This window comes from Amnibacterium endophyticum, from assembly GCF_042680685.1.
GTDB classification, from domain to species: domain Bacteria; phylum Actinomycetota; class Actinomycetes; order Actinomycetales; family Microbacteriaceae; genus Amnibacterium; species Amnibacterium endophyticum.
The window spans coordinates 1-109989 of sequence record NZ_JBHUEA010000009.1; the positions used below are offsets into that span (position 1 = coordinate 1).

At 74.1% G+C, this 109989-nt stretch carries 113 protein-coding genes, 4 tRNA genes and 1 riboswitch (1 of these 118 only partly in view); of the genes, 69 read left to right on the plus strand and 48 right to left on the minus strand.

Translation table 11 applies throughout. The features are described from left to right. Positions 1–278 precede the first annotated feature (278 nt). Positions 279–359: riboswitch (ZMP/ZTP riboswitch) on the plus strand. Between the two features lie 33 nt (positions 360–392). Continuing rightward, positions 393–1676 carry a serine hydroxymethyltransferase gene (gene glyA / locus ACFSBI_RS07250; RefSeq protein WP_377933496.1) on the plus strand — a complete coding sequence of 428 codons (1284 nt, stop codon included), beginning with the start codon at positions 393–395 and terminating at the stop codon, positions 1674–1676. 26 nt (positions 1677–1702) lie between these two features. Then, complete coding sequence (locus ACFSBI_RS07255; protein WP_377933498.1) at positions 1703–2344, plus strand: MOSC domain-containing protein; 642 nt, start codon at positions 1703–1705, stop codon at positions 2342–2344. 43 nt (positions 2345–2387) lie between these two features. Here the strand turns inward: ACFSBI_RS07255 and ACFSBI_RS07260 are convergent, their stop codons facing one another. After that, positions 2388–3236 carry a bifunctional 5,10-methylenetetrahydrofolate dehydrogenase/5,10-methenyltetrahydrofolate cyclohydrolase gene (locus ACFSBI_RS07260; protein WP_377933500.1) on the minus strand — a complete coding sequence of 283 codons (849 nt, stop codon included), beginning with the start codon at positions 3234–3236 and terminating at the stop codon, positions 2388–2390. Between the two features lie 188 nt (positions 3237–3424). Here ACFSBI_RS07260 and ACFSBI_RS07265 point away from each other — a divergent pair, with 188 nt between their 5' ends. Beyond that, entirely contained in the window at positions 3425–4339 is a 915-nt protein-coding gene (locus ACFSBI_RS07265; RefSeq protein WP_377933502.1) for an aldose 1-epimerase family protein, read from the plus strand. 13 nt (positions 4340–4352) lie between these two features. Here ACFSBI_RS07265 and ACFSBI_RS07270 read toward each other — a convergent pair whose 3' ends face one another. Continuing rightward, positions 4353–4760: a DUF3054 domain-containing protein gene (locus ACFSBI_RS07270; RefSeq protein WP_377933504.1), complete on the minus strand. Its 408-nt coding sequence runs from the start codon at positions 4758–4760 to the stop codon at positions 4353–4355. A 121-nt stretch (positions 4761–4881) separates the two neighbouring features. Here ACFSBI_RS07270 and ACFSBI_RS07275 point away from each other — a divergent pair, with 121 nt between their 5' ends. Further along, on the plus strand, positions 4882–5136 hold the full coding sequence (locus tag ACFSBI_RS07275) for a hypothetical protein (RefSeq protein WP_377933506.1): 255 nt from the start codon (positions 4882–4884) through the stop codon (positions 5134–5136). Then, complete coding sequence (locus tag ACFSBI_RS07280) at positions 5136–5963, plus strand: SDR family NAD(P)-dependent oxidoreductase (RefSeq protein WP_377933508.1); 828 nt, start codon at positions 5136–5138, stop codon at positions 5961–5963. The genes ACFSBI_RS07275 and ACFSBI_RS07280 overlap by 1 nt, the downstream gene beginning before the upstream one ends. Before the next feature lie 106 nt (positions 5964–6069). Here the strand turns inward: ACFSBI_RS07280 and ACFSBI_RS07285 are convergent, their stop codons facing one another. The 3 genes from ACFSBI_RS07285 to ACFSBI_RS07295 form a co-directional block, all read right to left on the minus strand. Beyond that, on the minus strand, positions 6070–6321 hold the full coding sequence (locus tag ACFSBI_RS07285) for a hypothetical protein (protein ID WP_377933510.1): 252 nt from the start codon (positions 6319–6321) through the stop codon (positions 6070–6072). A 105-nt stretch (positions 6322–6426) separates the two neighbouring features. After that, a complete protein-coding gene (locus tag ACFSBI_RS07290; protein ID WP_377933512.1) occupies positions 6427–7212 on the minus strand; it encodes an SDR family NAD(P)-dependent oxidoreductase in 786 nt (261 codons plus the stop codon). 17 nt (positions 7213–7229) lie between these two features. After that, positions 7230–7769, minus strand: coding sequence for a bifunctional nuclease family protein (locus ACFSBI_RS07295; protein WP_377933514.1), 540 nt, complete (start codon positions 7767–7769; stop codon positions 7230–7232). 113 nt (positions 7770–7882) lie between these two features. On the opposite strand from ACFSBI_RS07295, the gene ACFSBI_RS07300 reads away from it, so the two are divergent. Next, positions 7883–8839, plus strand: coding sequence for a glycosyltransferase family 2 protein (locus ACFSBI_RS07300; RefSeq protein ID WP_377933516.1), 957 nt, complete (start codon positions 7883–7885; stop codon positions 8837–8839). After that, positions 8839–10161 carry a polysialyltransferase family glycosyltransferase gene (locus tag ACFSBI_RS07305; RefSeq protein ID WP_377933518.1) on the plus strand — a complete coding sequence of 441 codons (1323 nt, stop codon included), beginning with the start codon at positions 8839–8841 and terminating at the stop codon, positions 10159–10161. The genes ACFSBI_RS07300 and ACFSBI_RS07305 overlap by 1 nt, the downstream gene beginning before the upstream one ends. 154 nt (positions 10162–10315) lie before the next feature. Here ACFSBI_RS07305 and ACFSBI_RS07310 read toward each other — a convergent pair whose 3' ends face one another. The 4 genes from ACFSBI_RS07310 to ACFSBI_RS07325 are packed head-to-tail and all read right to left on the minus strand — an operon-like array spanning position 10316 to position 13399. Continuing rightward, positions 10316–11191 (minus strand): N-acetylneuraminate synthase family protein, encoded by an 876-nt coding sequence (locus ACFSBI_RS07310; RefSeq protein ID WP_377933519.1) that lies wholly within the window; start codon positions 11189–11191, stop codon positions 10316–10318. Continuing rightward, a complete protein-coding gene (locus ACFSBI_RS07315; RefSeq protein WP_377933521.1) occupies positions 11188–12351 on the minus strand; it encodes a cytidylyltransferase domain-containing protein in 1164 nt (387 codons plus the stop codon). Before ACFSBI_RS07315 ends, ACFSBI_RS07310 begins: the two co-directional genes overlap by 4 nt. Continuing rightward, a complete protein-coding gene (locus ACFSBI_RS07320; protein ID WP_377933523.1) occupies positions 12348–12746 on the minus strand; it encodes a hypothetical protein in 399 nt (132 codons plus the stop codon). The genes ACFSBI_RS07315 and ACFSBI_RS07320 overlap by 4 nt, the downstream gene beginning before the upstream one ends. Then, positions 12743–13399, minus strand: coding sequence for a hypothetical protein (locus ACFSBI_RS07325; protein ID WP_377933525.1), 657 nt, complete (start codon positions 13397–13399; stop codon positions 12743–12745). The genes ACFSBI_RS07320 and ACFSBI_RS07325 overlap by 4 nt, the downstream gene beginning before the upstream one ends. Before the next feature lie 73 nt (positions 13400–13472). Here ACFSBI_RS07325 and ACFSBI_RS07330 point away from each other — a divergent pair, with 73 nt between their 5' ends. After that, positions 13473–14660, plus strand: coding sequence for a DUF6716 putative glycosyltransferase (locus ACFSBI_RS07330; RefSeq protein WP_377933527.1), 1188 nt, complete (start codon positions 13473–13475; stop codon positions 14658–14660). Positions 14661–14729: 69 nt separating this feature from the next. Beyond that, positions 14730–16607 (plus strand): glycosyltransferase, encoded by a 1878-nt coding sequence (locus ACFSBI_RS07335; protein ID WP_377933529.1) that lies wholly within the window; start codon positions 14730–14732, stop codon positions 16605–16607. A 190-nt stretch (positions 16608–16797) separates the two neighbouring features. On the opposite strand, the gene phoA is transcribed toward ACFSBI_RS07335, so the two are convergent. Together phoA and ACFSBI_RS07345 are read right to left on the minus strand one after the other, a co-directional pair. Next, the gene (phoA, locus tag ACFSBI_RS07340) at positions 16798–18174 is read right to left on the minus strand and encodes an alkaline phosphatase (RefSeq protein ID WP_377933531.1); all 1377 of its coding nucleotides are present in this window, start codon (positions 18172–18174) and stop codon (positions 16798–16800) included. A 104-nt stretch (positions 18175–18278) separates the two neighbouring features. After that, positions 18279–18989, minus strand: a complete 711-nt coding sequence (locus ACFSBI_RS07345) for a phosphonatase-like hydrolase (RefSeq protein ID WP_377933532.1) — start codon at positions 18987–18989, stop codon at positions 18279–18281. A 163-nt stretch (positions 18990–19152) separates the two neighbouring features. On the opposite strand from ACFSBI_RS07345, the gene ACFSBI_RS07350 reads away from it, so the two are divergent. From ACFSBI_RS07350 to ACFSBI_RS07380, 7 genes are all read left to right on the plus strand, one after another. After that, the gene (locus ACFSBI_RS07350; protein WP_377933534.1) at positions 19153–20274 is read left to right on the plus strand and encodes a TIGR03364 family FAD-dependent oxidoreductase; all 1122 of its coding nucleotides are present in this window, start codon (positions 19153–19155) and stop codon (positions 20272–20274) included. A 62-nt stretch (positions 20275–20336) separates the two neighbouring features. Continuing rightward, the gene (locus ACFSBI_RS07355; protein ID WP_377933536.1) at positions 20337–21506 is read left to right on the plus strand and encodes an extracellular solute-binding protein; all 1170 of its coding nucleotides are present in this window, start codon (positions 20337–20339) and stop codon (positions 21504–21506) included. A gap of 4 nt (positions 21507–21510) precedes the next feature. Further along, complete coding sequence (locus tag ACFSBI_RS07360; RefSeq protein ID WP_377933538.1) at positions 21511–22443, plus strand: ABC transporter permease; 933 nt, start codon at positions 21511–21513, stop codon at positions 22441–22443. Continuing rightward, positions 22440–23321, plus strand: coding sequence for an ABC transporter permease (locus ACFSBI_RS07365; RefSeq protein ID WP_377933704.1), 882 nt, complete (start codon positions 22440–22442; stop codon positions 23319–23321). Before ACFSBI_RS07360 ends, ACFSBI_RS07365 begins: the two co-directional genes overlap by 4 nt. Next, complete coding sequence (locus ACFSBI_RS07370) at positions 23318–24391, plus strand: ABC transporter ATP-binding protein (protein ID WP_377933540.1); 1074 nt, start codon at positions 23318–23320, stop codon at positions 24389–24391. Before ACFSBI_RS07365 ends, ACFSBI_RS07370 begins: the two co-directional genes overlap by 4 nt. Beyond that, a complete protein-coding gene (locus tag ACFSBI_RS07375) occupies positions 24388–25323 on the plus strand; it encodes a glycerophosphodiester phosphodiesterase family protein (protein ID WP_377933542.1) in 936 nt (311 codons plus the stop codon). The genes ACFSBI_RS07370 and ACFSBI_RS07375 overlap by 4 nt, the downstream gene beginning before the upstream one ends. An 84-nt stretch (positions 25324–25407) precedes the next feature. Continuing rightward, a complete protein-coding gene (locus ACFSBI_RS07380) occupies positions 25408–25989 on the plus strand; it encodes an HD domain-containing protein (protein WP_377933544.1) in 582 nt (193 codons plus the stop codon). Positions 25990–25995: 6 nt separating this feature from the next. Here ACFSBI_RS07380 and ACFSBI_RS07385 read toward each other — a convergent pair whose 3' ends face one another. From ACFSBI_RS07385 to ACFSBI_RS07395, 3 genes are all read right to left on the minus strand, one after another. Then, on the minus strand, positions 25996–26622 hold the full coding sequence (locus ACFSBI_RS07385) for a class I SAM-dependent methyltransferase (RefSeq protein ID WP_377933546.1): 627 nt from the start codon (positions 26620–26622) through the stop codon (positions 25996–25998). 38 nt (positions 26623–26660) lie between these two features. Beyond that, entirely contained in the window at positions 26661–26879 is a 219-nt protein-coding gene (locus ACFSBI_RS07390; protein ID WP_377933548.1) for a hypothetical protein, read from the minus strand. A gap of 258 nt (positions 26880–27137) precedes the next feature. After that, positions 27138–27213: transfer RNA gene (locus ACFSBI_RS07395), tRNA-Lys, on the minus strand. 206 nt (positions 27214–27419) lie between these two features. Here ACFSBI_RS07395 and ACFSBI_RS07400 point away from each other — a divergent pair. The 3 genes from ACFSBI_RS07400 to ACFSBI_RS07410 all read left to right on the plus strand — a co-directional run bounded on the left by ACFSBI_RS07400 (position 27420) and on the right by ACFSBI_RS07410 (position 29617). Continuing rightward, the gene (locus ACFSBI_RS07400; RefSeq protein WP_377933550.1) at positions 27420–28049 is read left to right on the plus strand and encodes a DNA-directed RNA polymerase subunit beta; all 630 of its coding nucleotides are present in this window, start codon (positions 27420–27422) and stop codon (positions 28047–28049) included. 243 nt (positions 28050–28292) lie between these two features. Then, on the plus strand, positions 28293–28883 hold the full coding sequence (gene sigK / locus ACFSBI_RS07405) for an ECF RNA polymerase sigma factor SigK (RefSeq protein WP_377933552.1): 591 nt from the start codon (positions 28293–28295) through the stop codon (positions 28881–28883). After that, a complete protein-coding gene (locus tag ACFSBI_RS07410) occupies positions 28880–29617 on the plus strand; it encodes an anti-sigma factor (protein WP_377933554.1) in 738 nt (245 codons plus the stop codon). The genes sigK and ACFSBI_RS07410 overlap by 4 nt, the downstream gene beginning before the upstream one ends. A 236-nt stretch (positions 29618–29853) precedes the next feature. On the opposite strand, the gene pstB is transcribed toward ACFSBI_RS07410, so the two are convergent. The 8 genes from pstB to ACFSBI_RS07450 all read right to left on the minus strand — a co-directional run bounded on the left by pstB (position 29854) and on the right by ACFSBI_RS07450 (position 38522). Then, on the minus strand, positions 29854–30633 hold the full coding sequence (gene pstB / locus ACFSBI_RS07415; protein ID WP_377933556.1) for a phosphate ABC transporter ATP-binding protein PstB: 780 nt from the start codon (positions 30631–30633) through the stop codon (positions 29854–29856). A 25-nt stretch (positions 30634–30658) separates the two neighbouring features. Next, a complete protein-coding gene (gene pstA, locus ACFSBI_RS07420) occupies positions 30659–31735 on the minus strand; it encodes a phosphate ABC transporter permease PstA (protein ID WP_377933558.1) in 1077 nt (358 codons plus the stop codon). Further along, positions 31735–32670 (minus strand): phosphate ABC transporter permease subunit PstC, encoded by a 936-nt coding sequence (gene pstC / locus ACFSBI_RS07425; protein WP_377933560.1) that lies wholly within the window; start codon positions 32668–32670, stop codon positions 31735–31737. The genes pstA and pstC overlap by 1 nt, the downstream gene beginning before the upstream one ends. A 105-nt stretch (positions 32671–32775) precedes the next feature. Beyond that, on the minus strand, positions 32776–33876 hold the full coding sequence (pstS, locus tag ACFSBI_RS07430; protein ID WP_377933562.1) for a phosphate ABC transporter substrate-binding protein PstS: 1101 nt from the start codon (positions 33874–33876) through the stop codon (positions 32776–32778). A 216-nt stretch (positions 33877–34092) separates the two neighbouring features. Next, positions 34093–35037 carry an NUDIX hydrolase gene (locus tag ACFSBI_RS07435; protein ID WP_377933564.1) on the minus strand — a complete coding sequence of 315 codons (945 nt, stop codon included), beginning with the start codon at positions 35035–35037 and terminating at the stop codon, positions 34093–34095. Next, positions 35034–37202 (minus strand): RNA degradosome polyphosphate kinase, encoded by a 2169-nt coding sequence (locus tag ACFSBI_RS07440; RefSeq protein WP_377933566.1) that lies wholly within the window; start codon positions 37200–37202, stop codon positions 35034–35036. The genes ACFSBI_RS07435 and ACFSBI_RS07440 overlap by 4 nt, the downstream gene beginning before the upstream one ends. 52 nt (positions 37203–37254) lie before the next feature. Continuing rightward, positions 37255–37758 (minus strand): hypothetical protein, encoded by a 504-nt coding sequence (locus tag ACFSBI_RS07445; protein WP_377933568.1) that lies wholly within the window; start codon positions 37756–37758, stop codon positions 37255–37257. A gap of 77 nt (positions 37759–37835) precedes the next feature. Beyond that, a complete protein-coding gene (locus tag ACFSBI_RS07450; RefSeq protein ID WP_377933569.1) occupies positions 37836–38522 on the minus strand; it encodes a response regulator transcription factor in 687 nt (228 codons plus the stop codon). Positions 38523–38643: 121 nt separating this feature from the next. Here ACFSBI_RS07450 and ACFSBI_RS07455 point away from each other — a divergent pair, with 121 nt between their 5' ends. The 4 genes from ACFSBI_RS07455 to ACFSBI_RS07470 all read left to right on the plus strand — a co-directional run bounded on the left by ACFSBI_RS07455 (position 38644) and on the right by ACFSBI_RS07470 (position 41949). Further along, positions 38644–38901, plus strand: a complete 258-nt coding sequence (locus tag ACFSBI_RS07455) for a hypothetical protein (protein ID WP_377933571.1) — start codon at positions 38644–38646, stop codon at positions 38899–38901. A 154-nt stretch (positions 38902–39055) separates the two neighbouring features. Next, positions 39056–39718, plus strand: coding sequence for a heme-binding beta-barrel domain-containing protein (locus ACFSBI_RS07460; RefSeq protein ID WP_377933573.1), 663 nt, complete (start codon positions 39056–39058; stop codon positions 39716–39718). Positions 39719–39767: 49 nt separating this feature from the next. Then, positions 39768–40853 (plus strand): CAF17-like 4Fe-4S cluster assembly/insertion protein YgfZ, encoded by a 1086-nt coding sequence (gene ygfZ, locus ACFSBI_RS07465; protein ID WP_377933574.1) that lies wholly within the window; start codon positions 39768–39770, stop codon positions 40851–40853. A 1-nt stretch (position 40854) separates the two neighbouring features. Next, positions 40855–41949, plus strand: a complete 1095-nt coding sequence (locus ACFSBI_RS07470; protein WP_377933576.1) for an FUSC family protein — start codon at positions 40855–40857, stop codon at positions 41947–41949. 3 nt (positions 41950–41952) lie between these two features. Here the strand turns inward: ACFSBI_RS07470 and ACFSBI_RS07475 are convergent, their stop codons facing one another. Next, on the minus strand, positions 41953–42717 hold the full coding sequence (locus ACFSBI_RS07475) for a methyltransferase domain-containing protein (protein ID WP_377933578.1): 765 nt from the start codon (positions 42715–42717) through the stop codon (positions 41953–41955). A gap of 58 nt (positions 42718–42775) precedes the next feature. Here ACFSBI_RS07475 and ACFSBI_RS07480 point away from each other — a divergent pair, with 58 nt between their 5' ends. After that, positions 42776–43525: a phosphoglyceromutase gene (locus ACFSBI_RS07480; RefSeq protein WP_377933580.1), complete on the plus strand. Its 750-nt coding sequence runs from the start codon at positions 42776–42778 to the stop codon at positions 43523–43525. Between the two features lie 165 nt (positions 43526–43690). Here ACFSBI_RS07480 and phoU read toward each other — a convergent pair whose 3' ends face one another. Continuing rightward, on the minus strand, positions 43691–44347 hold the full coding sequence (phoU, locus tag ACFSBI_RS07485) for a phosphate signaling complex protein PhoU (protein WP_377933582.1): 657 nt from the start codon (positions 44345–44347) through the stop codon (positions 43691–43693). A gap of 154 nt (positions 44348–44501) precedes the next feature. On the opposite strand from phoU, the gene ACFSBI_RS07490 reads away from it, so the two are divergent. Beyond that, entirely contained in the window at positions 44502–45668 is a 1167-nt protein-coding gene (locus ACFSBI_RS07490; protein ID WP_377933584.1) for a sensor histidine kinase, read from the plus strand. Next, entirely contained in the window at positions 45665–46363 is a 699-nt protein-coding gene (locus ACFSBI_RS07495) for a response regulator (RefSeq protein WP_377933585.1), read from the plus strand. The genes ACFSBI_RS07490 and ACFSBI_RS07495 overlap by 4 nt, the downstream gene beginning before the upstream one ends. Positions 46364–46388: 25 nt before the next feature. On the opposite strand, the gene ACFSBI_RS07500 is transcribed toward ACFSBI_RS07495, so the two are convergent. Continuing rightward, on the minus strand, positions 46389–46991 hold the full coding sequence (locus tag ACFSBI_RS07500; protein ID WP_377933587.1) for a hypothetical protein: 603 nt from the start codon (positions 46989–46991) through the stop codon (positions 46389–46391). 168 nt (positions 46992–47159) lie between these two features. Here ACFSBI_RS07500 and ACFSBI_RS07505 point away from each other — a divergent pair, with 168 nt between their 5' ends. From ACFSBI_RS07505 to ACFSBI_RS07525, 5 genes are all read left to right on the plus strand, one after another. Continuing rightward, a complete protein-coding gene (locus ACFSBI_RS07505) occupies positions 47160–47642 on the plus strand; it encodes a CarD family transcriptional regulator (RefSeq protein ID WP_377933588.1) in 483 nt (160 codons plus the stop codon). Beyond that, the gene (gene ispD / locus ACFSBI_RS07510) at positions 47639–48775 is read left to right on the plus strand and encodes a 2-C-methyl-D-erythritol 4-phosphate cytidylyltransferase (RefSeq protein WP_377933706.1); all 1137 of its coding nucleotides are present in this window, start codon (positions 47639–47641) and stop codon (positions 48773–48775) included. The genes ACFSBI_RS07505 and ispD overlap by 4 nt, the downstream gene beginning before the upstream one ends. Then, positions 48772–50166 (plus strand): cysteine--tRNA ligase, encoded by a 1395-nt coding sequence (gene cysS, locus ACFSBI_RS07515; protein WP_377933590.1) that lies wholly within the window; start codon positions 48772–48774, stop codon positions 50164–50166. The genes ispD and cysS overlap by 4 nt, the downstream gene beginning before the upstream one ends. Further along, a complete protein-coding gene (gene rlmB / locus ACFSBI_RS07520; RefSeq protein WP_377933591.1) occupies positions 50156–51112 on the plus strand; it encodes a 23S rRNA (guanosine(2251)-2'-O)-methyltransferase RlmB in 957 nt (318 codons plus the stop codon). The genes cysS and rlmB overlap by 11 nt, the downstream gene beginning before the upstream one ends. A gap of 224 nt (positions 51113–51336) precedes the next feature. After that, complete coding sequence (locus ACFSBI_RS07525; RefSeq protein WP_377933593.1) at positions 51337–52173, plus strand: hypothetical protein; 837 nt, start codon at positions 51337–51339, stop codon at positions 52171–52173. A 96-nt stretch (positions 52174–52269) separates the two neighbouring features. Here the strand turns inward: ACFSBI_RS07525 and ACFSBI_RS07530 are convergent, their stop codons facing one another. Next, complete coding sequence (locus ACFSBI_RS07530; RefSeq protein WP_377933595.1) at positions 52270–53565, minus strand: DUF4032 domain-containing protein; 1296 nt, start codon at positions 53563–53565, stop codon at positions 52270–52272. Further along, the gene (locus ACFSBI_RS07535; RefSeq protein WP_377933597.1) at positions 53562–54659 is read right to left on the minus strand and encodes an ABC transporter ATP-binding protein; all 1098 of its coding nucleotides are present in this window, start codon (positions 54657–54659) and stop codon (positions 53562–53564) included. The genes ACFSBI_RS07530 and ACFSBI_RS07535 overlap by 4 nt, the downstream gene beginning before the upstream one ends. A gap of 224 nt (positions 54660–54883) precedes the next feature. Here ACFSBI_RS07535 and ACFSBI_RS07540 point away from each other — a divergent pair, with 224 nt between their 5' ends. Beyond that, positions 54884–55798, plus strand: a complete 915-nt coding sequence (locus tag ACFSBI_RS07540; protein ID WP_377933599.1) for a DsbA family protein — start codon at positions 54884–54886, stop codon at positions 55796–55798. 52 nt (positions 55799–55850) lie between these two features. After that, a tRNA-Thr gene (locus ACFSBI_RS07545) sits at positions 55851–55926 on the plus strand. 214 nt (positions 55927–56140) lie between these two features. Here the strand turns inward: ACFSBI_RS07545 and msrB are convergent. Beyond that, a complete protein-coding gene (msrB, locus tag ACFSBI_RS07550; RefSeq protein WP_377933600.1) occupies positions 56141–56551 on the minus strand; it encodes a peptide-methionine (R)-S-oxide reductase MsrB in 411 nt (136 codons plus the stop codon). 146 nt (positions 56552–56697) lie between these two features. Between msrB and ACFSBI_RS07555 the strand changes: the two genes are divergently transcribed. From ACFSBI_RS07555 to groL, 4 genes are all read left to right on the plus strand, one after another. Further along, positions 56698–56994: a DUF3263 domain-containing protein gene (locus ACFSBI_RS07555; protein ID WP_377933602.1), complete on the plus strand. Its 297-nt coding sequence runs from the start codon at positions 56698–56700 to the stop codon at positions 56992–56994. A 14-nt stretch (positions 56995–57008) separates the two neighbouring features. Then, complete coding sequence (locus ACFSBI_RS07560) at positions 57009–57596, plus strand: LytR C-terminal domain-containing protein (protein ID WP_377933604.1); 588 nt, start codon at positions 57009–57011, stop codon at positions 57594–57596. 147 nt (positions 57597–57743) lie between these two features. Further along, positions 57744–57947, plus strand: a complete 204-nt coding sequence (locus ACFSBI_RS07565) for a cold-shock protein (RefSeq protein WP_377933606.1) — start codon at positions 57744–57746, stop codon at positions 57945–57947. Between the two features lie 230 nt (positions 57948–58177). Next, on the plus strand, positions 58178–59800 hold the full coding sequence (groL, locus tag ACFSBI_RS07570; RefSeq protein WP_377933608.1) for a chaperonin GroEL: 1623 nt from the start codon (positions 58178–58180) through the stop codon (positions 59798–59800). A gap of 378 nt (positions 59801–60178) precedes the next feature. Here groL and ACFSBI_RS07575 read toward each other — a convergent pair whose 3' ends face one another. The 4 genes from ACFSBI_RS07575 to ACFSBI_RS07590 form a co-directional block, all read right to left on the minus strand. Continuing rightward, on the minus strand, positions 60179–60466 hold the full coding sequence (locus ACFSBI_RS07575; RefSeq protein ID WP_377933609.1) for a WXG100 family type VII secretion target: 288 nt from the start codon (positions 60464–60466) through the stop codon (positions 60179–60181). Positions 60467–60514: 48 nt separating this feature from the next. After that, positions 60515–62215 (minus strand): sensor histidine kinase, encoded by a 1701-nt coding sequence (locus ACFSBI_RS07580; protein ID WP_377933611.1) that lies wholly within the window; start codon positions 62213–62215, stop codon positions 60515–60517. 67 nt (positions 62216–62282) lie between these two features. Next, positions 62283–62978, minus strand: coding sequence for a response regulator transcription factor (locus ACFSBI_RS07585; protein WP_377933613.1), 696 nt, complete (start codon positions 62976–62978; stop codon positions 62283–62285). A gap of 103 nt (positions 62979–63081) precedes the next feature. Then, a complete protein-coding gene (locus ACFSBI_RS07590) occupies positions 63082–63339 on the minus strand; it encodes a hypothetical protein (protein ID WP_377933615.1) in 258 nt (85 codons plus the stop codon). A 103-nt stretch (positions 63340–63442) separates the two neighbouring features. Here ACFSBI_RS07590 and ACFSBI_RS07595 point away from each other — a divergent pair, with 103 nt between their 5' ends. Next, the gene (locus tag ACFSBI_RS07595; RefSeq protein WP_377933617.1) at positions 63443–63823 is read left to right on the plus strand and encodes a cold-shock protein; all 381 of its coding nucleotides are present in this window, start codon (positions 63443–63445) and stop codon (positions 63821–63823) included. Continuing rightward, the gene (locus ACFSBI_RS07600; protein WP_377933619.1) at positions 63820–64257 is read left to right on the plus strand and encodes a DUF3027 domain-containing protein; all 438 of its coding nucleotides are present in this window, start codon (positions 63820–63822) and stop codon (positions 64255–64257) included. Before ACFSBI_RS07595 ends, ACFSBI_RS07600 begins: the two co-directional genes overlap by 4 nt. Positions 64258–64269: 12 nt before the next feature. Here the strand turns inward: ACFSBI_RS07600 and serC are convergent, their stop codons facing one another. After that, positions 64270–65379, minus strand: coding sequence for a phosphoserine transaminase (gene serC / locus ACFSBI_RS07605; RefSeq protein ID WP_377933708.1), 1110 nt, complete (start codon positions 65377–65379; stop codon positions 64270–64272). A 77-nt stretch (positions 65380–65456) separates the two neighbouring features. Between serC and ACFSBI_RS07610 the strand changes: the two genes are divergently transcribed. From ACFSBI_RS07610 to ACFSBI_RS07625, 4 genes are all read left to right on the plus strand, one after another. Continuing rightward, positions 65457–66149: a metal-dependent transcriptional regulator gene (locus ACFSBI_RS07610; RefSeq protein ID WP_377933621.1), complete on the plus strand. Its 693-nt coding sequence runs from the start codon at positions 65457–65459 to the stop codon at positions 66147–66149. Positions 66150–66281: 132 nt separating this feature from the next. Continuing rightward, positions 66282–66998, plus strand: a complete 717-nt coding sequence (locus ACFSBI_RS07615) for a C40 family peptidase (protein ID WP_377933623.1) — start codon at positions 66282–66284, stop codon at positions 66996–66998. 382 nt (positions 66999–67380) lie between these two features. Further along, positions 67381–67878: an HNH endonuclease gene (locus ACFSBI_RS07620; protein WP_377933625.1), complete on the plus strand. Its 498-nt coding sequence runs from the start codon at positions 67381–67383 to the stop codon at positions 67876–67878. Further along, complete coding sequence (locus ACFSBI_RS07625; RefSeq protein WP_377933626.1) at positions 67875–68825, plus strand: nucleoside hydrolase; 951 nt, start codon at positions 67875–67877, stop codon at positions 68823–68825. Before ACFSBI_RS07620 ends, ACFSBI_RS07625 begins: the two co-directional genes overlap by 4 nt. A gap of 48 nt (positions 68826–68873) precedes the next feature. Here ACFSBI_RS07625 and ACFSBI_RS07630 read toward each other — a convergent pair. Both ACFSBI_RS07630 and ACFSBI_RS07635 read right to left on the minus strand, forming a co-directional pair. After that, a tRNA-Arg gene (locus ACFSBI_RS07630) sits at positions 68874–68948 on the minus strand. 39 nt (positions 68949–68987) lie between these two features. Continuing rightward, a complete protein-coding gene (locus ACFSBI_RS07635) occupies positions 68988–69551 on the minus strand; it encodes a helix-turn-helix transcriptional regulator (protein ID WP_377933628.1) in 564 nt (187 codons plus the stop codon). A gap of 155 nt (positions 69552–69706) precedes the next feature. Here ACFSBI_RS07635 and ACFSBI_RS07640 point away from each other — a divergent pair, with 155 nt between their 5' ends. The 3 genes from ACFSBI_RS07640 to ACFSBI_RS07650 all read left to right on the plus strand — a co-directional run bounded on the left by ACFSBI_RS07640 (position 69707) and on the right by ACFSBI_RS07650 (position 74849). Beyond that, positions 69707–70777 carry a ScyD/ScyE family protein gene (locus ACFSBI_RS07640; RefSeq protein WP_377933630.1) on the plus strand — a complete coding sequence of 357 codons (1071 nt, stop codon included), beginning with the start codon at positions 69707–69709 and terminating at the stop codon, positions 70775–70777. Positions 70778–70926: 149 nt separating this feature from the next. Then, positions 70927–74667, plus strand: coding sequence for an AAA family ATPase (locus tag ACFSBI_RS07645; protein ID WP_377933632.1), 3741 nt, complete (start codon positions 70927–70929; stop codon positions 74665–74667). A gap of 29 nt (positions 74668–74696) precedes the next feature. After that, entirely contained in the window at positions 74697–74849 is a 153-nt protein-coding gene (locus ACFSBI_RS07650) for a hypothetical protein (RefSeq protein WP_377933634.1), read from the plus strand. Positions 74850–74915: 66 nt separating this feature from the next. On the opposite strand, the gene ACFSBI_RS07655 is transcribed toward ACFSBI_RS07650, so the two are convergent. The 4 genes from ACFSBI_RS07655 to ACFSBI_RS07670 form a co-directional block, all read right to left on the minus strand. After that, positions 74916–75080: a hypothetical protein gene (locus ACFSBI_RS07655; protein ID WP_377933636.1), complete on the minus strand. Its 165-nt coding sequence runs from the start codon at positions 75078–75080 to the stop codon at positions 74916–74918. A 105-nt stretch (positions 75081–75185) separates the two neighbouring features. Then, a complete protein-coding gene (mscL, locus tag ACFSBI_RS07660) occupies positions 75186–75626 on the minus strand; it encodes a large conductance mechanosensitive channel protein MscL (RefSeq protein ID WP_377933637.1) in 441 nt (146 codons plus the stop codon). 45 nt (positions 75627–75671) lie between these two features. Beyond that, entirely contained in the window at positions 75672–75980 is a 309-nt protein-coding gene (locus ACFSBI_RS07665) for an FmdB family zinc ribbon protein (protein WP_377933639.1), read from the minus strand. Positions 75981–75987: 7 nt separating this feature from the next. Next, the gene (locus ACFSBI_RS07670; protein WP_377933641.1) at positions 75988–76599 is read right to left on the minus strand and encodes a 5-formyltetrahydrofolate cyclo-ligase; all 612 of its coding nucleotides are present in this window, start codon (positions 76597–76599) and stop codon (positions 75988–75990) included. A gap of 41 nt (positions 76600–76640) precedes the next feature. Here ACFSBI_RS07670 and galU point away from each other — a divergent pair, with 41 nt between their 5' ends. From galU to ACFSBI_RS07705, 7 genes are all read left to right on the plus strand, one after another. Beyond that, positions 76641–77531, plus strand: a complete 891-nt coding sequence (galU, locus tag ACFSBI_RS07675; RefSeq protein ID WP_377933643.1) for a UTP--glucose-1-phosphate uridylyltransferase GalU — start codon at positions 76641–76643, stop codon at positions 77529–77531. Positions 77532–77537: 6 nt separating this feature from the next. Next, on the plus strand, positions 77538–78185 hold the full coding sequence (locus ACFSBI_RS07680; protein WP_377933644.1) for a GNAT family N-acetyltransferase: 648 nt from the start codon (positions 77538–77540) through the stop codon (positions 78183–78185). Positions 78186–78425: 240 nt separating this feature from the next. After that, complete coding sequence (locus tag ACFSBI_RS07685; RefSeq protein WP_377933646.1) at positions 78426–79151, plus strand: hypothetical protein; 726 nt, start codon at positions 78426–78428, stop codon at positions 79149–79151. A gap of 108 nt (positions 79152–79259) precedes the next feature. Further along, positions 79260–79332: transfer RNA gene (locus ACFSBI_RS07690), tRNA-Ala, on the plus strand. Positions 79333–79433: 101 nt separating this feature from the next. Continuing rightward, complete coding sequence (locus ACFSBI_RS07695) at positions 79434–80447, plus strand: NAD-dependent epimerase/dehydratase family protein (RefSeq protein ID WP_377933648.1); 1014 nt, start codon at positions 79434–79436, stop codon at positions 80445–80447. A gap of 185 nt (positions 80448–80632) precedes the next feature. Continuing rightward, positions 80633–80977: a histone-like nucleoid-structuring protein Lsr2 gene (locus ACFSBI_RS07700; protein WP_377933650.1), complete on the plus strand. Its 345-nt coding sequence runs from the start codon at positions 80633–80635 to the stop codon at positions 80975–80977. A 64-nt stretch (positions 80978–81041) separates the two neighbouring features. Continuing rightward, positions 81042–81464, plus strand: a complete 423-nt coding sequence (locus tag ACFSBI_RS07705; RefSeq protein WP_377933652.1) for a pilus assembly protein CpaE — start codon at positions 81042–81044, stop codon at positions 81462–81464. A 345-nt stretch (positions 81465–81809) separates the two neighbouring features. On the opposite strand, the gene ACFSBI_RS07710 is transcribed toward ACFSBI_RS07705, so the two are convergent. Beyond that, positions 81810–83024 (minus strand): MFS transporter, encoded by a 1215-nt coding sequence (locus ACFSBI_RS07710; protein ID WP_377933654.1) that lies wholly within the window; start codon positions 83022–83024, stop codon positions 81810–81812. 231 nt (positions 83025–83255) lie between these two features. Here ACFSBI_RS07710 and ACFSBI_RS07715 point away from each other — a divergent pair, with 231 nt between their 5' ends. The 4 genes from ACFSBI_RS07715 to ACFSBI_RS07730 all read left to right on the plus strand — a co-directional run bounded on the left by ACFSBI_RS07715 (position 83256) and on the right by ACFSBI_RS07730 (position 87542). Further along, a complete protein-coding gene (locus tag ACFSBI_RS07715; protein ID WP_377933655.1) occupies positions 83256–85763 on the plus strand; it encodes a ribonucleoside-diphosphate reductase subunit alpha in 2508 nt (835 codons plus the stop codon). Between the two features lie 2 nt (positions 85764–85765). After that, complete coding sequence (locus ACFSBI_RS07720; protein ID WP_377933657.1) at positions 85766–85855, plus strand: ribonucleotide-diphosphate reductase subunit beta; 90 nt, start codon at positions 85766–85768, stop codon at positions 85853–85855. 54 nt (positions 85856–85909) lie between these two features. Further along, on the plus strand, positions 85910–86902 hold the full coding sequence (locus ACFSBI_RS07725) for a ribonucleotide-diphosphate reductase subunit beta (protein WP_377933659.1): 993 nt from the start codon (positions 85910–85912) through the stop codon (positions 86900–86902). 157 nt (positions 86903–87059) lie between these two features. After that, the gene (locus ACFSBI_RS07730) at positions 87060–87542 is read left to right on the plus strand and encodes a GNAT family N-acetyltransferase (protein ID WP_377933661.1); all 483 of its coding nucleotides are present in this window, start codon (positions 87060–87062) and stop codon (positions 87540–87542) included. Between the two features lie 78 nt (positions 87543–87620). Here the strand turns inward: ACFSBI_RS07730 and ACFSBI_RS07735 are convergent, their stop codons facing one another. Beyond that, positions 87621–88955: an MFS transporter gene (locus ACFSBI_RS07735; protein WP_377933663.1), complete on the minus strand. Its 1335-nt coding sequence runs from the start codon at positions 88953–88955 to the stop codon at positions 87621–87623. 308 nt (positions 88956–89263) lie between these two features. Between ACFSBI_RS07735 and ACFSBI_RS07740 the strand changes: the two genes are divergently transcribed. After that, positions 89264–89776 carry a DUF1697 domain-containing protein gene (locus tag ACFSBI_RS07740; protein ID WP_377933664.1) on the plus strand — a complete coding sequence of 171 codons (513 nt, stop codon included), beginning with the start codon at positions 89264–89266 and terminating at the stop codon, positions 89774–89776. A 41-nt stretch (positions 89777–89817) separates the two neighbouring features. On the opposite strand, the gene ACFSBI_RS07745 is transcribed toward ACFSBI_RS07740, so the two are convergent. Next, positions 89818–91068, minus strand: a complete 1251-nt coding sequence (locus ACFSBI_RS07745; RefSeq protein WP_377933666.1) for an Nramp family divalent metal transporter — start codon at positions 91066–91068, stop codon at positions 89818–89820. Positions 91069–91338: 270 nt separating this feature from the next. On the opposite strand from ACFSBI_RS07745, the gene ACFSBI_RS07750 reads away from it, so the two are divergent. The 4 genes from ACFSBI_RS07750 (at position 91339) to ACFSBI_RS07765 (ending at position 95398) form a co-directional block, all read left to right on the plus strand. Continuing rightward, positions 91339–92817 (plus strand): DHA2 family efflux MFS transporter permease subunit, encoded by a 1479-nt coding sequence (locus tag ACFSBI_RS07750; RefSeq protein ID WP_377933668.1) that lies wholly within the window; start codon positions 91339–91341, stop codon positions 92815–92817. A gap of 90 nt (positions 92818–92907) precedes the next feature. Then, a complete protein-coding gene (locus ACFSBI_RS07755; protein ID WP_377933670.1) occupies positions 92908–93966 on the plus strand; it encodes a GAF domain-containing protein in 1059 nt (352 codons plus the stop codon). Next, positions 93963–94790, plus strand: coding sequence for a sulfurtransferase (locus tag ACFSBI_RS07760; RefSeq protein ID WP_377933672.1), 828 nt, complete (start codon positions 93963–93965; stop codon positions 94788–94790). The genes ACFSBI_RS07755 and ACFSBI_RS07760 overlap by 4 nt, the downstream gene beginning before the upstream one ends. Before the next feature lie 59 nt (positions 94791–94849). Then, a complete protein-coding gene (locus ACFSBI_RS07765) occupies positions 94850–95398 on the plus strand; it encodes a GNAT family N-acetyltransferase (RefSeq protein ID WP_377933673.1) in 549 nt (182 codons plus the stop codon). A 139-nt stretch (positions 95399–95537) separates the two neighbouring features. Here the strand turns inward: ACFSBI_RS07765 and hrpA are convergent, their stop codons facing one another. Beyond that, positions 95538–99470, minus strand: a complete 3933-nt coding sequence (gene hrpA, locus ACFSBI_RS07770) for an ATP-dependent RNA helicase HrpA (protein ID WP_377933675.1) — start codon at positions 99468–99470, stop codon at positions 95538–95540. A gap of 130 nt (positions 99471–99600) precedes the next feature. On the opposite strand from hrpA, the gene ACFSBI_RS07775 reads away from it, so the two are divergent. From ACFSBI_RS07775 to ACFSBI_RS07795, 5 genes are all read left to right on the plus strand, one after another. Continuing rightward, on the plus strand, positions 99601–99870 hold the full coding sequence (locus ACFSBI_RS07775; RefSeq protein WP_377933677.1) for a GlsB/YeaQ/YmgE family stress response membrane protein: 270 nt from the start codon (positions 99601–99603) through the stop codon (positions 99868–99870). A 107-nt stretch (positions 99871–99977) separates the two neighbouring features. Continuing rightward, positions 99978–100190 (plus strand): hypothetical protein, encoded by a 213-nt coding sequence (locus tag ACFSBI_RS07780; RefSeq protein WP_377933679.1) that lies wholly within the window; start codon positions 99978–99980, stop codon positions 100188–100190. Between the two features lie 37 nt (positions 100191–100227). Then, the gene (locus ACFSBI_RS07785; RefSeq protein WP_377933681.1) at positions 100228–102036 is read left to right on the plus strand and encodes a thioredoxin domain-containing protein; all 1809 of its coding nucleotides are present in this window, start codon (positions 100228–100230) and stop codon (positions 102034–102036) included. Positions 102037–102111: 75 nt separating this feature from the next. Continuing rightward, entirely contained in the window at positions 102112–102939 is an 828-nt protein-coding gene (locus ACFSBI_RS07790) for an aldo/keto reductase (protein ID WP_377933683.1), read from the plus strand. A 56-nt stretch (positions 102940–102995) separates the two neighbouring features. Beyond that, entirely contained in the window at positions 102996–103340 is a 345-nt protein-coding gene (locus ACFSBI_RS07795) for a DUF3140 domain-containing protein (protein WP_377933685.1), read from the plus strand. A 173-nt stretch (positions 103341–103513) separates the two neighbouring features. On the opposite strand, the gene ACFSBI_RS07800 is transcribed toward ACFSBI_RS07795, so the two are convergent. After that, the gene (locus ACFSBI_RS07800) at positions 103514–104257 is read right to left on the minus strand and encodes a PspA/IM30 family protein (RefSeq protein ID WP_377933686.1); all 744 of its coding nucleotides are present in this window, start codon (positions 104255–104257) and stop codon (positions 103514–103516) included. A 54-nt stretch (positions 104258–104311) separates the two neighbouring features. Then, positions 104312–106423 carry a TPM domain-containing protein gene (locus tag ACFSBI_RS07805; protein WP_377933688.1) on the minus strand — a complete coding sequence of 704 codons (2112 nt, stop codon included), beginning with the start codon at positions 106421–106423 and terminating at the stop codon, positions 104312–104314. A 35-nt stretch (positions 106424–106458) separates the two neighbouring features. Here ACFSBI_RS07805 and ACFSBI_RS07810 point away from each other — a divergent pair, with 35 nt between their 5' ends. Next, positions 106459–107838, plus strand: coding sequence for a GH1 family beta-glucosidase (locus ACFSBI_RS07810; RefSeq protein ID WP_377933690.1), 1380 nt, complete (start codon positions 106459–106461; stop codon positions 107836–107838). 27 nt (positions 107839–107865) lie between these two features. Here the strand turns inward: ACFSBI_RS07810 and ACFSBI_RS07815 are convergent, their stop codons facing one another. The 3 genes from ACFSBI_RS07815 to ACFSBI_RS07825 all read right to left on the minus strand — a co-directional run bounded on the left by ACFSBI_RS07815 (position 107866) and on the right by ACFSBI_RS07825 (position 109140). Next, positions 107866–108063: a hypothetical protein gene (locus tag ACFSBI_RS07815; RefSeq protein ID WP_377933692.1), complete on the minus strand. Its 198-nt coding sequence runs from the start codon at positions 108061–108063 to the stop codon at positions 107866–107868. After that, positions 108060–108488, minus strand: coding sequence for an NUDIX hydrolase (locus ACFSBI_RS07820; protein WP_377933693.1), 429 nt, complete (start codon positions 108486–108488; stop codon positions 108060–108062). Before ACFSBI_RS07820 ends, ACFSBI_RS07815 begins: the two co-directional genes overlap by 4 nt. Before the next feature lie 100 nt (positions 108489–108588). Further along, positions 108589–109140, minus strand: coding sequence for an LOG family protein (locus ACFSBI_RS07825; RefSeq protein WP_377933695.1), 552 nt, complete (start codon positions 109138–109140; stop codon positions 108589–108591). Positions 109141–109324: 184 nt separating this feature from the next. Here ACFSBI_RS07825 and ACFSBI_RS07830 point away from each other — a divergent pair, with 184 nt between their 5' ends. Beyond that, positions 109325–109989: the 5' portion of an MFS transporter gene (locus tag ACFSBI_RS07830; protein ID WP_377933696.1), read on the plus strand. The gene runs 529 nt beyond the window's last position; 665 of the gene's 1194 nt are visible here — the first part of the coding sequence; it begins with the start codon at positions 109325–109327; its stop codon lies off the right edge, out of view.

Sequence of the window (109989 nt, forward strand, 5' to 3'; positions counted from 1 at the left end):
GCTGATCGACAGCCTCGCCGACCTCGGGCTCGACACCGGCCGCGGGCGCAGCCCGCGCGGGGTGCAGGAGGTCGTCGCACGGCACCTCGGGGGAGCGGGCGAGCCGCTCGCGGCCCTCGACCGCGTGCGCGCCGCCTCGGAGCGGCAGGCGTACAGCCCCGATCCGGTGCCGATCCGGGCCGACGACGTGCGCCTCGTGGTGGACACCGCGGCCGAGCGGGTCGGCCGCTGGCGCCGCATCGTCGCGACGGTGGCCCCGCGCTCCCTCCTCGGTACACTCGAGCCGTCGCGACTGGCGTTCGGATGGTCACCATCGGGGAGCGACTGACGGGTCCGCACCGTTCGCCTGGGTGCGCGCCTCCAGTCCCGACCACGCCTCCTGGAGCGAACACATGACCGACACCGCCACCCGCCCCTCCGTCGTCGACGCGCCGATCGAGAAGGTGGACCCGGAGATCGCCGCCGTGCTGCACGACGAGCTGGAGCGGCAGCGCCACACGCTCGAGATGATCGCGAGCGAGAACTTCGTGCCGCGCTCCGTGCTCACCGCGGCCGGCAGCGTGCTGACCAACAAGTACGCGGAGGGCTACCCGGGCCGCCGCTACTACGGCGGCTGCGAGGTCGTCGACGTCGCCGAGAACCTCGCGATCGAGCGGGCGAAGTCGCTCTTCGGCGCCGGCTACGCGAACGTGCAGCCGCACTCCGGCGCGACGGCGAACGCGGCCGTGCTCGCCGCGCTGGCGCAGCCGGGCGACCGGATCCTCGGCCTCGAGCTCGCGCACGGCGGCCACCTGACGCACGGCATGAAGCTGAACTTCTCGGGCAAGCTCTACGGCGCGTACGCGTACGGCGTCGACCCCGAGACGTTCCTCATCGACATGGACCGGGTCCGCGACGCGGCCCGTGAGCACCGCCCGGCGGTCATCATCGCCGGCTGGTCCGCGTACCCGCGGCAGCTCGACTTCGCCGCCTTCCGCGAGATCGCCGACGAGGTCGGCGCGAAGCTGTGGGTGGACATGGCGCACTTCGCCGGGCTCGTCGCCGCGGGCCTGCACCCCTCGCCGATCCCGCACGCCGACGTCGTCTCCACCACCGTGCACAAGACGCTCGGCGGGCCCCGGTCCGGGCTGATCCTCGCCCGCGACGACGAGTACGCGAAGAAGCTGAACTCGGCGGTGTTCCCCGGACAGCAGGGCGGGCCGCTCATGCACGTCATCGCCGCCAAGGCGACCGCGTTCAAGATCGCGGCGACCGAGGGCTTCAAGGAGCGCCAGGCGCGCACCATCGAGGGCGCCCGCATCCTCGCCGAGCGGCTCACCACGGCGGACGCGCGCGAGGCCGGCGTCGACGTGCTCACCGGCGGCACCGACGTGCACCTGGTGCTCGCGGACCTGCGCGACTCGCCGATCGACGGCCGCGAGGCGGAGGACCTGCTGCACGAGGCGGGCATCACCGTGAACCGCAACGCGGTGCCGTTCGACCCGCGCCCGCCGATGCGCACCTCCGGCATCCGGATCGGCACGCCCGCACTCGCGACCCGCGGTTTCGGGGCGGCGGAGTTCCGCGAGGTGGCGGACATCCTCGCCGCCGCGCTGAAGCCCGGCGCCGACACCGCGGCGCTCCGCGGGCAGGTGCACGCGCTGGCCGACCGCTTCCCGCTCTACCCGGGCCTGTGACGACGCCCCCGGCCCGCGTCCGATCCGTGAACGTCGGAGCCGCGGAGCCGAGCACGGCGAAGCGGGTCGGGGTCACCGGGTTCCACAAGCGGGCCGTCGACGCCGCGGAGCTGCGGGCGCCCGGCCCGAAGGACGGCGGGCTCGGCAGCGGGCTCGTCGGCGACTTCGTGGGCGACGTGGAGAACCACGGGGGCGACCGCCAGGCGGTCTACGCGGTGGCCCGCGAGGAGCTGGACGGCTGGGAGCGGCGCCTCGGGCGCGCGGTGCCGGACGGCGGGTTCGGCGAGAACCTGACGACGGTCGGGATCGACGTCGACGCGGCGCGCGTCGGCGACCGCTGGCGCGTCGGCGACGAGGTGGTGCTCGAGGTGACCGGCCCTCGGCTGCCCTGCGCGACCTTCGCGGCGCGGATGGGGGAGCGCGGCTGGCTCCGCACCTTCACCGAGGTCGGCCGCACCGGCGCCTACCTGTCGATCGTGACGCCGGGGACGGTGCGGCCGGGCGACGCGATCGAGGTCGAGTCCCGGGCCGGCCACGACGTCGACCTGCCCGAGACCTTCCGGGCCTTCATGGGCGACGCCAGGGCGGCCGCGGTCGTGCTCGACGCCGGCTTCCTGCCCGAGGACGAGGCGGACTGGCTGCGGGAGCGCGTCCGCGCCCGCTCGTGATCTTCATCTTGTAGGCAGATCTCGGCGGGACGCCGAGATCCGCCTACGAGATGGAAGTGCTCGCGCGCCAGGCCGCGACGGTCTGGTCGAGCAGCGTCGCGATCGTCATCGGTCCGACCCCGCCGGGCACGGGCGTGATCAGCCGGGCCCGCTCGCTCGCGCCCTCGAAGTCGACGTCGCCCTTCCCGCCGTCGCTGTAGCCGGCGTCGATCACGACCGCGCCGGGCCGCACCCACTCGCCGGGGATCAGGCCCGCACGACCGGCTGCCGCGACGAGCAGCTCCGCGCGCTCCACGTGGCTGCGCAGGTCCCGGGTGAGCAGGTGGCAGGAGGTGACGGTCGCGCCCCGGGCGAGCAGCAGCGCCGAGAGCGGGCGGCCGAGGATCGGGCCCTGGCCGACGACCACCGCCTCCATGCCGCGCACGTCGACGTCGTAGCGGTCGAGCAGGCGGAGGATCCCGCCGGGCGTCGCGGACGAGAAGCCCGCCGCGCCCTCCGCCATCCGGGCGTACGAGCTGAGCGTCACGCCGTCGACGTCCTTGTCGACCGCGATCGCCTCGAACGCGGCCCGCTCGTCGACCTGCGCGGGCACCGGGTGCTGCAGCAGGATGCCGTCGACCTCCGGGTCGGCGGAGAGGCTGCGGATGACGGTGACGAGCCGCTCGGTGGTGGTGGAGGCGGGCAGGTCGATCCGCCGCGTCGCGAGCCCCGCGCGCTCCGCCCGCCGCACCTTCATCCGCACGTAGGTGTGCGACGCCGGGTCGCCGCCGACCAGCACCGTCGCGATGCACGGCGGCCGGGCGCCGGCCTCGACCGCGGCGTGCACCGTCGCGGCGATCCGCTCCAGCGTCTCCGCCGCGAGCGCGGCCCCGTCGATCAGTCCTGCGGCCACGAGCCCTCCACACGTCGTCGAGAGGCGCCGACGCGCAGGCGGTCCACGTCGGCGCCGGGAGCTCCCCGGTGGTGACCCACCCGCGCCGGTCGCGGGCCCACGGTACCGCGCCCGATCGCCGGGCGCCGCGGCGGCGGCGATCGGCGGACCGCCGCCCGGGGCTCAGGTGCGGCTCCTAGGGTCGCGGCATGGGTGTCCCCGCGACCGGTGAGCAGCACGTCCTGACCCTCGGCGGCGTCTCGGCGACCGTCACCGAGCTCGGCGCGAGCCTGCGCCGGCTCCGAGTCGGCGACCTGGAGCTGATCCAGCAGTACCCGCCGGACGCGCTGCCGTCGGGCGGGTCCGGGCTCGTGCTCGTGCCGTGGCCGAACCGCGTCCGGGACGGCCGGTGGACGCTGGACGGGAGGACGCAGCAGCTCGATCTCACCGACCCGTCGAAGGGCAACGCGATCCACGGCCTGCTCCGCAACACCGGGTACCGGGTGACGGACCGCTCGGACTCCGCGATCACGCTGTCGGCGCGGGTGTTCCCGCAGCACGGCTGGCCGTTCCACCTCGAGACCTCCGTGCGCTACGAGCTGACCGCGGACGGGATCGCGGTGACGCACGGCGTCCGCAACGACGGCGACGGCGTCGCGCCGGTCGGCGTCGGCTGCCACCCGTACCTCTGCCTCGGCGACGTCCCCATGCGCGACCTCGTCGTCACCGTCTCCGGTGACCGGATGCTCGAGACCGACGACCGCAGCCTGCCGGTGCGGGAGGTCGCCGTCGAGGGACGGCCGCAGGACCTGCGCGGCGGCGCCTCCCTCGCGGACCTGCGGCTCGACACCGCCTACACGGGGCTGACGATCGAGGACGGCCGGGTGCGGCACCGGTTGAGCGACCCGGCGGGGCGGACCGTCGAGCTGCACGCCGACCCGGCGTTCGCGTGGGCCCAGGTGTTCACGAACGACGTCTACGCGACCGAGGACGGCGTGATCGACGCGGTCGCGATCGAGCCGATGACCTGCCCGCCGGACGCGCTGAACTCGGGCGAGGGCCTGGTGCACCTGCAGCAGGACGAGCAGTGGGTCGTGGACTGGGGGATCCGCCTGCTCGCGTGAGCGCGGGGCGCGCTCAGCGGCCGCGCCGCCCGGCGGCCGCGCCGGTGCGGTCCCGCTCGCGCCGCGAGGCGCGGGTCACGGCCACGAGCACGGCGCGCCAGCCGAGCAGGAACGCGGCGAGCACGATCGCCGCCACGACCACGAACGAGACCTGCACGCCCTGGTCGCTCGCCACCCGCAGCACCATGCCGACGGCGACCGTCGCGGCCCAGACGGGCAGTCCCGTCCGCACGACGGCGAACGGGGCGCGCCACGCCCTGGCGGCGAGCCAGCCGACGGCGAGACCCGCGAGGAACGGCCAGTACGTGACGAGGAAGGCGCTCTGGTCCTCCCGGTGGCTCGCGCGCCCGATCAGCACGAACAGCGCGACCAGCAGGGCGTCCACCACGGCGGCCGTCACGGTGCGCACGCGGTCGTCCACCCGCCGATCCTCGCACCATCCCCGGTCCGCGCGGACCGGGTCGTGCGCGGCTCGCCGGGCGCGACACGGCGCGTGAACGGGACGTGTCCGCCCGATGACCGCGACGCATACACTCCGATCCGTGGCACCGATCGAGCAGCTGGACGAGGAGCGGTCGCGGATCCACGCGATCGACGCGCACCTGACGGCGACGACCGGCGCGGTGGTCGACGACGTGGTGCTGCGCGCGTGGGGCAACGAGCAGGTCGAGCTGACCTATCTGCTGCTGAGCGCCGCCATCACCGCCTCCGGCGGCGTCGTCGACGAGGCGGACCTGTGGCTCGTCTCGCGGTCGATCGCGTTCCCGCAGGCCGAGTCCCGCCCGCTCGCCGGCTGATGGGCCGCTTCGCGACCAGCGGCCCGCACGGCGCGCTGCCCGTCCGGCTCGCCGACCAGGGGGCGCTGCTGCGCGGCCGGCGCGTCCTCGTCACGGGGGCTGCGCGCGGCCTCGGCCGCGCCGTGGCGGAGGCCGTCGTCGCCGCCGGCGGCACCGTCTGGCTGGCGGACCGGCTGGAGGACGAGCCGCTCGCCGGGGTCGCCGCGCTCGGCGCGGCGGGCTGGACGGCGGCGGACCTGTCGGACGCGGACGCGGCCGAGGCGGTCGTCGCGGCTGCGGACGAGGGGCTCGAGGGCGTCGACGGCGTCGCGAACATCGCCGGCATCGTGCTCCACCACGACCCGCTCGCGATCCCGGCGGCGGACTGGGCCCGGCTCATGACGGTGAACGTCACCGCCTCCTACCTGGTCGCCGCCTCCGCGGCGCGGCGGATGCGGGCCGCGGGGCGCCCCGGCTCGATCGTGAACACGGCGTCCGAGGCGGGCAAGGTCGGCCACGTCGACTCGCTCGCCTACTCCGCGTCGAAGGCCGCGGTGATCTCGATGACCCGCATGCTGTCGCAGGCGCTCGCGGCGGACGACGTGAACGTGAACTGCGTGTGCCCCGGCGGGCTCGACACGGCGATGCTGCGCGAGGTCGCGGAGGTGTACGCGGCCCGGGTCGGCGGGCGTGCCGACGAGGTCCTGGACGAGCTCGTCGCGGGCCAGCTCGGCCGCAGGGCTGCCGTCGCCGAGGTCGCGCAGGTCTTCGTCTTCCTGCTCTCGGACGCGGCGCGCACGGTCCGCGGCCAGGCCGTGAACGCCGACGGGGGCGACACCCCCTACTGAGCACCAGGGACGACTTCCGAACGACGGAGTTCCGCCCGAACGGTGCGGTCAGGTCGGCGTGTCGTTCCGTCGAGCGGGCGGGCGTCCGTCGTTCGGCGGCCGCGGGTCAGGGGCGGCGGCGCCGGCGCAGCGGCGGCTGGGGCTCCGGCTCGACGCTGTAGTAGTCGTAGCGGACGGGGTCGCCCTCGTGCCCCTCGGTCAGCGCGTACTCGACGCCGTCGCGCTGCAGCCGGAGCGGCAGGCCCGCGGCGGGGATCACCATCATCTCCCGGGTGTCCGGCACGGGCGCGTCGACGAACTCCACGACGACCTCGTCGCCCGGTTCCGGCGCTTCCCGCTTGACGTGCCGTCCTGCCACGCAGGTGAGCGTAACCGGCGGCGGCGCGACTCGCCCGCCCCCGTTCCCGTCCTCATACCGACGTCGCAGGGACGGCGCGACGGCCGCCGATGTCGGGGTGGGTCGTCAGAAGAGCAGGCGCATCCCGGCGTCGAACAGGCCGGGCGGCACGACGCGGCGGAGGGTCACCAGCGCGCTCGCGTGCAGGCCGACCCGGCGCCGCACGGGCGGGTGCGCGTCCTCGAGCAGGTCGGCGACGACTCGGGCGACCCGCTCCGGCCGCATGCCGAAGCGCACGCCGAGGTCCCAGACCCGCGCGGTGCGGCGCCGCGCCCGCGCGTACTCCGGCAGCCGGAGCCGCGCCTCGGTCCTCGCCGCCCTGAGGTCGGTGCGCACGAAGCCGGGCTCGACGACGGACGCGGTCACGCCGTGGGGCCGGACCTCGAACCGCAGGGTCTCCGTGTACGCCTCGACCGCGTGCTTCGTCGCGGCGTAGAACCCCTCGTACGGCGCCGGCACGAGGCCGCCCATCGATCCGACGACCACGATCCGGCCGCCGCCGGCGCGCAGGTGCGGCAGCGCCTCGCGCACGACCCGGTGCATGCCGAACACGTTCGTCGCGAAGAGCGCCTCGGCCTCCGCGGTGCTCGTCTCCTCGATCGCGCCGGTCAGGTCGACCCCGGCGTTGCTCACGAGCGCGTCGAGCCGTCCCGTCCGCGCGATCAGCCCGGCGACCGCCTCCCGCACGCTCGCCTCGTCGGTGACGTCGAGCCGCAGCACGTCCGGGTCGGACCCGTCGGCGTGCCGGGAGCTGCCGAAGGCGCGCCAGCCGCGGGCGGCCAGCTCGGCGCGGGTCGCGGCGCCGATCCCGCTCGACGTGCCGGTGACGAGGACGACCCGCTGCGCTGCCATCCCGCGATGGTGACCGGTCAGCCCTGGAAGTCCTCGGGGTCGACGTCGTCGAGGAACCGGCGGAACTCCGCCACCTTCTCCTCCGCGGTCGCCGGGTCCGGCTCGTCGTCCGCCTCGTCCTCGTCGACCTCCTCCAGCACCCCGGCGTCGCTCAGGACCGACTCCGCGACGAACAGGGGCGCGCCGATGCGGGAGACGAGCGCGATCGCGTCCGAGGGCCGGCAGTCGAGGGTGACGGGGCCGTCGCGGGTCGTCAGCCGCAGCTCGGCGTAGAAGGTCCCGTCCTCGATGCGGGTGACGTCCGCGCGGTCGACGGAGGCGCCGACGGACTCGAGCAGCGTCCGCATCAGGTCGTGCGACAGCGGCCGGGGCGTGTCCTCCCCGTTGACGGCCACCGAGATGGACGCGGCCTCCTGCGTCCCGACCCAGATGGGCACCATCACGCGAGGGCCGTCGCCCACGTCGAGCGGGGTGAGCAGCACCACGGGCTGCATGCGGCTGTCGACGGCGAGGCCGATGACGCGGACGGGGACCACGGGCACCTCCAGCAGAGTCACGTCGGTCCGCCCCAGGCTAGGCAGGCCGCCCGTGCGGACGCCCGGCGAAGAGCGGGTGAACAGCCGATGGAGGCGCCGGGACGGCGGCGCCGCCGTCGATACCGTGCGGCGGGATGCCTGCGACGACCCTCTCCGTGATCGTGCCCTGCCGCGACGCGGCGCGGCACCTGCCCGTCGCGCTCGCCGCAGCGCAGCGCAACGACGACGAGGGCACCGAGTGGCTGCTCGTCGACGACGGCTCGACCGACGCGACGCCGCGGCTGCTCGCGGCCTTCCGTCCGATGCGGGGGCGCGTGCGGGTGCTGACGATGCCGGAGCCCTCGGGCGTGGTCGCGGCGCGCGCCGCCGCGCTGCGCGAGGCGGCGGGACGGTACGTGACGTTCGTGGACGCCGACGACTGGCTGGCGCCGGGGCACCTGCCGGCGATGGTCGCGGCGATCCGCCGCCTCGACGTCGACTTCGTGCGGTGCGACCACCTGCAGGTGACCGGGACGCGCCGGTCGCTGCGCCGGGTGCCCGAGGGGCGGCGCGACCGCCCCCTGCCGGCGCACGAGGGGATCGGGACGCGGCCCGGCACGCTCTCGGCGGTCGACGCGCCGAACCTCTGGGCCGGGGTCTACGACCGCCGCCTCGCGGACCGCGGGCTGCTCGACGTCGACCCCGCCATCCGCACCGCCGAGGACCGCATGACGATCTGGCGACTGCACCTGCACGCCGACCGCTTCGCCGTGGTCGACGCCCCCGGCTACCGCTACCGCCGCGAGGTCGCCGGGTCCCTCACCGCCATCGGGGACGAGCGCCAGCTGCACTTCTTCGACGCCTACGAGGCCGTCGGACGCGACCTCGACGCCGACCCCGCGCTCGAGCGGTTCCGGCCGAAGCTCGTGCGGTGCGTGGTCGACCTGGTCGCGCACCACGAGGTCAGCCGCGCCCGCCTGCACCCGCTCGTGCACCGCCGCTTCCGGGCGCGGGCGCGGGCCACGCTGCGCGGCCTGCCCGCACCGCTGGTGCGGCAGGCGGTGGCGACGCTCGTGCCGGAGCGGGTCGCGGCCTTGAGGGGGCTCGCCTGATGCGCGTGCAGCTGTTCGAGGCGTCGACCTCGTACCAGCTGATGGTGCTCGCGGCCGCGATCGACGCCGGCTGCTTCGAGCCCGTCGACGAGCGGCTGCTGCTCGTCAGCGTCAACACCCCCGTGCCGGAGGTCGCGAGCCGGCCCGACGAGGCGCCCGGGATCGACTCCCTGCTGGGCCGGTTCGACCGGGTGCTCTCGCTGAACGACCTGCTCGCCCCCGTGCACCCGGCCGCGTTCCGCCCGCGGCAGGGCGAGCAGCCGCTGTTCGAGCGACTGCTCCGCGCGGCGATGGGCCTTCCGGTCGACGCCGCGGTCGAGCTGGTCGTCGAGTCGGTGCAGGCACCGCCCTCCCGCAGCCTGCTGAACGTCTTCGGCGGGTCGGCGGCGACCGTCTACGCCGAGGGGCTGATGAGCTACGGCCCGACCCGCGACCCGCTGCCGCCCCAGGCGGGTTCCCGCGTGCGGCGGGTGCTGCACCTCGACCTCGTGCCCGGGCTCGAGCCGCTGCTGCTGACGGAGTACGGGGTGCCCGCCGAGGCGGTGCCCGCGGACGCGTTCCGCGCGGTGGTCGCCGAGGTCGCGGCCGCGGCGCGCCCGACGGTGCCCGACGAGCCGTACGCGCTCGTGCTCGGGCAGTACCTCGCCCAGCTGGGCCTGCTGAGCGACCGGGCGGAGGCGGCGCTCATGGCGGACCTCGTGCGCGCCGCCGCTGCCGCCGGGCACCGCCTCATCGCGGTGAAGCCGCATCCGAGCGCGCCGCCGGACGCCCTCGACGCGGCGCTGGAGGCGGCACCCGGCGCCCGGGTGGTGCTGCTGACCGACCCGGTGCCGGCGGAGGCGCTCTGCGCGGTGCGGCCGCCCGAGCTCGTGCTCGGCTGCTTCTCCACCGGGCTCGTCACGGCCGCCCGCTACTGGAGCGTGCCCGCGGCGTCCCTCGGTGCGGAGCGGGTGCTGGCCGCCCTGCCGCGCTTCGAGGACAGCAACCGCGTGCCGCTCGCGATCGTCGAGCGCTGGCTGCCCGGCGCGGACGGCCGGCCCGCGCACCTCACCGACCACGCGGCCCTGCAGCGCTTCGTTCGGACGGTCGGCTACGCGATGCAGTGGCGCGCGCACCCGGAGTGGCGCGAGGACGCGGCCGCGGCGCTCGCGGAGGACCCGGCGGCCTACGCGGCGGCGGTGCCGCGGGAGCGGCTGCGGCGCCTCGCCCTCCCGGGCGGCTGGCCCGTCGCGCTCTCCGGGCCCGCCTTCGCGCGGACCTCCCCGATGGCCGAGCGGGCGCTGGGCGCCGGAACGGCGCTCCGCCGCCGCCTCACCCGCTGACCGCGGGCCGCGGCGGTCCCTTCGAGAGCCTCAGGACGTCGCTCGAGGCCCGCGCCGCCCGCGTCCCGCACCGTCGGTCGAGGTGCGACGAAGGAGCCTCGAGACCACCCCCGCCCGTGGACGACGGCGGTCTCGAGGCGCCGGTCGGGTCGCCTCAGGCGCCGACGCGGCGGAGCTTCGACAGCGGGGCGAGCTCGCCGGGGAAGATCCGCTTCACGCCGTCGCCGCGGGCCTCGCCGACGATGCGGATGTCGCGCACCAGCGTCATCAGGCCGTGCGGCTCGAGCGACGCCGCGTGGTCGCTGCCCCACATGGCGCGGTCGAGCGTGATGTGCCGCTCCACCGCGACCGCGCCCATCGCCACGGCCGCGACCGAGATCTGCAGGCCGGGCTCGTGGCCCGAGTAGCCGACGGGGACGCCGTAGCGCTGCTTCAGCGTCTCGATCATCAGCAGGTTCGCCTCCTCCGCCGGCAGCGGGTAGGTGCTGGTGGCGTGCAGCATGAGCAGCCCGTCGGTGCCGAGGATCTCCACCGCCCGGTCGATCTGCTCGATCGTCGACATCCCGGTGGACAGGATGACCGGCTTGCCGGTCTCCGCGAGGCGCTGCAGCAGCTCCTCGTCGGTCACCGACGCCGACGCGACCTTGTGCGCGACGACGTCGAGGTCCTCGAGGAAGTCGACCGACGGCACGTCCCAGGGGGAGGCGTACCAGTCGAGGCCGCGGCTGTCGGCGTAGGCGCCGATCTCCGCGTACTGCTCCCGGTCGAACTCGACGCGGTAGCGGTACTCGAGGTAGGTCATCGTGCCCCACGGCGTCTCCCGCGGCACGTCCCGCATGTGCTGCGGGGTCGAGATCTCGGGCGTGCGCTTCTGGAACTTCACCGCCTGCACGCCGGCGACCGCGGCGACGTCGATCAGCCTCTTGGCGATCTCGACGTCGCCGTTGTGGTTCAGGCCGATCTCGCCGATCACGTAGACCGGGCTCCCCTCGCCGACCGTCCAGCGGCCGATCTGCAGCGAGTCGCTCATCTCTCCTCCTCCTGCGCGGCGAGCACCAGCTCCGCCGCCTCGCGGACGGCGCCGTGGCCGCCCCGTCTGGTGAGGACGACCCGTGCCGCCCCCAGGACGTCCGGGTGCGCGTCGGCGACCGCGACCGGCCAGCCGACGAGCGCCATGGCCGTCAGGTCGTTCACGTCGTTGCCGACGTACGCGCACTCCGCGGGGTCGACGCCCCGCTCCGCCAGCCACGCGCCGAGCGCGGCGGCCTTGTCCTCGACGCCCTGCAGCACCGGCACCTGCAGCTTCGCGCCCCGGGCCGCGACGACCGCGTTGCGCTCCTTGCTGAGGATCAGGACCGGCACGCCGGCGCGCCGCAGGCGCTCGACGCCCATCCCGTCGGAGCGGCTCACGCGCACCGACTCGCGCCCGTCGTCGCCGACGACGGCGGCGTCGTCCGTGTGCACCCCGTCGAAGTCGGTCACGAGCGCACCGGCGGGGATCGCCGCCGGCCGCGCGTCGAGCGCGGGGGCCAGCAGGCGGGCCAGCCGCAGCTCGTCGGGGGAGTCGATCTCGAGCGCGCGGTCCGCGTCGACCTCCTCGATCCCGACGCGGCCGAAGAACCGGAAGCCCGCCCGGCGGAACCCGGCGACGTCCATCACGTAGAAGGCGCCGGTCTCCTGGAAGTGGGGCTCGCGGTCCTGCCGACGGGGGCGGAAGGAGGCGTCGTGGTTGACGCCGGTGGCCCCGTCCCTGCCGCGACGCCAGAGGAAGGCGTAGGTCTCGAACGCCGAGAAGACGCTGTCGGCCTCGCCGGCGGCGACCCGTGCGACGGCCCGGCGCAGCGGCTCGGGCTCGATGAAGGGCGAGGTCGCCTGCAGGAAGACGAGCACGTCGGGGCGCACGCCCTCCGCCTCGATCGCGTCGAGCGCGTGGAGGAGGGCGGACTCGCTGCTGGCGGTGTCGCCCGCGAGGTCCTCCGGCCGCTGCACGACGCGGGCGCCGGCGGCGACGGCGGCCGCGGCGATCGCGTCGTCGTCCGTCGAGACCCGCACGTCCGCGACGCCGGCCGCGAGCGCCGGCTCGATCTCGCGGGCGACCAGCGGCACCCCGCCGACTCGGGCGACGTTCTTGCCGGGCACGCCCTTCGAGCCGCCGCGGGCGGGGATGACGGCGACGACGGAGGCGGTCACGAGGCCCGGCTCCCTCGTTCATCCGATGTTCCCGCGATGGACACCCGCGATCGGGGCCGCAGGGCGCGTCGCGGCCCGGAGAGCCGCCGTTCGAGGTCGCCGATGCGCTGCTCGTAGCCCGCGATCGCGGCGAGCCGGGCCCGCTCGCGGGCTCCCCGGTCGTCCTCGCGGGCGCCCGCCGCGGCCCGCTGCTCGCTCAGCGCCGCGACGTGCGCGGCGAGCAGCCGGTGGTCGCGCTCCAGCTCGGCGACGCGCGTCCGCAGCGCGCGCACCTCCGACACCAGCGCCTCCGGGCCGCGGGCGGCGAGCGTCGCATCCTCGAGCCGCACCGCCGCGCGGGGGCGGCGGGCGCGCAGCAGCTGCCAGTACGGGCCGATCAGCCGGCGGGCGCTCATGCCAGCGGCTCCAGCCAGCCGGCACGCCGCCACCGGTGCAGCAGCCGGCGCTCGCGGTGCAGCCGGTGCTCCGGGGTCAGGCGCACCGCGGGCCCCCAGTGGTGATCGAGGTGCGCGGAGCGCGACGGGCGGCCGACGAGGCTCGAGCCGGCGAGCAGGATCCGTGCATGCGGGAACAGTCGGTGCACCAGGTGAACGGCGAGTGTCCCGGTGGTGGGCCAGGCGATGTCCGCGGGGCCCATCCGCAGCGCGGCGCGTGTCCGGGAGGTGAACGCCCGGTTCGAGACCGGCACCAGCTCGAGGTCCGTCGGCCACCACGGCGGGAGGGCCTCCGGCTCGAAGAAGTCCCGCCCCGGCTCCGCGAGCAGGTAGAGGCGCCGGCCGTGGTCGGCGAAGGTGTCCGGGCCGGGCACGACGGCCCGGTGCAGCACGACGGCGTCGGTGCGGCGGCCGACCGCCGCCTCCGCGCGGTCGAGCGCGAAGGTCGTCATCCGCACCACCAGGCCCGCAGCGTCGATCCGCCGCGCCCGCAGGGCCGACGGCGGCAGCGGAGCGTTGCCCACGACGGCGATCTCGCGCGGGGCGCGGTCGCCGCAGCGGGCGGCGAGCAGGGCGCGCAGGATCGCGGCCTGGTCGGGGACGGCGGCGGGCACGGCGCGGATGGTAGCCACGGCGCGTGACCCGCCCGGGCTATCGTGCGCGTCGCCCGACCGCCTGGAGGACGCCGTGCACGCCGTGCTGATCACCGGATTCGACTCGAGCCTGAAGTGGGCCTCGCGGCTGGCGGAGGCGCTCGCCGCCCGCGGGATCGAGCCACGGCTCGTGGCCCCGACCTCGGTCGCGGCGCACCGCCTCGGCGACGCGCAGATCCGCGCGGTCACCGAGCGGCCGGTCCGCACCGCGGCCTGGCCGCAGCTCGTCGCGGAGGCCGCCGCGGCGGACGTCGCCGTCCCGGTGCTCGACGGCCCGAACGTGGAGCGGTTCTTCCGCGACGTGCACGCCACCGGCGGACGGCCGGTCCTCGGCGCCGGGTACGTCGGCATGGTGCTCTACGACACGGTGAGCGGCTACCTCGGCCGGTCGCTCGCGGACGTGCTCGCCGTGAACTCCCGCACCGACCACGCCGCCTTCCGGCTGGCCGCGACCGAGCTGGGCCTGCCCGACGGCAACCTGCTGCTGACCGGGCTGGCGCTCCTGCCCGCGGCCCCCGCCGCGCCGCGCCGCGGGCCGATCCGCACCGTGCTGCTCGCCGACCAGCCGACCGTGCCGCGGCAGGAGGCGGACCGGGTGCTGCTGTGGGACCGCCTGCTGCGGTACGCCGAGCGCCATCCGGACCGGCAGGTGCTGCTGAAGCCGCGGCACCGGCCCGGGGAGGACACCTTCCACCGGATGCGCGTCGCGCCCGAGACCTGGGCCGCGTCCCGCGACCTGCCGCCGAACCTCCGCATCGACCACACCCCGATCGACCGGCAGGCGGGCGCGGTCGACCTGCTGCTCACCGTCTCGTCCACCGCGGCGCTCGAAGCCGTCGCCGCGGGCACCCGGGTCGCCTTCGTCGCCGACCGCGTGGACGACGGCTCGCTGAACCCGCCGCTGCTGCCGTCGGGCCTGCTGCGCCGCTTCGAGCAGATCGAGCGCGACGAGCTGGGGGAGCCGCACCCCGAGTGGCTGGCCGACGTCTTCCCGGCCGCGGACGGGCTCGCGCCGGCGGAGCGGTTCGCCGAGCGCCTCGCCGCGGTGGCGGCCGGCGACGCGCCGCGGCTGCACGACGCGCTGTGGGACTCCGGCGTGCACCGCGCCCGGCGGGAGACCGAGGCTGCCCGGGCGTCGTTCGGCTCCGCGCGGCGCCGCCTCACGCCCCGGCGGATCGCCGCGGGCGGCCTGCGGCGCGCGCTCGCCGTGCTGGTGCGCTGACGGCGTTCACCTCCCGGTCACCTCTCGACCCCCGGCCGGACGCCTGCGGCGCCTACCGTCGGCGGACCCATGGAGCCCCTCCCCGTCCAGGACCCCGCCGCGCTGCGCGCCGGGTGGTCCCGCGTGCACGACGTCGTCGGCCCGCCCGCGGCCACCGCCGCGCCGCTCGGGCTCTACGCCCACGGCGCGCTGCGCGGGCCGCAGGTCGACACCCGCGTCGGGCCCCGGGACGCGCTCGTCGTCCCCGCCGGCGCGCTCGCCGATCTCGGGGCGTACGCGAACGCGTTCCCCGCGCACCTGTGGCGGACGCGCACCGGCGCCACGGCCGTCCGCCTGCGCGTCGTGGTCGACGCGCCCGCGCTGCTCGCCGTCCACCGGTCCGACCGGGCCGGCGCGGGCGAGGTCGCCCACCAGCGCCTGCTCGAACCCGGGATCGAGGAGCGCCTGACCGTGGCGCTGCCGCCCGGGACGGGCCTCGTCTGGTTCACGCTGCAGGCGGGGGCGGACGACGTGCGCCTCCTCGACGCCGGGTGGGACGTCGACGTCGCCGCGCGTCCCGGCTCCGTCGTGCTCGGCTCGCCGACCGTCCGCCGCACGACGGACGTGGCGCGCAACCTGCTGCGCGTCGCCGCCGCCCCGGCGCTCGCCGAGCAGGTCGCCCGCTACGTCGTCGTCGACCACGCCCCGGAGCCCGTCGGGGCGACCCTCCGCGCCGAGGTCGGTGCAGCCGCGACGGCGCTGCTCGACGTCGTCCGGCTGCCGAACCTCGGCGGCGCCGGCGGCTACTCCCGCGTCATGCACGAGGCGCTCGGCGAGCCCGACGCGGCCTTCGTGCTGCTGCTCGACGACGACGTGCTGGTCGAGCCCGCGGCCCTGCTCCGGGCGATCGAGTTCGGGCGCCGCGCGGTGGGCCGCGAGATCGTCGGGCTGCAGATGCTCGACGCCGGCCGCCCCGGCGTGCTCGACGCGGCGGCGGAGCGCATCGTGCCGCGCACCTTCTGGTGGGGGCCGGCCGACGGCGCTCCCGCCGGTGTGGACGTCGCCGCGCACCCGGTCGCCGAGCAGCCCCGGCTGCACCGCCAGCCCGAGGCGGACTTCGCCGGCTGGTGGGGTGCGCTGCTGCCGCTCGAGGCGGTGCGGACGGTCGGCTACGCGCTGCCGCTGTTCCTGAAGTGGGACGACGCGGAGTACGCGCTGCGCGCCCGCCGCGCCGGGTTCGAGACCGTCAGCCTGCAGGGCGCGGCCGTCTGGCACGAGTCGTGGCGCATCAAGGACGACGCCCGCGGCTGGCCCGCGTTCTTCCACGCCCGCAACCGGCTCGTCGCGGCGCTGCTGCACGGCGGCCCGCGGCTGCGCACCGGCGTGCTGCTGTCGGGCTTCGCGATCGAGGTGAAGCAGCTGCTCGCGCTGCAGGCGTTCGCGGTCGAGCGGCGGCAGGAGGGGCTCGCGGCGGTGCTGGCGGGCCCGGGACGCCTCGGACGGGAGCCCGCCAGCGAGGTCCACCGGCTGCTCACCCTGTCGGCGACGGCGGCCGACCAGCAGCGGGTGCCGGTCGACGAGGTCGACCCGGCGGTGTCGCCGGCCGCCGACCGGCCGCTCGCCCCGGTCGAAGCCCCGCGCGGCAGCCGCCTGATCGCCTGGACGCTGCTGCACCTCGTGCGCCACCTCGTCGCCCCGGTCCGCGGGGACGCGGCGGAGCGCCTGCCGGTCGGCCGAGGCACCTGGTGGGTGCTGCCGTCGTTCGACGACGTCTTCGCCCCGACGGCCGACGGCGCCGCCTACTTCCGGCTCCGCCGCGACCGCCGCCGCTTCCGGCGCCTGCTGCTCGCGAGCGTGCGGCTGCACTGGCGCCTCTGGTGGCGCTGGCCGGCGCTGGCGCGCGCCTACCGCGCGGAGGCGGCGGCGCTCGCGTCCCCGGAGGCGTGGGTGCGCCACTTCGCGTCCTGACGCCCGGCTCGCGTCGCCCTGCAGCCGAAAGCGCCGCCCTCCATCAGGAGGCCCGTCGATCGCGTCTCCTGCTGCGAGGCGGCAGTCCTGACCTGCCGGCGGGCGATCGCGGGGGCGCCGGACGCGAGGCCCCGGGACGCGAGAACGGGGGCGGTGCCTCGGCACCGCCCCCGTCCTCTCCGTCAGCGGGTCAGCGACCCGACGGCAGTCCCAGCGCCCGCCGGAAGGTGGTGTTCAGGTCGGTCTGGTTCGTGATGCCGAGCACGTTCGCCGCCTGCGGCCCCTTGGCCGCGATGCGGACCTCGGTGCCGGTGTGCTGCTGCGAGCCGGCGATGTCCGCCGTCGCGTAGCTGATCGTCATCGGCGCACCGTCGTGCGTGGTGAGCGTCGCCGTGTAGCCGAGGGTCGGCCCCTCGACGATCTGGCTCGTGTGCCCGTGGTCGGCCGTGACGACGACCAGGGTGTCCTTGTGCCGCTTCTGGTAGTCGAGCGCCAGCTTCACGGCGCGGTCGAACTCGACGGTCTCGCCGATCTGGCCGCAGGGGTTCGCGGCGTGGTCCTGCTTGTCGATGGACGCGCCCTCGATCTGCAGGAAGAAGCCCTTCTTCGAGTGCTTCGACCGCGCGTCGAGGATCTGCAGCGCCTTGGCCGACATGTCGGAGAGGTGCGGCTGCGTGGCCGGTCGGGCCGTGTTGACGGAGCAGGTGCTCGCCGGGGTACCGGTCCGCGTCGGCTTCGGGCCGACCCACTCGAGGTCCATGTTGCCCGAGGCGAAGGTGCCGAGCACCGGGTCCTTCGACTTCGCGCTGACGGCCTGCAGGTCGGCCGCCGTGCTGAGCAGCTGGTAGCCGGACCGCTTCGCGGACTCGCGGACCGTGCTGCCGGCGAACCTGCCCGCCGTGATCTTCTCGTCGAAGTACTTGGCGCCGCCGCCCAGCAGCACGTCCGCCCGGGTCGCCACCTCCTGCTCGGAGATGGAGCCGGCGCCGCCGTTCTCCTTCGCGTTCACCGCGCACGACGCGGTGGTGGCGACGGGGCCCTTGCAGTCCCGGCTGACGACGTGCGACTCGAGCACCGCCGGCGTCGCGTCCTGCACCTCGGCGGTCGTCACGTTGCCCGTGCGGTAGCCGGCCTTCTTCGCCTGCTCGAGGATCGTGCGCAGCGGCTTGCCCTGCAGGTCGACGGAGATCGCGCCGTTGTAGGTCTTGGTGCCGGTCGCCCAGCCGGTGCCGGACGCGGCCGAGTCGGTGACGTAGTCGGGCTTGCCGGTGTCCTTGTCCAGCGCGTACGTCGTGTACTCGCCGGTCAGGGGCAGCGTGTCCATCGCCAGCCGGCCGTCCGCGCCGACCTGGTAGTTGCGGGCGATGGTGATCTCGCTGTCGCCCATGCCGTCGCCGAGCAGCAGGATCACGTTGCGGGCCTTGCCGCCCACGATCTCGTGCCGCGCGGCGGCGGTGCCGTCTATGTGCCGGCTCGAGGCGATGGCGGGAGCGCCGGCCAGCAGCACGGCTGCGGTGCCGGCGGCCGCGACGGCGACGATGCGGCGGCGGGTTCGGGGGGATCTCATGGCGTCTCCTGATCGTGTTCAGGGCTGCGCGTCAGCGAGCCATGGCAACCGTCACTGCTGGATCGAACGACTCGCCGGACCGCAGGTGTCCTGCGGGTGAACCATCACTCGAGACCCGAGAGGTCCGGCCCAAGGGCGGCGGGCAGGTCGGCGACACCGTCGAGCAGGTGCGTGTGGCGGACGGCGCCCAGCTCCGCCGCGGTGTGCGCGCCGGTGAGCACGCCGACCACCCGGCCGGCGCCCGCCCTCGTCCCGGCGAGCAGGTCGTTCGCGGTGTCGCCCGCGACGAGCACCTCGCGCACGTCCTGCACGTCGGCCAGCTCCATGGCGCGGAAGACGAGGTAGGGGGAGGGGCGTGAGCGACGCACGTCGTCGACGGTGACGAGGCCGTCGAGGTCCTCGCCGAGGCGCCAGCCGACGACCTCGAGCAGGTCCTGCGCCACCTCCCGCGTGTAGCCGGTCTGCAGCACCACCGCGGCACCCGCGGAGCGCATCGCGTCGACGGCCTCGCGGACCCCCGGCAGCAGGGACGGCGGGTCGGCGGCGTAGGCGGCGTCGAGATCGGCCGAGAACGCGTCGAAGATCCGGTCCGTCCGGCCGGTGTCCTCGCCGAGCGCCGTCAGGATCCCCTCGATGCCCTCGCGCTTGCCCGTCCCGCTCCAGCGCGACAGCACGGCGTCGGGCACGGAGCGCCCGGTGTCCCGCTCCACGGCGTCGCGCATCACCGCGTAGACCACCCCGCCCTCGTCGACGGTCGTGCCGGCGATGTCCAGCGCGGCGAGACGGACGGGGGGCAGGGCGGCGGGGCGCGGCACGGCTCCGCAGTCTGACGCCGGAGGCCCCCGTCCGCGGATGCCGTCATCGGCTGTTCACGCGCAGTTCCTCCGGGGCCGCCCAGGTGACGCGGAGGAGAACAGTGGCGGAGCACTCGCCGACACCCCCGTCCCAGGGGGTCCCGGCCCTGCAGGATCCCGATCCGTGACCGAGAAGGACCTGGGCGCCGACCTCGTCGTGGTCGGTGCGGGGATCGTGGGGCTGGCGCACGCCTGGCACGCGGTCCGCGCCGGGATGACGGTGGTCGTCGTGGAGCGCGACGGCTACGCCGTCGGCGCGAGCGTCCGCAACTTCGGGCACGTGTGCACCACCGCGCAGGGCGGCGACGTGCTCCCGATCGCGCTCGCGGCGCGTGAGCACTGGCTGCACCTCGGGCGCGACGCCGGGCTGGAGGTGCGCCGGGCGGGCACGGTGCTCGTCGCACGGTCCGCCGCCGAGCAGGCGGTGCTGAACGAGTTCGCCGAGGAGCGCGGCGACGCGGTCCGCTCGCTGACGCCGGGCGAGGCCGCCCGGCTGCTCGGCCTCGCGCCGTCCGGGGTCGTCGGCGCCCTGCACCTGGTGCAGGACCTGCGGGTGGACGCGCCGACCGCGCTGCCGGCGATCGCCGCCCACCTGGAGCGGCTCGGCGTCCGGTTCCGCTGGCGCACCGCGGTGCGGGACGCCGGCGACGGCGTCGTGACGACGACCCGCGGCCGCATCCGCGCGGGCCGGACCGTGCTCGCGGTCGGGCACGACGTCGACCGGTTCTTCCCCGACACCGCGGACGAGCACGGCCTGACGCGGTGCCGGCTGCGGATGCTCGAGGTCGACGCGCCCGGCGGCGCCGCCGTCGGCCCCGCCCTGCTGACGGGCACCTCGATGCTGCGGTACGACGGCCTGACCTCTCAGCCGTCCGCGCGGCGGGTGCGCGAGGAGGTGCTCGAGCAGCACCCCGCGCTGCTCGAGCACGTCGTGAACCTGATGCTGACGCAGCGCCCCGACGGACGCCTCGTCATCGGCGACACCCACCACTACGGGGTCACCGAGGACCCGTTCGAGGACGAGCGATCGGACGAGCTGGTGCTCGCCGAGGCCGCCCGGCTCCTCGGCGCCGACCTCGTCGTCCGCCGCCGCTGGCGCGGCGTCTACGCCTCCGCGCCGACCCCCTTCCTCGTCGCGCAGCCGCGCGACGGGGTGCAGGTCGTCTCCGTCACGAGCGGGATCGGGATGACGACCGCCCTGGGACTCGCCGAGCGGGTCCTCACCTCGACCCTCGTCGCGGCATGACTTGCCGCACGAGCACCCGCGGGGTCGGCGACCGCCGAGTCCGTCCCCCCACCGGAGGAACCATGCACCGCACCCTGTCCACCCGTCGCGTCACGAGGGCCGCGGCGGCCGCCGTGCTCGTGACGCTCGCCGCCGCCGGGCTGTCCGGCTGCTCCGGCGCCGCCGGCGCGACGACCGCGTCGAGCGGCGTCTCGAAGGCGGACGCCGCGAAGGCCACCAGCGCCGCCGACTTCGGCGGCATGGACGGCCTCGTGAAGGCCGCCGAGGCCGAGGGCAAGCTGAACGTGATCACCCTGCCGCCCAGCTGGGCGAACTACGGGAAGATCATCGCGGGCTTCGAGAAGAAGTACCCGGGGATCACGATCACCTCGCAGAACCCGAACGGGTCCTCCGCCGACGAGGTCGCGGCGATCAAGTCGCAGGGCACCGGCTCGAACGCGCCCGACGTCGTCGACATCGGCACCGCGGTCCTCGACGAGAACAAGGCGCTCTTCACGCCCTACAAGGTCGCCGGCTGGGACAGGATCCCGACCGACTACAAGGACGCCGACGGCCTCTGGTACTACGACTACACGGGCCTCATGTCGATCGGCTACGACTCGTCGAAGGTGAAGGCGCCCACCTCGCTGGACGACCTGCTCGGCAGCGAGTACAAGGGCAAGGTCGCCATCAAGGGCGACCCGACGCAGGCCAACGAGGCCGCGAGCGCGGTCTACCTCGCGGCGGCGCAGTCGGGCGGCTCCGCGGACGACGTGCAGCCGGGCATCGACTTCTTCGGGAAGCTGAAGAAGGCCCGCAACATGATCTCCGTCCTGCCGACGCAGGCGACGGTCAACTCCGGCCAGACGCCCGTCGTCATCCAGTGGTCGTTCAACAACGTCGCCTGGGGGGCCGCCGGCGGCTCCGCGGGCAACCCGAGCTGGAAGACCGTGATCCTGCCGGGCACCGCGATCGGCAGCTACTACAACCAGTCGATCAACAAGAACGCCCCGCACCCGGCCGCCGCGCGGCTGTGGCAGGAGTGGATCTACTCGCCCGAGGTGCAGAACCTGTACCTGGCGGCGGGCGCCTACCCGGCGACCCTCGCGGCGATGCAGAAGGACGGCAGCGTCGACGAGTCGGTGCTGAAGTCGGTCGGCGAGCCGCCGTCGACGCTCGTGCAGCTGACGGCGGACCAGGCGACGAAGGCCGCCGGCGTGCTGAAGTCCGGCTGGTCGAAGGCCGTCAACTGAGGCCATGACCACCTCGACCGCTGCCATCACCCCGGTGGGCGCTGCCGCGCCCGCAGGGACGGAGCAGGTCGGCACCCGCGGCGCCGGAGGGCGATCCCTCCGGCGCCGCGGCGTCGGCTGGCTCGGCTTCGCGCCCTTCGGCGTCTACGTGCTGCTCTTCCTCGCCGTCCCCGGGGTCGTCGCGGTCGCGAGCGGCTTCTTCGACGCGGACGGGCGGCTCACCCTCGCGAACTTCGCCGCGTTCGCCGATCCGGTGATCCGCTCCAACTTCGTGAGCTCGATCTGGCTGTCGGCGCTGTCCGCGGTCATCAGCGCGATCGTCGGCGCGCTGGTCTGCTGGGCGCTCGGCTCGGTGCGCCCGGACGGCCTCGTCCGCGCGGTGGTCGACTCCGCCAGCAGCGTCTTCGCGCAGTTCGGCGGGGTCATGCTGGCGTTCGCGTTCATCGCGACCTTCGGCGCGCAGACCCTCGTCCAGCAGGTCGTGCTCGGCGCGACCTCGTTCGACACGAGCACGTTCCTCTACTCGGTCGCCGGCCTCGTGCTGCCGTACACCTACTTCGGCGTGCCCCTGATGGTGCTCGCCTTCATGCCGGCGTTCGAGGGCCTGAAGCCGCAGTGGGGCGAGGCGGTCGCCACGCTCGGCGGGACCCGCCTCGACTTCTGGCGCCGGATCGGGCTGCCGGTGCTCGCGCCGGCCTTCTTCGGCGCGCTGATCCTGCTGTTCGCGAACGCGTTCTCGTCCTACGCGACGGCCGCCGCGCTGATCTCGCAGGGCGGCATCATCACGCTGGCGATCCGCCAGCAGCTCACCAGCGAGACCATCGTCGGGGTCGCGAACACCGCCGGCGTCCTCGCCGCCGGGATGGTCGTGATCATGGCGGTGCTGATGTCGCTGTACGCCCTGCTGGAGCGGCGGACCCGGCGGTGGCAGCGATGACCGCCGGGGCGGCCGAGGTCGTCGGTCTCGAGCCGACGGGCGTCCCGACGGCCCGTCGCCCGCCACGAGGACGGTACGGCGCCGGGCCGTCGAAGGCCACCGGCGCGGTCGTCCTCGCGGTCGTCGCGGTGCTCTTCGCGATCCCGCTGCTGTCGATGGCGTGGTTCACGCTGCGGCCGATCTCCGGCTCGGGCATCACGTTCGTGCACTGGGCGGCGCTGTTCGATCCGGCGCAGGCCTCGAACTACAGCGACCTCTTCGCGGGCGTCCAGAACTCGCTCGTGCTCGCGGTGATCGTCGTGGCGATCGTGCTGCTCCTGCTGCTGCCGGCGATGCTGCTCGCCGAGCTGCGGTACCCGAGGGTGCACCGCGCGCTCGAGTTCGTCTGCCTGCTGCCGATCACGGTGCCGACCATCGTCCTGGTCGTCGGCTTCGTCCCCGTCTACCAGGTGCTGCAGGGCGTGGTCGGCAGCGACCCGTGGACCCTGTCCTTCGCGATCGGCGTCATCGTGCTGCCGTACGCCTACCGCCCGATCCAGGCGAGCATCGGCGCGCTGAACCTCGCCACCTTGACGGAGGCGGCCCGCTCGCTCGGCGCTTCCTGGCCGGTGGCGGTGACGCGGGTCGTGCTGCCGAACCTGCGGCGCGGCCTGATCTCCTCCTGCCTGCTGACGGTGTCCGTCGTCCTCGGCGAGTTCACCATCGCGAACGTGCTCTCGCAGAACACGTTCCAGACCGCGCTGCTGCTCCTGCAGCAGACGGACCCCTACGTCGGCGCGCTGCTCGCGCTCGCCGCGCTCCTGTTCGTCTTCGTGCTGCTCGTGGTCGTGTCGACCGCGGGCTCGATCGGGCGGCGACCCCGCCGGAGGAGATCATGACCACCACCGTCCCGCAGCCCGCCGAGTCGCTCGTCGTCCGCGGCACCCCCGTGCAGCTCGTCGACGTGGTGAAGGACTACGGCACCGGCAGCCGCGCCCTCGACGCCATCAGCCTGGACGTCCGGCCGGGCGAGTTCGTCGCCCTGCTCGGACCGTCCGGCTGCGGCAAGACGACGGCGCTGCGCGCGATCAGCGGGCTCGAGACGATCGACGCCGGCCACGTGCGCATCGGCGGCGCCGACATCGAGTCGGTGCCGGTGCACCGGCGGGACATCGGCATGGTCTTCCAGTCCTACTCGCTCTTCCCGCACATGACGGTCGCGCAGAACACGGCGTTCGGGCTGCAGATGCGCAAGGTCGGTCGGGCGGAGCGCGACCGCCGGGTGCGGGAGGCGCTGGAGCTGGTCGGGCTCGGGCACCTGGGGGAGCGCTTCGCCCACCAGCTCTCCGGCGGTCAGCAGCAGCGCGTCGCCCTCGCCCGCGCGCTCGTCACGCGGCCGCGCGTCCTGCTGCTCGACGAGCCGCTCTCGGCCCTCGACGCGAAGGTGCGGGTGCAGCTGCGGGACGAGATCCGCAGGATCCAGCAGGAGACCGGCATCACCGCCGTGTTCGTCACGCACGACCAGGAGGAGGCGCTCGCCGTCGCCGACCGGGTCGCGGTGATGCACGCGGGCCGGATCGAGCAGATCGGGACGCCGGAGGACCTCTACCTGCGGCCGGCGACCGAGTTCGTGGCGGGTTTCGTGGGGCAGAGCAACCGGGTCGAGGGCGTGCTCGCGGACGGCCGCGTCCGGGTCGCCGGGCAGGACGTCCCGGCGCTGCCGAGCGCGGTCCCGGACGGCCCCGTGCTCGCGTTCGTGCGTCCGGAGGACGTGCGGCTCGTCGCGGACGGGCTGCCCGCGATCGTCGTCTCGACGAGCTTCCTCGGCGCCCAGCGCCGCACGGTCGTCCGACTCGAGTCGGGCTCGGCCCTGACCGTGCAGCATGCGGCGAGCGAGCGCCCCGACCCGGGCGACCTCGTGCACGTCGCCCTCTCCGGGCAGCCCGTCGCGGTCGCCCCACGGCCGTGAGGCCGCCGCTCGTCATCGGCCACCGCGGGGCGCCCGGCTACCGGCCGGAGCACACGCGCTCCTCCTTCCTGCTCGCGATCGAGCAGGGGGCGCAGGCGATCGAGGTGGACGTGGTGCCCGCGGGCGACGGCGCGCTCGCCGTGCGCCACGAGCACGCGCTGCGGGCGACGACCGACGTCGCCGACCGGCCGGAGTTCGCGGGCCGGGCGCACCGGGCGGCCGGCGGCAGGCGCGAGTGGTTCGCGGAGGACTTCACCGGGCAGGAGCTGACGACGCTGCACGCCCGCGAGCGGCTGCCCGGCGTGCGGCCGCAGAGCGCCCTCCACGACGACCGCGAGCCGGTGCTGCTGCTCGCCGACGTCCTCGCGCTCGCCGCGGAGGCGGACGTGCTGCTCGTCGTCGAGGTGAAGGACGCGACGCGCTCCGCGGACCTCGGCCTCGACGTGCCGCAGCTGCTCGCGACGACGCTCGCGGCGCAGCCCCGCCTGCCCCGTCTCACCGTCGAGAGCTTCGAGAAGGCGCCGCTTCGCGCACTCGCGCCGCTCGGCCTGCCGCTCGTCTACCTGGTCGATGCCGTGGGGACGGCCGAGGACGAGCGCCGTCGCATCCCCCGGGGTCCGACGTTCCGGCAGGAGCTGGCGGCGGCCCGGTTCGAGGGTCTCGCGGGCGTCAGCCTGCCGACCTCCCTCGTCACCTCGTCGCGGGTGGCGGCCCTGCACGCCGCCGGGCTGCAGGTGTGGACCTGGACGCTGCGCCCCGAGAACCCCTTCCTCCCGCCCGCGTACCGCCGCACGGGCGGCGGATCGGGGGACTGGCGCGCCTACTGGAACGCTCTCCTCGACACCGGCGTCGACGGCGTCTTCACGGACCATCCCGACCTCACGACGGGCCTGGTCGCCGCCCGTGCGGCCACGACGGCGCTGCAGCTCTGACGCCCTCGCCGCGCCGGCGCCGCCGATCACCACCCGGCGTCCGCTCGTCGGCGGCCGCTGATGGGCGCTCGATATCGTGCGGGGGTGGGGGACGGGATGGTCGGGCGGGCGCGGCTGCTGAGCCGGGAGCTGCTGCGCGAGGACCCGCAGCGGATGGCCCACTCGGCAGGGGTAGCCCACGTCGTCGGTCGCACGGCGACGGCCCTCGCGCTGCCGGAGCGTGACCTGCTGGTCGCGGCGGCCTGGCTGCACGACGTCGGCTACGCCAGCCCCGCCGTTCGACGCCGGGTGCACGGGGTCGACGACGCGGTCCGCGCGGAGGCCGCCGGGATGCCGCCGCTCGTCGTCGAGCTGGTCGCGCACCACTCCTGCGCGGTGCTCGAGGCGCGGCGGGCCGGGGTGCACGACGTGCTCCGGCGGTTCGCGCCGCCGCCTGCACCGCTGATGGACGTGCTGGACCACGCCGACGCGGTCGTGTCCAAGCAGGGGCTGCCCCGCACGTCGACGATCCGGCTCTGGGAGGCCGTGCACCGGCACCAGGACGACCGGATCCGCTACGAGGCGCTGCTCGTGGCGCTGCCGGCGCGCGAGCGGGCGGTGCGGCGGGTGGAGGCACGACTGGCGGAGTCGCGCCGCACGGATCCGCCGACGCCGTCTCGGCGCTGAGGTCGATCATCCGGTCCGCCGGGCCGTCAGCTCGGCGACCACGCGCCCGTTCGGCTGCGTGCGCGACGCGGTGCGCAGGGCGTCGAAGCCCGCGGCGCGGACCGCGTCCGCGAGCTGCTCCGGCGGCCACGCCCAGGCGGTGACGACGCGGTGGTCGAAGGTCCGCAGCGACGGGCCGGCGAAGAAGCCGATCAGCAGCGCGCCGCCGGGGACGAGCGCGTCGGCGAAGCGCGAGAGCACGGCGGGGACCTCGGCGGGGTCGAGGTGGATCAGCGAGAACCAGGCGAGCACGCCGCCGAGAGACGCGGGCGGCAGCTCGAGCATCCGCAGGTCGCCCTGCCGGAACGGGACGCCGGGGTGCGCGCGGGCGGCGTGCGCGACGAACGCCTCGGTCGCGTCGACGCCCTCGACCTGCACGCCGCGGTCGCGGAGGAACGCGGACCAGTGCCCGGGGCCGCAGCCGGCGTCGAGCACCCTGCCGCGGACCCCGGCCGCCCAGCCGGCGATGACGGCGCGGTCCTCCGCCGACGCCTTCTCCGCCCCGTCGAACAGATCGACGTAGGCGGCGGTCCAGCGGCCGTACGCACGCTGCACCTCAGCGAGGTCGGGTGCTGCTGGCTCCTGGTCGGTCATCGGCGAGGAGTCGACCACCGGGGTCGGACGGCGGCCGCTCAGCGCCCGTCCGCCTCCGCCTGCTCCGCGCGGTCCGCGAGGTCGTCGCACTGCTCCGCCCTGCGGCGGTGGCCGGCCGCGAGGGCGGCGCGACCGGACCGCTCGTGCACCGCTGCCGCCTCGAGCAGCATCGCGGCGATCTCGCGCGCGGCGCCGGCGGCTCCTCGGGCGGCGACTCCCGCGTTGCAGGAGGACACCAGCGTCACGCGGTCGGGCATGGCCGGACGCGGCAGTGCACGAGGCCGTGGCCCCGGTCGGTGATGGCTGGCATGGCGCCCCCGCTCGCTGGACAATCGATGGGACCACATGAATCGCGCGGTGGGAAGGGGCTTGCGGCAGGAGTGCACGCCATGCCGCGGCCCGCCGATGCGCTCGACCTGCCGGGATGTCGGCTGCTCCATCCGGATCGCTCCGCTGCTTTGGACGCATCCGACCGTGCCGAGGCCTTCGGGGGAGGACCGTGCGGCGCCTGGGCCTGGTGGGCCCCGTGGGGCTCGAACCCACGACCCGCGGATTAAAAGTCCGATGCTCTACCGACTGAGCTAGAGGCCCCTGGCTCCGAGCGTAGCCGTGGCACGCGTCGCGCGGCGGGCCGTCGCGCGGTCGTTCGGGCGTCGCGCGGTGGGCGGGCCTGTCGCGCGACGCGACAGGGACCGCGCGAGGCGGCGGCAGGACCGCGCCGGGTGGCGAGGCGCGCTCCGGTGCGCTGCCCGCGAACCGGGGAGCGCGCAGGGGAAGCCGCTCCTACGCTGCCTGCCGTGCCGTCCGAGTTCCACCGCCCCGTCCGCGTGCCGTCCGCCCACTTCGAGTTCGTGCAGGGCGGCGAGGACCCGGCCCTGCTGGTGCGCACCGCGCACGAGACCGCGCAGGCGCTCGTCAGCCGGGTGCGGGCCGACCCGGACCCGGAGGTCGTCGAGCGGCTCGTCGCCTTCGCGGAGCGCGAGGGCATCGACGCGGTCGCGGAGCTGTGGTCGCGGGCCTCCGCCCTCAGCCTGCCCGGCGCCCTCTGGCGGCTCTACCTGCTGCGGGAGATGATCCGCCGCGATCCGCAGCTGACCGCGCTCGCCTTCGACCGGGGCGTCCAGCGGCTGCGGTCCATCGACCCCGTCGTCGCCGGCGCGCCCACGCCGGCCGGGCCCGAGGAGCTGCTCGCGGTCGCCGACGAGATCCTGCGCGGCGTCTTCGAGGGCGATCTGACCGTCGCGCTCGACCGGGCCGCCGCGTTCTGCCGGGTGACCGCCGCCGGCTGCACGGACCTCGCCGACGATGCGGACGCCGCCTCGCCCGACCGCGCCGCGACCCTCACGCGGCGGGCCGCGCGACTCGCCCGGCTCGCCGACGAGCTGTCCTCCTGCGCCCGGCTGCACAGCGACGGCGCTTTAGACTGATCGAGGCCTTCGGGCCCCGCCGGGCCGCAGTAACCCCGGGCTCCACATATAGCCGCTTCGAGCGGCCTCGCGCCGAGAGGCGTTTCTGCGGTCCGGCACTCTCCTCCGTCTCGGGACGGTCGATGCCACATCCTGCGCATCCGGGCCCTGTGCGCGACCCCTCCCAATCCGGTTCCCGCCGTGCATCGAACCCCTGCCACGGTTGGTCGGACGCGTCTGCGTGGACGCGGAGGGAGGTGCGGGATGCTGGTCGTCATGGACCCCGACGTCGGCGACGCCCTCAACGGCGCCGAGACGCCGGAGCACCGCCTCACCCGAGTGGGCGAGGGCGACCGCAAGGCGTTCGCCGACCTCTACGACGCGACCGCGTCCCGCGTCTTCGGGCTCGTGCGGCGGCTGCTGGTGGACCCCGCGCAGGCGGAGGAGGTCACCCAGGAGGTGTACCTCGAGATCTGGCAGACCGCGTCGCGCTACAAGCCGGAGCGGGGCAGCGCGATCTCGTGGATGCTCACCATGGCGCATCGCCGCGCCGTCGACCGCGTCCGGGCCTCGCAGGCGAGCCGGGACCGCGACGTGCGCGTCGGCATCCGCGACTACGACCGCGAGTTCGACCACGTCGCCGAGCACGTCGAGGTGCAGCTCGAGAGCGAGCGGGTGAAGCGGGCCCTCGCCGGGCTCACCGAGCTGCAGCGGCAGGCGGTCGAGCTCGCCTACTTCGGCGGGCTCAGCCACACCGAGATCTCGTCGCGGCTGCACGTGCCCGTCGGCACGATCAAGACGAGGATCCGCGACGGCATGATCCGCCTGCGGGACGCGCTGGGGGTGACCTCGTGAACGAGCGCCAGGAGATCCATCTGCTGAGCGGGGCCTACGCCCTGGACGCGGTGACGGACGAGGAGCGCGCCGCGCTGCTCGACGCCATGCGCGAGTCGGAGGAGCTGCGCGGCGAGGTCGTCGGCCTCACGGACACCGCCGTCGCCCTCGGGCTCTCGGTCGCGCCCGTCGCCCCGCGGCCGGCGCTGCGCGCCGCGCTGCTCGAGGCGATCGAGCACACGCCGCAGGACGCGCCGGTGCAGGAGCCCGAGCCTCGGCTCGCGGCCGCGCCGCACGTCGCGCCGCGGCGGCGACGACGGCTGCTCCGCCGTCCGTCCGTGCTGCTGGCCGCGGCAGCGGTCGCCGTCCTGCTCTTCGGAGGCGGGGTGATCGTGCAGCGGGCGCTGGTCCAGCCCGATCTGCAGTACTCCGCGATCGTGGCGGGGGCCGACGGGCCGCCCGTCGTCCGCGAGGTCCGCGGCGGCGGTGAGGCGACGCTCTACTCCTCCCGCGACGAGGGCGGCAGCGCCATCGTCGTCAAGGGCGTCGACGTCCCCGAGGGGCGCGTGCTGCAGGTGTGGAGCGTGCAGGGCGACCGCGTGGTGAGCGCCGGGCTGTACGAGACCGGGGACCACTACCGCGTCATCGAGCACGTCCCGGTGCCGGGGGAGCGGATCGCGGTCTCGGTCGAGCCCGCGGGCGGCTCGGAGCAGCCGACGACGCGCCCGATCGTCGCGCTCCCCGTCACGGCCTGACTCCGAGCGCACGCTTGCCCCGAATTGCGCTCGTGTGCGGCGCGTCCGAGCAACGTGAGGCAAGTCCGCGCTGAGGAAGCGCACGCTTGCCCCGAATCGCGCTCGTGTGCGGCGTGTCCGAGCAACGTGAGGCAAGTCCGCGATCCTCGCGGAGGGCGCCCGCGCTGACGAGCGCGGGCCGCCTCACGGACGAGCGCGTCGGTCCGTATGGGTGCGGCTGCGTTCCCGGTGCGGGATCAGCCGAAGCGGCCGCTCACGTAGTCCTCGGTCGCCTTGACCGACGGCTTCGAGAACATCGTCGACGTCACGTCGTACTCGATCAGCTTGCCGGGCTTGCCGGTGCCCGCGATGTTGAAGAACGCGGTCTTGTCGCTGACCCGCGACGCCTGCTGCATGTTGTGGGTCACGATCACGATCGTGTACTGCTGCTTCAGCTCCTCGATCAGGTCCTCGATCGCGAGGGTCGAGATCGGGTCGAGCGCGGAGCACGGCTCGTCCATCAGCAGCACGTCGGGCGACACGGCGATGGCGCGGGCGATGCAGAGCCGCTGCTGCTGACCGCCGGAGAGCCCGTTGCCCGGCAGGTTCAGCCGGTCCTTGACCTCGTTCCACAGGTTCGCGCCCTGCAGCGACTTCTCGACGAGCGCGTCGGCGTCGCCCTTCGAGATCTTCTTGTTGTTCAGCTTCACGCCGGCGAGCACGTTGTCGCGGATCGACATCGTCGGGAAGGGGTTCGGCCGCTGGAACACCATGCCGACCTGGCGCCGCACCACGACCGGGTCGACGCCGGTGCCGTAGAGGTTGCTCCCGTCCACGAGCACCTCGCCCTCGACGCGGGCGCCGGGGATCACCTCGTGCATGCGGTTGAGGGTGCGGAGGAAGGTGGACTTGCCGCAGCCGGAGGGGCCGATGAACGCGGTCACGGTGCGGGGCTCGATGGTCATCGAGACGCCCTCGACGGCCAGGAACGAGCCGTAGTAGACGTTCAGGTCCTTGACGGCGATGCGCTTCGACATGGGTGGTGCCTTTCGGGGGAGCCGCTCAGCGGGAGGCGAGCTTGGGCGCGAACAGCCGGGAGACCAGCCGCGCGATCACGTTCAGCAGGACGACGATGAGGATCAGCGTGAGGGCCGCGGTCCAGGCCCGGTCGTAGTAGGGGTCTGCCGGCACACCGGGGTTCGCGAACTGGGTGTACGCGTACACGGGCAGCGCGATCATCTGGTTCGCGAAGAGGTTGTAGTTCATCGAGTCGGTGAAGCCGGCGATGAGCAGCAGCGGCGCCGTCTCGCCGATGACGCGGGCGATCGAGAGCATGACGCCGGTGACGATGCCGGCCAGCGCCGTCGGCAGGACGACCTTGACGATGGTCAGCCACTTCGGCACGCCGAGGGCGTACGACGCCTCGCGCAGCTCGGCCGGCACGAGCTTCAGCATCTCCTCGCTGGAGCGCACGACGATCGGGATCATCAGCACCGACAGCGCGACCGAGCCGCCGAAGCCGGAGCGGAAGCCGGGGTTGCCGGTCAGGAGCGTGAAGAGCGCGACCGCGAACAGGCCCGCCACGATCGACGGGATGCCCGTCATGACGTCGACGAGGAAGGTGATCAGCCGCGAGATCGGGCCGCGCCCGTACTCCACGAGGTAGATCGCGGTGAGCACACCGATGGGCACGCTCATCACCGCGGCGGCCAGCGTGATCTCGAGCGTGCCGACGACGGCGTGGATCGCGCCGCCGCCCGCGCCGACGACGTTGCGCATCGACTCCGAGAAGAACTGCGGGTCGAAGCGCGCGGCGCCGCGGGCGATGACCGTCTGCAGCAGCGAGACGAGCGGCAGCAGCGCGATGACGAAGGCCGTCGTGACCACCGAGGTGACCAGCCGGTCCTTCGCCTTCCGGGAGCCCTCCACGATGAAGGAGGTCGTCCAGACCGCGACGCCCCAGAGCACCGTCCCGAAGAAGAGGACGCCGACGAGGCTGTACGCCTGCGTCATGCCGGCGAGGAGGAAGAGCAGGAACAGCAGGGCCATCACGACCCAGCTGCCCGCGAGCAGGCCGAGCGAGGACCAGCGGGGCAGGGTGCCCCGGCTGGTGCCGGAGCCGAGCGCGATCGTCGCCATCAGGCGGCCTTCCCGACGGTCGTGCGCGCCACGATGAGGCGTGCGAGGGCGTTGACGGCGAACGTGATCACGAACAGCACGAGGCCGGTCGCGATCAGCACGTTCAGGGTGCTGCCGAACGCCTCGTTGAACCGCAGCGCGATGTTCGCGGCGATCGTCGTCGGGTTCTGCGCGGTCAGCAGGCGGAAGTTGATGGTGACGGCGGGGGAGAGGACCATCGCCACGGCGAAGGTCTCGCCGAGCGCCCGACCGAGGCCGAGCATCGAGGCGGACACGATGCCGCCGCGGCCGAACGGCAGCACGGCCATCCGGATCATCTCCCAGCGCGTCGCGCCGAGGGCGAGCGCGGCCTCCTCGTTGAGGCGCGGCGTCTGCAGGAAGACCTCGCGGGACAGCGCGGTGATGATCGGGATGATCATCACCGCGAGCACGATCGCGACGGTGAGGATCGTCCGCCCGGTGCCGGAGATGTTGCCGGCGAACAGCGGGATCCAGCCGAAGTACTCGCCGAGGAAGTCGTAGAAGGGGCGCACGAACGGCGCGAGCACGAAGATGCCCCAGAGGCCGAAGACGACCGACGGCACCGCGGCCAGCAGGTCGATGACCGCGCCGAGGCCGCGCGCGATCCGCCGCGGGGCGTAGTGCGAGATGAACAGCGCGATCGCGATGGAGAACGGCACCGCGAGCACCAGCGCGAGCACCGCGGCCCAGATCGTGCCGAACACGAGCGGGACGACGTAGGAGAGGAAGGTGGGGAAGCCCGCGCCCAGCTCCAGGTCCTGCGCGAAGAAGGCGGGGAGGCTGCGGACGACCAGGAAGATCGCGACCGCGGCCAGCACGACGAGGATCAGCAGCCCCGCGGCGAGGGTCGTGCCGGAGAAGACGCGATCGCCCGCGCGCTTGGCGGCGGGGATGCGGGGGGAGGCAGCGGTCATGGTGCCGGGTGCAGCCTTTCGCTCGCTGAACAGGAGATCCGGGTCGGCGCGATGCTAACGGGCCCGGAAGGAGGACGACTCCGTCCGGGCCCGTCGGCGCGTGCACTACTTGATGGAGGCCACCGCGGTGTCGACCTTGCTCTTCAGGTTGCCCGACAGCGGCGCGGAGCCGGCGGCCTTCTCGGCGGCCTGCTGGGCCTCGTCGCTCGTCACGTACTGCATGTACGCCTTGACCAGGGAGCCGACGGACGAGTCCTTGTAGGTCTGGCAGACGATCGCGTTCGAGATCAGCGTCAGCGGGTACTCGTCCGAGTTCGTCGTCGTGCGGTTCACGTTGATCGCGAGGTCGTTCGTCTCGCGGCCGGACTGCTGCTCGCTGTCCGCGGCGACGGCGGACGCGCCGGCCGTGCTCGGCGCGACGTACTTGTCGCCGACCTTGATCTTCGCGACGTCGAGGTCGCCGGCCTTCGACAGGTCCGCGTAGCCGATGGCGTTCGAGCCGCCCTGGACCGCCTGGATCACGCCGGAGGTGCCGTTCGCGCCGTCACCGGTCTTGTACGGGAAGGTGTCCGACGCCTCCTGCGTCCAGACGCTCGGCGCGACCGCGTGCAGGTAGTTCGTGAAGTTGTTCGTCGTGCCCGAGTCGTCGGAGCGGTGCACCGGGTCGATCGTGGCGTTCGGCAGCTTCTCGCCGGAGTTCTGCTTCGCGATCTCCGGGTCGTTCCACTTCGTGATGTCGCCCTTGAAGATCTTCGCCACCGTCGCCGGGTCGAGCTGCAGCGACTTGACGCCCTCGACGTTGTAGACGAGCGCGATCGGGGAGATGTAGACGGGGATGTCGATCGCCTTGCCGTCGCACAGGGCGAAGGTGCCGGAGAGCTCGGAGTCCTTCAGGTACGAGTCGCTGCCCGCGAACTGCGCGCCGCCCGCGATGAACGCGGTGCGGCCGGCGCCGGAGCCGGACGGGTTGTAGTTGACGGTGACGCCGGAGTTCGCCTGCTGGAAGGCGGCGCGCCAGGTGTCCTGCGCGGTGCCCTGGGCGGAGGAGCCGACGCCGTTCAGCGTGCCGGAGACCGAGGTGCTGGCGGACGAGCCGCCGGAGGCGGCGCCCGCAGGCGTGCCGCCCTCATTGGAGGCGCAGGACGAGAGCGCGATCATGGCGGTGACGGCCGTGCCGATGGCGAGGCCTGCGCGCAGGTTCTTCACTGGGGAGATCCCTTCGGGGGTCGGTGTGTGCAGTGGCGCCAGCGGGCTCGTCGGATTCGACGTTCCTCTTCCGCGGCGACGCCTGCACGGTAGGCAGCCCCGGTAGCGCGGAGGCCGCCCGAAGGTGAACGGGAGGTGAACGACCCCCGCCGACGGGGGACCCCGGAGCTGCTGGTCGAGCCCGTCGAGAACACCCCGGTGACGGAGCCGAGCCGGCTACTCCGGAGCGGCGTGGGTCTCGATCGCGAGGATGCGGTGCGGCGACTGCCGGGCGACGTGCACGACGGCGAACTCCGCGGTCGCGAGGATGCCGGCGCGGGTCATCCGGCCGCCGTTCGGGCTGCCGGTCGCCTCCGCGATCTGCTCCAGGACCTCCGGCAGCACGGGCGCGTGGCTGCAGAGCACGGTCGTGCGGCCCTTCGACAGCCGCCGGTCGACCACCGCGCGGATGCCGCGGGGGTCGTGGCCGCTCATCTCCCAGCCGTCCTGGCTCAGCGCCGGCGCGGTCTTCACCTCGACGCCGCTCGCCTTCGCGATCGGCGCGACGGTGCTCTGGCACCGCTTCGCCGTGCTGCTCACGATGCGGGTCGGACCCCACGCGGCCAGCGACGGCACCACCGCACGCGCCTGCACGTGGCCGCGCGGGGTCAGGCGCCGGTCGGCATCGGCGCCCGAGGGGGAGTCGAACTCCGCCCGCGCGTGCCGCAGGGCGATGAGCGCGAACGACTCGATGTCGCCCGTCACCGCCAGCTCGGCGAACCGCTGCAGCACGTCGCCGTCCCGCTCGTAGGTGAGCTTCTTCCGGGCCTTCGACAGCGGCACCCACTCGATCGACGAGACCTCGTCGTTCGGCGTGAAGACGCCGCGCCGCAGCTCGTCCTTCGACACCTCGGCGGCCCAGTAGACGACGGTCTTGTCACGGCCGTTCGGCAGCACGTACTGCACGGATCCGAGGGGCACGCCGAGGTGGACGCGGTACCCGGTCTCCTCCTCCACCTCGCGCACGGCGGCCTGGGGCACGGACTCGCCGGGGTCGACCTTCCCCTTCGGCAGGCTGACGTCGCCGCGCGGACGGCTGATCAGGAGCACCTCGACGCTCTTCGCGCGCCGGCGCCAGCAGACCGCGCCGGCGGCGAGGACCGGGCCGTCGACGTCGGTCACCGCGTCGGCCGACGTCGCGACGACAGCGCCTGCTGCACCGAGGCCTGCAGGTCCGTGAGCGGCTCCCCGTCCGGGCCCTTCGCGTGCCGGGTCCAGATGCCGACCTCGTCGAGGTGCCATGACGCCGTCGCGTCGCTCATCGCGGCGTCGAAGAGGGCGTCCAGCTCGGCGAGGTGCTCCGGCCGCTTCAGCCGCACCAGCGCCTCGACCCGCCGGTCGAGGTTGCGGTGCATCATGTCGGCGCTGCCGATGTAGGTGACCGGGTCGCCGTCGTTCAGGAACGAGAAGATCCGCGAGTGCTCGAGGTAGCGGCCGAGGATGGAGCGCACCACGATGTTGTCGCTGAGCCCCGGCTCGCCGGGCTTCAGGCTGCAGATGCCGCGGACCCAGACCTGCACCTCGACGCCGGCCTGGCTCGCGCGGTACAGCGCGTCGATGATCGACTCGTCGACCATCGAGTTCACCTTGATGCGGATCCGTGCCGGCCGCCCCGCCTCGGCGTGCATCCGCTCCGCGTTGATCCGCTTCAGCAGGCCGCGGCGCAGGTGCAGCGGCGCGACGAGCAGCCGGCGGAACTTCTTCTCGATCGCGTAGCCGGACAGCTGGTTGAACAGGCGCACGAGGTCGCGGGCGACGTGGTCGTCGCTGGTGAAGAGGCCGAGGTCCTCGTAGATGCGGCTCGTCTTCGGGTTGTAGTTGCCCGTGCCGACGTGGCAGTAGTTCTTCAGCCGGCCGTCCGCCTCGCGGCGCACGACGAGCGCCAGCTTGCAGTGCGTCTTCAGCCCGACCAGGCCGTACACGACGTGCACGCCCGCCCGCTCGAGCTTGCGGGCCCAGTCGATGTTGTTCTGCTCGTCGAACCGGGCCTTGATCTCGACCAGCGCGAGCACCTGCTTGCCGGCCTCGGCGGCGTCGATCAGCGCCTCGACGATCGGGCTGTCGCCGCTCGTGCGGTACAGCGTCTGCTTGATGGCGAGCACGTCGGGATCGGCCGCCGCCTGCTCGAGGAACGCCTGCACGCTGGTCGCGAACGACTCGTAGGGGTGGTGCACCAGCACGTCGCCCTCGCGGATCGCGGCGAGCAGGTCGGGCTTCTCGTTCGGCTCCCCGGGCGTGAACGCGGGCGCGGTCGCCGGCACCGCCGTCGGGTAGTGGAGCGCCGGCCGGTCCAGCTTGTTCAGCTCGAACAGGCCGCCGAGGTCGAGCGGCCCGGGCAGCCGGTAGACCTCGTCCTCCCCGATGCCGAGCTCCGTCGTCAGCAGGTCGAGGGTGCGGGCGTCCATGTCCTCGGTGATCTCGAGGCGGATCGGCGGCCCGAACCGGCGGCGCAGCAGCTCCTTCTCGAGGGCCTGCAGCAGGTTCTCGGTCTCGTCCTCCTCGACCTCCACGTCCTCGTTTCGGGTCAGGCGGAAGACGTGGTGCTCGAGCACCTCCATGCCGGGGAAGAGCTCGCTCAAGTGGTGCGCGATCAGGTCCTCGAGCAGCACGAAGGTCGCCGTCGGACCGTTCTGCGGACCCGTCTGCACGAAGCGCGGCAGCAGGCCCGCCGGGATCTTCAGGCGGGCGAAGTCGATGTGCCCCGACTTCGGGTGGCGCACCCGCACCGCGAGGTTCAGCGACAGCCCGCTGATGTACGGGAACGGGTGGGCCGGGTCGACCGCGAGCGGCATCAGCACCGGGAAGATCTGGGTGGAGAAGACCTCCGCGAGCCGGCCCCGCTCGTCCTCGGCGAGGTCGTCCACGTCGACGATGCGGATGCCCTGCTCCTCGAGCAGCGGCCGCAGGTGGCGCTGGAAGGTCTCCGCGTGCTGGATCTGCATCACGTGCGCGGCCGCGTTGATGTCGGCGAGCACCGCCTTCGGCGGCGTGCCGACGTTCGTGGGGACGGCGAGGCCGGTGAGGATGCGGCGCTTCAGCCCGGCGACGCGCACCATGAAGAACTCGTCGAGGTTGCTCGCGAAGATCGCGAGGAAGTTGGTCCGCTCGAGGAGCGGCAGGCTGTCGTCCTGCGCCAGGTCGAGGACGCGGCCGTTGAAGGCCAGCCACGACAGCTCCCGGTCGATGTACCGGTTCCCCGGCAGCTCGGCAGGCGCCTCCGCGGCGGGCTCGGCGGGCGCCGCCCGGTCCTCAGGGGCGTCTGCGACCGCCACGGCCTCGTCGTCCATGGGAAGGATCCTGCCACCGGCCAGGTGACGCGCAGGTGAACGAGGAGCGCGCTCAGGCCTCCGGTCGCGGCGCGGTGCTCCGCCGGAACCAGGGGTTCGACGAGGGCAGGAAGCTGAGGACGGCGCCCGCGACCGCCGCCAGCGAGCTCACCGCGGACAGCAGCCCGACCCCGATGCCGCCGACGCCGCCGAGGGCGAGGAGCCCGGGCAGCGCCAGCACCGCGAAGACGAGCAGCGTGATGCGCGCCCAGTTCCGCCCGACCAGCAGCTTCCGCGCGAACACGATCGTGAGCACCCCGATGACGACCCCGGCGAGGACGGCGAAGGCGGTCGCGACGACGGCGGAACCGGTCGCGACGGCGTCCAGGTCGACGCCGCTCGTGTCCTGCCCCTGCAGCTGCCGCGAGGCCGTCCGCCGTGCGAGGTCGATCGTCTGCGGCAGCAGGATCAGCGACAGCAGCGCGCTGATCAGGCGCAGCACCCCGTGCGCGAGGTAGAGCAGCGAGGCGGTGCGGACGGTCGACGGCACCGCGGACTGGTCCGGGTTCGTGGTCATGGCGGGCTGGTCCCCTCGTTCACCTCGGGCTTCGGGCGCCCGACGGTAGCGGCGTCGCCCGTCCTGCGGCTGGGCGGCTACCGGCGAGCGGCTGCGAGCCGGTCCTCGTCCTCGACCACGTTGAAGCGGTAGCCGACGTTCCGCACGGTGCCGATGAGGCTCTCGAGGTCGCCGAGCTTCGCGCGCAGGCGCCGCACGTGCACGTCGACGGTGCGCGTGCCGCCGAAGTAGTCGTAGCCCCACACCTCGCTCAGCAGCTGCTCGCGCGTGAAGACGCGGGAGGGGTGGGTCGCGAAGAACCGCAGCAGCTCGAACTCCTTGAACGTGAGGTCGAGCGGCCGGCCGTGCACCCGCGCGGAGTAGCTGGCCTCGTCGATCACGACGCCGGACGCCTGGATCTTCGAGGCGCTCTCCGCGTTCGCCATGCGCCCGATCGCGAGCCGGATGCGGGCGTCGACCTCCGCGGGCCCCGCGGAGTCGAGCACGACGTCGCTCGTGCCCCAGTCCGCGCTGACCGCGGTGAGCCCGCCCTCCGTCAGGATCAGCAGCAGCGGGACGGTGATGCCGGTGGTCGTGAGGATCTTGCACAGCGACTTCGCGCTGGCCAGGTCGTGGCGGGCGTCGACGAGGATCGCGTCGGAGGGCGGCGCGTTGACCAGCTGCGCGGGCTCGGCGGGGATGCGGCGCACGACGTGGCTGAGCAGCGCGAGCGCGGGCAGGGCGTCGCCGTCGACCTGAGGGGTCAGGATCAACAGCGTCGCCATACGGGTCCTTCCGGCTCGCCTCCGGGTGCCGATGCTACCCGCCGTGGGAAGGGTGCCCTTATCTCCCTCGTCCGCCGCCCCGTCGGGGCGTCCACCGGCGACGGTGGGAGGATCGCTCGCGATGCATCTCGGACGGGTCGCGGTGGCGACGACATGGGTCGCGGCCGCGGCGGGCGTGGTCGTGGTCCTCGCCGCCGTCCCCGGGCTCGACGCCTTCCGCTGGCTGGCCCTGACCGCCGGTCTCGCGGTCGCCGTCGGCATCGCCGGCCAGCTCGCCGTCGCGGACCGGTCCGGCTTCGTGCTCCGGCTCGCGGCGGCCTCCGTCGGCGCCTTCGTCCTCGTCGCGATCGGCGCGCTGCTCGCCGCGGCGGGCGCCTGAGCGGCCCGCGCCCGCCGCGCGATTAGGCTCGACGCGTGCAGCTCGCGATCGAGTACTTCTTCCTGGGCCTGCTCGCGCTCGCCTCGCTCTCGATCGCGTTCGTGTCGGTCGTGGTCGTCTACAACCTGTTCCGGGGCCAGCGCTAGCGATGGCGATGATCGACATCCCGGCCGGTCTGCCCGCCGAGCTCGTCCCGCTGTCCTGGCTGATCGGGGTCTGGGAGGGCACCGGGCTGATCGAGTACGAGGTCGGCGACGAGACGCGGCGCCACGAGTTCGGCCAGCGCGTCTCGTTCAGCCACGACGGCCTGCCGTACCTCAACTACAGCTCGTTCACGTGGCTGTTCGGAGCCGACCGCGGAACGCCCGACGCCTCCGGCCGGGCCGACGAGCCCGCGCTCCGGCAGGCGCAGGACGACGAGACGACGCCGCTCGTCACCGAGGCGGGCTACTGGCGCATCAGCCGCCCGCCGACCGAGGGGGACCCGGGCCCGGGCATGCTGCCCGGCACGGGGCCCCGTCCCTTCTCGACCGCCGCGAGCGTCGAGACCCTGCGGAACGCGTCCGACGGCTTCGACGTCGAGGTCTCCGTCGTGCATCCGACGGGCGTCTCGGAGCTCTACCTCGGCCGCGTGAAGGGGCCCCGCGTCGACCTGGCGACGGACGCCGTCCTGCGCACGGAGAGCGCGAAGGAGTACTCCGCCGCGACGCGGCTCTACGGCCTGGTGGAGGGGGACCTGCTCTGGGCGTGGGACATCGCCGCGCTCGGGCAGGAGCTGCGCACCCACTCGTCCGGCCGTCTCCGCCGCGTCGACTGATCCGGAACGGCGGGCCGCAGGGGGCACTCCGCGCGCCTACCCTCGTGGCATGCCCGAGAGCCCCCTGCTGACCCTGCCCGGCGCCGTCCGGGCGGGCGAGCCGGACGCCGGCGTCGCGGCGCACTACGGCGAGCCGGTGCGCGAGCAGCGACGGCTGACGTCAGGGGAGGCGCTGGTCGACCTCTCCTCCCGCGGGGTGCTGCGGCTGACCGGCGAGGACCGGCTGGACTGGCTGGACTCCCTCACGAGCCAGCGGGTCCGCGACCTCCGCCCCGGCGACTCCGCGGAGTCCCTGCTGCTCGACCCCGCGGGCCGCGTGGAGCACGCGATGGCGGTCGTCGACGACGGCGCGGCGACCTGGCTGGTCGTCGAGGCGGCCTCGGCGGCACCCCTCGCGGCGTTCCTCGACCGGATGCGCTTCATGAAGCGCGTCGTCGTGGAGGACGTGACGGCCGACGTCGCGGTGGTCGGCGCGCTGTCCGAGCCGCACCTGCCCGGGCCCGAGGGCCCGTCGCTCGTCTGGCGGGACCCGTGGGCGACCGGCGCCGAGGGCGGCGTGACGCGCGCCGCGACCGCCGATCACCCGGGCGAGGCGTTCCCGCTGCGGCTCGCCCTCGTGCCGCGGGCCGCGCTGCCGGGGCTGCCCGGGCCGTTCGCCGGGGTCGACGCCCTCGAGGCGCTGCGGATCGCCGCCTGGCGCCCGCGCGCCGCGCTCGAGGTCGACGCGCGGACGCTCCCGCACGAGCTGGACTGGCTCCGCAGCGCCGTGCACCTCGCGAAGGGCTGCTACCGCGGGCAGGAGACGGTGGCGAAGGTGCACAACCTGGGGCGGCCACCCCGGCGGCTCGTGCAGCTGGACCTCGACGGCTCCGCCGGAGTGCTGCCGGTGCCGGGCGCGCCCGTGCTGTCCGGCGAGGACGAGGTCGGCACCGTCACGAGCAGCGCCCGGCACCACGAGGACGGGCCGATCGCGCTCGCGGTCGTCAAGCGGTCCCTGCCCGAGGACGCGGTGCTGACCGTCCACGCGGACGGCGAGGCGGTCTCCGCGGCGCAGCGCACGGTCGTGCCGGCGGGCGCGGGACCGGCGGTGGCGGTGCCGCGGCTGCCCCGGCTCGGCGCCGTCCAGCGCCGCTGAGGTGTCGCCGCAGCGGGCCGCCCGCCTGACCGCGGCGCTCGACCCCCGTGCCGCCGCCCGGCGCGCGTGGGAGGCGGTGCCCGCGGCCGGGCAGCTGGCGGTGGCTGCCACCGCCGCCTACTGCGTCGCCCACTTCGCGCTCGGCCGCGCCGTGCCGCTGCTGGCGATCACCGTGTGCCTCAGCAGCCTCGGGTTCGTCCGGGACGCTCGTCCGCGTCGGGTGCTCGAGACCGCCTTCGGGCTCTCGGTGGGCGTCGCGCTCGCCGAGGTGGTGCTCGTGGTCGCAGGTCGCGGCGTCGCCCAGATCCTCATCGCGCTGTTCGTCACGCTGCTGGTCGCACGCGCCCTGCAGGCACCGCCGGCGATCGCGGTCGCGGCGACCGCGCAGTCCGCGATCGTGCTGCTGCTCCAGCTGCCCGCGGGCGGCACGTGGGCCCGCAGCGTCGACGGCCTCGTCGGCGGCGGCATGGCGCTCCTCGCGACCGCGCTGCTGCCGCGCGACCCGCGGCACGCGGCGCAGCGCGACGCGGACGTCGTCTTCGCCGGCCTGCGTCGCGCGATCGACGACCTGGCCCGCGCCTTCCGCACGGCGGACCCCGGCGCCGCGGCGTCCTCCCTCGCGACCCTGCGGGCGCTGCAGCCGGCGCAGTCGGACTGGACGACGACCGTCGACTCCGCCGTCGCGATCGCCCGCATCTCCCCGCTGCTGCACGGCCGGCTGGACGAGCTGCGGGGGCAGCGGCGGCTCGTCGACGGCATCGACCTCGCCGTCCGGTCGCTCCGCACGATCGCCCGCCGCGCCGAGGCGACCCTGGCCGACGGCCGGCCGCGACCCGAGCTCGCCCAGCTCGTCTCCGTGATCGGCCAGGTGAGCGGGCTGCTCGGCCGCAGCGTGCGGGAGCCGGGCGCCGCCGCGCTCGCGCGCCGCGACCTGGTGCTCGTCGCGGAACGGCTCGACCCGCGGGTGCTCACGCCGGGCGCCTCCGTCTCGGACGCGATGATCACCGTGCTCGTGCGTCCGATCGTCGTCGACCTCGCCGTAGCCGCGGGCGACGACGCCGCTGCGGTGCGCAGCCGGCTGCCCGTGCTCGGCTGAGGGTCAGGGCGCGACGACCGACCAGGGCACCGTCAGCTCCCCGAGTCGCCAGCGGTCCCGCGAGCCGAGCACCGGCGTGCCCGCGTCGCGGAGGGCGGTCACGGCGGCGACGAAGCGCTGGGCCGGGCCGTAGACCGACAGCGGGGCCGCCCGAGTCCAGGCGCCGTCGAGGTCGGCGAGCAGCGCGTGCACCCGCTCGCCCGGCACGTTGCGGTGGATGAGGGCCTTCGGCAGGCGCTCCGCGACGACGCCGGGCCGCTCGAGGCCGGCGAGGCGCAGCGAGAGGGTGAACCGCTCGGGGCCGGCCCTGCCGACGTCGACCCACGACGCGATGCGGCCGAGCTCGTCGCAGGTCCCGTCGACGAGCAGCCCGCCCGGGGCGAGCCGGGCGCCGACGGTGCGCCAGGCGCCCGGCACCTCGGCCTCGTCGTACTGGCGCAGGACGTTCATCGCGCGGACGAGCACCGGCTCGCGCTCCGCCGGGATCTCGAACCCCCCGAGGGCGAAGCGGACGCCGTCGCGCTCCGCCGCCTGCGCGGCCGCGACGCGTTCCGGGTCGATCTCGAGCCCGAGCACCCGCACGCCGGGCGCGACGGGGCGCAGCCGGTCCGCCAGCTCGAGCGCGGTCCAGGGGCGCGCGCCGTAGCCGAGGTCCACGACCAGGGGGTCGGGCGTCCCGCGCAGCACGGGCAGGGTCGCCAGGTAGCGGTCCACGCGGCGCAGCCGGTTGGTGCCGGTGGTGCCGCGGGTGATGCGGCCGACGGGCATGGCCGGACCGTACCGGACCTGGGAGGGGCGGGAGGGCCCCGCCCTACACTCGGCGGACGTGACCGAACACTCCCTGCTGCTCCTGCGCCACGGCTTCAGCGACTGGAACGAGAAGAACCTCTTCACCGGGTGGGTCGACGTGCGGCTCACCCCCCGCGGCGTCGAGGAGGGCCGCAACGCCGGCCGCCTGATCGCGGACGCGGGGCTGCTGCCGGACGTCGTGTTCACCTCGCTGCTGACCCGTGCCATCCAGACGGCCGACGAGGCGCTGCTCGCCGCGGACCGCGCCTGGCTGCCGGTGGTGCGCGACTGGCGGCTGAACGAGCGCCACTACGGCGCGCTCCAGGGCAAGGACAAGGCGCAGACGCTCGCGGAGTACGGCCCGGAGCAGTTCAAGACCTGGCGCCGCAGCTACGACGTGCCGCCGCCCCCGATCGAGCGCGGCAGCGAGTTCTCCCAGGACGCGGACCCGCGCTACGCGGGGGTGGACGTGCCGCGCACCGAGTGCCTGCAGGACGTCGTGAACCGGATGGTGCCGTACTTCGAGAGCGACATCGCGCCGCGGCTGCGCGCGGGGGAGCGCGTCATCGTGGTCGCGCACGGCAACTCGCTGCGCGCGCTCGTGAAGCACCTCGACGGGATCGGCGACGACGCGATCGCCGAGCTGAACATCCCGACCGGCATCCCGCTGCACTACCGCCTGGACGACGACCTGAAGCCGGTCGTCGCGGGCGGGGAGTACCTCGACCCCGAGGCCGCCGCCGCAGGCGCCGCCGCCGTCGCCGCCCAGGGCGCGAAGCAGGCCTGACCCGCCCGCCGCGAGCGCTTGAGCAGGAACGCGAGCGCTTGAGCAGGAAGCGGTGAGCGCTTCAGCAGGAACGACGACGTCCAGCAGGAGGATCCGGTCGGGATCCTCCTGCTGAAGCGCGCTGTTCCTGCTGAAGCGCTCCGCGCCTCGGCTTCGCGGTCCTGCTCAGTGGCCGACCGCGACCACCCAGTCGCCGGTCTGCAGGTACTGGACCTTCTTGGCGATCGAGACCGCGTGGTCGGCGAACCGCTCGTGGTACCGGCTCGCGAGCGTCGCGTCGACGATGTCGCCGGCGTTGCCCTTCCAGGTCTCGCCGAGCACCTTGTCGAAGACGCTGAGGTGCAGCTCGTCGACGTCGTCGTCGTCGTTGCGGATCTCCTCCGCCAGCTCGGTGGACTCGGACTGGAGCAGCCGGGTCAGCTTGCGGGCGATCTCCACGTCGAGCCGGCCGAGCTCCTGGAACGTCGGGCGCAGGCCCTTCGGCACCACCTTCTCCGGGAAGCGGGTGCGGGCGAGCTGCGCGATGTGCTCGGCCAGGTCGCCCATGCGCTCGAGCGACGCGCTGATCCGCAGGGCGGACACCACGATGCGGAGGTCGCGGGCGACGGGCTGCTGCCGGGCCAGGATGTCGATCGCCAGCTCGTCGAGGCTCGAGGCGAGCTCGTCGATCAGGTGGTCGTCCGCGATGACGCTCTCCGCGAGCGTCACGTCCGACGAGTTGAAGGCGGTCGTCGCCTTGTCGATCGACTCGGCGACGAGGTCCGCGATGCGGACGAGCCGCTCCTGGACCTCGGTCAGCTCCTGCTGGAAGACCTCGCGCATCTGTGCATCCCCTCACCGCTCGCGACCGGCACGGCCACCGTCCGCCGCCCAGGTGAACAGCAGGTGCCGCTCCGGCGAACCCCCGATGAACTCGGGCCCGCCCCCGCGTTCGCGGGCGGGTCCGCCTCCTGGACGGTCCCTTATCGTAAGCCGCATGAGCACGGCGGAACTCGTGGTGCTCGCGCTCGGTCTGGGGCTCCTCTTCGGGGTCGCGTTCACCCTGCTGCTCCGCACGGCGGTGGACGCGGGCGCGGCGGCGCTCGACGTCCAGTCGACGGCGCTGCCCGACGGGGCCTCCGCGGTGATCGACGCGCTCGTGGAGCCGGCGGTGGTCGTCGACGGCTCCAACACCGTGCTGCAGGCGACCGAGGGCGCGGTCCAGATGGACCTCGTGCACGGCCGGGCGCTCGCGCACCTCGAGCTGGACCGCCTGGCCGACGAGGCGCGGTCCGCGCTCGAGCCGCGTCGCGCGGACCTCGCCCTGCCGCGCGTCCCCTCGGGGCCCCGCACCCTGCAGGTCGCCGCGCACGCCGCGCCGATCGACCTGGGGCGCGTGCTGCTCGTCGTCGAGGACCGTTCCGACGCCGTGCGGCTCGAGGCGATGCGCCGCGACTTCGTCGCGAACGTCAGCCACGAGCTGAAGACGCCGATCGGCGCGGTCTCGCTGCTCGCGGAGGCGCTCGACACGGCCGCCGAGGACCCGGAGCGGGTCCGCCGGTTCGCCGCGCGGCTGAGCGCCGAGTCGGCCCGGCTCGGCGCCCTCGTGCAGGAGATCCTCGCCTTCACCCGGCTGCAGGACACCGATCCGCTCGCGGACGCCCGCCCGGTCGCGCTCGACGACGTGATCGCCGCCGCCGCCGACCGCAACCGCGTCGCCGCGGACGCGCACTCCGTCGCCGTCGTGGTGGGCAAGCGCACCGGCCTGCACACGCGCGGCGACGCCGCGCAGCTGACCACCGCCGTGCAGAACCTGGTCGCGAACGCGGTCGCCTTCGCGCCGCCGCGCACGCACGTGGGCATCGGGCTGCGCGCCCGGGACGGCGTCGTCGAGATCGCCGTCTCCGACCAGGGGCAGGGCATCCCGGAGGAGGAGCAGGACCGCGTGTTCGAGCGCTTCTACCGGGGCGACCAGTCCCGCACCCGGCAGACCGGCGGGTCGGGTCTCGGGCTCAGCATCGTCAAGCACGTGGCCGAGAACCACGGCGGGGACGTGCGGGTGTGGTCCCGCCCCGGCCGAGGCTCGACCTTCACCATCCGGCTGCCAGAGGAGGCGGTGCCGGTCGTCCAGCGGCCGCGACGCCGCGAGAAGGAGCGCACATGACCGTGATCCTGCTCGTCGAGGACGAGCCGGCGATCGCCGAGCCGCTGGAGTACCTGCTCGAGCGGGAGGGGTACGAGGTCGCCGTCGCGGCCGACGGCGGGGAGGCCCTCGCGCGCTTCGGCCGCGGCGACGTCGACCTCGTGCTGCTCGACCTGATGCTGCCGGTGCTGAGCGGCACCGAGGTCGCGAAGCGCATCCGCACGTCCTCCGACGTGCCGATCATCATGCTGACGGCGAAGGACGCCGAGATCGACAAGGTCGTCGGCCTCGAGCTCGGCGCGGACGACTACGTCACCAAGCCGTACTCGAGCCGCGAGCTGCTCGCCCGCATCCGCGCCGTGCTCCGCCGCCGCGTCGAGTCCGTCGACGCGGCCGGCCCCGACGTGCTCCGCTCCGGTCCGGTCAGCCTGGACGTCGACCGGCACGCGGTGTTCGTGCACGGCCGGGAGACCGCGATGCCGCTCAAGGAGTTCGAGCTGCTCGAGCTGCTGCTCCGGAACGCGGGCCGCGTGCTCACGCGCGGGCAGCTGATCGACCGGATCTGGGGCTCCGACTACTTCGGCGACACGAAGACGCTCGACGTCCACGTGAAGCGCATCCGCGCGAAGATCGAGGAGGAGCCGGCGGAGCCCCGCCTGCTGCTGACCGTCCGCGGCCTCGGCTACCGCTTCGAGGACCTGGCCGCGGAGCCTTGATCGGCCTCCGGCGGCCGGGGCCCGATCAGCCCTCGCCGGCCGAGGGGCTCGGGGTCGGCTCCGCGGTGCTCGACTCCGACGGCGAGGGCGACTCGCCGACCGGCAGGCCGCCGACGGACGCGGACGGGGTCGGGACGAGCGGCTGGTACTCCGGGAGGCTGCCGTCCAGCACGGGCACCTGCAGCGAGACGGGGTCGGCGCTGCCCGTCGAGAAGCCCACCGGGAAGAGCGCGCCCGGCGTCAGGTCGACGTCCGTGAGCCGCACCGAGCGCGCCCGGGTCGTGACCTGCGTCTCGGCCTGCGCGTCGACGTTCGGCCGCAGCGAGAGCACGCCGTTCGCCGGCACGCTGACCCGCGTGGTCTCCGTGCCCGTCGCGGTGGAGTAGCGCAGCGTCACTGACGCGGGCGAGTCGCCCGTGTTGGAGAGCACGCCGAGCATGGTTGCCACGTCGCCCTCCGAGCTGAGCAGCAGCACGTTGCGGATCTGCACGTCGCCGACCTGGCCGTTGATGCCGTCGCTCGGGGTGTAGGTGCGGACGGTCTGCTGCGGGGTGACGAACATGCACCCGGACAGGGCGCCGGCCACCAGCGCGGTGACGGCGGCGGTCGCCGCGAATCGCAACCTCACGGTGCGCACCTCTCGTCGATCTCCTCGCTCCGACGGGTCCGCGGAACCGGTCGGAGCCTAGCGGACGAGGCCCGTCGCCCGGCCGAGCAGCGCCCCCGTCGCGCTGCCGTCCGAGCCCCCGTCGGAGGGCCCGTGATAGGATGGAGGCCGCTTTTCGGAGGGACATCCATGCAGTTCGAGGTCGGCGAAACCGTTGTCTACCCCCATCACGGCGCCGCCAAGATCGTCGAGGTCAAGAAGCGCACGATCCGCGGTGAGGAGAAGGTCTACCTCAAGCTGAACGTGGCGCAGGGCGATCTCACCATCGAGGTCCCGGCGGAGAACGTCGATCTCGTGGGCGTCCGCGACGTCATCGGCAAGGAGGGCCTCGACCGCGTGTTCGAGGTGCTGCGCACCCCGTTCGTGGAGGAGCCGACGAACTGGTCCCGCCGCTACAAGGCGAATCTCGAGAAGCTGGCCTCCGGAGACGTGATCAAGGTGTCCGAGGTCGTCCGCGACCTCTGGCGCCGCGACCAGGACCGCGGCCTGTCCGCGGGGGAGAAGCGGATGCTCGCGAAGGCGCGGCAGATCCTCATCTCCGAGCTCGCGCTCGCGGAGAAGACCGACGAGGAGCAGGCGTCGACCGTGCTCGACGAGGTGCTCGCCTCCTGACCGTCGCGGTCGTCGTCGCGGCGGGCGACGGGACCCGGCTCGGTGCCGGGATGCCGAAGGCCCTCGTGCCGCTGGCCGGGCGGACGCTGCTCGCCTGGGCGCTCGACGGGGTGCTCGCGGCCGACGTGGACCGGGTCGTGGTCGCGGCGCCGCCGGGGCGGGTCGACGACGTCGAGCGTGGCGTGGCGGGGCTGCCCGCCGTCGTCGTCGCGGGCGGCGCCGACCGGCAGGCGTCGGTCCTCGCCGCCCTCGGGCACGTGGCGGACGACGAGGTCGTTCTCGTGCACGACGCGGCCCGCCCGCTGACGCCGCCGTCGGTCTTCGACCTGGTGCGCGCCGAGGTGGTCCGCACCGGCGACGGGGTGATCCCGGCGCTGACCCCGGCGGACACGATCAAGCGCCTCGCCGGCGACGCGGTCGTGGAGACGGTCCGCCGCGCCCTCCTCGCGGCGGTGCAGACGCCGCAGGGGTTCCCCGCGGGGGCCCTCCGCCGGGCGCTCGAGTCCGCGGACGCGCGGCACACGGACGACGCGGCGGCGTTCGCGGCCGCCGGGCACCGCGTCCGCGTGGTCGAGGGGAGCCCGGACGCCTTCAAGATCACGACGCGGTGGGACCTGCGGCGGGCCGAGCAGCTGCTCGCACCGCCCGCGGCCACCCGCTCCGGGCTCGGCATCGACGTGCACGCCTTCGCCGACGACCGGCCGATGCGGCTCGGCGGGCTGCAGTGGCCGGGGCCCGGTCTCGCCGGGCACAGCGACGCCGACGTCGTCTGCCACGCGATCGCCGACGCCCTGCTGTCGGCGGGCGGGCTCGGCGACCTCGGCAGCCGCTTCGGCACCGACCGCGCCGAGGAGGCCGGGCGGGCGGGCCTCGACTTCGTGACCCGGTCGGTCGCGCTGCTCGCCGAGGCGGGGTTCGCCCCCGTGCACGTCGCGGTGCAGGTCGTGGGGAACCGGCCGAGGATCGGTGCGCGGCGGGCGGAGATGGAGGCGCTGCTCACCGCCGCCGTCGGCTCGCCGGTGTCCGTGTCGGGCACCACGACCGACGGGCTCGGGCTCACGGGACGCGGCGAGGGGGTCGCGGCGGTCGCGACCGCGCTCGTCGCGCCCGCCCCCGTATCCTTTCGACGGTGACCGTCCGGCTCTACGACACCCGGTCCCGCGCGCTGCAGGAGCTGGTCCCGGTCGTGCCGGGGCGGGTGGGCCTGTACGTCTGCGGTCCGACCGTGCAGTCCTCGCCGCACATCGGCCACCTGCGCAGCGCGCTCTCCTACGACCTGCTGCGGCGGTGGCTGACGTACCGCGGCCTCGACGTGGTGCTGATCCGCAACGTCACGGACGTCGACGACAAGATCCTCGCCTCGTCCGCCGCCTCCGGCGCCGCGTGGTGGGCGCACGCCTACCGCGTCGAGCTCGAGTTCGCAGCGGCCTACCGGGCGATCGGCGTGCTCGAGCCGACCTACGAGCCGCGCGCCACGGGGCACATCGGCGAGATGGTCGCGCTGATCGCCCGCCTCATCGACTCGGGTCACGCCTACGCCGCCGACGACGGGTCGGGCGACGTCTGGTTCGACGTCGGGTCCTGGCCCGAGTACGGCGTGCTCACGCGGCAGCAGGGCGACGACCTGATCGGCGGTCAGGACGAGGGTCGCGGCAAGCGCAGCCCCCGCGACTTCGCGCTGTGGAAGGGCCACAAGCCGGACGAGCCCGCGACCGCGCAGTGGCCGGCGCCGTGGGGCTCCGGCCGACCGGGCTGGCACATCGAGTGCTCCGCGATGGCGGAGCGCTACCTCGGCGCGGAGTTCGACGTGCACGGCGGCGGCCTCGACCTGCGCTTCCCGCACCACGAGAACGAGCTGGCCCAGTCGGGCGCCGCCGGCAGCCCCTTCGCCCGCCTCTGGGTGCACAACGGGCTCGTGACGGTCGCCGGCCAGAAGATGTCGAAGTCGCTCGGCAACTCCGCCTTCGCCGCCGAGCTCCTGGGCGCCGCGCGCCCGGTGGTCGTCCGCTACGCGCTCGCGGCGGCCCACTACCGCTCCGACCTCGACCACCACCCCGGTGCGCTGATCGAGGCGGAGGAGGCGGTCGCGCGCATCGAGCGCTTCGTCGAGCGGGCTGAGGCGGCAGGCGCCACGGCGACGGCCGCGCCGGTGCCCGAGGCGTTCGCGGCGGCGATGGACGAGGACCTGAACGTGCCGCAGGCGCTCGCGGTGCTGCACGAGACGCTGCGCCGCGGCAACCAGGCGGTCGACGCGGGGGAGCCGGACGCGGCCGGGCGCGCGCTCGCCGAGGTGCGGGCGATGACGGGCGTGCTCGGGGTCGACCCGGTCGCGCAGCCGGGTGCGGGGGACGCCGCCGCCGGGGCGCTCGACGCGCTCGTGCAGCGGCTCCTCGACGAGCGGGCCGCCGCGCGGCGCGCGAAGGACTGGGCCGCCGCGGACCGCGTGCGGGACGAGCTGGCCGCCGCGGGCATCGCGCTCGAGGACGGCGCGGACGGGACGAGGTGGAGCATCGATGGCCGGTGATTCGAGACGGCGCAGCCCGAACCTGAAGGGCACCAAGGTCGGCAGCGGAGGCCGCGGGCGCAAGGCGCTGGAGGGGAAGGGCCCGACGCCGAAGGCGGAGGACCGCGAGTACCACGCCGCGCACAAGCGCAAGCGGGCCGCCGAGCGGCTCGCGGAGAAGCGCGGGCAGGGTGCGCCGCGGCAGGCGCCGCGGGCTCGGAAGGCGTCCGGCGACGAGATCGTGACGGGGCGCAACGCGGTGCTCGAGGCGCTGCGCGCGCGCATCCCCGCCACGACCCTCCACCTCGCCGCGCGCATGGAGGTGGACGACCGCGTCCGCGAGATCCTGTCGATCGCGAACCGGCGGGACCTGCCCGTGCTCGAGGTGATGCGGCCCGAGCTGGACCGGCTGACCGGCGGCGACCTGCTGCACCAGGGCGTCGCCCTGTCGGTGAAGCCGTACGAGTACGCGCACCCGTTCGACCTGCTGGAGGGTGCGACGCCGGCGCTCGTCGTCGCGCTCGACGGCGTGACCGACCCGCGCAACCTCGGCGCCATCATCCGCTCGGTCGGCGCGTTCGGCGGCAGCGGCGTCGTGCTGCCGCAACGGCGCTCCGCGGGCGTGACGGCCGCCGCCTGGCGGTCGTCGGCCGGGGCGGTCGCGCGGGTGCCGGTCGCGATGGCGTCGAACCTCGCGCAGACGGTCACCGCCTACAAGCAGCGGGGCGTCTTCGTGATCGGCCTCGACGGCGACGGCGACGTCGCCCTGCCGTCCTTCGAGCTGGCGGACCGGCCGCTGCTCGTGGTCGCGGGCAGCGAGGGCCAGGGGCTCTCCCGCCTGGTGCGCGAGCTGTGCGACCAGATCGTCTCCATCCCGATCGGCCGCGCCACCGAGTCGCTGAACGCGTCGGTCGCCACCTCGATCGCGCTCTACGCGATCGCCACGACCCGCGCCGCCTCCGAGTAGCCCCGCGGAGCCCGTCAGCAGGATCCCTGCCCTCGAGCAGGAGATCTGCCCGTCCGATCCACTGCTCGAGGGCAGGGGTCCTGCTGAAGGGCAGGCGGGGATCCTGCGGGGTGATCGCGGGATGGGGAGGAGTCCGCTCCTCCCCAGGTCATGAGCGGGCGGGATCCTGGATCCGAGGAGCAGATCCCGTCCGCCGGCCCTCCGGGCGGGCCAGGGTTCTCGGCATGGGCACGTTCTCGTTCTTCACGACCGCCGAGCTCCGAGCGCTCGGGGAGACGAAGCAGTCGATCCGGGCGTCCATCGAGTGCGGGGAGAGGTTCCGCGTCATCGACGGCTGGTACGGCACCTCGAGCACGCCGCAGGAGGCCGTGCTCGCCATGAGGATGGGAGGGCGGGTGGGCTGCGTGTCGGCGCTCCGGCTCCACGGGGCGTGGTGCCCGCCCGACAGCGGCCTCCACGTCTTCTTCCCGCCTTCGGCCTCCGGGCGCAGATCCGCCGGCAGGGATCAGGGCGTCGGGGTCGTCCGGCACTGGCACGGACGGCAGATGGCGGGCGGCTCGGCCTTCGCGGTCCCGCCCATCGATCTCGCGCTCCGCGACGCCCTCGAGTGCCAGCCGCCGCACATGCTCGTCGCCGTCCTCGACTCGTTGCTGCGCCGGCGGCTGATGTCGCGCAACCGGTTGGAGGCGCTCGTGCGGCGCGGCCCGGAGCGCAACCACCATCTCCTGACGCACCTCGATGCCCGAAGCGAGTCGGGGACCGAGTCGATCCTCCGGTACCGGCTCGCGGTGAGCGGCATCTCGACGTCGATCCAGGTGGTGCTGCGCAGCCGGGACCGCCTCGACCTGGAGATCGACGGCTGGCTCGCGATCGAGGCGGACGGGCGCGAGCACCACGCTCAGCAGGAGGCGTTCACTCGCGATCGCGCCCGGGTGGTCCGGGTCATGCGGGAGGGACGGATCGTCCTGCAGTTCTCCTACGCGGCGATCGTCTACCGCTGGCGGGAGGTGTTCGACGCGATCGTGGCGGTGATGGCGCAGCACGCGCCGGTCGCGCCGTGAGCGCCCTGCAGCAGGATCTCCGCCCTCCAGCAGGTGGGCTGACGGGCAGGGATCCTGCTGGAAGGCAGCGATCCTGCTGCAGGAGACGGGCGCCGGTCAGACGGTGGCGCGCCAGTCCTCCGGGCCGGCGCTGATCCGGGTCGGCACCGCGAGACCGCCGGTGACGGGCTCGAGGAGCGCGGCCTCGTCGCGGCGGTGCCGCAGGATCTCCTCGACGTAGGAGTTCAGCGCCTCGGCCAGCGGCACGTCCCGCGACTGGCGCTCCGACATGAACCAGCGGTGCTCGAGCACCTGGTGGAAGATCTCCGCGGACTCGAGCTTCCCCCGCAGCTCGCGGGGGATGGCGCGGATCACGGGCTCGAAGACGCCCGCGACCCACTCGTGCGCCGCCATCTCCTCGTCCAGGTGGCCCTTGCCGAAGGCGTGCCGCCACTGGTCGAGGTCGTTCAGCAGGCGCCGCGCCTGGTTCTCCTCCGCGTCCAGCCCGGTCAGGCGCAGCAGGCGCCGGGTGTGGTGCCCCGCGTCGACGACCTTCGGCTGGATGACGACCTCGCTGCCGTGCTCCGCGGTGCGGATCGACAGCTCCTCGATGTCGAACCCCAGCGTGTTCAGCCGGTCCACGCGCTGGTTGATCCGCCAGCGCTCGGCCGACGAGAAGGATTCGCGGCCCGTCAGCTCGTTCCAGAGCATCCGGTACTGGCTGACGATGCGCTCGGAGGTCACGAGGGGATCGAGGTCCTCGTCCACGTGCCCGCCCGCGGCCAGGTCCATCAGCTCGCCGGCGATGTTCACCCGGGCGACCTCGAGGTCGTTCTCCCGCTGCCCCTTCGACAGGCCGCCCTGGTACAGCTTGCCCGTCTCCGCGTCGACCAGGTACGCGGCGAAGGCGCCCGCGTCGCGCCGGAAGAGCGTGTTGGAGAGCGACACGTCGCCCCAGAAGAAGCCGATGACGTGCAGCCGCACGAGCAGCAGCGCGAGGGCGTCCGCCAGCCGGGTCGCGGTGTCCGGGCGCAGCATCTGCGAGAAGAGCGCGCGGTAGGGCAGCGAGAACCGGAGGTGCCGGGTGACGAGCGCGGTCTCCAGGGGCGCACCGTTCTCGTCGGTGCGTCCCTGGATGACCGCGAGCGGCTCGACGCACGGCACCTCGAGGCGCTGCAGCGTCCGGAGCATGTCGTACTCGCGCTGGGCGAGGTCGGCCGACGTCTCCTTGACCGCGATCACGTACCCCGAGAGGTTCGCGAAGCGCACGATGTGCCGCGAGATGCCCTTGGGCAGCGCCGCGATGTGCTCGCTCGTCCACTGCTCGAGGGGGAGCGACCACGGCAGATCCAGCAGAGCCGGATCCACCGTGGCCGCGGTGATGGAGAGGGACTCCCCGAAGGCGTCGCTCAAGCCGTGACGGCGGCGGACAGGCGCTCGCCGGACTCGACGTCGAACACGTGCGTGTGGTTCTGCGCCGGGTGCAGGTAGACGACGTCGCCGACCTCGGGGTGCTGACGGCCGTCGACCCGCGCCACGATGTCGATGCGGCGGCCGCTCATGTCCGCGTGGCCGTAGAGGTAGCCGTCCGCGCCGAGCTCCTCGACGAGGTCGACCGTCACGGGCAGGCCGTCGCTCTTGGACGTGCCGACCTCGAGGTCCTCGGGCCGCACGCCGACCGTGACCTGCTTGCCGCTCGAGGCGCTGATGACCTCGCGCGTGAGCGGGAGCGTGGTGCCGCCGAAGGCCACGCCCTCGTCGGTCAGGTCCGCCGGGAACAGGTTCATCGCCGGGCTGCCGATGAAGCCCGCGACGAAGACGTTCGCCGGGCGCTCGTACAGCTCGCGCGGCGAGCCGACCTGCTGCAGGATGCCGTCCTTCAGCACGCAGATGCGGTCGCCCATCGTGAGCGCCTCGGTCTGGTCGTGCGTGACGTACACGGTGGTGACGCCGAGGCGGCGCTGCAGCGAGGCGATCTGCGTGCGCGTCTGCACCCGCAGCTTCGCGTCGAGGTTCGACAGCGGCTCGTCCATCAGGAAGACCTGCGGCTGGCGGACGATCGCACGGCCCATCGCGACGCGCTGGCGCTGACCGCCCGAGAGGGCCTTCGGCTTGCGGGCCAGGTACGGCTCGAGGTCGAGCAGCTTCGCGGCCTCCTGGACGCGGGTGGCCCGCTCGTCCTTGTTGACGCCGGCGATCTTCAGGGCGAAGCCCATGTTCTCGGCGACGGTCATGTGCGGGTACAGCGCGTAGTTCTGGAAGACCATCGCGATGTCGCGGTCCTTCGGCGGGATGTCGGTCACGTCCTTGTCGCCGATGTAGATGTGGCCGTCGTTGACCTCCTCGAGGCCCGCGAGCATGCGCAGGGAGGTCGACTTGCCGCACCCGGAGGGGCCGACGAGCACGAGGAACTCGCCGTCCGCGATGTCGAGGTTGAGCGAGTCGACGGCGGCGCGGGTGCCGCCCGGGTAGAGCCGCGTCGCGTGGTCGTACGTCACGGTCGCCATTGCTGTTCTCCTTCACCGGCAGGTACGTGCCGGACGATCCGTAGTGAGGATGACCAGTCGGTCATGCCGGTGCACCGTCGCATCGGCGGATGGAGTATCCCACGTCGCCGCGCCGCCGGTCGAGCGTCTTGGGCGATCCTCAGGGCGCCGGGCACGCCGTCATCGACACGCCGATTACGCTGCATCGCCGTGTCGCCACCCGTCGGCGCACGTGGAGGGATGGGATGTCGAACGCCCCGAGGCAGTCGAAGAACGAGCGGCGCGACGCCGCGCGCGAGAAGGCGCGCCAGGAGCGGGTGCGGCAGCAGAAGCGGGAGAAGCGCAACCGCGCGGTCCTGCAGGTGTCGATCGGTGCGGTGATCATCGCGATCGTGGCCGTCGTCGCGGTCATCATCGTCAACTCCGTGCGGCCGCCGGGACCGGGTCCGGCGAACATGGCGAACGGCGGCATCACCCTCGAGGGGCCCCAGCTGACCGCCGTGCGGACGCCGGCCGCCGCCGCCAGCGCCACCCCGTCGCCGGAGGCGACCAGCAGCGACGGGAAGGTCCGCATCCAGATCTTCGAGGACTTCGCCTGCCCGTACTGCAAGCAGTTCGAGGACAGCAACGGGCCGCAGGTCGAGGAGCTCGTGAAGAGCGGCGCCGCGATCGTGCAGTACTACCCGGTGGCGATCCTCGACCGCCTCTACCCCGACAAGTACTCGACCCGCGCCGCGAACGCGGCTGCCGCGGTCGCCAACTGGTCGCCGAACGAGTGGGAGGCGTTCCACACGCGGCTGTACGCGATCCAGCCCGAGGAGGGCGTGGCCACGTCAGGGCCGTCGGACGACCAGATCATCGCGGTGGCGCGCCAGGTCGGCGTGAAGAACCTCGACCAGGTCAGCCAGGCCGTCAAGGACTCCCGGTTCGACGCCTGGGTGACCGCGAGGACGGCGGAGTTCACCGAGAAGCGCGGCGCGCTGCAGGGCGCCGCGCTGCCGCCCAGCTGGGGCGGCAGCACCCCGACGGTGCTCGTGAACGGGCAGTACTACACCGGTGCCCCTTCCGACACCGCCGCGTTCGGGGCCTTCGTCACCTCCGTGGGCGGGACGACCGGGGCCACTCCGACGCCCACCCCCACGCCCAGCGCCTCGAAGTGAGCCGGCGGCGGGGCGGCGCCGACGCGCCGCCCCGCCGTACGCTTGAGGCCACGCCGGGATAGCTCAGTCGGTAGAGCGCCGCCCTTGTAATGCGGATGTCGTCGGTTCGATTCCGACTCTCGGCTCCAGTGTTCATGGGCTTCGATCCGCGGGCGGATCGAAGCCTGTGCTGCTTCGCAGGCCCTGAGGCGGGCCTGCGCTTCGCAGCGCTGCGGTCGGGTCCGGTGGGCGGGCGGATCGAAGCCTGTGCTGCTCCGCAGGCCCTGAGGCGGGCGTGCGTCTCGCAGGGGCCGGAGACGGCGGAGGGCGCCTCGGCCTGAGCCGAGGCGCCCTTCGTGCGGATCAGTCCTGCTTCGCGTCGCCGTCGAACGCCAGCGAGACCGAGTTCATGCAGAAGCGGTCGCCGGTCGGCGTCTGCGGTGCGTCGTCGAACAGGTGGCCGAGGTGGCTGCCGCAGGTCGCGCACAGGACCTCCGTGCGGACCATGCCCCACGTCCGGTCCTGCTTCAGCTCGACGGCGTCGAAGCTGACCGGCTCGTAGAACGACGGCCAGCCCGAGCCGGAGTCGAACTTCGACGTCGAGGTGAACAGCGGCGCCGCGCACGCCTTGCAGCGGAACAGACCGGGCCGGTGCTCGTCGAGCAGCGCGCCCGACCAGGGCCGCTCGGTGGCGGCCTCGCGCAGCACCTTGAACTCGTTCGGGTCGAGGGCGGCTCGCCACTCGGAATCGGTCTTGGTGATCTCGTACGCCATCTGCGCTCTCCTCCGGGGCTCGAACGGGCACGGGCGGCGGGACACGACACGCCGCTTCCGTCGTCGGAGGATCCAGCGCTTCTAGCATCCCTCTTATTCCCCCGAACACGGGGGAGCGGACGTACGCGGAGAGGATCGGAAGCCAGATGGACGAACCCCGACCGCAGCCGTCCGAGGAGCCGGGCGCCGGGCCCGAGCTGTCGTCCCGGGACCTCGCCGTCCTCGCCTTCGAGCGCGCCTGGTGGCGCCGCGGAGGGCGCAAGGAGGAGGCGATCCGGGAGGAGTTCGGCATCTCGGCGGCCCGCTACTACCAGCGGCTCGGAGCGATCATCGAGACGCCCGCAGCCCTCCGGGAGGACCCCATGCTCGTGAAGCGCCTGCAGCGCCTCCGCGATGCTCGAACGGTACGGCGCGCCGATCTGCTGCGCCGGCACTCGAGCTGAGCGCCACCGGAGCCGTGCCGATCACCATCGGCGCGGGGAGCAGAGCAGGCCGGAGCCCCGCCGCCGCCAGCGCAGCCCGCCCGCGCGACCGCTTCGACGACGTGCCGGCGGATCTCGCCCGGGTCGGCGCGCACCGCGCACCGGTCCGTCGGCGCGGTCTGGCCACCTTCGGCTGGGCCGCGCTCGCGACGGGCGCGCTCGTCGCCGTCGGCGTGCTCGGGCTCGGATTCATCGAGGGCCGGGTGGGTGCGGCCGAGACGCCGCTGAACCCGGTGTCGGCCGCCGCAGCCGGGCCGGCTGCCACGGTCGACCCGGGCGCGAAGGTCGCGGTGCTGAACGCGACGACCACGACCGGCCTCGCGGCCTCCGCCTCCCGGGTGCTGCAGGGCGACCGGTGGAACGTGGTCTCGACCGCCAACGCCGACGTGCAGGACAGGACGACGTCGACCGTCTACTACGCGGAGGCCGATCAGCTCGGCGCTGCGAAGGGCCTCGCGAAGTCGCTCGGCATCGAGCGGACCGCGAAGACGGACCGCTTCGGCGCCCCCGGCTCGCAGCGGCTCACCGTGGTGCTCGGCAGCGACTGGAGCCCGAAGGGCTGATCCGCGGCCGCCGTGTTTCGCCGCCGTTACGAACGTGTTGAGATGCGTCGCCGATCGGCTCGACGGGCCGTCCGGGCCCTTCCGGCGCTGCTTTGATGGCGCGCATCGGGCCTCGCGCCCGCCCGCGCGATCGAGGAGCAGCACCGCATGACCAGCGGCACCGTCAAGTGGTTCAACGCCGAGAAGGGTTACGGGTTCATCACCCTGGACGGCGGGGCGCAGGACGTGTTCGTGCACTACAGCGCCATCGACATGACCGGCTACCGCTCGCTCGCCGAGGGGCAGCGGGTCGAGCTCGAGGTCGGGTCCGGGCAGAAGGGCCCGCAGGCGGAGGGCGTCCGCCCCGTCTGATCCCGAGGGGTCGTAGCGGGCCGCCGCGCGGCGCCGGGATGAGCGGCTGCGTGATCGCTGAGGGCTGAGCGCGCCGCAGGTCCGTCGGCTTGCAGTCGCCGGGGTCGACTGCCAGGATTGGTGATTGGCACTCGGTCCTGCCGAGTGCCAGGCGGCCGGTGAGGCGCCCGATCAGGGCACCCCCGCCGCCGGCTTCCATCCGTCACCGTCCAGGGAGGACGAGAACACCTATGGCGAAGATCATTGCCTTCGACGAGGAGGCCCGCCGCGGCCTCGAGCGCGGCCTGAACACCCTCGCCGACGCCGTGCGCGTCACGCTCGGCCCGCGCGGCCGCAACGTCGTGCTCGAGAAGAAGTGGGGCGCCCCCACGATCACGAACGACGGCGTCTCCATCGCCAAGGAGATCGAGCTCGAGGACCCCTACGAGAAGATCGGCGCCGAGCTGGTCAAGGAGGTCGCGAAGAAGACGGACGACGTCGCCGGTGACGGCACGACCACGTCCGTCGTGCTCGCCCAGGCGCTGGTGCGCGAGGGCCTCCGCAACGTCGCCGCCGGCGCCGACCCCATCAGCCTGAAGCGCGGTATCGACAAGGCCGTCGCGGCCGTGTCCCAGGAGCTGCTCGACGGCGCCAAGGAGGTCGAGACCAAGGAGGAGATCGCCGCGACCGCGAGCATCTCCGCCGGCGACCCGCAGATCGGCGAGATCATCGCCGAGGCGATCGACAAGGTCGGCAAGGAGGGCGTCGTCACCGTCGAGGAGTCGAACACCTTCGGCACCGAGCTCGAGCTGACCGAGGGCATGCGCTTCGACAAGGGCTTCCTGTCGCAGTACTTCGTCACCGACGCCGACCGTCAGGAGGCGGTGTTCGAGGACCCGTACATCCTGATCGTCAACAGCAAGGTCTCGAACATCAAGGACCTGCTGCCGATCGTCGACAAGGTGATCCAGACCGGCAAGCAGCTGCTGATCATCGCCGAGGACGTCGACGGCGAGGCGCTCGCGACCCTGATCGTCAACAAGATCCGCGGCATCTTCAAGTCCGTCGCCGTCAAGGCGCCGGGCTTCGGCGACCGCCGCAAGGCGCAGCTGCAGGACATCGCGATCCTGACCGGCGGCCAGGTCATCAGCGAGGAGGTCGGTCTCAAGCTCGAGAACGTCACCCTCGACCTGCTCGGCCAGGCCCGCAAGGTCGTCATCACCAAGGACGAGACCACCATCGTCGAGGGTGCGGGCGACGCCGAGCAGATCGCCGGCCGCGTGCAGCAGATCCGCAACGAGATCGACAACACCGACAGCGACTACGACCGCGAGAAGCTGCAGGAGCGTCTCGCCAAGCTCGCCGGCGGCGTCGCCGTCATCAAGGCGGGCGCGGCGACCGAGGTCGAGCTGAAGGAGCGCAAGCACCGCATCGAGGACGCCGTGCGCAACGCGAAGGCGGCCGTCGAGGAGGGCATCGTCGCCGGCGGCGGCGTGGCCCTGATCCAGGCCGGCAAGCGGGCGTTCGAGAAGCTCGAGGTCACGGGTGACGAGGCGACCGGCGCGAACATCGTCAAGGTCGCCGTCGAGGCGCCGCTCAAGCAGATCGCGCTGAACGCCGGTCTCGAGCCGGGCGTCGTCGCCGAGAAGGTGCGCGGCCTCGAGTCGGGTCACGGCCTGAACGCCGCGACCGGCGAGTACGTCGACATGCTGGCCGCCGGCATCAACGACCCGGTGAAGGTCACCCGCTCCGCGCTGCTGAACGCGGCGTCGATCGCGGGCCTGTTCCTCACCACCGAGGCCGTCGTCGCCGACAAGCCGGAGAAGTCCGCCGCCCCCGTGGGCGCGGACGCCGGTGCGGGCATGGACTTCTGATCCAGCGCTGAACCACGGCAGGGGCCGGGCACCTACGGGTGCCCGGCCCCTGCTGCGTCTGCGGGACATTTCGACCGCCTGCTGACCAGGCGGCCCACTGTGGTGCGGCGGGGACGCACACGGATGCGGCGCGGGGCCGGGACGCAGGGCATGCAGCCTTCAGCCGGGGGCCGAAGCCGACGCGGCGTGCGCCGGGTCGGTGCGGAACGGAGGACGTGTTGCGGAACGGAGGACGATTCGACCGAATTCGTCCTTCGTTCCACGATCCGTCCTCCGTTCGACACGCTGGTCCCGGCGTCCCGGCGTCCCGGCGTCCCGGCGTCCCGGCGTCCCGGCGTCCCGGTGTCCTGGCGCTGTCGCAGCAGCGCGGAGCGCCGCTCAGCCGAAGAGGCGGGCGTTCGCCAGCTCCGTCTCGACGTACTGCTGACCGGCCAGCCGCAGGGCGCGGTCGATCGAGGCCAGCACCTCCTCCACGCTCGTCTGCGTGGTGCGCCACTGCTGGACGACGCCGTGGAAGGCGACCGCGGCGGCGCCCGTCCAGACGCCCTGCAGACCCTCCAGCTGGCCGTGCAGGGCGGACACCTCGCCCTGCAACCGAGCGACGGTGCCGCTGATCGCCCCTGCCGCGGCCGTGACGGCCTCGCTGTCGACGGTGAACCTGGTCACGGGTGACCCCCTTCTCGCCGCCCCGGGCGGGCGGATCGGGGCGTCACGCTAGGAGGCGGAGACGTGCTCCTCGGCCGGATCCGACTCGTCGTCCGTCTCCGGCTCGGGATCGGGGCTGTGGAGGAGCGGAAGCGCCACGCGGAAGGTCGCGCCGCCACCCGCGGTCTCCGAGATCCCGATCGTGCCCTGGTGCGCCTGCACGATCGCGGCGACGATCGCGAGACCGAGCCCGCTGCCGCCCGTGTCGCGCGTGCGCGAGGAGTCGGCGCGCCAGAAGCGCTGGAAGATCTTCTCCCGCACCTGCGGCGGGATGCCCTCGCCGTGGTCGATCACCTCGAAGACGGCGAGGGAGCGGACGCGGTCGGCGTAGGCGGCGATCTCGATGGGGGAGTCTGCGGGGGTGAACCGGATGGCGTTGCCGATCAGGTTCGTCAGCACCTGCCGCAGCTTGTCCTCCTCGGCGAACACGACGGGCCGGGTCGAGCCGCTGACCTGCACGGCGTCGACCGGCTCCGCCTCGCCCCCCTCGCGCATCTTCCGTCGCTGACGCAGCAGCCGTGCCGACGCGAGGCGCAGGGACGCGGTGACGCTCGCGGCGTCGCCGGCGCCGGCGCCACGACGGAACAGCCGGCTCGTGGTGACCGCGGCGACCGCGTCGGCGTCCGCGGACGGCACGGGGCGGAGGATCTCGAGCGCGCCCGTCTGCTGCTCGGGATCGTGGCCGATGACGCGGATCGTGCGGCCGGGCGCGAGGGCGCGGGCGTCGAGCGCCGCGTCGTGCGCCAGCGGCAGCAGCTCGACCTCGGTGCGCTTCAGCTCGCGCGCCTCGTCCAGCCGGGCGAGTGCGAGGAGGTCCGACACGAGCGCGCCGAGCCGCACCGCCTCGCGCTCGATGCGGTCCATGGCCTGCCCGACGTCCTCGCGGGACTGCAGCGCGCCCATCCGGTACAGCTCCGCGTACCCGCGGACCGAGACGAGCGGGGTGCGCAGCTCGTGGCTCGCGTCCCCGACGAAGCGGCGCATCTGGTCGATCGTGCGCGCGCGATCCGCCAGGGCGCCGTCGATCTGGTTCAGCATCCGGTTGAGCGAGCGGTTCAACCGCCCGACCTCGGTGTTCGGCGTCGCGTTGCCGAGCCGCTGCCCGAAGTCGCCGTCCGCGATCGCCGCGGCCGTCCGCTCCACCTGCCGCAGCGGGGCGAAGGTCGACGACACGAGGATTCGCGTCAGCACCGCTCCGACCACGACGACCGCGAGGCCGAACAGCACGAACAGCGTGAGGAGCTGGCTGACGACGTTGTTCACGCCCTGCAGCGGCAGGCCGAGCACGGCGAGCGTGCCGTCCCCGAGCGGCTTGACGGCCATCCGGTACTCGGGGGAGCCGTCGTCCGCGTGGATCGTGAACGCCTGCAGCGGGCGCGCGTCGCGGATCTCGCCGCGGACCTCCACCGCCTCCGGCACCAGCTGCTGCCACCGCGGGTTCGCGCGGATCACGGCGCCGTCGCCGTCGAGGTGCGCGAACACGAACTGGGTCGCCGCGGCCATCTCGTCGTTCGCGACCGTGTTCGCGTTCACCGACTCCAGTGTGCTCACGATCTGCCGGTCCGAGTCCGTGAGCAGGTAGGACCGCAGCAGGCTGAGGCTGCCGGCGCCGGACGTCGCGAGCCCGAGCGTGAGCACGAGCACCGTGACGGCGGTGATCTTGGTGCGGAGCGAGATCCCGTTCCACCGGTCGGACAGCGTCGACAGCATCGTGCGCATCATCCTGACGGGTGAATCGTGGAGCGCGCTGCGCCCCTCGTGTCGATCGGCCGAGCGATCAGACCTTCGCCGCCTTCAGCATGTAGCCGAAGCCGCGCTTGGTCTGGATGATCGGCTCGGTCGAGTGGGCGTCGAGCTTGCGGCGCAGGTACGAGATGTACGACTCCACGATGCCGGCGTCCCCGTTGAAGTCGTACTCCCACACGTGGTCGAGGATCTGCGCCTTGGACAGCACGCGGTTCGGGTTCAGCATCAGGTAGCGCAGCAGCTTGAACTCGGTGGGGGAGAGCTCGATCGCCTCGGCGCCCACGGTCACCTCGTGCGTGTCCTGGTCCATCGTCAGCTCGCCCGCGCGGATGACGGCGTCCTCCTCCGCGTGCATCGTGCGGCGCAGGATCGCCTTGATGCGCGCGACGATCTCGTCGAGGCTGAACGGCTTCGTGACGTAGTCGTCCCCGCCGACGGTGAGGCCGGTGATCTTGTCCTCGGTGTCGTCCTTCGCCGTGAGGAACAGGATCGGCGAGGTGTAGCCGGAGGCGCGCAGCCGCTTCGTGACGCCGAACCCGTTCATGTCGGGGAGCATCACGTCGAGGATGATCAGGTCCGGCTCCTCCTCGAGGACCGCCGAGATCGCCTGCGCGCCGTTGCTCACGGCGCGGACCGCGAAGCCGGCGAACCGGAGGCTCGTGGTCAGCAGGTCACGGATGTTCGGCTCGTCGTCGACGATGAGGACGCGGGGCTGATCTGAGGCCATGGCGCACAGTTTCTGCGCGATTTCTGAGCACTTCCTGACACTGCTCCGGGTGCATCCGGCGCGCGCCGGACCTGCCGCCGGTGGGGCGCCTGTGCGCGGGGTCTCAGCGGGCCCGGCGGACCGCCACGACGACGACGAGCGCGATCACGAGCAGCAGCCCGATGGTCAGCCCGGGCAGCGGCAGCAGGGTGAGGACGGCGAGGCCGCCGGTCCGGAAGGCCGAGTCGGGCACGCCGGCCGCGTGGAGGATCAGGATCGCGACGACCGAGATCGCGGACAGGCCGATCAGGGCGAAGGCCATCGCGGCGAGCACCCGCTGCGCGCGCGGCACCTCGGTCCTCCGGTCGCCGCGCTCCGCCACGCCCCGAGGCTATCGGCCGGACCGGCCGCGCGACGGACCGCCGGTAGCATGGACCGGCCGAAACCGGCTCCCACCCGCTCCCGCTCCAACCCAAGAGGTCACGATGCCCACCGGCAGGGTCAAGTTCTACGACGACGTCAAGGGGTTCGGCTTCATCGCCGCCGAGGACGGTTCCGAGGTGTTCCTGCACGCGTCCGCGCTGCCGCAGGGCACGAGCGTGAAGAAGGGCAGCCGGGTCGAGTTCGGCATCGCCGACGGCCGGCGCGGCGCCCAGGCGCTGTCCGTGCGGGTGCTCGAGCAGCCGACCACGATGGCGAAGATGGCCCGGCCCTCGGCCGAGGACATGGCGGTCCGGGTCGAGGACCTGATCAAGTGGCTGGAGCGCGCGGGGAACGACCTGCGGCACGGCCGCTACCCCGACCAGGCGCGCGGGCAGCAGGTCGCCGCGGTCCTGCGCCGCGTCGCGGACGACTTCGACGCGTGACCGACGAGGAGCGCGTCGAGCTGGCCCTGACGGCGCTGGCGGAGGTCGTCGACCCCGCTGCCGTCGGCCCGCTGGTCGACGCCGGAGTTCCCGCGCCGGGCGTGATCGACCTGCGCTTCGCCGCGGTCATGCCGGGCTACGTCGACTGGTTCTGGACGGTCTCGACCTCCGACCTCGAGGGCGTCGAGCCGACGGTGCTCGAGCTCGAGCTGCTCCCCGGCGAGGGCGCGCTGGTCGCGCCGGCCTGGGTGCCGTGGGAGGAGCGGCTCGCCGAGTGGCGGCGCAGCCACGCCGACGAGCCCGACGAGGACGAGGGCGACGACGACGAGGACGACCTCGACGAGGCCGATCTCGACGAGGACGACGACCTGCTGGACGACGACGTGGACGTCGACGCCGCGGCGGACGAGGAGCCGGGCGACCGCTCGGTGTGACCGGGAGGCGCCCTACGCCAGGCGCTCGACGACGTGGTCGATGCAGGCGATGAGGGCCCGCACGTCCTCCGTCGGCACCGAGGCGAAGGTGCCGATCCGCAGCTGGTTGCGGCCGAGCTTGCGGTACGGCTCGGTGTCCACGATGCCGTTCGCCCGAAGGGTCGCCGCGATGGCGGCGGCGTCCACGCCCTCGAAGTCGACGGTGACGACGACGGGGGAGCGGTCCTCGGGCCGCGCGACGAAGGGGCGCGCGTACGGGGCCGCCTCGGCCCAGTCGTAGAGCAGCGACGAGGACGCGGCCGCGCGGCCCGCCGCCCAGGCGAGGCCGCCCCGGTCGAGCATCCAGCCCAGCTGCTCGTCGAGCAGCACGAGCGTCGCGAGCGCGGGCGTGTTCAGCGTCTGGTCGAGCCGCGAGTTGTCGAGCGCGGTCTTCAACGACAGGAACTCGGGGACGTAGCGGTCGCTCGCGGCGATCCGCTCGATGCGCTCGACGGCGGCCGGGGAGCAGAGCGCGAGCCAGAGCCCGCCGTCGGAGCCGAGGTTCTTCTGCGGCGCGAAGTAGTAGACGTCGGCCTCGGCCGCGTCGAAGTCGATGCCGCCCGCGGCGCTCGTGGCGTCGACGACCGTGAGCGCGCCGTCCGCGCGCACGCGGCGCACGGGAGCGGCGACCCCGGTCGAGGTCTCGTTGTGCGGCCAGGCGTAGACGTCGACGCCCTCCAGCGGCTCGGGCTCGGCGCGGGAGCCGGGCTCGGCCCGGCGCACGTCGGGGGCATCGAGCCAGGGCGTGCGGGCGGCCGCGGCGAACTTCGCGCCGAACTCGCCGTAGGCGCAGTGCTGGCTGCGCCGCTCGATCAGCCCGAACGCGGCGGCGTCCCAGAAGGCGGTGGAGCCGCCGTTGCCGAGGAGCACCTCGTAGCCGTCCGGTGCGCCGAGCAGCCGCGCCACGCGGTCCCGGACCGACCCGACGAGCGCGCGGACCGGACGCTGCCGGTGCGACGTGCCGAGCAGGGTCGTGCCGGCGGCCGCGAGCGCCTCGAGCTGCGCCGGTCGGATCCGCGAGGGGCCGCAGCCGAACCGGCCGTCGGCGGGCTTCAGGTCGGCCGGGATGACGAGGTCGATCACGGGCACCAGACCCTAGCCGGGGCCGTCGGAGCGCCTCCGTAGACTGGGCACCGCCTTCGCGAAGGGGAGGAACGCGCGTGACCGATCTCGTCGACACCACCGAGATGTACCTGCGCACGATCCTCGACCTCGAGGAGGAGGACATCGTGCCCCTCCGCGCGCGGATCTCCGAGCGCCTCGGCCACTCGGGCCCGACCGTCTCGCAGACGATCGCGCGCATGGAGCGGGACGGCCTCGTCGTCGTGTCCGGCGACCGGCACCTCGAGCTGACCGACGCCGGGCGCACGAAGGCCGTGCACGTGCTGCGCAAGCACCGCCTGGCCGAGCGGCTGCTGTCCGACGTGATCGGGCTCGAGTGGCAGTACGTGCACGACGAGGCCTGCCGGTGGGAGCACGTGATGAGCGAGCAGGTCGAGCGGCGGCTCGTCGAGCTGCTCGGGAACCCGACCGAGTCGCCGTACGGCAACCCGATCCCCGACCTCGACGACCTCGGCACCTCGCCGTCGGTGCGCTTCCTCGACGGCGTCGTCTCGCTGGTGCCGCACATGCGCAGCCGGGAGGAGCCGGCCGAGGTCGTCGTGCGCCGGCTCGGGGAGCCCGCCCAGTTCGATCCCGACCTGCTCGCGGACCTGAAGGCGACCGGCGTGATGCCCGGAGCGCGCGCCGTCGCCGAGCGGACGTCCGGCGGCGTGCGGCTCGCGGTCGACGGGTACGACGAGACGATCGAGCTGCCGGACGAGGTGGCCGTCCACGTGTTCGTCGAGCGCTGAGAACCCTCCACTTCGACTCGAAGGTCATCCGCGCGTCGCACGGCCGTGCCGTGAGCGTTTCGTTACCGTGACCCCTGCTTCCCGGGGGTTCCGAACCCCGGGGCGACGACTCGCTGGGGGTGCGGGATGGCGATGGGTGAGGACCGGGTGGGGCCGAGCGCCCATGACGGCCGGGCGAGGTCGGCGCCGAGGCGCAGCCGCTCGAGGACGGCGCTGTCCGCCGTGGTGATGACGATCGCGGCCGGGCTCGTGGCGACGATCGCGCTGCCGTCCTACGCGGTGAACCCGCTGGACCGCAACGAGCCGAAGGTCGAGGCCAGGTCCGTCACCGAGACCGGTCAGCAGCGCTTCGAGGCGACCGCGGAGGCCGCGACGGCCGAGCTGCAGCGCGACAAGTTCACGGCGACGTCCTCGGCGGTGCTGCTGCGCCGCCAGTACGCCGCGCAGTTCGCCTACGACGGGCCGAGCGCCGCGGACTACCTGAAGAACCCGGACCACCCGCCGTTCAGCCTGCAGGCCGTGTACAACCGGGGTCTCGACTACCTCGGCGTCCCCTACGTGTTCGGCGGCGCCGACCCGAGCGGCTTCGACTGCTCCGGCTTCATCATGTACGTGTACGCGCAGTTCGGCGTCGCGCTGCCCCACTCCGTCACCTCGCAGGACGCGATCGGGCAGACCATCAGCCCGGAGGACGCGCAGCCGGGCGACGTGGTCATCTTCAACGACCACTCGCACGACGGCTTCTACGCGGGCGACGGCAAGATCCTCCACGCCCCCTACCCCGGCGCGCGGGTGCGGGTGCAGCAGCTGTGGACGAGCAACGTCCACTTCGTCCGCTTCGGCATCTGAGCCTCCGCGAGGCGGGGCCGCGCGAGCGCCGCACGTGTCCGGCGCGTGAACGCGCGGTCACGACCGGGGAACGACGGGCACGCGGCGTCCCCGCAGTCCCCTAGCCTGACGCCGAAGGACATCGGCGGGAGGTCGTCGTGACGCGGACGGGCAGCAGGAGGGGGCGGTCCACGCCCGCGCTCCCGCTGCGCGAGCGCCATCATCTCCACGCCATACCGCCGTCGAAGCGTCGTGCGCAGGGTGTCGTCCGTCAGGGCGGCACCCTGTTCGCGTTCCCGGGGCCGCCGGCGCCCGGGCGCTCCGGGGCCGGGGGCGCAGGCCGCCGACCCGTCCGCCGTCGAACCCCTGCAAGCCGTGCAGGCCGCTTCGAGAGGAACGCCCCATGCGCACCCTGGTCCTGAACGCCGGCTACGAGCCGCTCGCCGTCGTCTCCTTCAAACGGGCGCTCGTGCTCGTCCTGAACGGCAAGGCGACGATCGTGACCGCCGACGCCGCCCATCCCGTCTTCGGCGCCACCGGCGCGTGGGACCGCCCGAGCGTCATCGTCCTCACCCGCTACGTGCGGATGCCGGGCCTGCGCCGCGTCCCCGTCACCCGGCGCGGGGTGCTGCGCCGCGACGAGTTCCGCTGCGCGTACTGCGGCCGGGGCGCCGGGACGATCGACCACGTGCTGCCGAGGTCCAGGGGCGGGGCCGACACATGGGAGAACCTGGTGGCGTGCTGCCTCACCTGCAACAACACGAAGAGCGACCGGACGCCGGCGGAGATGGGGTGGACGCTGCGCCAGACGCCGCGGACGCCGCACGGGACCGGCTGGCTGGTGCGGGGCGTGGAGCGCCCGCAGCCGGAGTGGAGCGAGTACCTGGCGACCGCCGCGTGAGCGGACCGCCCCTCTACCTCGACTGCGACACCGGCGTCGACGACGCCCTCGCCCTCGCGCAGCTGGTCGGCGTCGGCGCGGACCTGGTCGGCGTCGGCTCCGTCAGCGGCAACCTCGCCGCCGCGGGCGGCGCGCGCAACACGCTCGACCTGCTCGCGATGCTCGGCCGGCCCGACGTCCCCGTCGCGGTCGGCGCGCACGACCCGATCGGCGGGACCTTCGACGGCGGCGCCGCGTTCGTGCACGGCGAGAACGGCATCGGCGGGGTCGTGCTGCCGCGCGCGGGGGAGCCGGTGGACGGGTCGGCGGCCGAGCTGCTCGTGCGGCTCGCGCACGAGCACGCCGGCGAGCTGCGGGTGCTCGCCGTCGGTCCGCTGACGAACCTCGCCCTGGCGCTCGAGCTGGAGCCGGCGCTGCCGCGCCTCGTCCGCGACGTCGTGCTGATGGGCGGTGCGGCGCTCGCCCCCGGCAACATCTCCGCGGTGGCCGAGGCGAACATCGGCAACGACCCGCTCGCCGCGCACGCGGTCTTCGCCGCCGACTGGCCGGTGACGATGGTCGGGCTCGACGTCACGATGCACGCCCGGTTCGAGGAGTCCCACCGCCGGGCGCTCGCCGAGGCCCCAGGCGCGGTGCCGCGGGCGCTCGCGGCGATGCTCGACGTCTACTTCGGGTACTACACGCCGATCCTCGGGCGCCCGTCGAGCGCGCTGCACGACCCGCTGGCCGCGGCGATCGCGACCGGGCAGGTCGAGCCGACCCTCGCGCCCGTGGTTCCGGTGGAGGTCGACGCGACGGACGGCCCGGGGCGGGGGCAGACGCTCGTGGACCTGCGCAGCCGGTTCGTCGGCTACCCGCCGCTGCCGGGCACGCGGCACCGGGTCGTGCTCGGGATCCCGGACGGCTTCGGCGACCTGCTGCTCGAGACCCTGCTGCCGCTGCCCTGAGGGACCGGCGGTCCCGGGGCCCGCTGGGCTCGCACCTCGACCGGCGCGTGGTGCCCCTGGAGGGACTCGAACCCCCAACCCTTTCCTTAGGACGGAACTGCTCTTCCATTGAGCTACAGAGGCGTGGTCCCGGCAGTGTAGAGGGGCGGGTGACGCACCGCCTCAGCGGGCGGCCCGCGCCCAACGCGCGGCCGCCTCCGCCCGGGTCCGGGTGCCCAGCTTGACCCGGATGTGCTCGACGTGCTTCTCGACCGTCCGTGCCCCGATGTGCAGGGCTGCGGCGATGTCCCGGTCGGTCCGCCCGTCCGCGACCTGAGCGAGCACCTGCCGCTCCCGAGCGGTGAGCCCGACCAGGGCGGGAGCGGCGCGACGCGCCCGCTCGCGCAGCCGCACGTGGTCGGCAGCCGCGCCGATGTGCTCTCCGACCAGGGCGGCGAGCGCCGTCTCGCGGGCCGTGAAGCGTCGGTCCCGCTCGAGCATCAGTCCGAGCAGCAGGGGAGCGGCGCCCGGGGTGCGGACGGCGATCCGGTGGCCGCGCGCGGGGACGATCGGCGCGGACCACCCGAGGTCGCCGACGAGCATCAGGGAGTCGTAGGCGATCACATCGCCGACGACGCGCGGCAGCGCGCCGGCGAAGGCGGTCAGGTCGTGCGCGTCGTGCAGGGCGAGGAACCCGTCCAGCAGCAGGCGTCCCTCCTCCCCGATCCCCGGGTACACCGTCCGCATGACCGCCTCCCGGTCGGGACCGTAGCGGCGCGGCGCGGCGTCCGCACCCCCGATTCCGGTCCGCCGTACGCAGAACCACGTATTCCGCCCGCGGCGCCGTCCGGACAGGGTGGCGCCGCCGCGCGACGACGCGCGGCAGGAGAGAGGAAGGCATCATGCGCGCACCGCTGCGCTCGGTCGCCGCCGCGCTCGCGGCGGTCCTGCTCGTCTCCGTCGGCGCCGGGACGGCTGCCGCGGACGACGGGCGCCTCCGCGTCACGAAGACCCTGCCCGGGTCCTTCGTCGCGCCTCTGCAGATCGCCGTCGACGGCCGGCAGGTGCTCGTCGCCGACTCCGCGGCGAGCGCCCTCTACCGGATCGGCTCGGACCGGCCGATCGCGCGCGGCCCCGCTCCCGCGGCGGACCCGGAGCAGAGCGGCGACCTCGCGGCCGTGGACTCCGCCCGCGGCCGCATCGCCTACACGACCACCGAGGCGGACCACCGGAACACCTACCTGACGGTGCTGCGGCACGGGCAGCGGCAGCTCCGCGTGAACCTCGGGGCCTATGAGCGCCGGGTGAACCCGGACGGACGGACCGCGTACGGCGCGACCGATCCTTCGAAGGTCAGCCGGGCCTGCGCCGCCGAGCTGCAGCAGTCCGGCGTGCCCGCGTCCTACACGGGGCAGCGGGACTCGCACCCCTACGCCGTGGTCGGGCTGCGGGACGGCAGCTGGCTGGTCGCGGACGCGGGCGGGAACGACCTGCTGCGCGTCTCCCGCACGGGACGGATCAGCACCGTCGCCGTGCTCCCCGCCCAGCCGGTCCACCTCACGCCGGCGCTCGCCGCCGAGCTGCATGCGCCGAGCTGCGCCGGCATCACCTACCGCTTCGAGTCAGTGCCGACCGACGTCGAGGTCGGCCCCGGCGGGATCCACGTGACGACGCTCCCCGGTGGCGCGGGCGCGCCCGGCAGCGTGTACCGCATCCCCTGGGGCTCGCACCGGCCGCACCTCGTCGCGACCGGCTTCGAGGGCGCCGTCAACCTCGCGGTGGCGCCGTCCGGTCGGATCTGGGTCGTGGAGCTCGGCCAGGGCATCGACGTCGTGACGGGCACCGGGCACCGGCGGGTGCTCGACCTGCCGGGAGCGGCGTCCGTGGAGTGGTCGGGCGGTCGCCTCTACGCGAGCACCGCCCCCGCCGTCCTCGGCCAGCAGGGCGCCGGCCGCGTCGTCGTCCTCCGATGAGGTCGCCGGTGGGGCCGGTCCGCGAGGGCCGGACAGTCTGACGCGCGACCGGTCGCGCCCGTGGTGCCACGCCGCGGGCGCGCCGGATGCGCGGAGACGGCGCGGCGTGCCTCCCCGGGGGCGCGCGGGCCGGACATACAGTGGCAGGCGTGCTGCGGGTGGATCAGAGCGAGGACGACGGCGTCCCCGTGTCGACCGGTCCCGTGGTCCGGACCGGGCCGACCCCGCTGCGCCCGGCCACCGGCACGACCCCGAGGGCGGTCGGCAGCGGCACGACCGGTGCCTGGGAGCGCTGGCGCGACGAGCTGCGGCAGGTCGGCGGCGTCTCCCCGCTGATCCACTTCGAGGACACGGCGCGCACCCGCATCGAGCTGTCCACGACGCATCCGAGCGGGCTCGCGCAGTTCATCACCGGCAAGACGACCCTGCTGTCGAACCTCATCCGCGACGACCTCGCGTTCCGGAGCGCCTCGGCCGCCGCCTCGACGCTGACCGCGAAGGCGGTGGAGCTCGCCGCCACCCGCGGTCTCGGCGGCATGCACCTCGCGATCGGGCTCGCCGAGTGGCGGTTCGAGAAGCAGGAGTTCCGCGGGCCGGTGCTGCTGCGCCCGCTCGCGATCCGCCGGTACGGGCGCGACTTCGAGCTGCGGCTGAAGGGCGCGCTGCAGCTGAACCCGGGCCTCGTCCGGGTGCTGCACGAGCAGTACGGGATCGAGCTGGACCCGCGCGCGTTCGTGGCGCTCGCGCTGTCGGAGGGGGCGTTCAAGCCGCAGCCGGTGATCGACCGCCTGCGCGGCATCACCGCGCACCTCGAGCGGTTCAGCGTGCAGCCCCGCCTGCTCATCAGCTCCTTCGGCGAGATCGGCGGCGTGCTGCTGGCGGACGCCCGCGAGGACTCCCACCCGGTCATCGACGCGGTCGCGGGCAACCCGACCGCGGTGGCGCGGGTGCGCGGCACGGGGGAGCGGTCGGAGGTGATCGGGCAGGACGAGCGGCCGCCCGCGCTCGACTCCGCGCTGCTCGACGCCGACCCCGCCCAGGAGCGCGCGGTCGCCGAGATCGCCGCCGGGCACCACGTCGCGGTCCGCACGCTGCCCGGCACGGGCTCCACGCAGACCATCGTGAACGCGCTCGGCGCGCTGATCGCCCAGCACAAGCGGGTGCTCGTCGTCAGCCCGCGCCACGCGACGCTGCGCGGCGTCAGCGCCCGCCTCGCGGAGATCGGGCTGCCCGGAGTCGCCGCGTCGTCCCGGACCGTGCGCCGCGACCTGATTCAGTCGATCGGGCGCAACGAGAAGGCGGCCGCGCCGGAGACCGCGGAGGTGGACGAGGCGCTCGTGCGCCTGCGCTCCGTGCTGCTCGACTACCGCGCCGCGCTGTCGCGGCGCGACCCCGTGCTGCGGGTCAGCGTGCTCGACGCGCTCGGCGAGCTGGCGAGGCTCGCCCTGCTGCCCGTCCCGCCCGCGACCACGGCGCGGCTGTCGACGCGCGCCATGGAGGCGCTGGCCGCGGACCGCGCGCAGGTGCAGCGCGACCTGCTCGACGCCGCCGCGCTCGGCGAGTTCCGCACCGGCCCCGCCGACTCGCCCTGGTACGGCGCCCGCTTCGCCGACGGCGAGGGCGCGGGGCAGGCGCACGCGCTCGCGAAGCGGCTGCACGCCACCGACGTGCCCCGGATGCTGCAGCGTGCGGAGGGCCTGGTCTCCGGCTCCCGCTTCCGGCCGTTCGGCACGGTCGCCGAGCTCGGCGTCTACCTGCGCCTGATGCTCGACATCCGCGACACGCTCGACAAGTTCCAGCCCGCGGTGTTCGACCGCTCGCTCGGCGAGCTCATCGTCGCGACCGGGCCCCGGCGGGACGCCAAGGAGATGTCGACCGTCAACCGCCGGCGGCTGAAGAAGCTGGCGACGGAGTACCTGCGGCCCGGCGTGCGGGTGAACGACCTGCACGAGTGGCTGCAGCGGATCCAGCAGCAGCGGGTGCTGCACCAGCGCTTCGCGACGAGCGGCGTGACGCCGGACGTGCCGCCCGGCATCACGGACGCGTGGACCGAGCACCAGGCCGTGGCGGCGGACCTCGCCGCGCTCGACGAGCCGCTCGGGCTCACGGGCACGCCGGAGTCGCTGCTGCAGGAGCCGATCGAGACGCTGGGGGACCGGCTCGCCGCGCTCGCCGCCGACAGCGACGTGCTCGACAACCTGCAGGAGCGGCAGGGGATCATGAGCCGGCTGAAGGCGCAGGACCTCGCGCCGCTGCTCGAGGACCTCGCCGCGCGGCACGTGCCGGCCGAGCGGGTCGCCGCCGAGCTCGAGCTGGCCTGGTGGAAGAGCGTCCTGGAGCGGCTGCTCGCCGACGACCCGGCGCTGCTCGGGGCGAACACGACCGTGCTCGACCGGCTCGAGCAGGACTTCCGGCTGGTCGACGGCGCGCACGCCGCCGCGAACGCCAAGCGCCTCGCCTGGCAGCTGGCCGACGCGTGGCGGCTCGCGCTCGACGACCGGGACGCCGAGGCGGAGGCGCTGAAGCAGCTGCTGCAGGCCAAGGTCGACGACGCAGGGGTGCTGCACCGCGAGGCGCCGCACCTGATGAAGCTGCTCGCGCCGGTCTGGCTCGCCTCCCCGTACGAGGTCCACGCGCTCGGCGAGACGACGTTCGACGCGGTGTTCGTCGTCGACGCGGGCGCCCTGTCCTTCGCTGAGGGGCTCGGCGCCATCCGCCGCGCGAAGCAGGTCGTCGCCTTCGGCGACCCCGTGACGCAGACGCCGATGCCGTTCGACATCGCGGTGCGCGAGAACGACCACGCGCCCGAGACGCAGCGGCGCCTCGACGAGCGGCACGCGGACAGCGTGTTCAACCGGATCGCCGACCTGGTCCCCTCCGTCGAGCTGACCACGAGCTACCGGGCCGGCGGCGAGGACCTCGCCGAGCTCGTGAACCGCCGCTTCTACGAGGGGCGCATCACGTCGGTCCCGTGGGCCGGCACGTTCCTCGGCCACGGCAGCCTCGTGCTCGACTACGTCGACAACGGGCACGGGCTGCCCGACGCCGAGACGGGCGCCGTCGAGGCGGTGGAGCCCGAGGTGCAGCGGGTCGTGGAGCGCGTGCTGGACCACGCGGCGACGCGGCCCCGCGAGTCGCTGATGGTCGTCTCCGGCAGCGCCCGCCACGCGATCCGCGTGCAGCAGGCCGTGATGAAGGCGCTGGTGCGCCGCGGCGACGTCACCGAGTTCTTCACCCGGGACGCGGCGGAGCCCTTCATCGTCGTGACGCTCGCCGAGGCGGTCGGCCACAGCCGCGACCGCGTGATCCTGTCCGTCGGCTTCGGCCGCACGCCGCACGGCCGCACCCTGTCCCAGCTCGGGCCGCTCGCGAAGCCCGGCGGCGACCGGCTGCTCGCCGCGGCCGTCACGCGCGCTCGGCGGTCGCTCGCGATCGTGTCCTGCTTCCGCCCGGAAGACCTCGACGCCGACCGGATGCCGCCCGGCGTGCTCGCGCTGCGCCGGCTGCTGTCCGACGCGGAGGGGCGGATCGCGGACGACGCGATCGACGACGACCGCGACGCGATGCTCGTCGACCTCGCTCGCCGGCTGCGCGCCCTCGGGATGCGGGCGGCGCTCGGCTACCACGGCAAGCTCGGCCTGGTCGCCGCGCACGGGGCACGGGCGATCACCGTGGAGACGGACGAGACGCTCGCGGGCGCGAGCCTGCGCCAGGGCCTCAGGCTGAAGCCCGAGACGCTCAAGCGGCTCGGCTGGCACTACCTCCGCGTCCACAGCTTCGACCTCTTCAGCGACCCGGACGCGGTCGCGCAGCGGATCGCGATCGCCCTCGGTGCCAAGGACCCGTCGCCGCTGACGAACACCGTGCCCGTCATCGAGGTGCGGACCTGACGAAGCGCCGACGCGTCCGCACGGAGCCCGTGCCGGGCTCCGACCCGACGCCGTCCTCCGGGGAGCCCTTCGAGAGCCTCGGGAGGGCCCGCGCCGCGGAGGACGAGCCGCGCTCGTGGGGCGACGTCGACGGCCCGCGGGACGAGGCGCTGCGCCGCGACCGCCCGCCCCACTGGGGCTGACCAGCCTGCATCTTGTAGGCAGATCCTCGCCCTCGAGGCCGCATCCGCCTACAAGATGAGAAGCGGTCAGCGGCTGCGGCGGCGGAACAGGACGAGGGCGCCGATCACGAGGGCGACGACGAGGACGATCCCGCCGATGATCGTGATCGCCGTGCCGGCCTTCGAGGTGTCGTCCGTGCTCGCCGTGGCGAGCACGACGAGGGCGGGCTGGGCGGTCAGCAGAGCGGTCATCCGGCACCTCCGGTCGTCGGGCCCTCCGAGGCTAGGAGGACGCCCTGGGAGCCGGGCCGACGCCGTGCGTCTGCGGGCGCGACGGGAGCGCTCCGCCGTCCGGGCTCAGTCCTGGTTCATCACCCGCCGGTCGCCCACCTGCTGCTGCCCCTCGAGCAGGTCGCGGATCTGGGTCAGCACGTCGAGCTCGGTCGGCGGGGCCGGCTTCGCCGTCTCCGGTTCGGCGGGCTGCTGGAAGGCGCGCTTCATGAGCGCGTTGATCGGGAGCACGAAGGCGAAGTAGACGACCGCCGCGATGATGACGAAGTTGATGAGCGAGGCGAGCACCGCACCGAACATCAGATCCGCGGACTTGCCCGAGGTCGTCGGGATCGAGACGACGAGCGCGTCGTTCAGGCTGTTGGCGTTGAAGAGCGCACCGATCAGCGGCGTGAAGATGTTCGTGACGATCGAGGTGACGATCGCGGTGAAGGCGGTGCCGATGACGACCGCGACGGCCAGGTCGACGACGTTGCCGCGGAGCAGGAACTGCTTGAAACCCTTCATGCCGCCTGTGTAGCAGGTCGGCGGGTCCGCGCCGTGACGGCGGCGCTACGAGCCGGAGGTGCTCGCCGGGGCGGCGGGCTTCGACTCCGACTTCGCCGGGGTGGAGGAGGACCCTCCGTCGCTCCTGCCCGACGAGCCGCTGTCGGAACCCGACTTCGACCCGCCCTCGCCGGAGGCGGCGCGGGAGTCGGTGCGGTAGAAGCCGGAGCCGTTGAACGTGACGCCGATGGAGCCGTACTGCTTCCGCAGCGTCCCGCCGCAGACGGGGCACTCGGTGAGCGCGGCGTCGCTGAACTCCTGGTGCACCTCGAGCGGGGTGCCGCAGTCGCGGCACTTGTAGGAGTAGACGGGCATGGGTCGCTCAGATCCTCCGGTGGTGGCGGTCGCGGGCGGCGAACTCGACCGTGCGGGCGGGGGTCACGACCCCGTCGACGCGCTGGTCGTGCCGCTCGGCCGGCACCTCGTCCAGCAGCTCGGAGTCGAACAGTACCCCGTAGACCGGCGGGCACCGCTCCATCGAACCGAGCGTCTTGTCGTAGTAGCCGCGGCCCCAGCCGAGGCGCATCCCGCCCGAGTCGACGGCCGCCGCCGGGACGAGGATCAGGTCGGCCTCGTTGATCGCGATGGGGCCGAGCAGCTCGCCGACCGCCTCCGGCATGCCGAAGAGGCCCACGACCTCCTCGTCCTGGTCCGTGGCGGTCGTCCAGTCGAGCAGCCCGTCGGCCCGCGTGATCGGGAACAGCACCCGCAGCCCCTGCTCGCGGGCCCAGTTCACGAACGGGCGGGTGTTCGGCTCGTCGACCGTGGAGAGGTAGCAGGAGAGCGTGCGGACGCCGAGCCGCTCGACGAGGGCGACGAGCCCGGCGGTGAGGCCGTCCGCGGCCTCGGTGCGCTCGGTCTGGGTGAGGTTCCGCCTGCGCTCGCGCAGCTCGGCCCGGAGTGCCCGCTTCTGGGGCGTCGGATCGGCGGTCACGGCCCGATTCTAGGAAGCGCGCACGGATACGCTGTGCGCCTATGGCTTACCACATCACCAAGGCCGTGATCCCCGCCGCGGGCCTCGGTACCCGATTCCTCCCCGCCACCAAGGCGATGCCCAAGGAGATGCTGCCGGTCGTCGACAAGCCGGCGATCCAGTACGTCGTGGAGGAGGCCGTCGCCGCGGGCCTGAACGACGTGCTCATGGTCACCGGGCGCAACAAGTACGCGCTCGAGAACCATTTCGACCGCGTCTACGAGCTCGAGGCGACCCTCGAGAACAAGGGCGACCACGCCAAGCTGCAGAAGGTGCGCGAGTCGACGAACATCGCCGACATCCACTACTTCCGGCAGGGCGACCCGCGGGGGCTCGGGCACGCCGTGCTGCAGGCCCGGATGCACGTCGGGCACGAGCCGTTCGCGGTGCTGCTCGGCGACGACCTGATCGACGAGCGCGAGACGCTGCTGAAGCGGATGATCGAGGAGCAGCAGAAGCGCAACGCCTCGATCGTCGCGCTGCTCGAGGTCGACCCCGACCAGATCCACCTGTACGGCGCGGCGATGGTCGAGGCGACGGACACGGACGACGTCGTCAAGGTCAAGGGACTCGTCGAGAAGCCGTCGAAGGAGAGCGCGCCGTCGAACCTCGCGATCATCGGCCGCTACGTGCTGAAGCCGGAGATCTTCCCGATCCTCGCCCACACGGAGCCGGGCAAGGGCGGCGAGGTGCAGCTGACCGACGCGCTGCAGGAGATGGCGGGCGCCAACTGGACGGGCGGCGTCTACGGCGTCGTCTTCCGCGGCAAGCGCTACGACACCGGGGACAAGGTGGACTACCTGAAGGCGATCGTCGAGCTCGCCTCGGGGCGCGACGACCTCGGGCCGGAGCTGAACCCCTGGCTCAAGCGGTTCGCCGCCGACCTCGGCTGACCGCCGGTGGCCGTCCCCGTCCCCGTGCTGCGGTCCGGCAGCGTCGTCATCCGGCCGATCCGGCTGCGCGACGCCCGGACGGTCGAGCGCGAGCTGGTCGAGGGTCGCGCCTGGATGCGCGAGTGGGAGGCGACGAGCCCGCGCGGCTCCGTCGGCTTCGACACCCGCGGCAGCATCCGCGCGCTGCAGCAGAACGCGCGGGGCGGGCAGGGCCTGCCGTTCGTGATCGAGGTCGACGACGAGCTGGCGGGCCAGCTGAACGTCACCGCCATCACGTACGGATCGCTGTCGTCGGCCACGATCGGCTACTGGATCGCGGAGCGCTTCGCCGGCCGCGGCGCGACGCCGACCGCCGTGGCGCTCGCGACCGACCACTGCTTCCAGACCCTCGGCCTGCACCGGATGGAGATCTGCATCCGGCCGGAGAACGCGAAGTCGCTACGGGTGGTCGAGAAGCTCGGCTTCCGCTACGAGGGGCTGAAGCGCCGGTACATCCACATCAACGGCGACTGGCGCGACCACTACTGCTTCGGGCTCGTGACCGAGGAGGTGCCGGAGGGCGTGCTGCGGCGCTTCCAGGCGGGCCGCGCCCCGCAGCACGCGGCGCAGGTGCCGGAGGAGGACCGCCGGCTGGCGGAGACGCCCTTCCCCTGAAGACGGGGTGCGGCGGGCGCGCGCGACACGCCGCACGCGCCTGAGGGCGTGGTGTAAGGGGCGCCCCTACCTTCAGGGTCATGACGAGCGGCCTGGGCGGTGGCGCGATCATCGCGCTGGCCGCGGTGCTGTGGTTGCTGTACCTGACCCCCTCCTGGCGTCGCCGCCGGGAGTACCTGCGCACCGAGCGGACCGCGGTGCGCCTCCAGCAGACTGCGCGCCCTGGCCGAGACGGCCGAGGTGCCCGACGAGGTGCGGGCGGAGGTGTCGGCGCGGAGCGTCGCGGACCAGCACCGCGCGCTGCGCGAGGCAGCCCGGGGCGCCGAGCGGGTGGCGCGGCCCCGCGCCGAGGCGGCCGAGCGCCGGCTGCGCCGCGAGCGGCGCCCCCGCGGCCCGCGCGAGCGCGCGCAGGCGGTGCAGGACATCGCCGCCGCCCGGCTGCGCCGGTCGCGGGTGCTCGCCACCAACGTGCTCGTCGTCGGCATCACCGTCAGCGGGTGGGGCGTCTCGGACGTCGCCGCGGGCGGCGGCGTCGACTTCCTGGCGGTCGGCGTCGTGCTGTCGCTCGCCGCGATCGCGCTGCTGCAGCGCTCCTCGACGGTCGCCGCGGCCCACCGCGCGGTCGAGGCGGTCGACTCCGCGGTCGTCGTCCCGGACGCGCCGAGCAGCTTCACCGACTGGCAGGCCGCGGAGCCCTCCCGCCCCACCTGGACGCCGGTGCCCCTGCCGCGGCCCATGTACCTGCAGCGCGAGCAGGTGCCCGCTCCGGCGCGCGACGACGTCGCCATCGCCGCGTCCCTGCGCGCGGCCGCGGCCCGCGCCGACGAGGCGCTGCGGGCGGCGCACGCGGCGCCCGAGATCGCCGCGCTGAACCGTCCGCTCGACGAGGTCGCCGCGGCGATGAACGAGAGCGGGCCGGTGCTCGCGGACCTCGACGGCGTGCTGCGCCGCCGCCGCGCGTCCTGATCCCGTCCGCACCTCGCGGCGCTCCACCGTCATCGCAGGACGCGGCGCCGCGGCGGCGAGGGAGGATCTCGCCGCGTCGGTCGGGTGCTACGCTCGATGCCGCGACACGGGCCCTTGGCGCAGTTGGTAGCGCGTCTCGTTCGCAATGAGAAGGTCAGGGGTTCGAATCCCCTAGGGTCCACGATCGATGAAGGCCCCCGCCCGTCCGGCGGGGGCCTTCGTCGTCTCCGGCGCCCCCTGCTGCGGCCGGACGCCCAGGGGCGCCGCATAGCGTCCCTCGGCATGCGCATCGTCGTCACCGGCGCCACGGGCAACGTCGGCACCGCGGTCCTCGCCCGCCTGCACCAGGAGGACGTGGACCTCGTCGGGGTCGTGCGGCGCCCGCCCGAGCCGATCGGGCCCTACGCGGGCGTCGAGTGGCGCCCGGCGGACGTCGCGGAGGGGCCGGGACGGCTCGTGGAGGCCTTCCGCGGAGCCGACGCGGTCGTGCACCTCGCGTGGCTGCTGCAGCCGAACCACCGGGAGGCGGTGCTCGCTGCCACGAACGTGGGCGGCACCCGGCACGTGCTCGAGGCGGTCGCCGAGGCCGGCGTGCCGCAGGTCGTGGCCGCCTCGTCCGTCGGGGCGTACAGCCCGGGACCGAAGACGCGCCGGGTCGACGAGTCCTGGCCGACGGGCGGCATCGCGACCTCGCACTACGCCAGGCACAAGGCGGTGGTGGAGCGGATGCTCGACGCCTTCGAGCAGGAGTTCCCCGCGACCCGGGTGGCGCGGATGCGACCCGGTCTCGTGATGCAGGCGGCCGCGGGGGAGGAGCTGCGCGTGCTGTTCGGCGGCCGGGCACTCCCCACCCGATGGATCGGGAGGGTCCCCGTGCCGGTGCTGCCCCTGCCGCCGCGGGTGCGCTCGCAGGTCGTCCACGCCGACGACCTGGCCGACGCCTTCGCCCGCGCGGTGCTGCAGCGCGCCTCCGGGGCGTTCAACGTCGCCGCGGAGCCGGAGGTCGGGCCCGCGGACGTCGCGCGGCTGCTGGGCGGCCGGTGGCTGCCCGTCCGAATCGCCCCGGTGCGCGGGCTCGCCTGGCTCGCCTGGCAGCTCCACCTGGTCGCCGCGGACCCCGGCTGGCTCGACATCGCGACGTCGGTGCCGCTCATGTCGACCGAGCGCGCCCGCTCCGAGCTGGGGTGGACGCCGCGGCACGACGCGATCGACGCGCTCGCCGAGGCGATCCGCGGCGTCTCCGATCGCGCCCGGCAGGCCGGTTCCCCGCATCTCGACGACGCGAGAGGCGCCTGACCGCCCGTATTCGCGGCGCGAATCCCGCCGATTCCCGATGCGCGGGTCAAGAGGTTCCGCATTCGTCGAAGAAAAGCGCCGCGAAAGCGGGCGGAATGTCTTTTCCTGTGTATCATCAGCGCACCGACGCATTCGATCGTCGGTACCCGCCCAATTCACGACTTCCCAGGAGAAACGAACCGCCAATGGCGCAGAAGTACATCGTGCAGCTCGTCGACGACCTCACCCAGCAGCCCATCGAGGACGGCTCGGGCGAGAGCGTCCGCTTCGCGCTCGACGGGGTGAGCTACACCATCGACCTCACCAGCGCGCACGCGGACGAGTTCCGCTCCGTGCTCGAGCCCTACGTCAACGCGGCCCGCAAGGCCGACGTGGCCACCCGCGCCAAGTCCTCGTCCTCCTCGAGCCCGCGGGCTCCGAAGGGCGACCTGAAGGCGATGCGCGACTGGGCGAACGAGAACGGCTACACCGTCTCGTCGCGCGGTCGCATCCCGGCCGAGGTGCAGAACGCGTACGCCGCTGCCCACTGAGCCCGACGGCTCGAGAAAAGGGGCGGTGCCGCGGACGCGGCACCGCCCCTTTTATGCTGTCCCGATGATCTCGAGGCCGCTCGCACTCCGTCTCCGAGAGGCCGGGCTGCGCTGGCGCCCGCAGGCGGGAGACCGTTTCCAGCTGCTCACGCAGGACATGGATTCCACGGGCACGGAGGCCTTCACCGTGAGCGACATGACCATCGAGGCCCACACCTATCCGAGCGGCACGGTATTGGGTTTCAACGGCACCACGGAATGGGCGCTGGATTCCGTCGCGCTCGAGGACGCGCTGTGGTTCCCGCGCGAGGACCAGCTGCGCGAGGCGCTGAAGCACACCTTCAGGAGGCTGGAGCGCGACGACGAGGCCGACGGCTGGCGCGTGACCTGCACCTTCCGCGGCGAGGACCGCACGCACCTGGCCGACAGCCCCGAGGACGCGTACGCGCTCGCCGTGCTGGCCGAGGTGGAGGCCGCCGCCTCCTGACCTGCTTCGTATCGCGATAGATGCCGCCTCCGCGCCCTGGAGGCGGCATCTATCGCGATTCAAGCGCGCTTTGAGGCGCCGGGGAGGGCCGGGGAGCCTGGAGGGGCCGGGAGCCGAGAGGGCCTGGAACGCGATGTCGGTCCCGGCAGCGATCGGCGGTTCCCGCAGCCCTTCAGCCGATCCGCGCTGCCGGAAGGCGCGGATGCTGCCCCAACCGACGGCGCCGGCCTCGTGATCGCGTGGAACGGAGGACGCTTTGCGGAACGGAGGACTATTCGACCGGATCCGTCCTCCGTTCCGCGATCCCTCCTCCGTTCGGCACGCTGGCGTCCTGGCGGCCGCGGGTCAGGAGGGTGTGACCGGGATCGGCGCCGTGTCCGGCTGCGGCCCGCCCTCGCGGCCCTTCAGGTCGGGCTGCACGGGGATGCCGGCCGCCGCCACGACGGCGCCGGCGGCCGACAGCAGCGCCGCGCAGACGAAGGCGGCCGACGGGCCGAAGCCGTCGAGCGCCTGACCGGCCAGCGCGGCGCCGAGCGCGACGCCGACGAGCTGGCCCGTGTTCGTCCATCCGTACGCCTCCGCAGTGTCGCTGAAGCGCACCGAGGCCGAGACGACGGCGGACATGATCCCGAGCGCCGGCGCGAGCCCGAAGCCCGCGACGACGAGCGCGGCCGAGAGCCCCCAGAACCCGGAGACGAACGGGGTCAGCGCGACGCCCGCCGTGACGAGCGCGAGCCGCAGCGCGAGCGACCACGGCCGCATCGGCAGCCGGCCGAGCCCGAGGCCGCCCGCGAGCGACGCGACCGCCCAGATCGCGAGGACCAGCCCGCTGCGGGAGTCCGACTCGCCGAACGCTCCCGCGACGCTCGCCTCGATGGCCGCGCACGAGGCGATGACCAGGAAGCCGACCGCGGTGATGAGCGCCACCTGCGGTCGCAGCAGCACCCGGCCGAAGCGCCGCTTGCTGCGCGGGATGCGGACGAAGGCGACCTCGGGGGAGAGGGCGAACCAGAGCCCGCCGCCGATCATCAGCGCGACGGACACCAGCAGCGCGAGCACGGTGCTGACCCCGGTCGCGAGCGTCGTGACGACGACGGGGCCGCCGATCCAGATCAGCTCCTGCAGCGACGCGTCGAGGGAGTAGAGCGGGTTCAGCATCCGCGCCGGGACGAGCTTCGGGTAGATCGTGCGGACCGCGCTCGTGACGGGCGGGAAGGCGAGGCCGGCGACGAGCGCGAGCACGATCGGGCCGACGGGCGGCATCTCGACGAGCGCGATCACGACGACCGCCGCCGCGCACACCGCGGTCGAGGCGAGCAGGACCGGTCGCATGCCGAGGCGGCCCATCAGGCGTCCCATGGCGGGCCCGGACAGCGCCTGGCCGATGCTGAGCGCCGCGAGCACCAGGCCCGCGACGCCGTACGACCCGGTGCGGCCCTCCACGTGGAAGAGCAGGCCGAGGCTGAGCATGCCCGACGGCAGGCGTGCGGCGAGCTGCGCGGTGATGATCCGGGCGACGCCGCGGGCGCGCAGCAGCTCCCCGTACCCCGCTCCCGCCACGGCCCCGATGCTAGGGGCGCCGCTGTCGGAGGGGCGACCTAGGTTCTCCCCAGGCGACGGCGGATCTCCACAGGGACGCGGTATCACTTGTGGATGACACGCCGCACGATTCCACAACATGTTGGGTTGTTCTTCCCCAGTCACCCCGACATATAGTGATCCCCCGATCGGGGCTCCCCAGTGGGCCGGCCGGTCGGAAGCACACGTCGGGCGAGGTTGAGGAGGGTGCGGATGGGCATCACGGTGGTCAAGCGGGACGGCTCTCGCGAGCCCTACGACGCGAACAAGATCAACCTGGCGATCGAGCACGCCGCGGCCGGGCTGGACCCGAACATCACGTGGGTCACGCAGATCGCGAGCGAGCTGGAGCTGACGCTGTTCGACGGCATCACGACCCAGCAGCTCGACGAGGCCGTTATCCAGGTCGCGCTGCAGAACGTCAAGGACGACCCCGCCTTCGACACCGTCGCGGCCCGCCTGCTGCTGAAGACCATCTACAAGCGCGTGCTCGGCGACTACGCCGACGAGACGCAGGTGAAGGCGCTGCACGCGCAGCGCTTCCCCGCCTACGTCCGCCGCGGCGTCGCCGAGGACCTGCTCGACCCGCGGCTCGAGTCGATGTTCGACCTCGACGCGCTCGCCGGCGCGCTCGAGCCGGAGCACGACTCGCTGCTGAAGTACATCGGCGTCGTCACGCTGAACAACCGCTACGGCATCAAGGCCCGCAACAACGAGCCGCTCGAGGTGCCGCAGTACTTCTGGATGCGCATCGCGATGGGGCTGTCCCTGAACGAGGCGGACCCGACCACGGCGGCGCTCGGCTTCTACGCCAAGATGGCGAGCCTCGACTACCTCGCCGCCGGCTCCACGCTCGTGAACGCGGGCACGAAGTACCCGCAGCTGTCCAACTGCTTCGTGCTCGAGATGCAGGACGACATCGAGCACATCGCGAAGACCACCCGCGACGTGATGTGGCTGACGAAGGGCACGGGCGGCATCGGCCTGTCCGTCACCAAGCTGCGCGCGCAGGGCTCGCCGATCCGGTCGAACAACACGACCTCGACCGGCCCGATCCCGTTCATGCACACGATCGACTCGATCCTGCGCGCGGTGTCCCGCGGCGGCAAGAAGTTCGGCGCCCTCTGCTTCTACATGGAGAACTGGCACCTCGACTTCCCCGAGTTCCTCGACCTGCGGCAGAACTCCGGCGACCCGTACCGCCGCACCCGCACCGCGAACACCGCCGTGTGGATCTCGGACGAGTTCATGAAGCGCGTCCAGAACGACGAGCCGTGGTACCTGTTCGACCCGCTGGAGGTCGCCGACCTCAACGAGCTGACGGGCAAGGCGTTCTCCGAGCGGTACGCCCACTACGTCGCGGAGGCCGAGGCCGGCCGGCTGCGCGCCCACAAGCGCATCGGCGCGCGGGAGCAGTTCAAGTCGATGCTGATGGCGCTGCAGACCACGAGCCACCCGTGGCTGACGTGGAAGGACACGATCAACAACCGGGCGCTGAACAACAACACCGGCACGATCCACTCCTCGAACCTCTGCACCGAGATCACGCTGCCGCAAGACCGCGACAACGTGTCCGTCTGCAACCTCGCGTCGATCAACCTCGCCCGTCACCTGGTGACCGGCGAGGACGGCCGGCTCGGCTTCGACTGGGCCCGGATCGCGGCGAGCGCGAAGAGCGCGATCCGTCAGCTCGACAACCTGATCGACATCACCGTGTCGAGCGTCGACGAGGCCGACAACTCGAACGAGCAGAACCGCGCGGTCGGGCTCGGCGTCATGGGCTTCACCGACGTCGTCGAGCGCCTCGGCTTCTCCTACGAGAGCGAGGAGGCGTACGCCCTGATCGACGAGGTGATGGAGCACGTCTCCTACGCCGCGATCGAGGAGTCCGTCGAGCTGGCCCGCGAGCGTGGCGCGTACCCGAACTTCGCCGGCTCGCGCTGGAGCCAGGGGATGGTGCCCTTCGACACCATCGCGATCACCGAGGCGGAGCGCGGCGTGCCGGTGCAGGTCGACCGCACCACGCGGCTCGACTGGGACGCGCTCCGCGAGCGCGTCAAGGGCGGCATGCGCAACGCGACCCTGATGGCGATCGCGCCCACCGCCTCCATCGGCCTCGTCGCCGGCACGACCCCGGGCCTCGACCCGCAGTTCTCGCAGATCTTCAGCCGGGCGACCTCGTCCGGCAAGTTCCTCGAGGTCAACCGCAACCTGGTCACCGCCCTGCAGGCGGAGGGGCTGTGGGAGCGGACGCGCGAGCAGATCCTGCGCAGCCAGGGCGACATCCAGCACATCGCCGAGATCCCGGACGCGATCAAGGCGACCTTCAAGACGAGCTTCCAGCTGTCGCCGTACTCGTTCCTCGAGGTGGCGGCGCGGGCGCAGAAGTGGATCGACCAGGCGATCAGCCGGAACATGTACCTCGAGACGCGCGATCTCGGCGACATGATGTCGATCTACTCCGCCGCCTGGGAGCGCGGGGTCAAGACGACCTACTACCTGCACATGAAGCCGCGGCACACCGCCGAGCAGTCGACCGTGCGGGTGAACAAGGCCGAGACCGTGGGCCAGGGCGCGGGGGCGCCCGCGCGCCGCGGCTTCGGTGCGAGCGCGCCGCAGCCCGCGGCCGCCGCACCGACGGGACCGGCCCGCCGCGGGTTCGGCGGGCTCGGATCACCGGCGCGCGGCGCCGGTGCGATCGATGGAAACAAGGGGGAGTAGCCATGGGTTGGGAGAACGAGGGCGAGAACGTCGGCGAGTACTTCGTGCCGATGGACCCGATGGACCTGCTGCAGTGCGACAGCTGCCAGTGAGCACCGCCGGCTGAGCCGGCGCACGACGAACCGACGAAGAGGAAGAGGGACGACATGGGCATCCTCGGCACGGGGATCCAGGAGGGCCTGCTGCTGAAGCCGGTCCGGTACCAGTGGGCGATGGACCTGTACGAGCAGGCCGTGGCGAACACCTGGTTCCCGAACGAGATCCAGCTCGGCGAGGACATCGCCGACTTCAAGCGGATGACGGACGAGGAGCGCCACGCGGTGACGTTCCTGATGAGCTACTTCAACCCGAGCGAGCTGCTCGTGAACAAGGCGCTCGCGTTCGGGGTGTACCCGTACGTCAACGCCCCCGAGGCGCACCTCTACCTCGCGAAGCAGATGTGGGAGGAGGCCAACCACTGCATGTCGTTCGAGTACGTCCTGGAGACGTTCCCGATCGACCGCGACGAGGCCTACAACTCCCACGTCGACATCCCGTCGATGGCGGCGAAGGAGCAGTTCGAGGTCGAGTTCATCCGCCGGATGACGGAGCAGACGCTCGACATCACGACGACCGAGGGCAAGCGCGACTTCGTGCGCAACCTCGTCGCCTACAACGTGATCCTCGAGGGCATCTGGTTCTACTCGGGCTTCATGGTGGCGCTCTCGTTCCGTCAGCGGAACCTGCTGCGCAACTTCGGCTCCCTGGTCGACTGGATCGTCCGCGACGAGTCGCTGCACCTGAAGTTCGGGATCAACCTGATCCTCACGGTGCTCGAGGAGAACGAGGACCTGCAGACGCCCGAGTTCGCCGACGAGATCCGCCAGATGATCCTGGACGCGGTCGAGATGGAGGAGCAGTACAACCGGGACCTGCTGCCCGGCGGCATCCTCGGCCTCAACGCGAACTACATCAACCAGTACGTGAAGTACCTGGCGGACCGCCGGCTCGAGGAGCTCGGCTTCGAGCCCGAGTACAAGGTCTCGAACCCGGCGAAGTGGATGGCGACGGCGAACGACACGCTGCAGCTCGTCAACTTCTTCGAGTCGACCAACACCTCGTACGAGTCGAACGCCTCCGCGGCGGTCGCCTCCCGCTGATCCGTCTCCGGCGCGCGATGCGCGGCGCCCTTCCCGACCGGTCCACCGACCGCGGGGAGGGCGCTCGCATCGCGCGCCGTCGTCGTTCCCGGTGCAGGCGCCGCGATCCGTGCACGGCCCACCGTCCTCGGAAGCAGGGTGTGATCGGATCGTGCGGATGCGTGCCGTCGAGCTGTTCCTGGGCGGCCGGACCTTCCTGCTGCGAGCCGCGGAGGAGCGCGACGTCCCCGCGCTCGCGGCCCTGCTCGCGGACGACGACCTCGCCGCGGAGCGCGAGGACCCGGCCGGCCTCGACCCGTACCTGATCGCCTTCCGGGCGGTCGACGCGGATCCCGCGCACCTCCTGCTCGTCGCCGAGACGGACGGCGCGGTCGTCGCGACGCTGCAGCTGAGCCTGCTGCCCGGCCTCTCCCGTCAGGGCGCCCTGCGCGCCCAGCTGGAGGGCGTCCGGGTCGCGTCCGGCCACCGAGGCGGCGCGCTCGGCTCGCAGCTGGTGCGCTTCGCCCTCGGCGAGGCGCGGGCGAGGGGCGCCGCGCTCGCGCAGCTGACGACCGACCTGCGGCGCGAGGACGCGCAGCGCTTCTACGGCCGGCTCGGCTTCGCGGCCTCGCACGCGGGCCTGAAGCGGCCGCTCCGCTGACCGCGACCCGGGCCTGTTCCGGACATCTGCGCCCGCCGCGGCGGGCACGGATGTCCGCAACGGGCCCGGACGGCCGGCTCAGCGACGAAGGGGCGCCGCGACCCGCGGGGCGACGAGCACCGCGAGGACCCCGAGGGCGGCGGCGAGCCCGAAGGCCGCGGGGAACGAGGAGCCCGGCGCGAGCGCGGCGGCGACGCCGACCCCGGTCAGCGCGATGGCGACGCCGAACCCGTCGCCGATCTGCAACGCGGCGCTGTTGCGGCCGCGCTCCGCCTCGGCCGACTGCGACAGCAGCGCCGTGCTGATGCGGGGGAAGGCCAGCCCGATGCCGAGGCCGGTCGTGAGCCAGGCGACCACGAGCAGCGGCACGGGCGCGCCCGTCAGCTCGACCGCCCCGACGGCGATCAAGCCGGTCAGGAAGGCGCCGGCCCCGATCGTGATGCACCGGCGGTCGGAGAGGCGGCCGGCCAGGCGGCTCTGCAGCTCGGAGCCCGTCGCCCAGCTGAGGGCACCGACGGTGACGATGCCGCCCGCAGCCGTGGCCGGGATCCCGCGCAGCTCGATCAGGGAGTACGGCAGGTAGGCGTCCGCGCAGGCGAACCCGGCGCTGAAGAGCCCGCGGGCGACCACCAGGGCCGGCAGACCGCGGGCCGCCCGCAGCGCGCCCGCGGGCAGCAGCGGCCGCAGGGCCACGACCGCCACGACGACCGCCCCGGCCGCGAGCACCGGGCCGGCCCCGGGGACGGCGAGCACCGGCTGCAGCACCAGCACGGCCGCGGCCGCCACGGCCGCCCAGCCGATGCGGGCGCGGGGGAGGGCGGCGCCGGTGCCCGGCATCGGCTGCGCGCGCAGCACGGGCAGGAGCAGTGCGACGGCCGCGCCGACGAGCGGGAGGATGCCGGCGAACACCCAGTGCCAGGTGAGCCAGGTCGCGACGGCACCCGCCGCGAAGGGCCCCACCAGCGACGGCAGCACCCAGGCCGCGGCGAGCAGGGCGAACACCCGCGGATGCAGGCGCTCCGGGTAGATCCGCGCGACGAGGACGTAGAGCGCCGTGCCGACCGCCCCGGCGCCGAGCCCCTGCACCCCGCGGGCCGTCACCAGCACCGGCATGGACCAGGCCGAGGCGGCGAGCACCAGGCCGGCCGCGAACAGCCCCGCTCCCACGAGCAGCGGACGGCCGGGGCCGCTGCGATCCGCCCAGGCGCCCGCGACCACCGTGCCGAGCACGCTCGTGGCGCTGAACGCGGAGAAGGCGAGCGCGTAGAGCGCCCGCCCGTCGAGGTCGCGGGCCACGAGCGGCATCGCCGTCGTGACGGCGAGCGCCTCGAAGGCGATGAGGAAGCCGAGCGAGAACACGCCGATCGTCGTGAACCGGAAGGCGGCCCCGAACGCGCCCGCGGTCCCGCTCACGGCACGAGCCTAGGAACCCGACGCGCGCCGCTTGCGCAGCGCCGCCGACAGGCGCAGCATCGTCACCGAGAGGAGGTGGTGCACATGGCAGATCATGATTGCCGCATCGATGTGCCCTCCACCTCGTCCGCGCACACCGCGTAGGGACGGGGACGAGGCGCGACCAGCGCATCGAGCAGGGCCGGAGCCGCATGCGGCACCGGCCCTGCACCGTCTCCACCGCGGATCCGGCGCCGGGTGATGTGCGCGGTCCGCAGCAGGCCCGAAGATGGCACGGGTCGCCGGACTCGAGGACGGGAGGGGCCGGGATGCGGGTCGTCGCACTGCTGCGGGGCGTCAACACGGGCGGGGTGCGCTTCGCGATGCGGGACCTCGTCGCCGCGCTGACGGACGCCGGCCATCCGACGGCGCGCACGGTGCTCGCGACCGGCAACGTCCTGCTCGACGCGGAGTCGCCGACGGCCGCCGCGACCGCGGTGCACGACGTGGTGGCGGACCGGTTCGGCTTCGACCTCGCGGTCGTCGCGGTCCCGCTCGAGGCGGTGCGCGACGCCGTCACGGCCTACCCGTTCGGCCGGGTGGGCGACCGGCACGCCTACGTCGTCTTCGCGACGGACCCCGCGGCGCTCCGACCCCTGGCCGACGACCCGCGCGGCGACGAGGAGCAGGTCGCCGCGGGCGACGGCGTGCTGTTCTGGGACGTGCCGAAGGGGCGCACGCTCGAGTCGCCGTTCGGCAAGCGGCTCGGCCGCCGCACGTCGTCGGGCGCGGTCACGACCCGGAACCTGAACACGCTGGAGAAGATCGTCGCCGCCGGCTGATCCCGCGCCGCCTCGATCGGCACCGATGGGGCCCGACCCGGTCAGCCCGTGGCGGTGAGAACGATCAGGGCCGCGTTCAGGGAGACCACCGCCGCGGCGGCGACCCAGGCGAGCACGGCGACCACGCGGGGGTTCGTGCTCTCGCCCATCAGCGCACGCTGCCCCGTGAGGCGCACGAGGGGGATCAGCACGAACGGGATCCCGAAGCTCAGGACGACCTGGCTGATCACGAGGGCCCAGGTGGGGTCGGCGCCCGCGCCGAGGATCACGAGCGCCGGCACCATCGTGACGGCGCGCCGCGCCGCGAGCGGCACGCGGACGCGCAGCAGCCCGGCCATGACGACCGACCCGGCGTAGCAGCCGACGGAGGTCGACGCGAGGCCCGAGGCGAGCAGGCCGATCGCGAAGACCACGCCGATCCCGGGCCCCAGCGCGGCGACGATCGCGGCGTGCGCGCCCTCGATCGAGTCGGTGCCGCTGACTCCGCGCAGGCTCGCCGCGGCGAGCAGCAGCATCGCGATGTTCACCGCCCCGGCCACCACGAGCGCCGCGACGACGTCGACCCGGGTCGCCGCCAGCAGGCGCCGCCGCCCCGACTGGTCGCGCTCCGTGCCGTGCCGGTCCGTGACGAGCGCCGAGTGCAGGTAGATGGCGTGCGGCATCACGGTGGCCCCGAGCATCGAGGCGGCGAGCAGGACGCTGCCCGGCCCCTCGAACCGCGGCACGAGCCCGCCGCTCGCCGCTCGCCAGTCGACGGGGCTGACGACGAGCCCGGCGAGGAAGCCGATCGCGATGATCACGAGCAGCGCGACGATCACGCCCTCGAACGCGCGCTGCCCCCGGCGCGACTGCACGGCGAGCAGCACGAAGGAGACCGCCCCCGTGATCAGGCCGCCGACGAGCAGCGGGAGCCCGAACAGCAGGTTCAGGGCGATCGCGCCGCCGATCAGCTCGGCCACGTCGGTCGCCGCGGCCACGAGCTCGGCCTGCGCCCAGTAGGCGATCCGGGCGGGGCGGTGGCGCAGCCGGTCGCCGAGCACCTCGGGCAGCGTGCGGCCCGTGACGACCCCGAGCTTCGCGGACAGGTACTGCACGAGCACCGCCGTCGCGTTCGCGGCGACGAGCACCCAGACGAGCAGGTAGCCGTAGGAGGCGCCGGCCGTGAGGTTCGCCGCGACGTTGCCGGGATCGACGTAGGCGACCGCGGCGACGAAGGCGGGGCCGAGCAGGGTCAGTCGACGCAGGCGAGGCCGACGCCCGCGCTGCGCGACGTGCTCCGTGCCGGTCGCCATGCCACCTCCGCGGGTCACAGTAGGCGGGCCGGGCGCGGCGGGTGCCGGACGCGCGCGGCGCCCGGGGGCGAGCAGCGCTCGGGAGTCCGCTGAGGGCGGACGGCACCGCCTTGCCGCTGTCGGAGGCGGGTGAGAAGGTTGACGAGTCGCCGATCGCGGTCCGCTGCGCGGCGTCCCGTCGGGAGTCCCGGCCGATCCGGCCGCTCCTGTCGTCCCGGCTCGTTCCTCGAGTCCGTCAAGGACGCCGCCTTCGCCCGAAGAGGAGCCTCCATGACCGAGACCGTCGACCGCCCGGCGACCCGGGCCGAGCCGCCCGCCGCCGACCGGCTCTCGCGGCGCGACGTCACAGTGATCGCGGTGCTGCTGGTCTCCGCCTTCACCGTCGTGCTGAACGAGACGATCATGTCCGTCGCCGTGCCGGTGCTGGTCCGCGACCTCGGCATCACCACGTCCACCGGGCAGTGGCTGTCGACCGGCTTCATCCTGACGATGGCCGTCGTCATCCCGGTGAGCGGGTTCCTGATCCGGCGGCTGACGAGCCGTGCGCTGTTCACGGCCGCCATGGGGTCGTTCAGCCTCGGGACGCTGCTCGCCGCGCTCAGCCCGAACTTCGAGATGCTGCTCGTCGCCCGCATCGTGCAGGCGCTCGGGGCCGCGGTGCTCATCCCGCTGCTGATGACGACGGTGATGACGATCGTGCCGCCGTCGCGCCGCGGCACGATGATGGGCAACATCTCCGTCGTGATCTCGGTCGCGCCGGCGATCGGGCCGACGGTGTCCGGGCTGATCCTCAACGTGCTGCCCTGGCCGTTCATCTTCTGGTGCGTGCTGCCCATCGCCGTCGCGGCGCTCGTCATCGGGCTCAAGATGATGACGAACGTCGGGGAGACGACCCGCGTCCGCATCGACTGGCTGTCGATCCCGCTGTCCGCCATCGGCTTCGGCGGGCTCGTCTACGGGCTGAACGCCGTCGGCGTGGAGGCGTCGGCCGGCGAGGTGCAGCCCCTCGCCGTCGCGGTGCCCGTCGCGATCGGCGCGGTCGGCCTGACGCTGTTCCTGCTGCGCCAGGTGCAGCTGCAGCGCCTCGACCGCGCGCTGCTCGACCTGCGCGCCTTCCGGTCCCGCGTCTTCACCGCGTCCGTCATCACCGGCTCGTTGGCCTTCCTCGGGCTGCTCGGCTCGGCGTTCCTGCTGCCGATCTACCTGCAGCAGGTGCTGCAGCTGCAGCCGCTGCAGACCGGGCTGCTCGTGCTGCCCGGCGGCCTGCTGATGGGCCTGCTCGGCCCGGTCGTCGGGCGCCTGTACGACCGCGTCGGGCCGAAGCCGCTGCTGCTGCCGGGCCTCGCGATCGCGTTCGTCGGCCTGCTCCTGCTCGCGACCGTGGACGCGGACACCGAGCCCTGGACCGTCCTCGCCCGGCACGTGCTGCTGAGCCTCGGCCTCGCGACGGTGCTGCCGTCGGTCTTCACCGCGGGCCTCTCGGCGGTGCCGCGCGCGCAGACCTCGTACGGCAGCGCGATCTTCGCGACCATGCAGCAGGTGGGCGGAGCGGCGGGCACGGCGCTCGTCGTCGCCCTGCTCGCCATCGGCGGTGCCGCGTACGACGGCGCCGGCGGGGCGGGCGCCGCGGAGGCGGCCGGGACCCGGCTCGCGTTCCTCGTCAGCGCCGGCGTGTTCGTCGTCGCCTTCGTGGCCGCGACGTTCGTGAAGCGCGTCGACGACGGCGCACCGGTGCCCGTCGGACACTGAGCCCGAGCCCGAGCATCCGCTGTGCAGCCGCACCCGCGGCTGCACAGCGATTCCTCCCGCGCCATCATCGGTGCAGACGGAGGTGGCGCGATGGCTCGGATCCCGGCGCTGTCCCCGCGGATGACGCGGCAGCGGCTGCACCACAGCGGCGTGCGGCCCCTCACCGTGCTCCTGATCGGCGAGCGGTCGAGGCTGCTGACCGCTGAGCCCTCCCTCGCCCAGCGCGCGATCGACCGCGTCTGGCTCGCGAGCCGGCGGGGGGTGGACCTCGACGCGCTGACCGACCTGGTCCCGGCGCTGCGCCGGGTCGCGGCGGGTGCGGAGGACTGGCGCGTCTGGCGCTACGACGTCGTCGTGGTCCTGATCGGGGCGGCGCTGCCGGCACGGCGACGCGAGCAGGCGCTCGAGCAGGCCGGCCACCTGCTGCGCCGCGACGCGGCGCACGGCACGCCCGTCGTCCTCGTCCTCGAGGGCCCGGACGGCGGGGACGAGCAGCGGCTGCTGGTCGCCGCCGAGGCCCTCGGGGGCGATGCGCTGCACGTCGTGCGGAGCGACGAGGTCGACGACCGGACGCTCGCGGTACGGGTGGGCGCCGAGGTCGAGGCGGTGCTGCGCTCCGCTCCGGCCCGCGGGCACGTCGGGGAGGACGAGACCGACCGGCAGCGGGCGCTCGACGACACCGGCATCGTGGAGCGGGCACGCGACCCGCGGCTGGACGACCTGGTCGAGCTGGCCCGTACCGCGTTCGGCACCGAGAGCGCCGAGATCAACTTCATCGACCACGACCGCCAGTGGAAGCTGGCGGTCGCCGGGGGAGACCCCGCGGACAACCCCCGCGCGCACTCCTTCTGCAACCAGACCATCCGCAGGCCCGAGCCGCTCGTCGTCGGCGACACCCGGCTGCACCCGCTGCTGCGGCGGAGCCCGCTCGCCCACGGCCCGGCGGCCATCCGCTTCTACGCGGCGTACCCGATCGAGTCGATCGACGGCTACCGGATCGGGTCGTTCTGCGTGTACGACTCGCAGCCGCGCGACGTGCGCGGGCTCGACCTCGCCGTGCTGCGGGATCTCGCCCTGCTGGCGCAGGCGGAGCTGATCCCGGAGGACTCCGCCCCGCAGGGCCTCTCGGATACGCTGCGGCGGCCATGAACGACCTCATCGACGCACCCGCGCTGTCCGCCCGGCTCGGCGAGCCCGGCCTCGTCGTCCTCGACGTGCGGTGGCGGCTCGACGCGCCCGACGGGCGGCCGGCGCACCGGGCGGGACATGTGCCCGGTGCCGTCTACATCGACCTCGACGGGGAGCTGGCAGGACCGCCGTCGCCCGCGGAGGGGCGGCATCCGCTGCCCGGGATCGACGCGCTGCAGGACGCCGCGCGCCGGTGGGGCGTCCGGGCGGGCTCCTCGGTCGTCGTGGTCGACGACCTGGGCGGGATGTCCGCGGCGCGGGCGTGGTGGCTGCTGCGGCACGCGGGCCTCACCGACGTGCGCGTGCTCGACGGCGGCATGCGCGCATGGCGCGACGCCGGGCTGCCGCTCGAGCAGGGCGACGTCGAGCCCGAGCGCGGGGACGTCGAGCTGGCGTACGGCGCGATGCCGGTGATCGACGCGGACGGGGCGGCCGCCTTCGAGGGCGTGCTGCTCGACGCGAGGGCGGGCGAGCGCTACCGCGGCGAGGTCGAGCCCGTCGACCCGCGCGCCGGGCACGTCCCCGGCGCGATCAGCGTCCCGACCGCCGGGAACCTCGGGGCGGACGGGCGCTTCCTGCCCCCGGAGGCGCTGCGCGAGCGGTTCGCCGCCGCGGGCGTGCAGGACGGGATGCCGGTCGCCGCCTACTGCGGGTCGGGCGTGACGGCGGCCCACGAGGCGCTCGCGCTGCGGATCGCGGGGTTCGGCGCGGCCGTCTACCCGGGCTCGTGGAGCCAGTGGTCGAACGACCCGGCGCGCCCGGTGGCGACCGGGGACGCGCCCTGATCGGCGGACGCGGTTCGGCGGACGGCCGCGCGGAGGTCCTCCGCGCGGACGACCCGCGCGTGCCCGAGCTGCTCGCCGGCGGGTGGACGGTCGCGCACCGGTCCTGGGCCGCGCGGACGGCCGCACCGGACGAGCGCGCGCCGCTCGAGGCGCTCGTCGCCGCGGCGGCGGCGCAGGGCTGCGCGGTCGCCGAGCTGGGCCCGGCGGACGACGCGGCGGTCGAGGCGTTCGCGGCGTCGGTGCGGGCCGACTTCCCGGGCGGCCTTGCGACGGCGCCGCACCCGGTCGACGCCGCGTCGATCGCGCGCGACCGGGCCGCGGGCACCCGCTGGTTCGGCGCGAAGAACGGTGGCGACCTCGTCGCGGTCACGGTGATCCGGGCCGACGGCGAGCGGGCCGAGACGGACTGGACCGCGGTGCGCGCCGACCACCGCCGTCGCGGGCTGGCGGAGGGGGTGAAGGCGGCCTCCCTGCTCGCGCTCGCGGCGGACGGCGTGTGCACCTTCGGGACGGGCGGCGCGGACGAGAACGCTCCGAGCCTGGCGATGAACCGGCGCCTGGGCTACGTCGTCACGGAGCGCTGGGTCACCCTCGTCCCCGCGCCCTGAGGGGCTTGCCGCTTCCGTCCCCTCCTGACGCCGCAAAGGGGGACGAAAGCGGCAAGTGCTCCGGAGGGGGTGCCGCTTCCGTTCCGTGTCCTCGTGCGGGAGGGGACGGAAGCGGCACGTCCCCGAACGGACGATCGCGTCAGGGGGTCGGCGCGAGGGCGCGGCGGATGCGCTGAAGGCTGACCGGCTCCGCGGTCGGGATCGGCTGGGCGAAGAGGCCGAGCCGCAGCTCCTCGAGCAGCCAGCGGACGCGCGCCAGGGGCGCCGGGACGGCCGCGGTCAGCGGCAGGGTGCCGCCCGCCGCCCGGTAGAGGTCCTCCGCGGTGCGCGCCTCCGTCATCCACACCCGGTCGCGGTTCGCCTGCTCGGGCAGCCGCTCCACGCGACGCACGACGCCCGCCGCGTAGACGGCGAGGCGGGGCAGCCGGTCGGCGCCGTCGACGCGCACGAAGCCGGGGTGGATCAGCGCGTCCAGCTGCGCGCGGGCGTCCTGCAGCGCCGGCAGGAGCGGCAGGGCCGTCGCCTCCCGGATCGCCCGGTCCGCCTCCCGCGCGCCCGCGAGCGCGGCGGCGGCGGCGCCCACCACCTGGAAGAGGTCGTCGACGACCCGGGCGGCGAGGGCCTCCTGCACCCGCGCGAAGGCGGCGCGGTCCCAGACGAGGCCGTCCTCCGCCTCGCGCCGCTGCACCCGGTCGACCACCGCGTCCAGGCAGTCGACGAGCAGGGCGTCGGTCGAGGCGTAGGGGCTCGCTCCGAGCGCCAGCTTCTCGGCGCCCGTCAGGTGGTCGCGCACGTACGCGGCCGGCGACGGCGTCGCGAGGCGCAGCAGCAGGTACACGCCCGCGCGGGTCGCCGCGGCCTGCTCGGCGGGCGTCGCGAGCAGGCGCACGTCGACGGCCGACCCGGTGTCGACCAGCGCGGGGTAGGCGCGCACCACGCCGCCCGCGGCGCGGGTGTCGAGCACCCGCGGCAGCGCGTCGAGGTCCCACGTCGTCATGCCGGTGCGCTCGATCGCGGCGGCGGGCGCCGACGGGCGGGACACGACGCGGGCCGCCGACGAGCGCGCGCGGTCGGCGAAGCGGGCCTGCAGCTCGGCGAGGTCGCGGGAGCGGGCGAGCGTGCGCGGGCCGCGCCGGTCCTGCTCCACCACCGCGAACGCCGGCGACAGGTGCGAGGGCAGGCGCGCGGTATCGAAGTCGCCGGGCGCGGGGTTCGCCCCCGCGACGCGGCGGATCGCGGTCGCCAGCACGTCGACGAGCGGCCCCGGCGTCGCGCCCGTCTCCGGGCCGGCGGGCAGCTCGGGCAGCAGCCGCCGCGCCCAGTCCGCCGCCGGCACGACCTGCCGGCGGATCGGCTTCGGCAGCGTCTTCAGCAGCCCGGTCACGAGCTCCTCGCGGAACCCGGGCACCTGCCAGTCGAAGCCGGCGGGGGAGAGGCCGGCGAGCAGCGGCAGCGGCACCTGCACGGTCACGCCGTCGTCCTCCGCGCCCGGCGCGAACCGGTAGCGCAGCCGGAGCCGCTGGTCGCCCTGGTGCCACGCCGGCGGGAAGGCGCGCTCGTCGACCTCCGGCTCCGCCTCCTCCGGCAGCAGGTCCTCGCGGCGGAGGGTCAGCAGGTCCGGCGCCTCGTCGCGCACCCCGCGCCACCAGGTCTCGAAGCGGCGCACGTCGGTGACGTCGGCCGGCACGCGGTCGTCGTAGAAGTCCTGCACCGCCTGCTCGTCGACGGGGGCGCGGCGGAGGCGCTCGGCCTCGTCGTCGAGCTCGCGGATCAGGCGCCGGTTCGCGCGGTCGAAGTCGTAGAGGCGGTCGCCGCGGGTCTCGCGCGGCCACTCGCCGCCGACCAGCGCGTGCTCGAGCAGCAGGTCGCGGGCGTGCTCGGGGTGCAGGCGCGCCCACTGCACCCGCCGCTTCTCGACGATCGGGACGCCGAACAGCGTGACGCGCTCGTCGGCGACGGCCGCGCCCTGGCGCTGCTCCCAGCGGGGCTCGCCGTACGTGCGCTTGACGAGGTCGCCGGCGATCGGCTCCGCCCAGGCCGGGTCGATCGCGGCGTTCATCCGCGCGAACAGGCGCGAGGTCTCCACCAGCTCGGCGCTCATCAGCGCCCGCGGCGGCCGCTTCGCGAGCGCGGAGCCCGGGAAGACGACGAAGCGCAGCTGGCGTGCGCCCGCGAACTCGACGGCCCCGCGGCGAGGGGCGGGCCGCCCGCCGCCGGTCCGGGGCTGCGCGGTGCGGTCGTCGCGCAGCCCGATCTGCGACAGCAGCCCCGCGAGCAGGCTCTTGTGCACCGCGTCGGCCTGCTTGCCGGGCGCCTGCTCGTCCCGGCTCCGCGGGTCCAGGCCCGCGTCCTTCGCGACGGAGGTCAGCTGGCGGACCAGGTCCTGCCACTCGCGCACGCGCACGAAGTTCAGGAACTCCGCGCGGCAGCGGCGCCGGAAGGCGCTGGACGAGAGCTCGCGGCGCTGCTCCTCCAGGTACCGCCAGAGCGCGAGCAGGGTGAGGAAGTCGCTGCCGGGGTCGGTGAAGCGGGCGTGCTGCTGGTCGGCCTGCTCGCGCTTGTCGACGGGGCGCTCGCGGGGGTCCTGCACGGTGAGCCCGGCCACGATCGCGATCACCTCGGCGGTCGCGCCGTGCCGCTTCGACTCGAGCAGCATCCGGCCGAGCCGCGGGTCGACGGGCAGGCGGGCGAGGTCGCGGCCGATGCGGGTGAGCGTCGGCCCCGACTCCTGAGGTCCTCGCGGGGGTCCGCCGCGGGCGGGCCGCACCGCGCCCAGCTCGAGCAGCAGGTCGAGGCCCGCCTTCACGCCGCGGGAGTCGGGCGGGGTGAGGAAGGGGAACGCCGCGATGTCGCCGAGGCCGAGCGAGAGCATCTGCAGGATGACCGCCGCGAGATTCGTCCGCAGGATCTCCGGGTCGGTGTACTCGGGGCGCTTGCCGAAGTCCTCCTCCGCGTAGAGGCGGATCGCGATCCCGGCGCTCGTGCGACCGGCACGCCCGGCGCGCTGCGCGGCGGACGCCTGCGACACGGCCTCGACCGGCAGCCGCTGGATCTTCGCCCGCGCGCTGTAGCGGGAGATGCGGGCCGTGCCGCCGTCGATCACCGCGCGGATGCCGGGCACGGTCAGGCTCGTCTCGGCGACGTTCGTCGCGAGCACGATCCGCCTCGCGACGCCCGGCGTCGTGGAGCGCTCGAAGACGCGGTGCTGCTCGGCGGCGGAGAGGCGGCCGTAGAGCGGCAGCACCTCCTGGGGCGCCGCCCGGCCGGCGTAGCGGCCGCGCAGCGCGTCCGCGACGTCGCGGATCTCGCCCTCGCCCGACAGGAACACGAGCACGTCGCCGCCCGGCAGGTCGCGCTCCAGCTCGTCGAGCGCGTCCCCGACGCCGGTCACGAGGTCCCGGTCCTCCGAGGCGCCGCGGTCCGGGTCCTCGTCCTCGTCGCCCTGGTCCTCCACCACGAGCGGCCGGTAGCGGACCTCGACCGGATAGGTGCGGCCCGAGACCTCGATCACCGGCGCCGGGCGACCCTGCGCGTCGGCGAAGTGGTCGGCGAAGCGCTCGACGTCGATCGTCGCCGACGTGACGACCACCTTGAGGTCGGGGCGCCGCGGCAGCAGCCGCTTCAGGTAGCCGAGCAGGAAGTCGATGTTGAGGCTGCGCTCGTGCGCCTCGTCGAGCACGATCGTGTCGTAGCGCCGCAGGTCCCGGTCCCGGCGGATCTCCGCGAGCAGGATGCCGTCCGTCATCAGCCGGACGCGTGTGTCGGCGCTCGTCGTGTCGGTGAACCGGACGCTGTAGCCGACGAGACCGCCGAGCGGCACGTCGAGCTCGTCGGCGATCCGCTCCGCGATGGTGCGTGCCGCGATCCGCCTGGGCTGGGTGTGCGCGATGGAGGTGCGGCCCAGCTCGAGCGCGATCTTCGGCAGCTGCGTCGTCTTGCCGCTGCCCGTCTCGCCCGCGACGACGACGACCTGGTGCCCGGCGATCGCCGCGGCGATCTCGTCCCGCATCCGGCTGACGGGCAGCTCGGGCGGGAAGGAGATCGCCGGCACGGCAGCGGCGGTCGATGTCATGGGCGTCCAGTCTCGCACCGGCCGGATTCCGCACGACGCGGACGCCGTGCGCGAGCGCTGTCGACTCGCTCTCACCCTGCTCTCAGCAACAGTGGAGAGTATTCAGCACCAAACGAAAGGGAGGCTCCCAGTGAGCACCATCTGGTTCATCATCACGCTCATCGTCGTGGGGCTCATCGCCGGCGCCATCGCGAGGCTGGTGGTTCCCGGTACCCAGAGCATGAGCATCGGGGCGACCATCGTCCTCGGCATCATCGGCTCGTTCGTCGCGGGTGCGATCGGCGCGCTGATCAGCGGTCAGGGCTTCGAGCTGTCGCCCGCTGGCATCATCGGCTCGATCATCGGCGCCATCGTCGTGCTGCTGATCTACATCGCGGTCCGTCGGCGCAGCGCCGCCTGAGCGACGTTTCGGCGTGAAGGGCCTGACACCGACGACGGTGCCAGGCCCTTCCTCGTCTGGACCTTCCCCGCGGCCGATGCTCAACCCGGTTCGCTAGACCTGATCCCATGAGCAACAGCACCCCGCAGGGGCCCGGCCCCGAGTTCGGGTCGAACCCCGACGCGACGCCCGTCGACGAGACCGCCGCCGTGGACGACGCGATGCGTGAGGAGACCGACGCCGTGCAGGCCGAGGGCGACGACCAGACGATCGACATCAGCCGCAACGAGGGCCCGGAGCTGACGGCCGACACCGACGACGTCGACGCCGGGAGCGCGTGACGACCCTCATCCGCCACCGGCGTCCGGCTGTCGGGTCGTGAACCGCCTCGGCGGTGCGGTCAGCCCCTACCTCCGCAGCCACGCCGACAACCCCGTCGACTGGTACCCGTGGGGCCACGACGCCTTCGCCGAGGCGGCGCGGCGCGACGTGCCGGTCCTCGTCTCCATCGGCTACGCCACCTGCCACTGGTGCCACGTGATGGCACGGGAGTCGTTCTCCGACCCCGCGCTCGCCTCGGTGCTGAACGACGGCTTCGTGGCGGTCAAGGTCGATCGTGAGGAGCATCCGGAGGTCGACGCCGCCTGCCTCGCGGCGGCGGGCGCCTTCACCCCGGACCTGGGCTGGCCGCTGAACGTCTTCATGACGCCGGCCGGCCGCGTCTTCCACGCGGGGACCTACTCGCCGCCGCGCCCGGTCCCCGGGCACCCGTCGTTCGGGCAGGTGCTGGCCGCGGTGCGGGAGGCGTGGGTCGACCGTCGCGGCGAGGTCGAGGCGTCCGCGGCAGGCCTCGCCGCAGCGCTCGCGCAGGCCGCGGCATCCGCGCCGGGCGCGATCGGCGCTGCGGACCTGCAGCGCCTGGTCGCCGAGCTGGCCGGGTACGAGGACCGCGTGCACGGCGGCTTCGGCGGCGCGCCCAAGTTCCCGACGACGCCGCTGCTGCTGACGCTGCTCGGGCTGGGACGCTCGGTCGTGCTGCCCGAGGAGGACCGGGACCGGGCCCGGGGCATCGCGGAGCGCGCGCTCACGGCGATGCGCGACGGCGGCCTCCGAGACGCGGTCGAGGGCGGCTTCTTCCGCTACGCGACCCGGCGCGACTGGTCGGAGCCGCACTACGAGCGGATGCTCACGGACAACGCGCTGCTGCTGCGCGCCTACGCCTTCATCGGCGACGTGACGACCGCGGAGGGGATCGTCGGGTTCCTCGAGCGGACGCTGCTGCGGCCGGGCGGTGGCTTCGGGTCGGCGCAGGACTCCGAGAGCGACGTCGACGGCAGTCGCTCCGAGGGCGGCTACTACGCGCTCGACGCGAGCGCCCGGGCGCGGCAGCCCGCCCCCGCGGTCGACGGCAAGGTGCTGACGGGCTGGAACGGCCTCGCGATCGGCGCGCTCGCGGCGGCCGGGACCGCGCTCGCCCGACCCGACTGGGTCGCGCTCGCGACGCGCACGGCCGATGCGCTGCTCCGGGCACACGTGGTCGACGGGCGGCTGCTCCGCGCCTCGCTCGACGGGCGGCCGTCGGACGCGGTCGCGACGCTCGAGGACCGGGGCGCGCTCGCTGCGGGGCTGCTCGAGGCCGCGCTCGCCGCGGGCCGCGTCGACCTGGCGGTCGCCGCACGGCAACTGATCGAGGCCGCCTTCGTCGACGGGCGGCTCGAGGAGCCGGTGCGCGACCCGACCCTCGCCGCACTCGGCGTGCCCGCGGCCGGCGACGAGTCGGAGGGCGCGGCGCCGTCCGGCCCGACCTCGGCCGCCCGCGCCGCCCGACTGCTGTTCCTGCTGACCGGCGACCGCCGCTTCGCCGACGCCGCCTCGGCGACGCTCGCCCCGCTCGCGCGCGGCGCGGTCGAGCGTCCGATCGGCGCGGGCGGGGTGCTCGGTGCGCTCGCGGAGGCGCTCGAGCCGGTCCGGCAGATCGTCGTCGTCACCGACGACCCGGCCGGTCCGCTCGCGACCGCCGCACGGGCGCTCCCGTCCTCCGTCACCGCGGTGGTGGACGAGCCGACGGCGGTAGCGTTCGCGGCCGCCGGCTTCGAGCTGTTCGAGGGCCGCGGCCTCGTGGACGGGCGCCCCGCGGCCTACGTCTGCGAGGACTTCGTCTGCCGCCTCCCCGTCTTCATCCTGTAGGCGGATCCCGACCGGACGGCCGGGATCCGCCTCCACGATGAAAGCGCTCAGGGGAGGGGTGGCAGCGTGGAGCGCATGCCCGACATCCCCCTGCTCGACGGCCAGGACGGCGCCCGGATCCCCGCGATCGGGCTCGGCACCTACGACCTCCGCGGTGCGGCCGGCACCGCCGCGGTGGCGACCGCGATCGACGCCGGCTACCGGCTGCTCGACTCCGCCTTCAACTACGACAACGAGGGCGCGGTCGCCCGTGCTGCGCGGGACAGCGGCCGCGACGACGTGATCTTCACCACCAAGCTGCCGGGGCGCTACCACCGGCACGACCTCGCGCGCTTCGCGATCGAGGAGAGCCTGCTGCGCAGCGGCCTCGACCGGCTCGGGCTCGTCCTGATCCACTGGCCGAACCCGAAGGAGGGGCTGTACGCGGAGGCGTGGCGCGCCCTCGTCGAGGCGCGGGCCGACGGTCTCGTCGAGATGATCGGCGTCAGCAACTTCCTGCCCGAGCACCTCGATCGGATCATCGACGAGACCGGGGTGACGCCGGTGCTGAACCAGATCGAGGTCCACCCCTCGTGGCCGCAGGACGACCTGCGCCGCGCGAACGCCGAGCGGGGCGTCCTGACCGAGGGCTGGTCGCCGGCCGGCGAGAAGGCGGGCGATCCGGAGCACGAGACGATCGTCCGCATCGCCCGAGCGCACGACGTCGAGCCGCGACGGCTGCTGCTCGCCTGGGCCGTGCAGCTGGGCGTCATCCCGCTGCCGAGGTCGCGCGATGCGCAGCGGCAGGCGCAGAACCTCGACGTCGTCGGGATCGAGCTGACGGAGGACGAGCTGGGCGAGATCGCGGCGATCGCGGACGGCGACTTCGTCGGGGCCGACCCCGCCGAGCACCAGGAGTTCTGACCCCGCCGGCTGCGAGGGTCGGCGGCGCCCCAGGCGGGCGCTGCCAGCCTCGACGCATGGTGGACGACAAGCCCGAGGGGCTCGACGACGTGTGGGACGACTGGCAGCAGGCGGTGAACATGACGCCGAAGGAGCTGGAGGACTGGCTCGAGACCGACGAGTCGAAGTCGGTGGGGGACACCGGCGGCGACGGCGAGTCGACCGGGCACGCCTCCGGACGCCGGATCGTCGAGATCCAGCGGAAGCACAAGGCCGATCTGACGGACGACGACGTCGCGCACATGAAGAAGGTCGTCGGCTACGTGCACCGGCACGCCGCGCAGGGCGGGCCGGACGACGACAAGGCGCACTCGAAGTGGCGCTACTCGCTGATGAACTGGGGCAACGACCCGCTCAAGTGAGCTGGTCGTCGGTCCAGGCGCGCACCGCGACCCGCGCCATCAGCACGACGGCGACGGAGACGACCAGGGCGCGCACGAGCAGCTTCACCCCCGCACGCTAGGTCGACCGCCTGGGTCTTCATCTTGTAGGCAGTTCTCCCGCTGCAGCAGGAGAACTGCCTACAAGATGAAGGTCAGCCCTCGCGGTGCGGGGTCGCGGTGAGGTGCTGCGGCTGCTTCAGCGCCGCGAGCCGCGCCTCGATCTCGGTCTGGGTGCCGAGGTCCTCGAGGCTCTCGAACTGCTTGTCGAGGCTGGACTCCGCCAGCTCCTGCTGGCCCATGACCTTCGCCTCCTCGCGCCGCACCTTCTCGTCGTAGCGGCCGAGCTCGCTCGTCGGGTCCATGATGTCGATCGAGCGCATCGCGCCGAGCACCTGCGACTGGGCCGCGGCGGTCTTCTGGCGGGCGACCAGCTCGTTGCGCTTCGTGCGCAGCTGGTCGAGCTTCTGCTTCATCCCGTCGAGGCCCTGCTTCAGCTTGTCGACGGTCTCCGTCTGGCTCGCGATCGTCGGCTCGGCGTCCCGGGCCTCCTTCTCGCTCTGCAGCTGCTTGCCGATCGCGACCTTCGCCAGGTTGTCGAACTTGTTGGCGTCCGCGGCGTTGCCCGAGGAGCGCAGCTCGTCCGCCTTGCTGGAGGCGGCCAGCGCCTTGCGGCCCCAGTCCGACGCCGCCGCCACGTCCTCGCGGTGGTCCTGCTCGAGCATCCGCAGGTTGCCGATCGTGACCGCGACCGCGTCCTCCGCCTCGGCGATCGAGTTCGTGTAGTCGCGGACCAGCTGGTCCAGCATCTTCTCCGGGTCCTCGGCCTGGTCGATCAGCGAGTTGATGTTCGCCCGCACCAGGGTGGAGATCCGGCCGAAGATCGACTGCTTCACCATGTGTTCGTTCCTCTCGTCGTGCTCTCGTCGTCGTGCTCTGGTCCTGCAGGGCGGCTAGAAGGAGCCGCCCCCTCCGCCGCCCCCGCCGAAGCCGCCCCCGCCTCCACCGCCGAAGCCGCCGCCTCCACCGCCCCAGCCGCCGCCTCCCCCGCCGAAGCCGCCCCCGGAGCCGTAGCCGCCGCCGGCGGACCAGCCGCCGCCCCCGCGACCGCCGCCGCCGAGGATGCCGCCGAGGACGCCCGCGATGACGGCGCCGGCGAGCACGTCGCCGCCGGACGAGCGGCGCCTGCCGCCCCAGCCCCCACCGCCCCAGTCGTCGTCGTGCCAGCGGTTCACGTCCTGCTCCGCCTGGTCCCGCGCCTGGTTCGCCAGCGACTGCGCGCGCTGCGCCGCCTCGAGCGCGGCGACCGGGTCGTCGTGCTGCCGGTCCCGCGCCACGTCGAGCTGCCGGGCGGCCTCGGCGAGCCGGGTGCGGGCGGTGCTGCCCACCCCGCCGCGGCGGTTCTCGATGTAGCGGCGTGCGGCGCGCACCGCGTCGTCGGCGGCGTCGATCACCCGCGGCAGGGTCTCGACGGCGCGCTGCCGTCGCCGGGCGGCGTCGCGGACCGGCGCGAGCGCGCGCTCGAGCCGGGCATCGGCCTCCTCCATCGTGGCGAGCCCGGCGTGCGGCGCCTGCAGCTCGACCTCGCCGATCGCCTTCCGCGCGCCCGCGATGGCCTCGGTCAGCTCGGGCGTGGGCTGCGGCGCGCGCTCCGCCTCCACCAGGTCCTGCTGGGTGTCCGCGACCGCGTCGTCGAGGCGCCGTCTCGCCGCCATGAACTCGCCGGGCGCCGACACGATCCCGTCGAGCAGCACGCCCGCCTGGCTGTTCGCCTGCTGGGCGCTGCGCACCGCCACGGTCGCCTCGCCGCCGGCCGCCCCGTCGCGCTCCGCGTCGCCGAGCGCCTGGGCGGACAGGTCGAGGAGGTCGCGCGCCTGCTGCAGGTCGTCGGCGGCGCCGCGCACGGCGGGCTCGCCGAACCGGCGCTCGATGCCCTCCAGCGCGCGCTCCGCCTCCGCTGCCCGCGCGGTCAGCGCGTCGTGCTGCTGCCGTGCGGCGGGCACCAGCTGCGGCAGCTGCTGCTCGAGCCGGCGCAGCTCGTCGAACGACGTCTTCTGCTCCTGCAGGACGCCCTCGGCCTGCTCGCAGAGGGCGATGATCCGCTCCGTCATCGCCCGGCGCTGCTCCGGGGTCTCGGGGTCGTCGTCGTCCAGCTGCTGCCGGATGCCGAACGCCTCGCGGCTCGTCGCCTTCGCCCTCGTCAGGGCCTGCGCGAACACTCCGGTGGCGTCGTCCCCGAACTCCGCGGTCGCGAAGCCGAGCTCCTGCTCGCTCGTCGTCAGGTCGTCGTCGAGCGCGATCAGCGCACGGCTCGCGCGCCGGTCCAGCTCCTCCTGGTCCACCGGCGGCGGCCCGGCGGCGACCTCGGAGCGCTGCTCCTGCTGCCGGCTGCGCCGGCGCAGCACGAGCAGCACGATCACGACGGCGGCGGCGAGCACGAGCAGGCCGATGACGATGGACGCGCCGACGCCCGAGCCGGACGACGCGGTGCCGGTCGCTCCGCCGTCCGACGTGCCGCCGCCCGAGGTGCCGCCGCCGGAACCCGCCCCGTTCTGCTGGGCGTCCTGCAGCCCGGTCGCGAACGCCTCCACGCCGCCCGCCCAGTCGCCGCGTCCGAAGGCGGGCTCGAGGTCGCTCGAGGCGACCTGCTGCACGGCCGAGTCGTCGACGGGGAAGTCGGCGGCCGTGGCGAAGCCGTACTGCCGGGCTCCGGTCGCGACCGCGAGCACGAGGCCCGGGTCGGAGAAGCTGCCCTGCTCCGCGGTGGTCTCGCTCCAGCCGCGCCGGTCCGACGGGTCCGTGAACGTGTCGACGAACACCACGCGCAGGTCGTTGCCGGTGGCGGTGTCGTAGGACTGCAGCGCGTCGCGGACCTGCGTCTCCTCGTCCGGCGTGAGCACGTCCGAGGCGTCGACGAGCTGCTGCGAGCCGAGGTCGACCGGGGGCTCCGCGAACGCCGCGGGGGCACCGGCGAGCGCGAGGGCAGCCCCGAGGGCGAGCCCCGCGACGAGGCGGCGACGGCGCATGTTCCCTCCCGTGCTGCGGATGCTATCGGCCGCGCTCATGAGGCTCCTCAGCCGTGCACGGCAGGATCGCAGGCATGCGCTTCGATGACGGGTTCGTGTTCGGGTCGGCGACGGCGTCCTACCAGATCGAAGGGGCGGCGGCCGAGGACGGCCGCCTGCCGTCGGTGTGGGACACCTTCGCGCACACCCCGGGGAAGGTGCAGGACGGGGACACCGGCGACGTCGCCGACGACCACTACCACCGGTGGGAGGCCGACCTCGACCTGATGCAGGAGCTCGGGCTGCAGGCCTACCGCTTCTCCGTCGCGTGGCCGCGGGTCGTGCCGACCGGTCGCGGCGAGGTGAACCGCGCGGGCGTCGACTTCTACGACCGGCTCGTCGACGGCCTGCTGCACCGCGGCATCACGCCGGTCACCACGCTGTACCACTGGGACCTCCCGCAGACGCTCGAGGACGAGGGCGGCTGGACGGTGCGGAGCACGGCGGAGGCGTTCGCCGAGTACGCGCACGTCATGGCGGAGGCGCTCGGCGACCGCATCGACATCTGGACGACGCTGAACGAGCCGTGGTGCGCCGCGTTCCTCGGCTACGCCGCGGGCGTCCACGCGCCCGGCCGCACGGAGCCGGAGAACGCGCTGAAGGCCGCGCACCACCTGAACCTCGCGCACGGCCTCGGCGTGCAGGCGATCCGCTCGGTGCTGCCCGACGCGCGCTGCTCCGTGACGCTGAACCTGCACGTCGCGCGGCCGGACGGGCCGACCGGGCCCGAGGCGGTGCGGCGCATCGACGCCATCGGCAACCGCGTCTTCACCGGGCCGATGCTGAAGGGCCGCTACGCCGACGACCTGCTCGAGGACACGGCCCACGTCTCCGACTGGTCCTTCGTGCAGGACGGCGACCTCGAGGCGATCCAGCAGCCGATCGACCTGCTCGGCGTGAACTACTACTCCACGAACCGGGTGCGCCTCCGCGACGAGGCGCAGCCGGCCGGCGACCGAGCGGACGGCCACGGCGGCGGCGCGTCCCCGTGGGTCGGCGCGGACGTGGTGGAGTTCCTGCCCCAGCCCGGCCCGTACACCGCGATGGGCTGGAACATCGAGCCGGAGGGGCTGACCGACCTGCTCGTGCGCCTGCACGAGGCGTACCCGGAGCTGCCGCTCGCCGTCACCGAGAACGGCGCCGCCTTCGACGACGTGCTCGAGGACGGCGCGGTGCACGACGCCGACCGCATCGACTACGTGCGGCGCCACCTGCAGGCGGTCCAGGACGCGATGGCGTCGGGCGCCGACGTGCGCGGGTACTTCCTCTGGTCCTTCATGGACAACTTCGAGTGGGCCTACGGCTACTCGAAGCGGTTCGGGATGGTGCACGTCGACTACGGCACGCAGGAGCGCACGCCGAAGGACAGCGCCCGCTGGTTCGCGGACGTGATCCGCACCCGCGAGGTGTCCTGAGGCGCGCCCTCGTGCCCGGGGCGCGGGTCAGGCCTCCTGGGCGCCCGCGTCCTGGTCGCCCTGGCGCGTCTCGGGCAGCCGGTCGCGCAGGGCGTCGGCCATCGCGCCGGGGCCCTCGTCGCCGTGGTCGGCCTCGACCTGCTCGATCAGGCCGGACAGCCGCTCCTGGTCGGTGGCGTCCTGCGCGCCGTCCATGACGGGCTCGTCCTGCGTCTCGTCGCTCATGGGGTGGACGGTACGGAGCGCACCTGGGCGTCCGGCTCCGCGAGCAGCAGGCGGGCGAGCGGCGCGAGGCGGTCGCCGAGGGCGTCCGCCTCCTCGGGCGTCGCCCAGCGGGTCTCGGCCAGCTCGGCGCGCGGCGGCAGGTCGCCCCCGGGCACGCGGAGCGCGAAGACCTCCGCCTCCAGCACGTGGTCCGGCTCGTTCGCGGCTTCGGTGCGGAAGGCGCCGAGGCCGCGGTGTGCGTCGGGGTCGACCGCGAGACCCAGCTCCTCCATCAGCTCCCGCACCAGCGCCTCGCGCGCCGTCTCTCCGGCCTCGGGCTTGCCGCCCGCCTGCATGAAGCGGTCGGTGCCGCGCTTGCGGACGAGCAGCAGGCGCCCGGCCTCGTCGGTGATCAGCGCCGCGACGACGCGGATCACGGCCGTCACAGCCGTCCTCGCGCGGTCGCTGCGGCGTCCCGCGGTCGGCGCACCGACCGCGCGGCGCCCGGGCGACCGCGCGAGGAGGCGCCGCGGCCGCGCGACGCGCTCACGCCTCCTCGAGCGCGGTGAGCAGCGGGTCGAGGGAGGACTCGAAGCGGATCATGGAGGCGCCGGCCTCCGACAGGAAGCCCTGCTCGCGCATGTGGTCGACGAGCTCGCGCATCGGCGACCAGTAGCCGAGCACGTCGAGGAACCCGCAGGGCTTCGCGTGGTAGCCGAGCATCGCCCACGACCACTGCTCCACGATCTCCTCGAGCGTGCCGGTGCCGCCCGGCAGCGCGACGAAGACGTCCGCGAGCTCGGCCATCATCGCCTTGCGCTCCGCCATCGTCCGCACCACGTGCAGCTCCGCGAGATCCGGGTGCGCCAGCTCCGGGCCGATCAGCGCCTCCGGGATCACGCCGATCACGGTGCCGCCGGCGTCGAGCGCGCCGTTCGCGACCGCGCCCATCAGCCCGGTGCCGCCGCCGCCGTAGACGACGGTGATGCCGCGCTCCGCGAGCGTCCGGCCCACCTCGCGCGCCGCCTCGGCGTGCCGGGGGTCGACGCCGTCCCGCGCACCGCAGAAGACCGCCACCGCTCTGATCGCCCGTTCCACGCCGAGGCATCGTAGGCGAGCGGTGTGTCGGCGCCGTGTCCGGCCCGGCCGGCGGTCCCGCTCGCTGCGCGGGCGGGTCCCGACTGCACGGGCGTGCTCGAGCGCCCGGGCAGTCGGAGGTCGCCCGGGTCCGGTCGATCGCAGCGGCGGGCCGGCGTGCGCGGGCGTGGGAGGCTGGCGGGCGATGAGCAGGCGGGCCGAGGCGGTGTACCTCGCCGGCGCGATCCCCGCCCGCGTCGTCACGAACGGCGCCGGGGTCGCGCTCGCGCTCGCGGCCGCCCTCCGCCTCGGCGACGTCGCGGTCGCCGGGCTGCTGATCTTCGCGCTGAACATCCCGAGCGTCGTCGCGGCGCCGGTCATCGGCGCGCTCACCGACGCCGTGCGGGCGCCGAAGCGGTTCATGCTCGGCGCCGCGCTGGTCTTCGCGGCCGCGATGGCGCTCGCCGCGTTCGTCGGGTCCGTGCCGCTGCCGGTCGTCGTCGTCGCGCTGCTCGCCGGCGGCTGCGTCGTGCCCGTCTTCGTCGGCGGGCTCTCCGCCTGGGTCGACGAGGCGATGCCCGGCGACCACGCCCGCGGGTTCGCCGTCGACGCGCTCAGCTACAACATCGCGGGTATCGCCGGCCCCGCCATCGTCGCCGGCATGAGCGCCCTGCTGGGCCCCACCGGCGCGCTGCTGGCCCTCGCGGCGGTGATGGTGCTGGCCGGGGCGCTGCTGCAGCGGCTGCCGATCGCCGGACGCGGCGGCGCCGCGGACCCGCGCTCGCTCGCCCGCGGCGTCGCGCGCGCCTCGCGCACCCTGGTCACGCACGGGCCGCTCGCCCGCGTCGTGTCCGCGGGCGCCGTCGTGCA

Bases quoted from the DNA above. Each gene is read 5' to 3' on its own strand.
- ACFSBI_RS07665 (WP_377933639.1), bottom strand. From the start codon at position 75,980: ATGCCCGTCTACTCCTACAAGTGCCGCGACTGCGGCACCCCGCTCGAG.
- ACFSBI_RS07615 (WP_377933623.1), top strand. From the start codon at position 66,282: ATGGGTGAGGACCGGGTGGGGCCGAGCGCCCATGACGGCCGGGCGAGG.
- ACFSBI_RS07460 (WP_377933573.1), top strand. From the start codon at position 39,056: ATGATCGACATCCCGGCCGGTCTGCCCGCCGAGCTCGTCCCGCTGTCC.
- ACFSBI_RS07760 (WP_377933672.1), top strand. From the start codon at position 93,963: ATGAACGACCTCATCGACGCACCCGCGCTGTCCGCCCGGCTCGGCGAG.
- ACFSBI_RS07265 (WP_377933502.1), top strand. From the start codon at position 3,425: ATGGGTGTCCCCGCGACCGGTGAGCAGCACGTCCTGACCCTCGGCGGC.
- pstA (WP_377933558.1), bottom strand. From the start codon at position 31,735: ATGGCGACGATCGCGCTCGGCTCCGGCACCAGCCGGGGCACCCTGCCC.
- ACFSBI_RS07580 (WP_377933611.1), bottom strand. From the start codon at position 62,215: ATGCTGTCGACGCTGTCCGACCGGTGGAACGGGATCTCGCTCCGCACC.
- ACFSBI_RS07540 (WP_377933599.1), top strand. From the start codon at position 54,884: ATGTCGAACGCCCCGAGGCAGTCGAAGAACGAGCGGCGCGACGCCGCG.
- ACFSBI_RS07370 (WP_377933540.1), top strand. From the start codon at position 23,318: ATGACCACCACCGTCCCGCAGCCCGCCGAGTCGCTCGTCGTCCGCGGC.
- ACFSBI_RS07730 (WP_377933661.1), top strand. From the start codon at position 87,060: ATGCGTGCCGTCGAGCTGTTCCTGGGCGGCCGGACCTTCCTGCTGCGA.
- hrpA (WP_377933675.1), bottom strand. From the start codon at position 99,470: ATGACATCGACCGCCGCTGCCGTGCCGGCGATCTCCTTCCCGCCCGAG.
- ACFSBI_RS07365 (WP_377933704.1), top strand. From the start codon at position 22,440: ATGACCGCCGGGGCGGCCGAGGTCGTCGGTCTCGAGCCGACGGGCGTC.
- ACFSBI_RS07790 (WP_377933683.1), top strand. From the start codon at position 102,112: ATGCCCGACATCCCCCTGCTCGACGGCCAGGACGGCGCCCGGATCCCC.
- ACFSBI_RS07620 (WP_377933625.1), top strand. From the start codon at position 67,381: ATGCGCACCCTGGTCCTGAACGCCGGCTACGAGCCGCTCGCCGTCGTC.
- galU (WP_377933643.1), top strand. From the start codon at position 76,641: ATGGCTTACCACATCACCAAGGCCGTGATCCCCGCCGCGGGCCTCGGT.
- ACFSBI_RS07635 (WP_377933628.1), bottom strand. From the start codon at position 69,551: ATGCGGACGGTGTACCCGGGGATCGGGGAGGAGGGACGCCTGCTGCTG.
- ACFSBI_RS07695 (WP_377933648.1), top strand. From the start codon at position 79,434: ATGCGCATCGTCGTCACCGGCGCCACGGGCAACGTCGGCACCGCGGTC.
- ACFSBI_RS07310 (WP_377933519.1), bottom strand. From the start codon at position 11,191: ATGAGCGACTCGCTGCAGATCGGCCGCTGGACGGTCGGCGAGGGGAGC.
- ACFSBI_RS07445 (WP_377933568.1), bottom strand. From the start codon at position 37,758: ATGACCACGAACCCGGACCAGTCCGCGGTGCCGTCGACCGTCCGCACC.
- pstC (WP_377933560.1), bottom strand. From the start codon at position 32,670: ATGACCGCTGCCTCCCCCCGCATCCCCGCCGCCAAGCGCGCGGGCGAT.
- ACFSBI_RS07810 (WP_377933690.1), top strand. From the start codon at position 106,459: ATGCGCTTCGATGACGGGTTCGTGTTCGGGTCGGCGACGGCGTCCTAC.
- ACFSBI_RS07390 (WP_377933548.1), bottom strand. From the start codon at position 26,879: ATGCCCGACCGCGTGACGCTGGTGTCCTCCTGCAACGCGGGAGTCGCC.
- ACFSBI_RS07280 (WP_377933508.1), top strand. From the start codon at position 5,136: ATGGGCCGCTTCGCGACCAGCGGCCCGCACGGCGCGCTGCCCGTCCGG.
- ACFSBI_RS07335 (WP_377933529.1), top strand. From the start codon at position 14,730: ATGGAGCCCCTCCCCGTCCAGGACCCCGCCGCGCTGCGCGCCGGGTGG.
- ACFSBI_RS07780 (WP_377933679.1), top strand. From the start codon at position 99,978: ATGAGCAACAGCACCCCGCAGGGGCCCGGCCCCGAGTTCGGGTCGAAC.
- msrB (WP_377933600.1), bottom strand. From the start codon at position 56,551: ATGGCGTACGAGATCACCAAGACCGATTCCGAGTGGCGAGCCGCCCTC.
- ACFSBI_RS07505 (WP_377933588.1), top strand. From the start codon at position 47,160: ATGCAGTTCGAGGTCGGCGAAACCGTTGTCTACCCCCATCACGGCGCC.
- ACFSBI_RS07715 (WP_377933655.1), top strand. From the start codon at position 83,256: ATGGGCATCACGGTGGTCAAGCGGGACGGCTCTCGCGAGCCCTACGAC.
- ACFSBI_RS07595 (WP_377933617.1), top strand. From the start codon at position 63,443: ATGCCCACCGGCAGGGTCAAGTTCTACGACGACGTCAAGGGGTTCGGC.
- ACFSBI_RS07440 (WP_377933566.1), bottom strand. From the start codon at position 37,202: ATGGACGACGAGGCCGTGGCGGTCGCAGACGCCCCTGAGGACCGGGCG.
- ACFSBI_RS07795 (WP_377933685.1), top strand. From the start codon at position 102,996: ATGGTGGACGACAAGCCCGAGGGGCTCGACGACGTGTGGGACGACTGG.
- ACFSBI_RS07475 (WP_377933578.1), bottom strand. From the start codon at position 42,717: ATGCCCGTCGGCCGCATCACCCGCGGCACCACCGGCACCAACCGGCTG.
- ACFSBI_RS07750 (WP_377933668.1), top strand. From the start codon at position 91,339: ATGACCGAGACCGTCGACCGCCCGGCGACCCGGGCCGAGCCGCCCGCC.
- ACFSBI_RS07290 (WP_377933512.1), bottom strand. From the start codon at position 7,212: ATGGCAGCGCAGCGGGTCGTCCTCGTCACCGGCACGTCGAGCGGGATC.
- ACFSBI_RS07585 (WP_377933613.1), bottom strand. From the start codon at position 62,978: ATGGCCTCAGATCAGCCCCGCGTCCTCATCGTCGACGACGAGCCGAAC.
- ACFSBI_RS07815 (WP_377933692.1), bottom strand. From the start codon at position 108,063: ATGAGCGACGAGACGCAGGACGAGCCCGTCATGGACGGCGCGCAGGAC.
- ACFSBI_RS07385 (WP_377933546.1), bottom strand. From the start codon at position 26,622: ATGACCGACCAGGAGCCAGCAGCACCCGACCTCGCTGAGGTGCAGCGT.
- ACFSBI_RS07565 (WP_377933606.1), top strand. From the start codon at position 57,744: ATGACCAGCGGCACCGTCAAGTGGTTCAACGCCGAGAAGGGTTACGGG.
- ACFSBI_RS07305 (WP_377933518.1), top strand. From the start codon at position 8,839: ATGCGCGTGCAGCTGTTCGAGGCGTCGACCTCGTACCAGCTGATGGTG.
- rlmB (WP_377933591.1), top strand. From the start codon at position 50,156: ATGGCCGGTGATTCGAGACGGCGCAGCCCGAACCTGAAGGGCACCAAG.
- ACFSBI_RS07740 (WP_377933664.1), top strand. From the start codon at position 89,264: ATGCGGGTCGTCGCACTGCTGCGGGGCGTCAACACGGGCGGGGTGCGC.
- ACFSBI_RS07300 (WP_377933516.1), top strand. From the start codon at position 7,883: ATGCCTGCGACGACCCTCTCCGTGATCGTGCCCTGCCGCGACGCGGCG.
- ACFSBI_RS07360 (WP_377933538.1), top strand. From the start codon at position 21,511: ATGACCACCTCGACCGCTGCCATCACCCCGGTGGGCGCTGCCGCGCCC.
- ACFSBI_RS07700 (WP_377933650.1), top strand. From the start codon at position 80,633: ATGGCGCAGAAGTACATCGTGCAGCTCGTCGACGACCTCACCCAGCAG.
- groL (WP_377933608.1), top strand. From the start codon at position 58,178: ATGGCGAAGATCATTGCCTTCGACGAGGAGGCCCGCCGCGGCCTCGAG.
- phoU (WP_377933582.1), bottom strand. From the start codon at position 44,347: ATGCGCGAGGTCTTCCAGCAGGAGCTGACCGAGGTCCAGGAGCGGCTC.
- ACFSBI_RS07705 (WP_377933652.1), top strand. From the start codon at position 81,042: ATGATCTCGAGGCCGCTCGCACTCCGTCTCCGAGAGGCCGGGCTGCGC.
- ACFSBI_RS07490 (WP_377933584.1), top strand. From the start codon at position 44,502: ATGAGCACGGCGGAACTCGTGGTGCTCGCGCTCGGTCTGGGGCTCCTC.
- ACFSBI_RS07755 (WP_377933670.1), top strand. From the start codon at position 92,908: ATGGCTCGGATCCCGGCGCTGTCCCCGCGGATGACGCGGCAGCGGCTG.
- ACFSBI_RS07725 (WP_377933659.1), top strand. From the start codon at position 85,910: ATGGGCATCCTCGGCACGGGGATCCAGGAGGGCCTGCTGCTGAAGCCG.
- ACFSBI_RS07450 (WP_377933569.1), bottom strand. From the start codon at position 38,522: ATGGCGACGCTGTTGATCCTGACCCCTCAGGTCGACGGCGACGCCCTG.
- ACFSBI_RS07525 (WP_377933593.1), top strand. From the start codon at position 51,337: ATGGGCACGTTCTCGTTCTTCACGACCGCCGAGCTCCGAGCGCTCGGG.
- ACFSBI_RS07495 (WP_377933585.1), top strand. From the start codon at position 45,665: ATGACCGTGATCCTGCTCGTCGAGGACGAGCCGGCGATCGCCGAGCCG.
- ACFSBI_RS07535 (WP_377933597.1), bottom strand. From the start codon at position 54,659: ATGGCGACCGTGACGTACGACCACGCGACGCGGCTCTACCCGGGCGGC.
- ACFSBI_RS07320 (WP_377933523.1), bottom strand. From the start codon at position 12,746: ATGAGCGCCCGCCGGCTGATCGGCCCGTACTGGCAGCTGCTGCGCGCC.
- sigK (WP_377933552.1), top strand. From the start codon at position 28,293: ATGCTGGTCGTCATGGACCCCGACGTCGGCGACGCCCTCAACGGCGCC.
- ACFSBI_RS07355 (WP_377933536.1), top strand. From the start codon at position 20,337: ATGCACCGCACCCTGTCCACCCGTCGCGTCACGAGGGCCGCGGCGGCC.
- ACFSBI_RS07655 (WP_377933636.1), bottom strand. From the start codon at position 75,080: ATGACCGCTCTGCTGACCGCCCAGCCCGCCCTCGTCGTGCTCGCCACG.
- pstB (WP_377933556.1), bottom strand. From the start codon at position 30,633: ATGTCGAAGCGCATCGCCGTCAAGGACCTGAACGTCTACTACGGCTCG.
- ACFSBI_RS07720 (WP_377933657.1), top strand. From the start codon at position 85,766: ATGGGTTGGGAGAACGAGGGCGAGAACGTCGGCGAGTACTTCGTGCCG.
- ygfZ (WP_377933574.1), top strand. From the start codon at position 39,768: ATGCCCGAGAGCCCCCTGCTGACCCTGCCCGGCGCCGTCCGGGCGGGC.
- ACFSBI_RS07745 (WP_377933666.1), bottom strand. From the start codon at position 91,068: ATGGCGACCGGCACGGAGCACGTCGCGCAGCGCGGGCGTCGGCCTCGC.
- ACFSBI_RS07800 (WP_377933686.1), bottom strand. From the start codon at position 104,257: ATGGTGAAGCAGTCGATCTTCGGCCGGATCTCCACCCTGGTGCGGGCG.
- glyA (WP_377933496.1), top strand. From the start codon at position 393: ATGACCGACACCGCCACCCGCCCCTCCGTCGTCGACGCGCCGATCGAG.
- mscL (WP_377933637.1), bottom strand. From the start codon at position 75,626: ATGAAGGGTTTCAAGCAGTTCCTGCTCCGCGGCAACGTCGTCGACCTG.
- ACFSBI_RS07805 (WP_377933688.1), bottom strand. From the start codon at position 106,423: ATGAGCGCGGCCGATAGCATCCGCAGCACGGGAGGGAACATGCGCCGT.
- ACFSBI_RS07455 (WP_377933571.1), top strand. From the start codon at position 38,644: ATGCATCTCGGACGGGTCGCGGTGGCGACGACATGGGTCGCGGCCGCG.
- ACFSBI_RS07640 (WP_377933630.1), top strand. From the start codon at position 69,707: ATGCGCGCACCGCTGCGCTCGGTCGCCGCCGCGCTCGCGGCGGTCCTG.
- phoA (WP_377933531.1), bottom strand. From the start codon at position 18,174: ATGAGATCCCCCCGAACCCGCCGCCGCATCGTCGCCGTCGCGGCCGCC.
- ACFSBI_RS07555 (WP_377933602.1), top strand. From the start codon at position 56,698: ATGGACGAACCCCGACCGCAGCCGTCCGAGGAGCCGGGCGCCGGGCCC.